At 62.5% G+C, this 115,343-nt stretch carries 112 protein-coding genes, 4 tRNA genes and 1 riboswitch (2 of these 117 cut by a window edge); of the genes, 46 read left to right on the forward strand and 70 right to left on the reverse strand.

Going from position 1 to position 115,343, the window contains the following annotated elements; genetic code table 11:
- Together ACBG85_RS22575 and sthA are read right to left on the reverse strand one after the other, a co-directional pair.
- On the reverse strand, positions 1-155 hold the 5' end (the start) of the coding sequence (locus ACBG85_RS22575) for a hypothetical protein (protein ID WP_003940348.1). The gene continues 748 nt to the left of window position 1, outside the view; the window shows 155 of its 903 coding nt (coding positions 1-155); its start codon is at positions 153-155; its stop codon lies off the left edge, out of view.
- A gap of 151 nt (positions 156-306) precedes the next feature.
- Complete coding sequence (gene sthA, locus ACBG85_RS22580; RefSeq protein ID WP_054827928.1) at positions 307-1,719, reverse strand: Si-specific NAD(P)(+) transhydrogenase; 1,413 nt, start codon at positions 1,717-1,719, stop codon at positions 307-309.
- Positions 1,720-2,189: 470 nt separating this feature from the next.
- On the opposite strand from sthA, the gene ACBG85_RS22585 reads away from it, so the two are divergent.
- The 6 genes from ACBG85_RS22585 to ACBG85_RS22610 all read left to right on the forward strand — a co-directional run bounded on the left by ACBG85_RS22585 (position 2,190) and on the right by ACBG85_RS22610 (position 8,436).
- On the forward strand, positions 2,190-3,686 hold the full coding sequence (locus tag ACBG85_RS22585; protein ID WP_372024947.1) for a condensation domain-containing protein: 1,497 nt from the start codon (positions 2,190-2,192) through the stop codon (positions 3,684-3,686).
- Positions 3,619-5,085 carry a condensation domain-containing protein gene (locus ACBG85_RS22590; protein ID WP_042451330.1) on the forward strand — a complete coding sequence of 489 codons (1,467 nt, stop codon included), beginning with the start codon at positions 3,619-3,621 and terminating at the stop codon, positions 5,083-5,085. Before ACBG85_RS22585 ends, ACBG85_RS22590 begins: the two co-directional genes overlap by 68 nt.
- On the forward strand, positions 5,085-6,467 hold the full coding sequence (locus ACBG85_RS22595; RefSeq protein WP_042451333.1) for a condensation domain-containing protein: 1,383 nt from the start codon (positions 5,085-5,087) through the stop codon (positions 6,465-6,467). Before ACBG85_RS22590 ends, ACBG85_RS22595 begins: the two co-directional genes overlap by 1 nt.
- Positions 6,468-6,545: 78 nt before the next feature.
- Positions 6,546-7,007, forward strand: a complete 462-nt coding sequence (locus ACBG85_RS22600; protein ID WP_042451335.1) for a MarR family winged helix-turn-helix transcriptional regulator — start codon at positions 6,546-6,548, stop codon at positions 7,005-7,007.
- The gene (locus ACBG85_RS22605) at positions 7,004-7,432 is read left to right on the forward strand and encodes an organic hydroperoxide resistance protein (RefSeq protein ID WP_003939720.1); all 429 of its coding nucleotides are present in this window, start codon (positions 7,004-7,006) and stop codon (positions 7,430-7,432) included. The genes ACBG85_RS22600 and ACBG85_RS22605 overlap by 4 nt, the downstream gene beginning before the upstream one ends.
- Positions 7,429-8,436 (forward strand): NADP-dependent oxidoreductase, encoded by a 1,008-nt coding sequence (locus ACBG85_RS22610; protein WP_019745038.1) that lies wholly within the window; start codon positions 7,429-7,431, stop codon positions 8,434-8,436. Before ACBG85_RS22605 ends, ACBG85_RS22610 begins: the two co-directional genes overlap by 4 nt.
- A 78-nt stretch (positions 8,437-8,514) precedes the next feature.
- Here the strand turns inward: ACBG85_RS22610 and ACBG85_RS22615 are convergent, their stop codons facing one another.
- The 3 genes from ACBG85_RS22615 to ACBG85_RS22625 form a co-directional block, all read right to left on the reverse strand.
- Entirely contained in the window at positions 8,515-9,390 is an 876-nt protein-coding gene (locus ACBG85_RS22615; RefSeq protein ID WP_030535283.1) for an oxidoreductase, read from the reverse strand.
- Positions 9,391-9,440: 50 nt separating this feature from the next.
- A complete protein-coding gene (gene yidC, locus ACBG85_RS22620; protein ID WP_372024952.1) occupies positions 9,441-10,394 on the reverse strand; it encodes a membrane protein insertase YidC in 954 nt (317 codons plus the stop codon).
- A 112-nt stretch (positions 10,395-10,506) separates the two neighbouring features.
- A complete protein-coding gene (locus ACBG85_RS22625; protein WP_003939922.1) occupies positions 10,507-10,788 on the reverse strand; it encodes a DUF6412 domain-containing protein in 282 nt (93 codons plus the stop codon).
- A gap of 413 nt (positions 10,789-11,201) precedes the next feature.
- Between ACBG85_RS22625 and ACBG85_RS22630 the strand changes: the two genes are divergently transcribed.
- Positions 11,202-11,741 (forward strand): C40 family peptidase, encoded by a 540-nt coding sequence (locus tag ACBG85_RS22630; protein WP_039973374.1) that lies wholly within the window; start codon positions 11,202-11,204, stop codon positions 11,739-11,741.
- A 190-nt stretch (positions 11,742-11,931) separates the two neighbouring features.
- Positions 11,932-12,168: a hypothetical protein gene (locus ACBG85_RS22635; RefSeq protein ID WP_007733940.1), complete on the forward strand. Its 237-nt coding sequence runs from the start codon at positions 11,932-11,934 to the stop codon at positions 12,166-12,168.
- Here ACBG85_RS22635 and ACBG85_RS22640 read toward each other — a convergent pair.
- Positions 12,143-14,500: a LuxR C-terminal-related transcriptional regulator gene (locus tag ACBG85_RS22640; RefSeq protein ID WP_007733939.1), complete on the reverse strand. Its 2,358-nt coding sequence runs from the start codon at positions 14,498-14,500 to the stop codon at positions 12,143-12,145. The two genes, ACBG85_RS22635 and ACBG85_RS22640, sit on opposite strands and share 26 nt — an antisense overlap.
- 196 nt (positions 14,501-14,696) lie before the next feature.
- Here ACBG85_RS22640 and ACBG85_RS22645 point away from each other — a divergent pair, with 196 nt between their 5' ends.
- The 3 genes from ACBG85_RS22645 (at position 14,697) to ACBG85_RS22655 (ending at position 17,839) form a co-directional block, all read left to right on the forward strand.
- Positions 14,697-15,422: a GntR family transcriptional regulator gene (locus ACBG85_RS22645; protein ID WP_372024955.1), complete on the forward strand. Its 726-nt coding sequence runs from the start codon at positions 14,697-14,699 to the stop codon at positions 15,420-15,422.
- 108 nt (positions 15,423-15,530) lie between these two features.
- The gene (locus ACBG85_RS22650; protein WP_058226165.1) at positions 15,531-17,105 is read left to right on the forward strand and encodes an NCS1 family nucleobase:cation symporter-1; all 1,575 of its coding nucleotides are present in this window, start codon (positions 15,531-15,533) and stop codon (positions 17,103-17,105) included.
- Positions 17,106-17,110: 5 nt separating this feature from the next.
- Complete coding sequence (locus ACBG85_RS22655) at positions 17,111-17,839, forward strand: aspartate/glutamate racemase family protein (protein ID WP_007733934.1); 729 nt, start codon at positions 17,111-17,113, stop codon at positions 17,837-17,839.
- Here the strand turns inward: ACBG85_RS22655 and ACBG85_RS22660 are convergent.
- Both ACBG85_RS22660 and ACBG85_RS22665 read right to left on the reverse strand, forming a co-directional pair.
- Positions 17,806-18,981 carry an MFS transporter gene (locus tag ACBG85_RS22660; RefSeq protein ID WP_054188920.1) on the reverse strand — a complete coding sequence of 392 codons (1,176 nt, stop codon included), beginning with the start codon at positions 18,979-18,981 and terminating at the stop codon, positions 17,806-17,808. The two genes, ACBG85_RS22655 and ACBG85_RS22660, sit on opposite strands and share 34 nt — an antisense overlap.
- 98 nt (positions 18,982-19,079) lie before the next feature.
- Positions 19,080-19,391, reverse strand: coding sequence for a helix-turn-helix transcriptional regulator (locus ACBG85_RS22665; protein ID WP_007733929.1), 312 nt, complete (start codon positions 19,389-19,391; stop codon positions 19,080-19,082).
- Positions 19,392-19,729: 338 nt separating this feature from the next.
- Here ACBG85_RS22665 and ACBG85_RS22670 point away from each other — a divergent pair, with 338 nt between their 5' ends.
- Both ACBG85_RS22670 and ACBG85_RS22675 read left to right on the forward strand, forming a co-directional pair.
- A complete protein-coding gene (locus tag ACBG85_RS22670; protein ID WP_020908890.1) occupies positions 19,730-20,980 on the forward strand; it encodes an MCE family protein in 1,251 nt (416 codons plus the stop codon).
- An 82-nt stretch (positions 20,981-21,062) separates the two neighbouring features.
- The gene (locus ACBG85_RS22675; RefSeq protein WP_030535277.1) at positions 21,063-21,818 is read left to right on the forward strand and encodes a class I SAM-dependent methyltransferase; all 756 of its coding nucleotides are present in this window, start codon (positions 21,063-21,065) and stop codon (positions 21,816-21,818) included.
- 43 nt (positions 21,819-21,861) lie between these two features.
- Here the strand turns inward: ACBG85_RS22675 and ACBG85_RS22680 are convergent, their stop codons facing one another.
- The 8 genes from ACBG85_RS22680 to ACBG85_RS22715 form a co-directional block, all read right to left on the reverse strand.
- Positions 21,862-22,614: a MerR family transcriptional regulator gene (locus ACBG85_RS22680; RefSeq protein WP_030535276.1), complete on the reverse strand. Its 753-nt coding sequence runs from the start codon at positions 22,612-22,614 to the stop codon at positions 21,862-21,864.
- 75 nt (positions 22,615-22,689) lie between these two features.
- On the reverse strand, positions 22,690-24,177 hold the full coding sequence (locus ACBG85_RS22685; RefSeq protein WP_007733920.1) for an NAD(P)/FAD-dependent oxidoreductase: 1,488 nt from the start codon (positions 24,175-24,177) through the stop codon (positions 22,690-22,692).
- The gene (locus ACBG85_RS22690; protein WP_030535274.1) at positions 24,174-25,094 is read right to left on the reverse strand and encodes a hypothetical protein; all 921 of its coding nucleotides are present in this window, start codon (positions 25,092-25,094) and stop codon (positions 24,174-24,176) included. The genes ACBG85_RS22685 and ACBG85_RS22690 overlap by 4 nt, the downstream gene beginning before the upstream one ends.
- 1 nt (position 25,095) lies before the next feature.
- The gene (locus ACBG85_RS22695; RefSeq protein WP_328599330.1) at positions 25,096-26,007 is read right to left on the reverse strand and encodes an SDR family NAD(P)-dependent oxidoreductase; all 912 of its coding nucleotides are present in this window, start codon (positions 26,005-26,007) and stop codon (positions 25,096-25,098) included.
- Positions 26,008-26,176: 169 nt separating this feature from the next.
- Positions 26,177-27,106 (reverse strand): allantoinase PuuE, encoded by a 930-nt coding sequence (puuE, locus tag ACBG85_RS22700; protein WP_003940421.1) that lies wholly within the window; start codon positions 27,104-27,106, stop codon positions 26,177-26,179.
- A gap of 16 nt (positions 27,107-27,122) precedes the next feature.
- A complete protein-coding gene (gene alc / locus ACBG85_RS22705; RefSeq protein ID WP_118603226.1) occupies positions 27,123-28,109 on the reverse strand; it encodes an allantoicase in 987 nt (328 codons plus the stop codon).
- A gap of 3 nt (positions 28,110-28,112) precedes the next feature.
- Positions 28,113-29,357, reverse strand: a complete 1,245-nt coding sequence (locus ACBG85_RS22710) for an aldolase/citrate lyase family protein (RefSeq protein ID WP_007733914.1) — start codon at positions 29,355-29,357, stop codon at positions 28,113-28,115.
- Positions 29,358-29,419: 62 nt separating this feature from the next.
- On the reverse strand, positions 29,420-31,447 hold the full coding sequence (locus ACBG85_RS22715) for a CocE/NonD family hydrolase (protein WP_372024962.1): 2,028 nt from the start codon (positions 31,445-31,447) through the stop codon (positions 29,420-29,422).
- 140 nt (positions 31,448-31,587) lie between these two features.
- On the opposite strand from ACBG85_RS22715, the gene ACBG85_RS22720 reads away from it, so the two are divergent.
- The 3 genes from ACBG85_RS22720 to ACBG85_RS22730 all read left to right on the forward strand — a co-directional run bounded on the left by ACBG85_RS22720 (position 31,588) and on the right by ACBG85_RS22730 (position 35,062).
- Complete coding sequence (locus ACBG85_RS22720) at positions 31,588-32,511, forward strand: pseudouridine synthase (protein WP_193594984.1); 924 nt, start codon at positions 31,588-31,590, stop codon at positions 32,509-32,511.
- 75 nt (positions 32,512-32,586) lie between these two features.
- Positions 32,587-34,122, forward strand: a complete 1,536-nt coding sequence (locus tag ACBG85_RS22725; RefSeq protein WP_007733905.1) for a CYTH and CHAD domain-containing protein — start codon at positions 32,587-32,589, stop codon at positions 34,120-34,122.
- A 49-nt stretch (positions 34,123-34,171) separates the two neighbouring features.
- Positions 34,172-35,062 (forward strand): universal stress protein, encoded by an 891-nt coding sequence (locus ACBG85_RS22730; RefSeq protein ID WP_030535266.1) that lies wholly within the window; start codon positions 34,172-34,174, stop codon positions 35,060-35,062.
- 54 nt (positions 35,063-35,116) lie between these two features.
- On the opposite strand, the gene ACBG85_RS22735 is transcribed toward ACBG85_RS22730, so the two are convergent.
- Positions 35,117-35,857 (reverse strand): VIT family protein, encoded by a 741-nt coding sequence (locus tag ACBG85_RS22735; protein ID WP_007733901.1) that lies wholly within the window; start codon positions 35,855-35,857, stop codon positions 35,117-35,119.
- 131 nt (positions 35,858-35,988) lie between these two features.
- Between ACBG85_RS22735 and ACBG85_RS22740 the strand changes: the two genes are divergently transcribed.
- Positions 35,989-36,747 carry an SDR family NAD(P)-dependent oxidoreductase gene (locus ACBG85_RS22740; protein WP_007733899.1) on the forward strand — a complete coding sequence of 253 codons (759 nt, stop codon included), beginning with the start codon at positions 35,989-35,991 and terminating at the stop codon, positions 36,745-36,747.
- Between the two features lie 3 nt (positions 36,748-36,750).
- Here ACBG85_RS22740 and ACBG85_RS22745 read toward each other — a convergent pair whose 3' ends face one another.
- The 10 genes from ACBG85_RS22745 to ACBG85_RS22790 all read right to left on the reverse strand — a co-directional run bounded on the left by ACBG85_RS22745 (position 36,751) and on the right by ACBG85_RS22790 (position 46,377).
- Positions 36,751-37,383, reverse strand: coding sequence for a TetR family transcriptional regulator (locus tag ACBG85_RS22745; protein ID WP_007733896.1), 633 nt, complete (start codon positions 37,381-37,383; stop codon positions 36,751-36,753).
- A 114-nt stretch (positions 37,384-37,497) separates the two neighbouring features.
- The gene (ftsW, locus tag ACBG85_RS22750; RefSeq protein WP_007733895.1) at positions 37,498-38,874 is read right to left on the reverse strand and encodes a putative lipid II flippase FtsW; all 1,377 of its coding nucleotides are present in this window, start codon (positions 38,872-38,874) and stop codon (positions 37,498-37,500) included.
- 224 nt (positions 38,875-39,098) lie between these two features.
- Positions 39,099-40,460 carry an MFS transporter gene (locus ACBG85_RS22755; protein WP_372027897.1) on the reverse strand — a complete coding sequence of 454 codons (1,362 nt, stop codon included), beginning with the start codon at positions 40,458-40,460 and terminating at the stop codon, positions 39,099-39,101.
- 69 nt (positions 40,461-40,529) lie between these two features.
- Positions 40,530-41,924, reverse strand: coding sequence for an NtaA/DmoA family FMN-dependent monooxygenase (locus ACBG85_RS22760; RefSeq protein ID WP_372024968.1), 1,395 nt, complete (start codon positions 41,922-41,924; stop codon positions 40,530-40,532).
- Between the two features lie 29 nt (positions 41,925-41,953).
- Positions 41,954-43,033 (reverse strand): LLM class flavin-dependent oxidoreductase, encoded by a 1,080-nt coding sequence (locus ACBG85_RS22765; protein WP_058226171.1) that lies wholly within the window; start codon positions 43,031-43,033, stop codon positions 41,954-41,956.
- Positions 43,034-43,037: 4 nt separating this feature from the next.
- A riboswitch (SAM riboswitch) is annotated at positions 43,038-43,133 on the reverse strand.
- A gap of 179 nt (positions 43,134-43,312) precedes the next feature.
- The gene (locus ACBG85_RS22770) at positions 43,313-44,941 is read right to left on the reverse strand and encodes an ABC transporter substrate-binding protein (protein WP_214926406.1); all 1,629 of its coding nucleotides are present in this window, start codon (positions 44,939-44,941) and stop codon (positions 43,313-43,315) included.
- A 241-nt stretch (positions 44,942-45,182) separates the two neighbouring features.
- A tRNA-Phe gene (locus ACBG85_RS22775) sits at positions 45,183-45,259 on the reverse strand.
- Positions 45,260-45,329: 70 nt separating this feature from the next.
- Positions 45,330-45,403 (reverse strand) — tRNA-Asp (locus ACBG85_RS22780).
- 135 nt (positions 45,404-45,538) lie between these two features.
- Positions 45,539-45,611: transfer RNA gene (locus ACBG85_RS22785), tRNA-Glu, on the reverse strand.
- Between the two features lie 112 nt (positions 45,612-45,723).
- Positions 45,724-46,377 carry a TetR/AcrR family transcriptional regulator gene (locus ACBG85_RS22790; protein WP_003940323.1) on the reverse strand — a complete coding sequence of 218 codons (654 nt, stop codon included), beginning with the start codon at positions 46,375-46,377 and terminating at the stop codon, positions 45,724-45,726.
- 405 nt (positions 46,378-46,782) lie between these two features.
- On the opposite strand from ACBG85_RS22790, the gene ACBG85_RS22795 reads away from it, so the two are divergent.
- The 3 genes from ACBG85_RS22795 to ACBG85_RS22805 all read left to right on the forward strand — a co-directional run bounded on the left by ACBG85_RS22795 (position 46,783) and on the right by ACBG85_RS22805 (position 48,747).
- On the forward strand, positions 46,783-47,274 hold the full coding sequence (locus ACBG85_RS22795) for a MarR family winged helix-turn-helix transcriptional regulator (protein WP_007733882.1): 492 nt from the start codon (positions 46,783-46,785) through the stop codon (positions 47,272-47,274).
- On the forward strand, positions 47,271-48,662 hold the full coding sequence (locus ACBG85_RS22800; RefSeq protein WP_372024974.1) for an MFS transporter: 1,392 nt from the start codon (positions 47,271-47,273) through the stop codon (positions 48,660-48,662). Before ACBG85_RS22795 ends, ACBG85_RS22800 begins: the two co-directional genes overlap by 4 nt.
- A gap of 12 nt (positions 48,663-48,674) precedes the next feature.
- A tRNA-Lys gene (locus ACBG85_RS22805) sits at positions 48,675-48,747 on the forward strand.
- 88 nt (positions 48,748-48,835) lie between these two features.
- Here ACBG85_RS22805 and ACBG85_RS22810 read toward each other — a convergent pair.
- From ACBG85_RS22810 to ACBG85_RS22820, 3 genes are all read right to left on the reverse strand, one after another.
- Positions 48,836-49,687 carry an alpha/beta fold hydrolase gene (locus tag ACBG85_RS22810; RefSeq protein WP_372024977.1) on the reverse strand — a complete coding sequence of 284 codons (852 nt, stop codon included), beginning with the start codon at positions 49,685-49,687 and terminating at the stop codon, positions 48,836-48,838.
- Positions 49,688-49,749: 62 nt separating this feature from the next.
- Entirely contained in the window at positions 49,750-50,058 is a 309-nt protein-coding gene (locus ACBG85_RS22815; protein WP_209447923.1) for a hypothetical protein, read from the reverse strand.
- Between the two features lie 219 nt (positions 50,059-50,277).
- A complete protein-coding gene (locus ACBG85_RS22820) occupies positions 50,278-50,820 on the reverse strand; it encodes a TetR/AcrR family transcriptional regulator (RefSeq protein ID WP_030535258.1) in 543 nt (180 codons plus the stop codon).
- Between the two features lie 121 nt (positions 50,821-50,941).
- On the opposite strand from ACBG85_RS22820, the gene ACBG85_RS22825 reads away from it, so the two are divergent.
- From ACBG85_RS22825 to ACBG85_RS22835, 3 genes are all read left to right on the forward strand, one after another.
- Positions 50,942-51,415 carry a DUF4334 domain-containing protein gene (locus ACBG85_RS22825; RefSeq protein WP_007733878.1) on the forward strand — a complete coding sequence of 158 codons (474 nt, stop codon included), beginning with the start codon at positions 50,942-50,944 and terminating at the stop codon, positions 51,413-51,415.
- A gap of 29 nt (positions 51,416-51,444) precedes the next feature.
- The gene (locus tag ACBG85_RS22830; RefSeq protein ID WP_164490634.1) at positions 51,445-52,533 is read left to right on the forward strand and encodes an NAD(P)-dependent alcohol dehydrogenase; all 1,089 of its coding nucleotides are present in this window, start codon (positions 51,445-51,447) and stop codon (positions 52,531-52,533) included.
- Between the two features lie 84 nt (positions 52,534-52,617).
- On the forward strand, positions 52,618-53,817 hold the full coding sequence (locus tag ACBG85_RS22835; RefSeq protein ID WP_007733865.1) for a low temperature requirement protein A: 1,200 nt from the start codon (positions 52,618-52,620) through the stop codon (positions 53,815-53,817).
- 1 nt (position 53,818) lies between these two features.
- On the opposite strand, the gene ACBG85_RS22840 is transcribed toward ACBG85_RS22835, so the two are convergent.
- Both ACBG85_RS22840 and ACBG85_RS22845 read right to left on the reverse strand, forming a co-directional pair.
- Positions 53,819-54,403 (reverse strand): hypothetical protein, encoded by a 585-nt coding sequence (locus ACBG85_RS22840; protein WP_003940111.1) that lies wholly within the window; start codon positions 54,401-54,403, stop codon positions 53,819-53,821.
- A 45-nt stretch (positions 54,404-54,448) separates the two neighbouring features.
- Positions 54,449-54,826 (reverse strand): MmcQ/YjbR family DNA-binding protein, encoded by a 378-nt coding sequence (locus ACBG85_RS22845; protein ID WP_020908916.1) that lies wholly within the window; start codon positions 54,824-54,826, stop codon positions 54,449-54,451.
- A 99-nt stretch (positions 54,827-54,925) separates the two neighbouring features.
- Here ACBG85_RS22845 and ACBG85_RS22850 point away from each other — a divergent pair, with 99 nt between their 5' ends.
- Both ACBG85_RS22850 and ACBG85_RS22855 read left to right on the forward strand, forming a co-directional pair.
- The gene (locus ACBG85_RS22850; protein ID WP_003939955.1) at positions 54,926-55,372 is read left to right on the forward strand and encodes a hypothetical protein; all 447 of its coding nucleotides are present in this window, start codon (positions 54,926-54,928) and stop codon (positions 55,370-55,372) included.
- Between the two features lie 99 nt (positions 55,373-55,471).
- Complete coding sequence (locus tag ACBG85_RS22855) at positions 55,472-56,062, forward strand: DUF937 domain-containing protein (protein WP_003940105.1); 591 nt, start codon at positions 55,472-55,474, stop codon at positions 56,060-56,062.
- A 56-nt stretch (positions 56,063-56,118) separates the two neighbouring features.
- Here ACBG85_RS22855 and ACBG85_RS22860 read toward each other — a convergent pair whose 3' ends face one another.
- Positions 56,119-57,303, reverse strand: coding sequence for an MFS transporter (locus ACBG85_RS22860; protein WP_167349871.1), 1,185 nt, complete (start codon positions 57,301-57,303; stop codon positions 56,119-56,121).
- Positions 57,304-57,450: 147 nt separating this feature from the next.
- Here ACBG85_RS22860 and ACBG85_RS22865 point away from each other — a divergent pair, with 147 nt between their 5' ends.
- From ACBG85_RS22865 to phoU, 5 genes are all read left to right on the forward strand, one after another.
- The gene (locus ACBG85_RS22865; RefSeq protein WP_080726688.1) at positions 57,451-58,326 is read left to right on the forward strand and encodes a LysR family transcriptional regulator; all 876 of its coding nucleotides are present in this window, start codon (positions 57,451-57,453) and stop codon (positions 58,324-58,326) included.
- A 131-nt stretch (positions 58,327-58,457) separates the two neighbouring features.
- Positions 58,458-59,417 carry an acyl-ACP desaturase gene (locus ACBG85_RS22870; protein WP_003940492.1) on the forward strand — a complete coding sequence of 320 codons (960 nt, stop codon included), beginning with the start codon at positions 58,458-58,460 and terminating at the stop codon, positions 59,415-59,417.
- Positions 59,418-59,498: 81 nt separating this feature from the next.
- A complete protein-coding gene (gene dusB, locus ACBG85_RS22875) occupies positions 59,499-60,641 on the forward strand; it encodes a tRNA dihydrouridine synthase DusB (protein ID WP_003939756.1) in 1,143 nt (380 codons plus the stop codon).
- Positions 60,642-60,791: 150 nt separating this feature from the next.
- Entirely contained in the window at positions 60,792-62,822 is a 2,031-nt protein-coding gene (locus ACBG85_RS22880; protein ID WP_042451384.1) for an LCP family protein, read from the forward strand.
- A gap of 72 nt (positions 62,823-62,894) precedes the next feature.
- The gene (phoU, locus tag ACBG85_RS22885) at positions 62,895-63,590 is read left to right on the forward strand and encodes a phosphate signaling complex protein PhoU (protein ID WP_003940130.1); all 696 of its coding nucleotides are present in this window, start codon (positions 62,895-62,897) and stop codon (positions 63,588-63,590) included.
- Positions 63,591-63,665: 75 nt separating this feature from the next.
- Here the strand turns inward: phoU and ACBG85_RS22890 are convergent, their stop codons facing one another.
- The 13 genes from ACBG85_RS22890 to ACBG85_RS22950 all read right to left on the reverse strand — a co-directional run bounded on the left by ACBG85_RS22890 (position 63,666) and on the right by ACBG85_RS22950 (position 75,292).
- The gene (locus tag ACBG85_RS22890; protein ID WP_149357936.1) at positions 63,666-64,412 is read right to left on the reverse strand and encodes an SDR family oxidoreductase; all 747 of its coding nucleotides are present in this window, start codon (positions 64,410-64,412) and stop codon (positions 63,666-63,668) included.
- A gap of 90 nt (positions 64,413-64,502) precedes the next feature.
- Entirely contained in the window at positions 64,503-65,240 is a 738-nt protein-coding gene (locus ACBG85_RS22895; protein ID WP_232329909.1) for an urease accessory protein UreD, read from the reverse strand.
- The gene (ureG, locus tag ACBG85_RS22900) at positions 65,240-65,983 is read right to left on the reverse strand and encodes an urease accessory protein UreG (protein ID WP_372024987.1); all 744 of its coding nucleotides are present in this window, start codon (positions 65,981-65,983) and stop codon (positions 65,240-65,242) included. Before ureG ends, ACBG85_RS22895 begins: the two co-directional genes overlap by 1 nt.
- Positions 65,976-66,665, reverse strand: coding sequence for an urease accessory protein UreF (locus tag ACBG85_RS22905; RefSeq protein ID WP_007733855.1), 690 nt, complete (start codon positions 66,663-66,665; stop codon positions 65,976-65,978). Before ACBG85_RS22905 ends, ureG begins: the two co-directional genes overlap by 8 nt.
- Before the next feature lie 4 nt (positions 66,666-66,669).
- Positions 66,670-68,379 carry an urease subunit alpha gene (locus tag ACBG85_RS22910; protein WP_007733854.1) on the reverse strand — a complete coding sequence of 570 codons (1,710 nt, stop codon included), beginning with the start codon at positions 68,377-68,379 and terminating at the stop codon, positions 66,670-66,672.
- Entirely contained in the window at positions 68,376-68,846 is a 471-nt protein-coding gene (gene ureB, locus ACBG85_RS22915; protein WP_372024988.1) for an urease subunit beta, read from the reverse strand. The genes ACBG85_RS22910 and ureB overlap by 4 nt, the downstream gene beginning before the upstream one ends.
- The gene (gene ureA / locus ACBG85_RS22920) at positions 68,843-69,145 is read right to left on the reverse strand and encodes an urease subunit gamma (RefSeq protein ID WP_003939800.1); all 303 of its coding nucleotides are present in this window, start codon (positions 69,143-69,145) and stop codon (positions 68,843-68,845) included. Before ureA ends, ureB begins: the two co-directional genes overlap by 4 nt.
- Before the next feature lie 280 nt (positions 69,146-69,425).
- A complete protein-coding gene (pstB, locus tag ACBG85_RS22925) occupies positions 69,426-70,202 on the reverse strand; it encodes a phosphate ABC transporter ATP-binding protein PstB (protein ID WP_003939968.1) in 777 nt (258 codons plus the stop codon).
- 58 nt (positions 70,203-70,260) lie between these two features.
- Positions 70,261-71,169 (reverse strand): phosphate ABC transporter permease PstA, encoded by a 909-nt coding sequence (pstA, locus tag ACBG85_RS22930; protein ID WP_003940100.1) that lies wholly within the window; start codon positions 71,167-71,169, stop codon positions 70,261-70,263.
- A 3-nt stretch (positions 71,170-71,172) separates the two neighbouring features.
- On the reverse strand, positions 71,173-72,264 hold the full coding sequence (pstC, locus tag ACBG85_RS22935; RefSeq protein WP_007733846.1) for a phosphate ABC transporter permease subunit PstC: 1,092 nt from the start codon (positions 72,262-72,264) through the stop codon (positions 71,173-71,175).
- Positions 72,265-72,326: 62 nt separating this feature from the next.
- On the reverse strand, positions 72,327-73,445 hold the full coding sequence (gene pstS, locus ACBG85_RS22940; RefSeq protein WP_003940482.1) for a phosphate ABC transporter substrate-binding protein PstS: 1,119 nt from the start codon (positions 73,443-73,445) through the stop codon (positions 72,327-72,329).
- A gap of 193 nt (positions 73,446-73,638) precedes the next feature.
- Complete coding sequence (gene mshD / locus ACBG85_RS22945) at positions 73,639-74,538, reverse strand: mycothiol synthase (protein ID WP_063315847.1); 900 nt, start codon at positions 74,536-74,538, stop codon at positions 73,639-73,641.
- 1 nt (position 74,539) lies between these two features.
- A complete protein-coding gene (locus ACBG85_RS22950) occupies positions 74,540-75,292 on the reverse strand; it encodes a response regulator transcription factor (protein WP_003939728.1) in 753 nt (250 codons plus the stop codon).
- A gap of 141 nt (positions 75,293-75,433) precedes the next feature.
- On the opposite strand from ACBG85_RS22950, the gene ACBG85_RS22955 reads away from it, so the two are divergent.
- The 8 genes from ACBG85_RS22955 (at position 75,434) to ACBG85_RS22990 (ending at position 80,683) form a co-directional block, all read left to right on the forward strand.
- Entirely contained in the window at positions 75,434-76,213 is a 780-nt protein-coding gene (locus tag ACBG85_RS22955) for an LmeA family phospholipid-binding protein (RefSeq protein ID WP_003939847.1), read from the forward strand.
- Positions 76,210-76,686, forward strand: a complete 477-nt coding sequence (locus ACBG85_RS22960; RefSeq protein ID WP_003939684.1) for a co-chaperone YbbN — start codon at positions 76,210-76,212, stop codon at positions 76,684-76,686. Before ACBG85_RS22955 ends, ACBG85_RS22960 begins: the two co-directional genes overlap by 4 nt.
- 10 nt (positions 76,687-76,696) lie before the next feature.
- Positions 76,697-76,783, forward strand: coding sequence for a putative leader peptide (locus ACBG85_RS22965; RefSeq protein WP_350318872.1), 87 nt, complete (start codon positions 76,697-76,699; stop codon positions 76,781-76,783).
- A gap of 131 nt (positions 76,784-76,914) precedes the next feature.
- Positions 76,915-77,385, forward strand: a complete 471-nt coding sequence (locus tag ACBG85_RS22970) for a DUF4395 domain-containing protein (RefSeq protein WP_003940408.1) — start codon at positions 76,915-76,917, stop codon at positions 77,383-77,385.
- A 74-nt stretch (positions 77,386-77,459) separates the two neighbouring features.
- Positions 77,460-78,293, forward strand: coding sequence for a sulfurtransferase (locus ACBG85_RS22975; RefSeq protein ID WP_003939859.1), 834 nt, complete (start codon positions 77,460-77,462; stop codon positions 78,291-78,293).
- A 2-nt stretch (positions 78,294-78,295) separates the two neighbouring features.
- Complete coding sequence (locus tag ACBG85_RS22980) at positions 78,296-78,601, forward strand: DUF1416 domain-containing protein (RefSeq protein ID WP_003939797.1); 306 nt, start codon at positions 78,296-78,298, stop codon at positions 78,599-78,601.
- Between the two features lie 291 nt (positions 78,602-78,892).
- On the forward strand, positions 78,893-79,498 hold the full coding sequence (locus ACBG85_RS22985; protein ID WP_172827035.1) for an FABP family protein: 606 nt from the start codon (positions 78,893-78,895) through the stop codon (positions 79,496-79,498).
- Between the two features lie 144 nt (positions 79,499-79,642).
- Complete coding sequence (locus ACBG85_RS22990; RefSeq protein ID WP_372024996.1) at positions 79,643-80,683, forward strand: type IV toxin-antitoxin system AbiEi family antitoxin domain-containing protein; 1,041 nt, start codon at positions 79,643-79,645, stop codon at positions 80,681-80,683.
- Positions 80,684-80,916: 233 nt separating this feature from the next.
- Here the strand turns inward: ACBG85_RS22990 and cydC are convergent, their stop codons facing one another.
- The 5 genes from cydC to ACBG85_RS23015 form a co-directional block, all read right to left on the reverse strand.
- Entirely contained in the window at positions 80,917-82,605 is a 1,689-nt protein-coding gene (gene cydC / locus ACBG85_RS22995; protein ID WP_054187702.1) for a thiol reductant ABC exporter subunit CydC, read from the reverse strand.
- A complete protein-coding gene (gene cydD, locus ACBG85_RS23000; RefSeq protein ID WP_372025000.1) occupies positions 82,595-84,283 on the reverse strand; it encodes a thiol reductant ABC exporter subunit CydD in 1,689 nt (562 codons plus the stop codon). Before cydD ends, cydC begins: the two co-directional genes overlap by 11 nt.
- A 58-nt stretch (positions 84,284-84,341) precedes the next feature.
- A complete protein-coding gene (gene cydB, locus ACBG85_RS23005) occupies positions 84,342-85,385 on the reverse strand; it encodes a cytochrome d ubiquinol oxidase subunit II (RefSeq protein WP_003939727.1) in 1,044 nt (347 codons plus the stop codon).
- Between the two features lie 9 nt (positions 85,386-85,394).
- Positions 85,395-86,894 (reverse strand): cytochrome ubiquinol oxidase subunit I, encoded by a 1,500-nt coding sequence (locus ACBG85_RS23010; protein ID WP_003939875.1) that lies wholly within the window; start codon positions 86,892-86,894, stop codon positions 85,395-85,397.
- Between the two features lie 154 nt (positions 86,895-87,048).
- A complete protein-coding gene (locus tag ACBG85_RS23015) occupies positions 87,049-87,912 on the reverse strand; it encodes an aminodeoxychorismate lyase (protein WP_007733829.1) in 864 nt (287 codons plus the stop codon).
- 79 nt (positions 87,913-87,991) lie between these two features.
- Between ACBG85_RS23015 and ACBG85_RS23020 the strand changes: the two genes are divergently transcribed.
- The 4 genes from ACBG85_RS23020 to ACBG85_RS23035 all read left to right on the forward strand — a co-directional run bounded on the left by ACBG85_RS23020 (position 87,992) and on the right by ACBG85_RS23035 (position 91,134).
- Positions 87,992-89,113 carry a folate-binding protein YgfZ gene (locus ACBG85_RS23020; RefSeq protein ID WP_007733828.1) on the forward strand — a complete coding sequence of 374 codons (1,122 nt, stop codon included), beginning with the start codon at positions 87,992-87,994 and terminating at the stop codon, positions 89,111-89,113.
- Complete coding sequence (locus ACBG85_RS23025) at positions 89,110-89,778, forward strand: MOSC domain-containing protein (RefSeq protein ID WP_042451408.1); 669 nt, start codon at positions 89,110-89,112, stop codon at positions 89,776-89,778. The genes ACBG85_RS23020 and ACBG85_RS23025 overlap by 4 nt, the downstream gene beginning before the upstream one ends.
- The gene (locus ACBG85_RS23030) at positions 89,775-90,728 is read left to right on the forward strand and encodes an asparaginase (protein WP_003940365.1); all 954 of its coding nucleotides are present in this window, start codon (positions 89,775-89,777) and stop codon (positions 90,726-90,728) included. The genes ACBG85_RS23025 and ACBG85_RS23030 overlap by 4 nt, the downstream gene beginning before the upstream one ends.
- 202 nt (positions 90,729-90,930) lie before the next feature.
- Positions 90,931-91,134 carry a DUF3073 domain-containing protein gene (locus tag ACBG85_RS23035; protein WP_003940337.1) on the forward strand — a complete coding sequence of 68 codons (204 nt, stop codon included), beginning with the start codon at positions 90,931-90,933 and terminating at the stop codon, positions 91,132-91,134.
- 150 nt (positions 91,135-91,284) lie between these two features.
- Here the strand turns inward: ACBG85_RS23035 and purM are convergent, their stop codons facing one another.
- From purM to purL, 9 genes are all read right to left on the reverse strand, one after another.
- A complete protein-coding gene (gene purM, locus ACBG85_RS23040) occupies positions 91,285-92,364 on the reverse strand; it encodes a phosphoribosylformylglycinamidine cyclo-ligase (RefSeq protein WP_003940225.1) in 1,080 nt (359 codons plus the stop codon).
- A gap of 207 nt (positions 92,365-92,571) precedes the next feature.
- Positions 92,572-93,318 carry an AIM24 family protein gene (locus ACBG85_RS23045; protein WP_003939813.1) on the reverse strand — a complete coding sequence of 249 codons (747 nt, stop codon included), beginning with the start codon at positions 93,316-93,318 and terminating at the stop codon, positions 92,572-92,574.
- A 13-nt stretch (positions 93,319-93,331) separates the two neighbouring features.
- Positions 93,332-94,009 carry an AIM24 family protein gene (locus ACBG85_RS23050; RefSeq protein WP_003939918.1) on the reverse strand — a complete coding sequence of 226 codons (678 nt, stop codon included), beginning with the start codon at positions 94,007-94,009 and terminating at the stop codon, positions 93,332-93,334.
- A 3-nt stretch (positions 94,010-94,012) separates the two neighbouring features.
- The gene (locus ACBG85_RS23055; RefSeq protein WP_372027899.1) at positions 94,013-94,621 is read right to left on the reverse strand and encodes an AIM24 family protein; all 609 of its coding nucleotides are present in this window, start codon (positions 94,619-94,621) and stop codon (positions 94,013-94,015) included.
- A 144-nt stretch (positions 94,622-94,765) separates the two neighbouring features.
- Positions 94,766-96,343 carry an amidophosphoribosyltransferase gene (gene purF, locus ACBG85_RS23060; protein WP_003940541.1) on the reverse strand — a complete coding sequence of 526 codons (1,578 nt, stop codon included), beginning with the start codon at positions 96,341-96,343 and terminating at the stop codon, positions 94,766-94,768.
- A 126-nt stretch (positions 96,344-96,469) separates the two neighbouring features.
- A complete protein-coding gene (locus tag ACBG85_RS23065; RefSeq protein WP_003939745.1) occupies positions 96,470-96,859 on the reverse strand; it encodes a sterol carrier family protein in 390 nt (129 codons plus the stop codon).
- A complete protein-coding gene (locus ACBG85_RS23070) occupies positions 96,859-97,515 on the reverse strand; it encodes a CPBP family intramembrane glutamic endopeptidase (RefSeq protein ID WP_372025009.1) in 657 nt (218 codons plus the stop codon). The genes ACBG85_RS23065 and ACBG85_RS23070 overlap by 1 nt, the downstream gene beginning before the upstream one ends.
- A complete protein-coding gene (locus tag ACBG85_RS23075; protein ID WP_372025012.1) occupies positions 97,512-99,296 on the reverse strand; it encodes an alpha/beta hydrolase in 1,785 nt (594 codons plus the stop codon). The genes ACBG85_RS23070 and ACBG85_RS23075 overlap by 4 nt, the downstream gene beginning before the upstream one ends.
- Before the next feature lie 3 nt (positions 99,297-99,299).
- Positions 99,300-101,588 (reverse strand): phosphoribosylformylglycinamidine synthase subunit PurL, encoded by a 2,289-nt coding sequence (purL, locus tag ACBG85_RS23080; RefSeq protein WP_037125770.1) that lies wholly within the window; start codon positions 101,586-101,588, stop codon positions 99,300-99,302.
- A 250-nt stretch (positions 101,589-101,838) separates the two neighbouring features.
- Between purL and ACBG85_RS23085 the strand changes: the two genes are divergently transcribed.
- A complete protein-coding gene (locus ACBG85_RS23085; RefSeq protein WP_204855427.1) occupies positions 101,839-102,816 on the forward strand; it encodes a Dyp-type peroxidase in 978 nt (325 codons plus the stop codon).
- 25 nt (positions 102,817-102,841) lie between these two features.
- On the opposite strand, the gene ACBG85_RS23090 is transcribed toward ACBG85_RS23085, so the two are convergent.
- From ACBG85_RS23090 to ACBG85_RS23110, 5 genes are all read right to left on the reverse strand, one after another.
- A complete protein-coding gene (locus tag ACBG85_RS23090; RefSeq protein WP_228401288.1) occupies positions 102,842-104,161 on the reverse strand; it encodes a M18 family aminopeptidase in 1,320 nt (439 codons plus the stop codon).
- Between the two features lie 73 nt (positions 104,162-104,234).
- Entirely contained in the window at positions 104,235-104,588 is a 354-nt protein-coding gene (locus tag ACBG85_RS23095) for a VOC family protein (RefSeq protein WP_372025016.1), read from the reverse strand.
- Positions 104,589-104,835: 247 nt separating this feature from the next.
- Positions 104,836-105,432 carry a CatB-related O-acetyltransferase gene (locus tag ACBG85_RS23100; RefSeq protein WP_372027901.1) on the reverse strand — a complete coding sequence of 199 codons (597 nt, stop codon included), beginning with the start codon at positions 105,430-105,432 and terminating at the stop codon, positions 104,836-104,838.
- A 126-nt stretch (positions 105,433-105,558) separates the two neighbouring features.
- The gene (locus ACBG85_RS23105) at positions 105,559-106,788 is read right to left on the reverse strand and encodes an acyl-CoA dehydrogenase family protein (RefSeq protein WP_007733810.1); all 1,230 of its coding nucleotides are present in this window, start codon (positions 106,786-106,788) and stop codon (positions 105,559-105,561) included.
- Positions 106,789-106,879: 91 nt separating this feature from the next.
- Complete coding sequence (locus tag ACBG85_RS23110) at positions 106,880-108,181, reverse strand: esterase family protein (protein ID WP_047271090.1); 1,302 nt, start codon at positions 108,179-108,181, stop codon at positions 106,880-106,882.
- Between the two features lie 69 nt (positions 108,182-108,250).
- On the opposite strand from ACBG85_RS23110, the gene ACBG85_RS23115 reads away from it, so the two are divergent.
- Entirely contained in the window at positions 108,251-108,862 is a 612-nt protein-coding gene (locus ACBG85_RS23115; RefSeq protein WP_042451422.1) for a phosphoribosylanthranilate isomerase, read from the forward strand.
- Here the strand turns inward: ACBG85_RS23115 and ACBG85_RS23120 are convergent.
- Positions 108,850-109,776, reverse strand: coding sequence for a hypothetical protein (locus ACBG85_RS23120; RefSeq protein WP_211920839.1), 927 nt, complete (start codon positions 109,774-109,776; stop codon positions 108,850-108,852). The two genes, ACBG85_RS23115 and ACBG85_RS23120, sit on opposite strands and share 13 nt — an antisense overlap.
- A 209-nt stretch (positions 109,777-109,985) precedes the next feature.
- Here ACBG85_RS23120 and ACBG85_RS23125 point away from each other — a divergent pair, with 209 nt between their 5' ends.
- Positions 109,986-110,759 (forward strand): SDR family oxidoreductase, encoded by a 774-nt coding sequence (locus ACBG85_RS23125; protein ID WP_372025018.1) that lies wholly within the window; start codon positions 109,986-109,988, stop codon positions 110,757-110,759.
- Between the two features lie 18 nt (positions 110,760-110,777).
- Here ACBG85_RS23125 and ACBG85_RS23130 read toward each other — a convergent pair whose 3' ends face one another.
- Together ACBG85_RS23130 and ACBG85_RS23135 are read right to left on the reverse strand one after the other, a co-directional pair.
- Positions 110,778-111,209, reverse strand: coding sequence for a nuclear transport factor 2 family protein (locus tag ACBG85_RS23130; protein WP_003940510.1), 432 nt, complete (start codon positions 111,207-111,209; stop codon positions 110,778-110,780).
- Positions 111,206-112,129 (reverse strand): alpha/beta fold hydrolase, encoded by a 924-nt coding sequence (locus ACBG85_RS23135; protein WP_372025021.1) that lies wholly within the window; start codon positions 112,127-112,129, stop codon positions 111,206-111,208. The genes ACBG85_RS23130 and ACBG85_RS23135 overlap by 4 nt, the downstream gene beginning before the upstream one ends.
- A gap of 111 nt (positions 112,130-112,240) precedes the next feature.
- Here ACBG85_RS23135 and ACBG85_RS23140 point away from each other — a divergent pair, with 111 nt between their 5' ends.
- A complete protein-coding gene (locus ACBG85_RS23140) occupies positions 112,241-113,242 on the forward strand; it encodes an NADP-dependent oxidoreductase (RefSeq protein WP_003939765.1) in 1,002 nt (333 codons plus the stop codon).
- A gap of 54 nt (positions 113,243-113,296) precedes the next feature.
- Here the strand turns inward: ACBG85_RS23140 and ACBG85_RS23145 are convergent, their stop codons facing one another.
- On the reverse strand, positions 113,297-114,445 hold the full coding sequence (locus ACBG85_RS23145; RefSeq protein WP_372025024.1) for a CaiB/BaiF CoA transferase family protein: 1,149 nt from the start codon (positions 114,443-114,445) through the stop codon (positions 113,297-113,299).
- A protein-coding gene (locus tag ACBG85_RS23150; RefSeq protein WP_003939770.1) for an acyl-CoA dehydrogenase family protein crosses the window boundary here: on the reverse strand, positions 114,442-115,343 show its 3' portion. It continues 271 nt past the right edge of the window; 902 of the gene's 1,173 nt are visible here — the last part of the coding sequence; its start codon lies beyond the right edge, outside the window; the stop codon is at positions 114,442-114,444. Before ACBG85_RS23150 ends, ACBG85_RS23145 begins: the two co-directional genes overlap by 4 nt.

Below are 115,343 nucleotides of genomic sequence, written 5' to 3' on the forward strand. Positions count from 1 at the left end.
GAACGCAAGGTCGGGCCACCCGACGCCGTCACGTGTCCGGCCTCGCCACGCTGCTCGGCGGCAGCTGCCGACTTGCGCGCGCCGTAGGCTTGCAGCACGGATGCAACGCCGTACCCGACGCATGCCACGATCGCGGCAATCAGTCCGATCAGCATCGAAATTCCACACGAAGTTCCTGGGCAATGGTCATGGAGATAGACCCTGCCTTATTTCCCCAGGCCTGACATCACCCTCAGGTATTCGAACAAGTGCTACCCGAGAAGTACACCGACCGCCCCTGACCGGTACCTGGGGACACCCCGACCCCTAGTGGAATTGCTTGAGAGCCCTGATCTTGTTCATGACGTCGAGCGCCGCCACCTTGTACGCCTCGGACAGTGTCGGATAGTTGAAGACGGCGTCGACAAGGTATTCGACGGTCCCGCCGCACCCCATCACCGCTTGGCCGATATGCACGAGATCCGTTGCACCCGAGCCGAAGATATGAACACCGAGCAGTTTCAGGTCATCCGTCGACACCAAGATCTTGAGCATCCCGTAGGTGTCGCCTGCGATCTGCCCGCGTGCGAGTTCGCGGTATCGGGAAACGCCAACCTCGTACGGCACCGATTCCTTGGTCAAATCGACCTCGGTGGCGCCCACGTACGACACCTCGGGAATCGAGTAGATGCCGATCGGCTGCAGATCCATCAGCTTCGCGCCTGGTTCGTCGAAGGCATGATAGGCCGCGAGTCGACCTTGATCCATCGACGTCGCCGCCAACGCCGGGAATCCGATGACGTCACCGACGGCGTAGATGTGTTCGACCTTGGTGCGGAAATTGTCGTCGACGTAGATACGGCCACGTTCGTCGGCTTCGAGCCCGGCGTTCTCCAGCGCGAGTGGCGCCGTGAGGCCTTGCCGTCCAGCCGAGTACATCACGGTCTCGGCGGGAATCTGCTTGCCGCTGCGCAGCGTCGTAAGCGTTCCGTTCGCTCCGACGTCGACGGCCGTCACTTCTTCACCGAATCGGAAAGTGACCGCCAGATCGCGTAGATGGAATCGAAGCGATTCGATGACCTCGGGGTCGCAGAAGTCCAGCATCGACGTCCTCTTCTCGACGACGGTGACCTTGGTGCCGAGTGCCGCGAACATCGATGCGTACTCGATACCGATCACTCCCGCGCCCACGACGACCATGGTGGTCGGGATGGAGGTCAGATCGAGGATCCCGTCGGAGTCGAGCACCCGGTGACTGTCGAAGGACACCCCCGCCGGGCGAGCAGGCAACGTTCCGGTCGCGATCACGACGAACCTCGCCGTGATCGTCATCTTGTCTCCGCGCGAGGAGTCCTCGACGAGGATGGTGTGCTCGTCGACGAACGAGCCGACCCCTACCAACAATTCGACGCGGTTGCGCAGAAGCTGAGATCGAACGACTTCGATTTCTTTGGTGATGACATGCTGGGTTCGCGCCAGCAGGTCGGCCGGAGTGATGTTCTCCTTGACGCGGTAACTCGCGCCGTACAGTTCGCGTTGGTTCATCCCGGTGAGGTAGAGAACCGCCTCACGCAACGTCTTCGACGGAATGGTGCCGGTGTTGACGCACACTCCCCCGAGCATGTTGCCCTTCTCGACCATCGCTACCCGTTTACCCAGCTTGGCCGCCGCGATGGCAGCCTTCTGCCCACCCGGGCCGGAGCCGATCACAACCAGGTCGTATTCCATCGGATCAGTCATCGCTTAGAAATACCGTCTGCATACGACCGGCAGATGCCGAGCATGTCAATACTCGGTGAACAATCCGCGCGCCGAAACGACACGACGGCGGTACACGAACCCTGTTGCAATTAAAAGAGATACAGCCGAACCCATACGAAACTTGCTACACATAAACATATTCCGACGTTCGCATGCACACATGCTTCGTCTCCGACGGAATTCACAACGGTCTGTTGAAATTTGTTTCACCACAGAGTGATTGATCGATCAACTGACAGGTGACCAGGGCCGTAAACCGGATGTCCAGTATTCGAATTGTCCGAAAAAACGAGCGGAATGTTCCTCGTCACATCCCGCACCGAAGCAGTTGCGCGGAGCCTCGGGCCGCGTTCTACTTGCCTTGACTAATCATCTGTCACTCTCGGTTACAAACATCCGCCCCGTTCACGATCCCCACCTTTCGCCATCTCGAGAGATCAGGTTTCCCAATGGAATTCACGGAACTTGCCGACTATCCCCTACCTCCAGGGACCGTCACCGAGTGGACTCCCGCCGCGGTGAATCCGCCCGAGCTGTGGCCTGTCGACCAGCGTCCCGCCAGCTACATACACGAGGCACACTTGAAACATGCCGAGCAGGCGAAACGGCAGGTACACCATCAGACCGACGTGTGCACTCCGTCGTGGCTGGGTACCTCGTTTCGCATCCACGACCGACTCGACCGAAGGATCTGGGCGGCCGCTCTCGATCACTGGATCGATCGCCACGAAGTGCTCCGAACACACGTCGCCGTGGAGGGCGAAACGATAGTCCGACGCACCGCGGGGTCTGGAGACGTCCGGATTCTGGGCACCGAGGTCGGACACCTTGCGTCCTCGATGTCTGTCTTCACACATCTGCAGCAACTGCTCGACCGATCGACCGATCCACTTGTCTGGCCTGCGTATCAGTTCGCGACGATCGAAGGCCCCAACCACTTCACCGTGGTTTTTGCCGCTGATCATGCTCTGCTGGACGGATATTCGGTGGCGTTGACCGCGCACGAACTGCAGACGATCTACCGATCGTTGAGCGAGGGAAGCCCTCCCTCGCCGCCGGAGACCGGAAGCTACATCGACTTCGGCACCAAGGAACGAGATCTCGTGGGACACGCGGACCGCTCTCACCCGGCAGTGCAGACGTGGCGCGAGTTCTACGCGCAGGGCGAGGCTCCGCACTTTCCAGCGCTACCCGAACCGGTCACCGGACGCCGAGTCCCTCAGCAGAGCCTGTCTGCCTGGCTTCTGAGCGCCCGGGGAGCCGAACGCCTGGCAGAAGCGAGCAAGCGCAGCAACCAAGGATTCCTGGCCGCGATACTCGCGTGCGCGGCCAAGGTGACCGGCGATCTCACCGGTGCAGACGAATTCCGCGTCGTCGTGCCGCAACACACCCGTTCGGAGCTTCGATGGGCCGCGTCGCTGGGATGGTTTATCGGTGTTGTGCCGGTGAGGATTCCGATTGCCCCCGCCGCAACCCTGAGCGATCTGGCCAAGGTTGCCGGCACGGAGATACGGCGCGTCCGCCCCGCCGCGGCACTGCCGTATTCGAAAGTGTGCGAGCTGATCGACTCCCCGCAGCACCTGCCGTTCGTGCTCTCGTACATGGACGTTCGTCACGTTCCTGGTGCCGAGCAATGGACGAGCTGGCAGACCAGGGGCCTTCGTAGTCGAGATCATTCGGGAACCGACGTCTACATCTGGCTCACGCGGACTCCCGAAGGGCTCAATCTGGCCATACGCCACCCGGGCAACGCGCGCACGAGCCGCCACATCCATCAGTTCGCGGGACTCCTACGCCGCGAAATGGAGGACTTTGCCTTCTCGACCGACACTTTCGCACCTCCGACCAAAACCGCTGCACCGATCGAGGAGAACTCTCATGGAAATGACACCCATCGATCTCTGGGCACCGAAAGCCGGGACGCTCACCGAGTTCAGGCCTACTGAACAATCCCTGGCGGCGGCATCCGGGGCACCGCGGAGCGACCAACCGCTCTCGTTCCTACAGGAAGGACACATTCGTACCGCCGATCACAAGCGCGCACAAGGCGTCGACTGGTCACCGTGGATCGGATTCACGTTCACTCTGCCCGGTGATCTCGATCGGGAGGCACTGCGTCGGGCGGTCCAGGCGTTTGTCCTGCGGCACAACACACTGCACAGTTGGTTCGAGGTGAGATCATCCGAAGATCCCGACGGTAGCGGGGTCATCGACCGTCACGTGGTGGATGCGTCGACGATCGAACTCACGCCGCACAGCATCGGTTCTCTGAACACGGCAGATGCGGTTCGCGAGCATGTGAGCCGAAGTTTCGCCGGCGATACCAGCCCATTGCAATGGCCCTCGTTCATCAGTGGCGTCGTCGAGCACGGCGCCGGCTTCACCGTCTACTACGGCGTCGATCACTCGCACACCGACGGCCTGTCGTTGATGCTGGGCGTCGAAGAACTTCGTGCGCTGTACATCGCCGAAAGCGCCGGCATCGACGCTCAACTTCCCTCTCCCGGCAGCTACGTCGAGTACAGCGGCGAGGAACGGACATCCGCGGGGAACCTCGACCTGGCCGCAGCGCCTGTGCAGCAGTGGATTTCGATTCTCGCCGCCAACGCCGGCCAACTCCCGACGTTCCCCCTCGACCTCGGTGTCGCGAGCGGCGAACAGACCCGGTCGACCCGCACACACATCGACGTTCTCGACAGCGACGAGTCAGCCGCGTTCGCAGCGCTGTGCAAGTCCAATGGCGTCGGCTTCTCCACGGGGATCTTCGCAGCCCTCGCCCTCACCGAGATCGAAGTTGCGGATCGAGCGAACTACTTCGCGCTCAACGCAGTCGGCACTCGCTCCGATCCGAGATACCTCTATTCCCAAGGCTGGTTCATCAATCTCGTCCCGGTCTCGTTCACGCTGAGCGGTGTCACGAACTTTACCGATGCACTCCCCCTTGCCCACGCTGCTCGCGCTGCGGTGAAGGGACTCGCGGACGTGTCCATTCACTCGGTGATCGCCCAGGTGTCGAAGTTGACCGGATCCGACATCGGTGGAACCTCGGTCCCGCCGATGGTGTCGTACATCGACATGCGCCTGATTCCAGGTGCCGAGCACCATGACGAACTCGAGGCGCGGGCACTGGGTGGGCCAGGAACGACGGGTGATCTGTCGATGTGGATCAACCGGAAGGAAGACCGTACGTACGTGATGGTCAGTTTTCCGGACACCGAGCAGGCGCACACATCGGTGAATCGGTACCTACGACACCTTCGCAACGTCCTGAGAACGGTCGCTGATACCGGCGACTACCGTGTCGTGCGTCAGGCGGATGCACGTCAGGAAGTGGAGACCGCCTGATGCACATCACGTTTCTCGACAGGTTCGAGGCACGGCCGGGCCGCATTCTGCAGTGGACGCCGAGTGAAATCTCCACCGGAACGACGTATCCGGTTCCTCCGACCTCCAATCAGCAGCTGCATCTTGCCGGCAGCCGCGGCGATACGACTTGGCTCGCTGCCACTTTCGACGTTCCCGGCCCCATCGACACGGACGCACTCAAGGCCAGCTTCGAGGAATGGACGTCCCGTCACGACGCCCTGTCGTGCTCGTTCTCCCAGGCCGAAGAATCGGGTGAATCCTCGGCACTGTTCGTCGACGTCGCCGACGTCGCCGATCTGCGCCTGCGTGAGGAAACAGTGGCTGACGCGCGAACACCGGAGCAGGTGCGAGAACTCTTGGGCGAGCGCTTGGATCGATGGTGCAATCCTTTCGCGTTTCCCGCGTACTTTCTCGGTGCCATCACCCGCGAGGACCAGTCGACAGTGGTCTGCGGGTTCGACCATGCCATCTGCGACGGCTGGTCCATGAGCATCGCAATTACCGAGATCAGCACTCTGTATCGCGAATACACGCGGGCGGACCGTGATCCGATCGCGTCTGATCTCCTTCCGGAGCCCGGGAGTTTCCTCAACTACTGCTTCCGGGAATCGGCAACCGCGGATCCAGAGCCCGGCGACCACCGGATTGCGGGTTGGCGGTCCTTCCTCCGAGCATGCGGGGGTGACACTCCCCATTTTCCCGTAGATCTGGGACTGCCCGCCTGGGCGATGTCGCCCCAGGGCACAGACACCCGAATGCTCCTCGACGCCGACGAAGCAGAGTTGTTCGACCAGAACTGCGCCGATCATCGGCACTCGTCGTTCGGTGCAATTCTTGCGTCGATCGGTTTGGCCACAACACAATTGACCGGCAAGAGGGACACGCACCTACTGTTCCCTGTTCACACGCGTCGGGAACCGCGACACAACCACACCTTCGGATGGCTGGTAGCCAATGCGCCCATCACCGTGACGAGCATGGACAATCTTCACAGCACTGCCCGGGCAGTCAATCTCGCTTTCCACGAGTCACTTTCACTGTCGTCCGTCTCGTCGAGGCAGGTGTTGCGGAGCTTGGGGCCCGAGGTTTCGCCCACTCGCAGAGACATCTTCTCGGTGTCCTACGCCGACTACAGAACCATGCCCGGTGGATCTCGCCCCCGTAAATCAAAGTCCAGCGAATCACAGCCTGCGCCGATCAATCCGCAGCAACTCAGTCGCGTCTCGAACGCCGACGACGTTCAGTTCTGGTTCTCACGAACTCACGACGGATTGGCAGTGCGGACCAGGTTTCCTGCGCCCGCTGCCCGGACAGTGCACACCTTCCTCTCGCATGTCTCCGAGATCCTGTCGACGCCGTAGACGAACGGCCGCCTATTCGTAGATCTATTTGACACTTCTTTGTTGTGCACAACTTAACTGTGCGCTACAGTTGTTCTCGTGACCAACCCACTCGCTCTCGAACGCCAGGTCTGCTTCGCCCTCTATTCGGCGTCGCGGGCCACTACGGCCGCGTACCGGGCAATGCTCGACGACCTGGGAATCACGTATCCCCAGTACCTCGTCTTGTTGACACTCTGGGAACGAGACGGCCGCGGGGTGCGTGAGATCTGTGAGGCGCTCGATCTCGATACCGGAACTCTGTCGCCGCTGCTCAAGAGGCTCGAGGGTCTGGGATTCATCGAGCGCCGACGCCTCACCACCGACGAGCGTCGCGTCGAGATTCACCTGACCGAGGCGGGTTCCACCCTGCGCAGCAAGGCCGAGGACATCCCGGCCAAACTCGCAGGTGCCACTGGTCTGAGCACCGACGAACTCACCGAACTTCGAGACGTTCTCACTCGTCTCGGCGAGTCGCTCCAAGCATCCAATGCCCACTCCGACGGAAAGAAGAAGTCATGAACATCGTCTACACCGCAGAAGCACTTGCCACCGGCGAAGGCCGCAACGGTCACGCTCGCACCTCGGACGGACGCCTCGATCTCGGCCTCGCCATTCCCAAGGAAATGGGTGGCAGCGGCGAAGGCACCAACCCCGAGCAGCTCTTTGCCGCCGGATACGCAGCATGCTTCCACTCCGCTCTGCAGATGGTCGCCCGTGCCGAGAAGGCCAACGTGGCTGATTCCGCAGTCGGCGCGCGGGTCGGCATCGGCCCCAACGGTGCAGGAGGCTTCGGACTCGCTGTGACGCTGGAGGTTTCACTCCCCCATCTACCCCATGATCAGGCCGTCGAGCTGACGGAGAAGGCACACCAGGTGTGCCCGTACTCCAATGCAACTCGCGGCAACATCGAGGTCACCCTCGAAGTAAGTAAGGACGACGAATGAGCACTACCACTGTCAGCCGGGAAATCCGTCTCGCTTCACGCCCGAACGGTTGGCCCACGTCGGAGAACTTCGCCACCGCCGAAGTAGAACTCCCCGAACTCGAAGACGGCCAGATCCTGGTCCGCAACATCGCCATCTCCGTCGACCCGTACATGCGCGGCCGAATGAACGACGTGAAGTCCTACCTTCCGCCGTTCCAGGTCGGTGCGCCGCTCGACGGTGGTGCCGTCGGCGAGGTCGTCGAATCCAAGTCGGCTGATCGCGCCGTGGGCGACGTTGTCGTCCACGGCCTCGGATGGCGTGAATACGCCATCCTCGACGGATCCGCAGTGACTCCGGCCGACACGTCCATCGCGCCGGCGACGGCCTACCTGGGTGCCCTCGGCATGACTGGCCTCACCGCGTATGCCGGCCTCACCGCGGTTGCGGAGTTCAAGGAAGGCGATACCGTATTCGTCTCCGGCGCAGCAGGTGCCGTCGGATCGCTCGTCGGTCAGATCGCCAAGTTGCTCGGAGCGAAGCGAGTAATCGGTAGCGCCGGTTCACCGGCGAAGGTTGCCCGACTTCTCGAACTCGGATTCGATGCGGCATTCGACTATCACGACGGCCCGATCACCGAACTACTCGCCGCTGCCGCCCCTGACGGCATCGACGTGTACTTCGACAACGTCGGTGGCGAGCATCTCGAAGCCGCAATCGATGCCATGAACCAGGGTGGCCGGATTGCCCTGTGCGGAGCCATCGCTCAGTACAACACCACCGAGAAGCCCACCGCTCCCCACAACCTGGCACTGGTGATCGGCAAGCAGCTCACACTGCGCGGATTCCTCGTGGGCGGCTACCGTCACCTCGGTGGCGAATTCCGCACCCACATGGCAGGGTGGCTCGCCGACAACAAGATTCAGTGGGACGAGACCATCGTCGAAGGCCTGGAGAATGCACCGCAAGCGTTCATCGACCTGATGCGCGGCGCGAACACCGGCAAGATGGTTGTCACGCTGTAACCCGAACAACATCTAGCTCGAACGGATATGAAAGTGGCCGCGAACTTCTCGAAGTTCGCGGCCACCTTCATATCTGAATCAAATCCCGAACGAGACTCCGGTCAACTTCTCCGACAGTGTCCACAAACCCGAGGCTGTCTTCGTATCGTGTGACTTCTTGTTCGACCCCACGACCTTCGGATACCCTCGCTGCTCGAACGGACCGTCCGGTCCGATGTAACTGCCGCCGAAGGCATCCGGCGCGGTTGCCGCCCACAGTTCGGGAAGGGCGCCCATCTCCGCGGACTGCGCGAAGATCGAATTGCCGATTCCCATCAGCTTGTCCTGGATCGACTCGGTGTGCCCCTGCAGGTTCGTCGACGCGTATCCCGGATGCGAAGCGAGCGCTTTGAGCGAAGATCCCGACGCCGCGAACCTGCGTTGAAGTTCGTACGTGAACAACAGATTGGCAAGCTTGGACTGCCCGTAGGCCAACCATCGGTTGTACTTCCGACGCTCGAAATTGAGATCGTCCAGATCGACAGTTCCGAGCTGATGCAGGGCACTGGACATCGTCACGACACGATCGGTGAGCTTGTCCTTCAGCAATCCGGTCAATGCGAAGTGTCCGAGATGGTTTGTGCCGATCTGCATTTCGAATCCGTCGACCGTCCGGCGGAACGGAACCGCCATCACGCCGGCGTTGTTCACCAGGACGTCGACCTTCTCCGTTGCGTCGGCGAAGGCTCGTACCGACGACAGATCCGAGAGGTCCAATTTGCGGACAACCGCGTTGGGCCCGATCTCGGCGGCTACGGCGTCGGCCTTCGTGGTGTCACGACAGGCGAGGACGACGTCGGCCCCGGCTTTGCCCAGCGCTCGTGCGACTACCTCACCCAGTCCGCTGTTCGCCCCCGTGACGACAAATGTGCGGCCGGTCTGATCGACTACGTCTTCTGCGGTCCATTTGGTCATGCTTTCCAGCGTACGTGCCTTACTCGCCGGTAGGGAGGGGTCGCTTTCCGTCATCGCCTGCGCTTGGCGCGGATGGGCTTGGCGCCCGGCAGCGGCGGTGCAGCCACTCTGGGCGACGGGGGCGCGGTCATTCCGGGAGTCGGCGACGATTCGGCTTCCTTCTGCTCCGCAGCGATGCGTCCGTACACAAAATGCTGTTGTCCCAGCGTCCAGCAGTTGTTACTCACGAAATACAGCAGGATCGCCACGGGCGCGAACGCACCGAAAGCGATCACCCCCACCGGAAACACCCACAATGCGAGCTTGTTCATGATCACTGTTTGAGGGTTGACGGTTCCGGTGTCCACTTGGCGCGCGATGGATGCCCGCGATGTGAAATGTGTAGCGACGGCGGCAAATATCATCAGCGGTACAGCTACCAGAATGATGGAGATACGGCTGACGTCGCCGAATGCTTCCAGTTGTGCTGCCGGGCTCGAAATCATGGCGGACAACGGTGCGCCGAACAGTTTGGCGTCGAGAAAAGACTGCACATCCGAGGCACTGAAGAAGTAGTTGGCCGTGTTCGCGTTGTCCGCCACCGACATCGGTTCGGTCGGGCTCAGAAACGGGACGTGCGATGCCGCTCCGGTCCGATTGAACGATCGCAGGACGTGATAGAGACCAATGAACACCGGTGCCTGAACCAGCATCGGCAGACAGCCGAGCAACGGACTGTAATTATGTTCTTTCTGCAGCTTGGCCATCTCTACAGTGAGTTTCTGCCGGTCACCCGAATACTTCTTCTGCAACGCCTTGATCTGAGGTTGCAGCTTCTGCATCACCAGTTGAGTGCGGACCTGCTTGACGAAGGGTTTGAACAGCAGGGCTTTGAGCGTGAAGACGAGAAATACGACCGACAACGCCCACACGACGCCGTTGTCGGGTGATCCGGAGACCAGTGAGAAGACCTTGTGCCAGAACCAGAGGATTCCGGACACGGGGTAGTAGACAAAATCGAGCATGACGAATGAACCTCACCGAGAGGCACGCTCAGAGAGATGAGAGCGCGGGAATGGTTGTGGACGCAAGACGTCTGACCGACCTACGACGAGTTCACACCCGTCGACTGCCGATCTACAGACCGATTCCCGGAGCTCGAGGTTGCGGACGACCGGGCGCGTCCGGGCTGCTCTGCCTGCGGAAAGCACCACGCAGGCAGCGTTCGTCATCAGACGGGCCAGTGGCCGAAACCGCGCATAGTTGCAGAAGTTCGTACTTCGAGGAAGTTGCGAGCGCAGCGACCACGAAGACGGCAATCGCAGTTCCCAGCACCGCGGCGCTACCCGAGGAACCAAGCGGAGGCACTGCGAGAAGAGCGATGAACGGCAGCAGAAGCAGCAACAGTGACCGTGTCACCGTTCCTGTGCTCCGCTGTTGCATGACTGCGAGAGTACAGAACGTCTGCCGAATCCAGCCAGACGCTTGCCTCACGTACTTTTTCGCGCAGCCATTTGTGCGCAGGATCGTGGTCCATCCGACCGTGCCACTGTTGAGCGTTCGGCGCTCCCGCTGCGAATCGCCTGACCGGAGCCGGGGGACGCCGGCCGCCGTGCCCTCCTTGATTCGGATCACGAAAGTCCGTCGAAGTTCTCGCGATCGATCAACAGGCCTTGCACCCACAATGCCGCTCGAAACAGGTATGCACCCCGTCCAACTGACCGGTGCGAACACGTCGAGGCGCAACCAGGCTGAGTGTCGCAAGCCGAAGCCCGATCACACCCATCTGGACACCTGCTTCGGGACGCATCGACGCAAAGGCAACACGCGAAATGTCGCACCACCGATTCACCGACCCCCGCACGAAGAAGCATGCACTCGGAAGGGCGCTTGTCGTCGGCGTTCTTTCCCTGACAACCCTTGCCGTGAGTATCGACACCGCGAACGCTCAGGCCCCCGTGCTTCGGGACTGGAACATCGCCGCAGTTTCCGTCGACACGAATCCGGCGAAGGTGTCAGCTTTCGCTTCCTCGGATACAGGCCGCGTATTGGCAGCCGCAGAGTCCAAGATCGGCGCTCCGTACGTCTGGGGCGCGACCGGGCCGGACTCGTTCGACTGCTCCGGTCTCGTTCAATGGGCCTATGCACAAGCGGGCGTTTCGATTCCGCGAACCAGCTACGACCAGGCGGTTGGCGGCACTCCAGTTTCCCGGGACGATCTACAGCCGGGTGACGTGGTCCTGTACTACGGCGGGGAGCATGTGGGGATCTACGCCGGAGGCGGTGAGATCGTTCACGCCCCGACGTCCGGGGAGTCGGTCGAACGCGCACCCGTGGACTCGATGCCGTACTACCTCGCCCGACGTTACTGACATGAATCCCGCAAGCTCGATGAAACAGCGTGTATCGCGGCGATATTCGAATCGCTCGTCGCGAGCCGAACGATTGACACTCCCCCATTGCGCGGAATGTGATGTCATCCTCTCACCCGCGAGCGCGGTCTGCGCCAGGTGTCGTGGGGCGCGGTTGGACGTGACGCGGTGTTGCGGAGACGGCACTGTCGTGTCCTGGCGAACGGTTCACGGCGACCCCTCGACCGTTCTCGCCATCGTGGAATTGGACGAAGGGCCGTGGCTGTACACTTTCCTCACCGAATCCCCTCGCGCGGATGCGCCTGGACCGCTACGAGTGTCGTTTCAGGGGCGTGAAGAAGGTAAGCGCTACCCGGTGTTCTGCTTGTGCGGCGACGACCGTGGTGAACTGCTATCGGACGTCAACTCCGGCCTGCTGAGCCATTGACCTCACGCGAGTCACGCTCCTGCGCGGTCGAGACGTACCACGCTGCGATCTGCGCTCTGGAACTGAATCCCAGTTTTGTCAGTACGTGTTCCACGTGTCCCTGAGCGGTGCGCAGCGAGATTACCAAGTGCTCCGCAATCGCGCGATTGGTCAACCCTTGGGCAACCAGTTCCGCAACTTGCTGCTCACGAGGAGTGAGGTGAGGCCCTTCAGCCGACGACGCAGTCGTGACACTGGAGCGCTTGTCGAGCGCATATGCGACAGCTTCACCCTCGGACATCGCAAACCCGCTGCGAAACGACTTGTCGAAAGCATCGTCACCCATGGCTTTGCGAGCAGTCTCTGCAGCAGTGTCGTGATGAGCTGACAAACCCGGCAGGCCCGCCAGCCGTCCCCCGACCTTCTGCCAATACATGGCTGCCGCGCCGAGCAGAACCGCTGCATGCTTCCAATCACGTTGCGCTGCAGCAATCCACGCCAACGGCTCGATACACCACGCCGAGTTCATCGGGGCATCGAGAATTCTCAAACTTCGAGTCAAATAGTCACTTGCGGCCTCCAATTCACCTCGGAGCCAGCTCACGAGCCCGAGAGTTCCCAGCGCAAATGCCTGGAACATCATCTCGTCGGCGGGCACGGTGATCGCGAGAATCTCTTCGTTGCACTCCACAGAGCGATCAAGAGCGCCGGACAGGAAGTACGCGACTCCCAAGGTGTCCAGGCCGATCACAACATGCAGCAGATTCTTGTCGAGTCGAAACAACGTCAACGCGGATTCCAGCTTGGCTGTAGCGGTATCGAAGTTACCTCTGAAGGTATCGACGTATCCGTCTCCCCACGTCGCCAAGCCGCGCGAGCGCACATCCGCCAAGTCGTTTGCCAGGCGCCAACTCTCGTCGACCAACTCTTCTGCCCGTTCGAGTTCCCCCTGCATCGCGTGATTCACGGCGTCGATGGCCAAGACATCCACTCGGAACGGATCCAGCTCTCGATCCTCTGCATTCAAGGCTCGATCCGTCCAGTAACGCGCCTGCACAAGTAATCCACCTGCAAGCCAGAATCTGTACAACGCACCGACCATTCGCGTTGCAGATCGCGCCTCTCCGGCAGTGGAAATCGAGTACTCCAACGCATCGTTGACGTTGCGCTGTTCACGACCGAGCCTTGCGATCCAGGCAGCTTGCCGGCCACTGATCCACTCGGCTTCCGCATGAACGACCAGTGCCTCGAACCAATCACGATGGCTTCGACGCAGAGCGGAATACTCACCGGCGGACTCCAACTTTTCATGTCCGTACTCCCGGAGTAGGTCGAGGAGGTGGTACCGAACATCCCCGTCGGTTTCCTCACGAATCAGGATGGACTTCTCGACCAACGCGGTGACGAGATCGAGCACTTCGGTCGAATTCATGTCCTGCCCACACACGCCCTCAGCGGCGTCGAGGTCGAACCCACCCGAGAACACCGACAACCTCCCCCACAACTGCTGTTCGGTTGGCGAGCAGAGGTCGTAACTCCAATCGATCGACAATCGCAGCGTCTGTTGACGACTCGGAACGTCGCGTCCACCCGTTGTAAGAAGTCGGTATCGATCCGAGAGCCTGTTCATGATCTGCTCAGCAGACATACCACGCAGGCGAGCTGCCGCCAGTTCGATCGGAAGTGGGAGTCCATCCAAGTCGTGACAGATATGCGCAACGGCGCGCTTGTTCTCCTCGGTGAGGGTGAAACCAGGTACGACGGAAGCCGCACGCTCGGTGAACAACGACACCGATTCGTACTGGGCAATTCCCTCGAATTCGGGCGGCTGTTGCTGCGGTGTGGTGAGTGAGGGAACGCGCATCGTCACCTCACCGCCCAGGCCCAGCGATTCGCGGCTCGTCGCCAGGATCTTGACGCCGGCACATCGCCGTAGGATCGCGCCTACGAACACAGCGACGGCATCGACCAGATGTTCACAGTTGTCGAGCACCAACAGCAGACTCCGATCGGCGCAGTAGTCGATCAATGCCTGCAGCGGGTCCGCCGACGAGACCGACCGGACACCAAGGGTCACGGCGACATGATCTTCGAGGAGATCCGAATCTGTCTGCTCCCCCAGTTCCACCAACCAGGCACCGTCTCGAAACACCCTTTGCAACGCGCCCGCAAGTCGGATCGCGAGCCGTGTCTTGCCCACGCCACCGATCCCGGTGAGTGTCAACAAACGGGACGTCTCGAACAATCTCCTGGCGTCGGCCAACTCACGCCGACGACCGACGAAACTCGTCAGCTCCAAGGGCAGGTTGCCGACAACTCGCTGGTCGGCTTCTGAGCGCACAGCGGATGCCATCGACCGACTCGCTTTCTGCCATACCACTACACAACAACGCTACCCCCACGATCGGCCTCCCGAGCAGCACTCACGCGAGCATGTGATCGGAGCCCACTTGTTCTCCCCCGAGTGCGAGATGCACGACGGCCACACCGGTGTCACGCAGACGAAACAACGTATTCCTACTCTGGCAGACAGACGAAGGGAGAGCGACATGCCGCCGCGCCGTAGATCGGTACTGCTGACGCAACTGGTAATCGATGCTCCCGGAAGTCCCCAACAAACGATCCTCGACGAACTGCGGCGAGTGATTCTGTCGGGTTCGGCGCCTCCGGGTACCCCGATTCCTCTCGGCGACGTGGCTGATGTGTTCGGTGTCAGTCGAATACCTGTGCGGGAATCACTGAAAACACTGGTCGGAGAGTCCTTGGTCGACCATCGACATCAATTCGGCTACACCGTTGCTCAGCTGACGCCGGCAGAACTGCGAGAGATGTACATCGTCCGCGAAACTCTCGAATCAGCTGCATTGGCCGTCGCCGTCGAGCAGGCAACCGAAGAGGATCACGAACACGCCGTCGAGGCGAACTCCCGTTTGGAGATCGCGTTGCGCTACGACGACTCTCAGTCCTATCACTGTGAGAGCCGAAACTTTCATCTCGCACTGACCCGACCGTCGCAAATGCTTCGACTTCTGCACATGTTCGAAGCTGCCTGGAACATCACCGAACCTGTACAGCCGATGGTCCATGTTGCCGGCGTCGATCGCCAGGTTCTGCACTCCGATCACACCGCGATGCTGGACGCATTCCTGCGTCGGGACGCATCCGCACTTCTGAGCGCTTCCGAAATCCATCATCGCCGACTCGATACCGTGATCGCGACTCTACCGACAGACACCGGTCTATTGGCCGAAAAAGATATACCGATCACGCAATAGTCGTGCAACACAGCATCGATACCTTTCTCTCAACACAGTTTTCATCACTGACGCTGAGAGCTCGTGGCACCGTCCGCTGATTTCCTGCACTGATGCACAGGAGCTGTCATGACCGACATTCTTCCGTCCCGAACGACCACTACCCCCACTCCCCCAAAGGAAACCGGATCGGGTGACCTTGTCGAAGCCGCGGGTCACCCTGTCGGAAGCGGCCTGATCAAGCCGGGCTACGACCCTCGTTTGACCAACGAGGACTTGGCGCCGCTTCGCAAGCAGACCTGGTCGTCGTACAACATCTTCGCCTTCTGGATGTCCGACGTACACAGCGTCGGCGGATATGTCACTGCCGGTAGTCTTTTCGCACTGGGATTGGCCAGCTGGCAAGTACTCGTCGCCCTGCTGGTCGGTATCACGATCGTCTACTTCTTCTGCAATCTCGTCGCCAAGCCCAGCCAAGTTACCGGCGTGCCGTATCCGGTGATCTGCCGCAGCGTGTTCGGCGTCCTCGGCGCGAACATCCCGGCAATCATTCGTGGCCTGATTGCCGTGGCTTGGTATGGAATTCAAACCTTCCTCGCTTCAGCAGCCCTCGATGTCGTACTGATCAAACTCTTTCCGTCACTCGCGCCCTATGCCGTCGTCGAAGACTACGGATTCGCCGGACTCTCCGCACTGGGCTGGGGAAGTTTCATGCTCCTGTGGGTACTTCAGGCCTGTGTCTTCTGGCGAGGCATGGAATCGATCCGCCGCTTCATCGACTTCTGCGGGCCGGCTGTGTATGTCGTGATGTTCATGCTGTGCGGCTACCTGATCTACAAGGCAGGCTGGAGCGCCATCGATCTCACGCTCGGCGACGTCAAGTACTCGGGTTTCGACGCCGTGCCGGTCATGCTCGGTGCGATCGCTCTGGTTGTCTCGTACTTCTCCGGACCGATGCTCAACTTCGGCGACTTCTCCCGCTACGGAAAGTCGTTCGCTGCCGTCAAGAAGGGCAACTTCCTCGGTTTGCCGTTGAACTTCCTCGTATTCTCGGTGTTGGTCGTCGTCACTGCATCGTTGACGCTGCCGGTGTACGGCGAACTGATCACCGATCCCGTTGCGACCGTTGCACGAATCGACAGCACCTTCGCCATCGTTCTCGGCGCACTCACCTTCACCATCGCCACGATCGGCATCAACATCGTGGCCAACTTCATTTCCCCGGCCTTCGACTTCTCCAACGTGAGTCCGCAGAAGATCAGCTGGCGCGCCGGCGGAATGATCGCAGCGATCGGCTCGATCCTCATCACGCCGTGGAACTTGTACAACAATCCGGACGTCATTCACTACACACTCGAAACCCTCGGAGCCTTCATCGGTCCGCTGTTCGGAATTCTGATTGCCGACTACTACCTCGTGCGCAAGCAGAAGGTCATCGTCGACGAACTGTTCAGCATGTCGCCGACCGGAACCTACTGGTACAGCAAGGGATACAACCCTGCTGCAGTGATCGCCACCGTGGTGGGAGCCGTCGTCGCGATGGTCCCGGTCCTGGGCAAGGACCTCACCGGGATGTACACCGCAGCGCAGTACAGCTGGTTCATCGGTTGTGGGCTCGGATTCACCGTCTATTACCTACTCGCCGCGCGCTCTTCCTCAGCTGTCCGGAATGCTTCCTCTCCCGACACTGTGACGGTCGACTGATCGTCATGAGAATCAAGGTGATCAACCCCAACACCACGTGGGCGATGACCGCCAAGATCGAGGAATGTGCCCGGACCGTCGCAGGCTCGGGCACATTCGTCGAGGCTGTCAGCCCTGCCATGGGTCCCGCGTCGATCGAAAGCCACTACGACGAAGCTCTCAGCGTCCCCGGAATCCTGACCGAGATCGCCGCCGGAGAAAAGAACGAAGTCGACGGCTACGTCATCGCTTGCTTCGGTGACCCAGGTCTGGATGCAGCCCGAGAGTTGGCCAAGGGCCCCGTCGTAGCTGTTGCCGAAGCGGCCATGAACTACGCAAGTTTCCTGGGTCGCGGATTCAGCATCGTGACCACTCTCGGTCGAACCCGCGGCCGCGCAGCCGATCTGGTGGACCGGTACGGCATGCAGGCTCGGTGCCGGGGTATCCACTCCTGCGAGATTCCGGTTCTGGAACTCGATCGTGATCCCGACGCGCGAAAGGTGATCTTGGAAGCCTGTTTCGACGCATTGGAGCAAGACGACTCGGACGTCCTCGTGCTGGGTTGCGCCGGCATGGCGGACCTGTGCCAGGACTTGTCCGACGAACTGGGTGTCCCGGTAGTCGACGGCGTTGCCGCTGGGGTCACGATGGTTCAGTCGTTGGTCACCCTCGGGCTGTCGACCAGTTCGCGCGGCGAGTTCGCACGCCCACTTCCCAAGAACTACACCGGTACACTGACACCGTTCTCGCTGTGAGCGTGCCTGAGCGAGAGTCGAACACCTGTCACCAGCAGCGCCAGGATCGCGAACAATACTCCAGCCCAGACTAATTGGCGGGTTTCGAAATGCGCGAGAAACAGTCCACCGACCGCAGTGCCGAGCGTGATCCCCAGGTTGGAGAACGAGATGAAAAGGCTGTTGCCGAATTCAGGCGCGTCGACTGCGTCTCGCCCCATCCAGCTCTGCGAAACCACCAGTCCACCGGAATGCACTACACCCCAAACCAACACGGCTACAACCATCGCGCCGAAGTACGGGCCCGCCAGATAGAGCATCACGTAGACGACGATATACAGCAAGGGAAAAGCCACAACCGTGCGCACCACCGCCTTGGCGAGCAGAGCCCCGAAGACGAAGTTGCCGAAGATCATCACGACACCGAAAGCCAAGAGCATCGCGCTGATCCACGATCCGCTCATGCCGGTCACTTCGCCGAGGTATTCGGCAAAGTATCCGTACACCGAGAACATGGCTGCGAAGACGAAGGTGACGGAAAGAATGGTCAACCACACGCGCGGCCGGCGAAGTATCCCGACCTGTGCACCGTACGACAGGCGTTGTGTCACAGGAGCCGAGGGCAGAAGTACGACAATCCCGAAAAACGCGAGAACGTTGACCACGGCGCCGAACACGAATGCTGTCGACACCGAAAAGTTCTCGGCCAAATAGGACGTCAAGGGCACGCCGAACGCGAATCCGACTGTGACGCCTGCAAATACCTTGGTCACCGCGGCGGTCGCCTGTTCCGGCGATACCAGACGAACCGCACTTGCAAGCGCGACAGCGAAGAAGACCGGATGAACCACGGCGGGGATGATCCGAAATGCAAACATCACCTCGAAACTCGATGTGGTCGCATACACCACATTGGAGACCGCAAAGACTGCAATCGCCACCAACAGAACGGTTCTCCTGTTGATTCCCGAGGTGATCAGCGTTGTGAACGGACCGGTCACCGCCACGACGAGTGCAAACACACCGACCAACCATCCGGCAGTCGACGTGGTGATACCGAACTTTTCGCTGATCTGAGGCAGAACCCCGATAATGCCCATCTCCGTAGTGATGATTCCGAATACACCCAACGCCAGAACCGGTATCAACAATTTCGACTTCACGACACACTCCTCACTACTACGTCACACAAGACAGTTACATATCTAGATATGTAGATATATTTGGTTGAACAAACAGGCCGACGAGGGCAATTCGGCCGCTACAGCTTTTCGCGAACGAATTCCCTGAACTCGCCGATCACGGATTCGTTTCGTCGGTAATACGTCCACTTCCCGATGCGCTCGGACTCGAGCAGACCCACATCTTTCATGCCCTGCAGGTACCCCGAGATCACCGACTGGGCAAGTCCCGATCGCCCCTGGATGTCACCCACACAGACTCCGATGTGAAACCCGAGATCCTGCTGCGTATACGAGTCCTCGTCGAAATACTTCGCCGGGTGCGCGAGCCACTCCATGATCTGCAGGCGAGTCGGGTTGGACAGCGCCTTGAAGATCGCCAAAGCATCCATGGACCACACCCCTCTGCACGACAACCGGAACGCATCTACTTTTATGGATATGTTTGGCGAAGTCAAGCCCGATCCGGACCGAAAGCCGTCTGCATCACATCGAAGCATTCGAAGTGAGCTGCGACACTTACGTTTCGACGACCTGCGGAAATCTCAGCGCCGACTTTCTATCTGTGACGACTTGTTTATAGTTATCGCCAACAACGAATTGCCGGAAGTTTTCGGTTCACCTCAGAACGTCCGTGGGTGAACACAATTCGCTCAACACCAGCCGTACCCGGCTTGTCATTCGGGAGTCGAACCATGAACACACCGCATCAGTTCAGGGTCGTCACCTCATGGTGATGTCGAAGCTCGCCAAATGGCAGCTGGTCGCCCTCGTCGTGGTTGCACTCCTGGGCTTGATCTATGTCGGAGCGAAATACGTACGGCTGGACAATCTTCTGGGATTCGGCCAATACACGGTCAAAACCGAACTGGCGACGTCCGGTGGCATCTTCACCAACGCCGAAGTGACCTATCGCGGTGTACCCGTCGGACGCGTCGGTGACATGTCGCTCACGTCCGACGGAATCGAAGTCGACCTGTTGATCGACAGCAGTGCTCCTCAGATTCCCGCATCCGCGCGGGCCGTGGTGGCCAATCGCTCAGCCATCGGCGAGCAGTACGTCGACCTTCAGCCCGATACCGACCAGGGCCCGTTCCTCGAAGACGGCTCGGTGATCGCCGTGGGCGACACAACCACGCCGATCCCGATCGAGAATGTCTTGACCAGCGCCAACGGTCTGGTGCACTCCGTTCCGGTCGACGCACTCCACACCGTCGCGAAAGAACTCGGCGCGGCATTCAACGGCAAGGGCGAAGATCTGCAGGTACTTGCCGACTCGCTGTCGGGGATCTCCCAGTCGGGCCTCGACACCCTTCCCCAGACCCTCGGACTGATCCGCGACAGCCAGACGGTGCTCACGACCCAGTCCGATCAATCGTCGGCGATCAAGCAGTTCAGCACCGACCTCGACGCACTGACGGCGCAATTGCGCACCAGCGACCCCGACATCCGACGCGTGATCGACAACGGCATACCGGCCAGCGAACAAGTCGGCTCTCTCGTCACCGAAGCCGGCCCCGCGCTCACGACCAACCTCTCCAACCTCTCCGCCGTTGCAGCGGCAGCCGCACCGACACTGCCCTCGCTGCAGCCCTTCCTGCTCTTCCTGCCTGCGCTCGCCGGGGCGGCGCCCACCGTTGCACCGGGAGACGGCACAGTACATCTGGGCTTGGTACTCGAGACCAACAACCCGCTCTCGTGCACCGTCGGTTACGAAGGGACCATGGCGATCCTCGACGAGATGAAGCGCAAGGACCCGAACTTCGACGACACGACGCAGAACTTCCCGTTGAACACTGCCGCCAACTGCCAGGCACCTCAGGGCAGCGAAACGGGAGTTCGTAGCGCCAACCGCATCGCGTTCGCCGACCCGAACACCTCGCAACCGTGGGACAGCAAGCCCAAGGTGGACCCGGACAAGCTCAACCTGAACCCGATTGCCACTCAACTCGCACCGATGCTCGGCGCCACCCCGAAGTAGCCGTAAACAACTGGCACCGTCGACCCTCCGCGACGATGATGATGTGATGTCGGAAGGAACGCCTGAAGGCGAGTCACAGAGCATGTCACGAGGTTTCGACGAACTTGTCGCCGAAGCGGAATCCGCCTCCGTCGACGGGTGGGATTTCTCGTGGCTCGACGGACGCGCCACGGAGCAGCGTCCGTCGTGGGGGTACCAGAGGCTGATGGGTGAACGTCTCGGCCGCGCCGGCGCCGCATTGGACATCCAGACCGGCGGCGGCGAAGTCCTCGCCGCTGCACCGTCACTCCCGCCGGTGATGGCAGCAACCGAATCATGGCCACCGAACATCGCCAAGGCCACCGCCCTTCTGCGTCCCCGAGGTGTGGTGGTGGTCGCCGATCCGGACGAGCCGCCCCTACCGTTCGCCGATTCGGCTTTCGACCTGGTGACCAGCCGACACCCAGCGACGGTGTGGTGGACCGAAATCGCGCGGGTACTCGAACCGGGAGGAACGTACTTCGCTCAACATGTGGGTCACGCCAGCGTGTTCGAACTGGTCGAGTACTTTCTCGGTCCTCAGCCGCAGGCTCGTCGCGGACGGCACCACGAGGACGAAACTGCCGACGCGATTGAGGCCGGGCTCACCGTCGTCGACCTTCGTTTCGAGCGTCTGCGCATGGAATTCTTCGACATCGGCGCCGTTGTCTACTTCTTACGCAAGGTGATCTGGATGGTTCCGGGATTCACCGTCGCGCAGTATCGGGACCGGCTCCGCGAACTCGATCAGCAGATCCGTCGCGACGGATCTTTTGTCGCGCACTCGAGTCGATTCCTGATCGAGGCACGCAAGAGCTGAGCGCACCGCGACGGGCCGCACATCCCGAACGTGATCGATGCTGCTAGTCGGACTCGTCGGCGTCGCTCCGCGAGCCGATCGCAGCGGCAAGATAGTCGCCGAGTTCACGCTGAAGGTTCGCGTCGAGTGCCCGGGCCAGTGCCGAATGTACCGACGCCACACCGAGTTCACGCATCGTCTGGAGCATCTCGGCTGTTCCGGCAACCTCGTCGCCCTCCGGGAGCCAACCGACCCCGTGCTGATCGACGATGCGATCCTTCGCCGCCTGAATCAGGTCTTTGGCGATCCCGTCCACAGCGTTGTGAAGCTTTTCGTGCACATCGACCAGTTGATCGAGAGTGAAACCGTAGTCGAGGAGACTCGAAAATCCGCTGAGCAAAGCAGGATCGGTGAAAACGCAGTTCTCTCCTTCGATCTGTACCAGTCCGAGATCTACGAGACGATCCAGTTGACCATCTGCATCTCCCCCGAGAAACTCGCGTACGACGGCCATCTCGATACTCACGGTGTCGCTGCGGGACCATGGTTCGGTGACCGCGTGCTGCAGACCCAGCACCTCTGTCAGGTCTTTCCCGCTTTCCCACCCGGTGATGAAGTCGTCGATATGCGCAGTGGTGAAACCTCGTTGAAGAAGCGTGTCGATCAGCTTGAGGCGTTCGAGGTGCGCGTCGCCGTAGATGCCTACCCGCCCACGCTTCTCCGGCGGAGGAAGCAATCCACGTTCCTGATATGCCCGTACATTCCGCGAGGTGGTGCCCGCAGCGCGCGCTAGATCGTCGATGCGGTACTCGGTCACCGCCTCGTCTCCTCTGCCGCGTCGGTCGTCACGATTCCAACTTAGTGGCAACACCAGGCCGATCAGAACCCGGGATCAGGTCTGCGCGGTGTCTTTCTCACGCACCGTGCTCGTGTAGTCCCGAAGATCCACCGATTTCAATTGGTTCACGTACTGGGTCGCGAAACCGGGAAACATAGTGGCATTGAATCCTTCGTCGGTGAGATACCAACTCGAACATCCCGAGTTCCACGTGGTCTTCGACAGCCGACGCTGCAACTCGACGTTGTACGCATCTTCGACATCTTGACGAACATCGAGTGCCTTGAGGTCGCGCTCGAGAACGATCTTGATCGCTTGGGCGAGATAGTCGAGTTGCGCTTCCATGTACACAAGGGCGGAGCTGTGCCCCGGACCCGAGTTGGGTCCGAAGGTGAAATACAGGTTGGGATAACCGGATACCGCAATGCTCTTGTACGCACGCGCCCCGGATTTCCACTCCTGAGCGAGCACACGTCCGTCCCGGCCGATGATCGGGACCGGTGTTCCGGTCTTGCAAACGTCGAAGCCGGTGGCGAAGACGATGCAGTCGAATTGATGCTCGATCCCTTCGACCGTGCGAATGCCATGTGGCGCCAATCTCGCGATCGGCCAGGTCACGAGTGTGCAATTGTCTTGCTGGAGAGCCGGGTAATACTCGCTGGTCATCAGCAACCGCTTGCACCCTGCCCGAAAGTCGGGAGTGAGTTGTCGCCGCAACCACGGGTCCTTCACCTGCATGCGCAGATGAAGACGCCCGACTGTTTCCACCACCCTCGTCAACGGGGATTCCCACACCACCCCGAGAGCTACCGATTCGTGTCCCCAGTACCAAGCCCGACGCGCCAGAGTCTGGACGACCGGATGACGACGGTACAGATCCTTCGTGCGAGATCGGGTGCGTAGGTTTGCTCGCGGCAATGCCCATCCCGGTGTTCGTTGGAAAACCTTCACTGATCGTGCAGTTTTCACGAGTTCAGGGACGATCTGGACGCCACTGGCCCCGGTTCCGATCACTGCGACCCGCTTGTCGGTGAAGTCGTAGTCATGGTCCCAGCGAGCACTGTGAATCTTGTGTCCTTCGTAGCTCTCCAAACCCGGAACAGCGGGAAAGCTGACGTTCGCCAGCGGACCGGACGCCATGACGACGGTCCGGGCAATGACCGCTTCACGGCCCTCGAGCGCGATCGCCCAGACACCTGTCTGCTCGTCCCACTCGACGCCCGTGACGTTGCACCGAAACCGAATCTTCGGCTCGAGGCCGAACTCTTTCACCATCGTTCGGATGTAGCCGAGGATCTCCGCGCTGGCCGAGTAGGTGTGCGACCAGTCCGGGTTCGGGGCGAAACTGTACGAGTACAGACGGGACGGAATGTCGCACGCAGCTCCCGGATACGTGTTGTCGCGCCACGTCCCGCCGACCTCCGTGCCGCGTTCGAGAACGACGAAGTCCTCGATACCGTTCTGCTTCAACCGAATCGCCGCTCCGATTCCTGCGAAACCTCCACCGATGATCGCCACTGACAGTGGCTCGGCAGTACTCATGCGAGTGGCTCGTACGTAAGTTCCTTGGCCCAGGTCGGCTCGGAATTGAGCCTGCTGCCGGAAAGTCGGCCAGTGACCTTGACCATCCGATCGGCAAGCAGATGGTAGGGATGGTTGCGATTGATGACCATGTTGCCGTGCCACTTCACCACCCGATACATCGGGACGCGGAGCGCGGCCGGACTCCGTTCGCCTACGTTCCTGAATCGCTTCATCGCGGTGTAGAGCCGTTCCTCGTTCACTCCCATGTCGACGATGTTGTCGCGCATCTTGTTCAGCAGCGGGATGTAGCGAAGTGTCCCGATGATCAACGCCGGATTCAACCAGGCGCCGACGGTTTCGACAACGAGCTTGCGCGTCGTCGAGTGCCCGAGCATCTCGATCACCGCAAAATCGACCGCCAGATGCCTGGACTCGTCTGCATTGATCTTCTTGAACACAGCCTGACAGACCGGATCCTCGATCTCGTCCATGATGAACTTGACCAGGGCTCCGTCGAGCGCCACCTCGAGCATCGGTATGACGGTCCCGAGAATCGAGAGCGACAAACCGTCGGAATGCTTGTCCAGCCAGTCGATGACGAGCTTGACGTTGATGTTGGGCTCGGGCATCTCGTCGCCGTCCAGCATTCCCCACCGACGCATCAGCGCGAGTTCGGCGTTGGCGTGCTTCTGTTCCTCGGCGTGGAAATGCCGATAGATGTCTCGGAGAGTTTCAGTCGGCGCCTTGAGAGCCATCGCAGCGAAGCCACGGGCACCGACGTTCTCGATCCACATCAGGTCCGACATGAACGGTTTCAGCTTCGCATGAAGCTCTGGACTGATCGTCTCGGCGCCCGGAGCATCCCAGTCGATGTCCACCAGAGCCCATTGGCGGTCCTTGATCTTGTGCAGCATGCCGTCGAAATCGAAGGACATGTCACGCTCCTTTCGTGCTCGGCGAGTTCGTCTCCGGCGCCGCCGAAGTTCCAGATGATCCCGACTTCTGTTTCGGTGCAAAGCGATTGAGAACTCCACAGCCCCACGTGTATGCAACGGGTAGATACCGTTTGAGTCGCCAGATCACCTTCGCATCGAACTGCGGCACCACGTAGAGTCGACCCTTGTCGTAGGCGTCGAGAGTGGTGACGGCGATGCGCTCCGGCGAAAAGCCGGTTCGCCGCATCAACGCTTGCGCCAATTGTGTTGCTTCCGCGGTGATTCGGCCGTCGAGAGCAACATTTGTCTTGACGAAGGTCGGACACAGCACCGTCACCCGCACTCCCGTACCGGCAAGTTCAGCGGACAAGGTCTCCGAGAGCGACATCACGGCGGCTTTACCGACGTTGTAGGGCGCCATCAGCGGCGCAGCCGCAAACCCAGCAGCCGAGGCCACGTTGATGAATCCCCCGGCGCCGCTCGCACGCAGTTGTGGAGCAAATATCTCACAGCCGTGCACGACACCCCACAGATTGATCCCGAGTGCCCACTCCCAATCGTCGAAACCGATCTCGCCCATCGGTTTTCCACCGATACCCACCCCGGCATTGTTGATCACCAACGAAAGCGGACCCGCAAGTTCGAGTTCCGCGAACAACGCCAGGTCCTGAACCTGCTCACGAATTGACACATCGCATTTGACGGCGTGCGCGGTACCACCGATCTCATCGATGAGTGCCACTGTTTCCTTGGCCCGTTCCAGCGAGATATCCGCGCAGATCACCTCACCGCCTCTGCGCGCCAACTCCAACGAAAAGGCACGGCCGATTCCGCTGCCGGCGCCGGTCACCACTGCGCGGGCATTGTGGGACACCTTCGATCCGCGGTTCTTGGTCGGTTTCTTGGTCGGCACCGGTCGGCTCACCTTGAAGACGCTTCGACTGCTGTGTGTTTCTCCATCTCCAAAGAGTCATCCACAACCGTGCCAGTTGTCAATGGCCTAGAATTCGATGGCGGAATACGCGGCAGTCGAACCAGTACCCGGACTGCTCGAATGAAGTCTTTTGTCGACCGACCGTGATCTAAACGGGGTGCGCGGTCTTCCAGTGCTCGGCGATGTCGATGCGCCGCGCGATCCAGACCTTCTCGTGTGACTGCACGTGGTCCAGAAATCGCTCGAGAGCGGCCGCACGGGCAGGGCGGCCGACTATGCGGCAGTGCAACCCGATCGAGAGCATCTTGGGCGATCCGGCCGTCCCCTCCGCATACAGCACGTCGAAGGCATCGCGTAGGTGCGCAAAGAACTGATCACCGCTGGGAAATCCTGCGGGAGAGGCGAAACGCATGTCGTTGGTGTCAAGGGTGTACGGGACGACCAGGTGCTTCACCGATTCTGCGCCACGCGGAACGTCGACCCAGTACGGCAGATCGTCGGCGTATGAATCGGAGTCGTAGACGAAGCCGCCGTGCTCGACCACCAATTCGCGGGTGTTCGGTGAATCGCGCCCGGTGTACCAACCGAGGGGCGCCGAACCCGTCAGATCTCGCAGAATCTGCACTGCCTCGGCCATGTCTGCGCGTTCGCGCTCGATGTCCACGGATTGGTAAGACTTCCAACGTAATCCGTGGCACGCGATCTCGTGGCCCAACTCCTGAAAAGCACTGACTGCTTCGGGGTTCCGCTGCATCGCTCGCGCCACCGCAAAGACGGTGAGAGGCAGGTTTCGCCGCTCGAAGGTTCGCAGTACACGCCACAACCCGGCCCGGGAGCCGTACTCGTACAGCGATTCCATGCTCATGTGTCGATTCGGAAATGCCTCTGCCGGAGTCATTTCCGACAGAAATGTTTCCGAAGCCGCGTCCCCGTCCAGGACGTTGTTCTCGGCTCCCTCTTCGTAGTTGAGCACGAACTGAACCGCTATCCGCGCGTCGCCGGGCCAGTGCGGATGCGGCGGATGAGGGCCGTACCCCACCATGTCCCGGGGATAGTCGTCGCGCGGATAGTCGCTCATGCCAACAACTTTACCGTCAGCGCCCGGAGATCACAGCGCGAGCAGCATCGGTGAGTACGCCGAAGACTCTCAGCCGCGCCAGGCCACCGTCCGGGAAGATGTCCAGACGAACATCGGTGACCTGGACTTCGGAATCGATCGGAAAGCGATGGCGCGTATCCGGACGCAGCGTCGTGCGCGGCAACAGTTCGATCCACTCCCCCTCCGACGTCCGCCCGGTCAGAGCGCCCTCACCTGGACTGTTTCCGAGGAAGTACGAGGTGTCGATCTCGACGAAACTCAGCACGCCTTCACCCGCGAGTTGTACTTGCACCCAGTCGTTTCCGTTGTCGCGGCGCCTGGCGGTCTCCCACCCGTCACCCATCGAAGCAGCGCGTCCGGGAAACAGGATGTTCTGCGGTGAGCTGTAGAACATGTTGGAGCAATCGGTCACGCGGCCACCGTTTTCGAGTGCTGCGAGGTCCAACGGCCCGGCATCGAGGAAACGCGGGTCCGGGCGCGCTTCGCCGTGAACACGGAATCTCGCCACGCCGCCGTCCGGGTAAATGGTCAGCTTGACGTGCGTCCACCGCTCCTCCGACGTCACCGAGAACGGATTCTCCGAGTCACCATGCACGGTCGAGCGCTCGACGATGGTTGTCCACTCACCGGATACGGCCAGGTCGGCGGGATCCGGATACCCCTCGACCGAGATTGCTTCCACCGAGATCTCGGGCGGGTAATTGCCCTTGAACCACGCGGTGTCGACCACGACGCCTCGCACCACTCCGGGAACACCGAGTCGGACGATCGCCTCGTCATGGCCTGCCACCCGGCGGCGACGCGTCTCCCAACCGTCGTACACCTGCCCCTTGTGACCGAACGTCGCCGGCTGGTACCCGGCCTTGCCTGGGCGGATCAGGGCCTCACGCTCGGCAAACGCCTCGTCGTTCGCCCAGATGACGGCTCCGCCGAGGGTGCGCAGTGCCAGATCGGGCAGCAAGGTGAATTCGGTGGTGCTCATCGGTCAGTGTTCTCCTGTGATCGGTGTGGTGCGTCCTACGAGGTGACGGAGTGCGTTGGTGTCGGCGCTCGGGGCGAGTCGGAGAACTTCGGATTCCGGATAAGCCCCCGCGTCGAGCCCGCGCAGTACCACCGCTGCGAGCGCCTGGGCGGTTGCAGGTTCGTCCATCACGTCGCCACCTTGGCGCCCCAAGTACGACTGGATGCGCGGGGCAGCGGCGCCGAGCGCGTTGCGATAGAAGCCGAACGTGGCGAGCCAGCGGGTGACCAGATGCCCGGGGTGCATGTCCCACCCCTGGTAGTAACCGCGTTCCAGGGACCGCGTGACGAGGCGATGGTGCCGAGTGATCGCGTCGCGGATCGCCGTGGCGCTCCCGACAGGCGCGACCTGAGTCGACCCGTCGCACACCCAGACACCGGTCTGCGCGGCAGCAGCCAACATGACAGCCTTTGCGTGGTCTGCCACCGGATGTTCGAGCGACTGATGACGCGATGCAATTCCGCAAGCTGCACTGTAATCGTAAGTGCCGTAATGCAAACCGGTCAGACGACCGGCACCGCGATGGATGGCCTGAGCAACTGCCACCGTTCCGTCGGCCGCGATGACCGCCTGCGGGCTCTCGATCTGCAACTCGAACCGAAGCGAACCGAGCTCGAGTCCGTGCGCCTTCTCCAGCTCTTCGCAGAGCAACACCGTCGCCGTGACCTGCTCCACCGCGCGCAGTTTGGGAACGGTGAAGACAAATCCGTCCGGCACTCCGCCGGCCGCGTCGAGCACAAGCTCGAGCGTCCTGATCGAGCGCCGACGCTCACCGGCCGGCAACCCCTTGAACCTGATGCCACTCCAGTTCGGCCCGGCAGGATCAGCGCTGAGCGCGGCAAGCGTTTGTCCGGCCGACGTCGCTGCATCGTCTTCTTCTTCGTCGCTGCGGCGTCCGTACCCGTCCTCGAAATCGATCCGAAAGTCTTGGACCGGCTTGCGGCCGAGTTGAACTCGCACATCAGCGAGCGCATTCTCCGTGTCGAGATCGGCGAACACATGAGCATGGGAATCGAGAAGCGCGATCGCCTGCTCACCCCAGAGTCGAGGGGTGTCGACGGTTGCATCCGCGGCACTGACGTAAATCGTGTGCACGGGTTGGATCTCGTCACGGTTTCCCGGGTACTGCGCCGCGAGCCGCTCGTCCACCGGATCCAGAAGTCCGTCCAGACGATCGTGGACGGCGGCGGAGAGTCGGGATTCTGTCATCGGACGATCTTCTCAGAACGTCCGCGAGCCCGCAGGTTCTCACGCCGCCGATCCAATCCGAGTCAGCGGCCCCCGACGAACGGAACGTTGACGAAGCTCGGCCGGTCTGCAGCCAACTCGATGTGCTGCGGTTTGAGTTGGCTGTCGGCGAGCATCGGGCCGAGCGCCAGGTATCGCGGCACGCTGGCAGCGTAGACGTCGACGCGGAGCCGGTGCCCCGGTTGCAGCACTGCGTCCGTCGGGAGCATGTTGATGTCGACGGTGGTGACCTCACCGGGAACCACCGGCTGACGCGTGTCGATCGTCAGATAGTGGTGCGGTTCACTGTAGTCACCGTTGGCCGAGCGAGTGCTCTTCGAATCGTCGACTGCCCGCAGCGACGCAGTCAAAGCGCCGTTCGTGATCGGTGTCGATGTTCCGTCCGGTGCTACGTCGTTGACCGTCGCTGCCCAGAATCCGTCCGTCGCGTCCAAGACTGTCTCGAGATGGACGTTGATCGGGCCCGAGAGTGAGGTCGGCTCCGTCACTGCCTCACCGGTGAACGTCAGGCCCTCCGCTTCCTGGAATCGGGAATCCTTGGAACACGTCGCACCGAGCACCACGGAGATCCCGGCAGTTCCCTGAGTTCCGTCACCGGAGCAGAAGCCTCGCAGTCCTGGTGCGACTGTCAATCGCGCTGCGGCACTGGGCGGGTCATTCGTCAGCGAACCGTCATACGATGCGTGGGCGGCAGTACCGCTGGGCGCAGAGTTCAGATACATACGTTCGTAGCTCGCACCGGCTCGCGGGAACTGATCGTCCGTGATCCATCCGCCGCCTTGCTGGAACATCGTCACCGGACCGTAACGATCGATTCCGTTGTCGATGCCCTTGAGCCACTTGTCGAACCACGCACGTTCGAGCACGTCGAGGCGCGGCGGCACACCGTCCTTGCCGAATCCTCCACCGGGAGTGACGTGATAGCCGTTCCCCATGATCAACTGCTTCTGCCCGGGCGGCAGATCGATTCCGTTGTAGATCCGCGGCTCACTGTTGGCGAAGATGTCGTGCCAACCGCCGTAGACCATCGTCGGAACGGCGATGTTGCCGACGTCAGCGGCTCGGTCCTGATAGAACTGCCCGTCTTGCGCGACTTGCAGAGTCGACGGCGACACGTCCTCGATTCTCTGAGCCGTCATCGCTTGCACCAGTTCGGGAATCAGCGTTCCCGGATCCTCGAGGCGGCTCGCCAACCACAGGGGATCGAAGTTTCCTTGCAGGATGTCCTGAACGTTCGGGATGAGTTTGAGCCCGTTGACCGCGGTCAACCACAACGGCATGAACCCGACTCCGAGGCCGCCACCGGTTCCGACGATGTCGCGCAGCAGATCGTTGCCAGGTTCGACCGGGAAGATCGCCTTCAGTGCAGGTGGATTGTTGCTCGCCGCCTGCACCGAGTTGATCGCGGAGTACGAGATGCCCGCCATCCCTACTTTCCCGTCGGACCACCCCTGCTTGCTCATCCAGTCGATGACCTCGACCGAATCCTGTTGCTCGCGCTTACCGAGCACGTCCCAATTACCTTGGGAGAAGCCGGTTCCACGTGCGTCGACCACTACCTGCGTGTATCCGTTCTGGACCAGATCACGGTTGACGCCGAGAACCCTGGCGCCTCCGCCGGCGATGACGCCCGTCAACTCCGACACGCCGTCGAACGGCGCCGCGAGGTCGAGCGAGTTCGCAACGTCCATCAGCGTCTCACCGACCTGCGGGATCGACAGAGCTGAATCCACCAGTGTGTCCAGCAGTTTCGTGTACGGCGTGATGTTGAGGACCGATGGCGTCTTCGATTCCACGGCCCGCCCGGATGCATCCGCCGGTCGGTACACATTCGCTTGCAGAACTGTGCCGTCACTCATCGTGATGGGCACGTCCCACTCGATCGAGACCCCCGGATACTGCGGCGTCGCCTCCGTTGCCGCGAGCCAGGCCTGCCCGTCCGACCCTCCCGTCGGATCCGCAGAAGCGACGGCGCTCGGCACCGTCAATCCCACGACGCACAGCCCCACCGCAATCGTTGTCGACCTTCGACGTAGAAGTCGTGTCCTCACGAAAACCCCAATTTTCTGTTGTGATGACCCAGCCCTGCCCCCACGACAGTGACCGGTGTCACGAACTTACCGGATAGTAACTTCCGTCCCATATGTCGTCAATAGGTCTGAATGCCGACCGGACGGCTAGCTTTGAAGATGTGTCACGATCACCGCTTCCCGTCCGCGACGGCCTGAACCCCAGTCGCATCCGTCAGCCCGACGACGGCATGTGGACGACGACGCTCGACTACCTGCTCGAACGGTTCCCCCAGGACGCCGTCCGATTGCGGGAGAAGGTCGCAGCCGGGGAGGTCGTCGACGAGAAGGGTGTCGGAATCACCGAGACGAGCGCTTTTGCTCCCCGGCGGTTCGTCTACCTGTACCGCGACCCTCCCGTCGAAACGCGGGTGCCGTTCGAGATCGACGTCCTTTATCGGGACGAAAACATCTTGGTCGTGGACAAACCGCACTTCCTCGCGAGCACCCCCCGCGGGCGATACATCGCCGAGTCGGCACTGGTCCGATTGCGTCGGGACCTCGAACTACCGGAGCTGAGTCCAGCTCATCGCCTCGACCGCGTCACGGCGGGACTGCTGCTGTTCACCGTGCATCAGGCGGCCCGGCGCGACTACCAGACCATGTTCGCCGAGCGCCGCGTCGCCAAGGAGTACGAGGCCATCGCGCGTCACGACGCTCAGGTGAGCACCCCCGTGGTCGTGCGTAGTCGCATCGTGAAAGAACGCGGCGTGCTCAAGGCCGCGGAGATCGAGGGCGAACCCAACAGCGAGTCGCGGATCGAACTGATCGAAACGCGAGACGGCTTCGCGCGGTACCGGTTGACTCCCCATACCGGCAAGACCCATCAACTTCGGCTGCACATGACCTCGCTCGGGCTCCCGATCCACGGCGACAACTTCTATCCCGACTTCTACGACGTTGCCGCAGAAGATTATTCGAACCCGCTGCGCCTGCTGTCGAAGGTTCTCGAGTTCGAGGATCCGAAGACCGGCCGGCTGCAACGGTTCGAAAGTCGGCGGACCCTGTCCTGGCCGGACGAATCAGGCCGTGGCGACTCGCCGTAGGGACCCCGGACCCTTCCACTGCGCCTCCGATACCGGGAGGATGGAAGCGCAGACCGCACCGCAAGAGGAGACCAGATGAGCAAGACCGCCGTCGTACCCGAAGCCGTACGGGAGATCGAGCGCAAGTACGAGGCGCCGGCCGAGCAGGAAGTTCCCGCCTTGGGCGGACTTCCCGGTGTTGTCGGCGAACCGGTCCACGACTCGATACAGCTCTCTGCCACCTACTTCGACACCGCGGACTACCGGTTGCTGGCCGAGAAGATCACGCTGCGCAAGCGTGAGGGTGGCGACGACGCGGGGTGGCACATGAAACTTCCCGCAGGCCAGGACACTCGAACCGAAATCCAACTTCCCCCGGACGAGAGCACCGATGTGCCCTCGCCGCTGTCGAGTCTGATCCGGGCGATCATTCGCGGTCACGATCTGGTGCCGGTCGCCCTGATCATCACCGATCGGGAGCGCACCAGGCTCAACGGCGAAAACGGTGTGCTGCTTGCCGAAGTGGTCTCCGACACCGTCATCGCCTGCAAGGCAGACGGTTCCGGAGAGTCCACGTGGCAGGAAGTCGAGGTCGAACAAGGCGCAGGCGGGCAAGAGCTGGCCGATGCAATCGAGTCGGTTCTACTGGACGCCGGGCTGGAGCGCTCTGCGAGTCCGTCCAAACTCAAACGAGCACTGGGCACGTCGGTCACACCGTACGCCGGTCACGAGGTCACCTCGGGCAAGGCGTCGAATCCGCGGATTCTGTTGCGTAATTACCTCATCGAACAATTGCGCGCACTGGTCGCCGCGGATCTCGGCACGCGTCGGGCCGACGACGAAGCCGTTCACGACTTCCGGGTTGCGGCACGTCGCATCCGCAGCGCTCTGCAGTCGTACGCCGGCCACTCCCCCAAGACCGACGATCTCATCACGGATCTGCGGTGGATCGGTGGAAAGTTCGGTGACGCCCGCGACGTCGAGGTCCAGTGGGAGCGTCTTGTGGAACGCCTCGGCGAAATCGACGAGATGCCCGAGCGAGAAGCTGTGCGAGCTCGAATCGACGAGTTCTTCTCTGCACGTGGTGAAACCGCCCAGGAAACAGCCCTCGAGGCGCTCGATTCCGAGCGATACACCACGCTGCTCGATCGCCTCGACGAGTACGTCGGCGACCTCGAATTCGACACCGCCACCCACCGCGTCGGAAAGAAGGCATCGGCACGAGAGTTGGCCCATACCCTGCGGCACCTGGCACACAAGGTCGGTAAGCGGGTCGATCACGTCTTCGATGCCGATAGCCGCACCGAGCGTGACGAGCGAATGCACCGCGCCCGCAAGGGAGCCAAGCGGATGAAGTACGCGATCGAGGTCATGGAACCCGTGTCGAAGAGCCGAGCGAAGCGTGCACTGAAGCATTTCAGCCACTTCCAGGATGTTCTCGGCGAGCACCAGGATTCCGTTGTCGCCCAACATCATCTACTTGCAATGGCAGCCGAGCAGGAGCATACCTCGCTCACCAGTTTCGGATTGGGCATGGCCTACCGACGAGAACTGGAAATAGCCGACGGGCAATCGACCCTGCTACGCAAGACGTGGAAGGAAGCCGTGAAGTCAGCATCGTCACTCTGGTGACGTCGCTGTAACCAGTCGACCGATCTCGATCATTTCAGAGGGAGTAGACATGAACACACTTGCAGGACACCAGGATATCGTCGCCGGTATCGACGGATCCGAGGCCTCGACGGCGGCGGCCCGGTGGGCGGCCTCCGTCGCGAACGCGGTGAACTCACGGCTGATTCTGGCGCACGCCCTGCCGCAAGAGGGCCCGATCTACAGTCCCGCTGCGGTGATGTTGCAGTCACAGTTCCTCAGCCAGATCCGCGAAGACGGCGAAGCGATCGTCGATGCCGCCGCCACGGTGATTTCGGCCGAATTCCCCGAACTGACCATCGAATCCGAGATCGCGCCAGGGCCGGCGTCGACGCATATCCTCGAATCCTCGGGTACCGCACGCCTGATCGTGATGGGGTCGACCGGATCGGGCGCACTGCGCTCACGGCTGCTCGGATCGACCGCACTGAAGGTGGCCAATCATGCAACCTGTCCGGTCACCGTGTGGCGTGGTTCGGCGGAGAATCCCGGTCCGGATCAGCGTCCCGTCATCGTCGGAGTGGACGGAAGCGCGTTGAGCAAGAAGGCCGTCGAGTACGCGTTTCGTTATGCCGATCAGTTCGACGCGCCGCTCATCGCGGTCCACACCTGGCAGGGCTCGTCCACCTTCCGCGAAGGCGGAGCGGGAATCCTGATCGACTGGGAGGCTGTCGAGCAGGAGGAATCGGCGCTACTGGCGGAAAATCTAGCCGGTATGGCCGACCAGTACCCGGACGTGCCGGTCACCCGCATCAGTGAACCCGGTGCCGCTGCTCCCGTCATGCTCAAATACGCCGACGACGCACAGTTGATAGTTGTCGGAAGTCACGGCCGCAGTGCGATGGCGGGCGCCGTGATGGGCTCCACCAGCCAGAATCTGCTGCACCATGCGCCAGGGCCGGTCATGATCTGTCGCGCCTGAATTGCTGTGCGCCTTTATTAACCCCCCGCGGTTAATAAAGGCGCACAGCAGGGGTCAGGCGAGACCCGTGCCCACCAACTGACCTACTCCGTACGTCACGGCCATCGCCAGCGCGCCGCCGATCACCACGCGTAGCACCGCTCTGGTCTTGCGAGCTCCGCCGAGCGTCGCGCTGATCGTCCCGGTCAGCGCAAGTGCGATCAGCACCGCGAAAAATGCGATGGGGACGCGGATGCCTGTCGGCGGCACCAGAATTGCGACCAACGGGATCGCCGCGCCGATCGTGAACGAGATTGCCGACGAAATCGCTGCATGCCACGGATTGGTGAGATCGTCTGGATCGATACCCAATTCGACTTCTACGTGCGCCGCGAAGGCGTCGTGCTCGGTTAATTCTTCGGCGACGCGGCGGGCCGTCTCCGGACTCAATCCCTTGTTCTCGTAGATCTCGGTCAGTTCCTGAAGTTCAGCCTCCGGGGTCTCGAGGAGTTCCTTCTTCTCCTTCTGCAGGAGTGCGCGTTCGGTATCCCGCTGAGCGCTGACCGAGACGTACTCGCCCAACGCCATGGACACAGCGCCGGCAACCAGTCCAGCAAAACCGGCAGTGAAGATTGCTGAGCGCTCGGTTGTGGCTGCCGCAACACCGACCACGAGGCCTGCGGTCGAGACGATTCCGTCGTTTGCACCCAGAACACCTGCACGCAGCCAGTTCAGGCGATTGTTCAAACTCGGTGCGTGAGGTTCCGATTCCCCACCGGGCGCCCCGTCTGTCAACTGCACACTGTCTCCGGACATGGCAACAGATTAGGACGATCAGTCCGGTTGCGATAGCAATCTGAGCCTGTCCTTCGCGCACTGATATATTCCGATTGGCACCCCAACCAAGCATTTGTTAGGTTTGGAATCGGCAGACATCTGGAGGCATTGTGAGCGCAGTACGCACCGCTTTTGTCAGCGGCGGAACCGGTGGAATCGGGTCGGCGATCGCCCTGACCCTTGCCGAACGCGGACACGACGTCGCCTTCACCTACCGAAACAACAAGGGCGCTGCCGAGCAACTGAGCGAGCAGATTCGAGCGCATGGCGTGCGCGCCCACTCGTACTCTCTCGACTTGACCGACGAGTTGTCGATCAGCGCCGCCGTCAACGATGCGGTCGATGATCTGGGCACATTGACGACGCTGGTCCACGCTGCGGGACCGCACGTCCCGATGACGCACCTCTCACGTGTGACGCCGGCGTTCTTCACCGAACAACTCAACCAGGAGGCCGCGGCGTTCTTCACCCTCGTCCACACCGCCCTGCCTGCGCTGCGTGCATCCTCGGGTTCGGTGGTGGCGGTGACAACCGCGGCAACGGATCGCTTTCCCGTGCGCGACGGACTCTCCGCTGGCACCAAAGGGGCTGTCGAACAACTTGTTCGCGGATTCGCCGCAGAGGAAGGACGCTACGGCGTCCGGTTCAACGCTGTAGGACCAGGCATGTTGACGGACGGAATGGCGGAGCGCCTGATCAGCTCCGCCGAACTCGACCAAGGCGCGCTCGACGTGACGATGAGCCGAATCCCGTTGAAGCGCTTCGGATCAGCTGCCGACATCGCCGAAGCAGTATGTTTCCTCGCAAGCGACGCGGCCGGATTCATCAGCGGTCAGAAGCTCAACGTCGACGGTGGCTACACCGTCTGAGCGCTATCCGCCCAACTTGCGAAAGACCAGTCGCACGGCAAGTTCCAGGTGCGCCATCACCTCGTCCGTCGTCATCCGGCCCGCAACCCACGAGACGAGACTCGACATCCAGACGTCGTCGATCACCTTCACCGCGTCCAACTGCTGCTGCGAGACTTCCTCGACACCGATCGCCTTCGCGAACATCTCGGTCACGACCCCACCGAGCGCGTTGAGTTCCGGGGTCGCCGACGCGTCCGCGAACATGTACGCCCGAACCAACGCTTCGTAACGGAGGTGATCGGTCTCGAGGACCTCCGTATTCTTGCGCAGCACAAACAGAATCCGGTCCGACGGAGTCTCGCCCGGGATTACAAAGTCTTGGAATCTGTCACGCAAACCCTCGAACATCCACAACAATGCGACGACAAGCATGTGGTTCTTGGACGGGAAATACCGGTAAACAGTGCCGATCGCGACGCCGGCGCGATCGGCCACCGATCGCATCTGCACCGCGTCGTAGCCGCCTTCGGAGGCGGATTCCATTGCGGCGTCGACAATCCGGCGAAAACGCGCTCGCTGCGACGGCGTCGTACGACGTCCGGTCACCGAGCTACGTTCGACCACCGACTGGTCTGCCTTGTCGCCACCTGCCATGTCCACAACCCTTATTAGACGTCGTTTTGCCGACTCCCAATGTAGCCGCCCAACGCAATTGTCGGGTGCATGACTGCCCGCTTCCGAACTGCCCGCCAGTGGAACTGGCCCAGATCAGGAAGCGCGCCGCGGCCGATCGGATCGGCCGCGTCTACGTGGATCTTCCGACCAGTCGCGAGAGGGTGCGCGTCGGCCCGGAGCTGGAGCCCGGCGTCTGTCGGGTTGCGGCGCCCGTCGCTCCGGTCGGCGTTGCCCAGTTGGAGCAGGCTGGGCGCGGCGAGCTGGCGGCCTCCGTCGATCGGTCTGTGGCTTCTTGGCAATGCCGAACCGAGGCTTGCCGAAGACCAGCGGTATCCAACCGCGACCGCTGCTCTCGGCCGAGGCGACAGCCTCGGGCTCACGGAAGGCTGCGTGCGCGATGAGCCCGAACATCAGCAGGGTGGTGATCATCGACGTTCCGCCCGCCGAGATGAGCGGTAGTTGCAGACCGGTCACCGGAATCAGGCCGACGACGTAGGCGATGTTGATGAACGCCTGCACGACGATCAACGTCGTTGCCGTCGCTGTCATGACTTTGAGGAACGGATCAGTGGACCGTTTCGCGATCCGCAGCCCGACGATCAGAACCGCGGCAAAGAGAGCGACGACGATCAGCGCGCCGACCAGACCCAACTCTTCACCGATCACGGCAAAAATGAAGTCGTTGTGCGCCTGCGGGAGATAGCTCCATTTGGCGTCGGACTGTCCTAGACCGCGACCGAAGATGCCTCCGTTCGCCAGTGCGTACTTGGCCTGAGTGCTCTGGAAGTTCAAACCCTGCGGGTCGAGATCAGGATTGAGAAAAGCCTTGATGCGATCCGAGCGGTAACCAGCAGTAAGCCCGAGCACGAGAAATGCGACTGCGGAACCGAGTGTGAGGCTGATGAATGTCTTCATCCGGAACAGCCCGAACCACAGCACCGACATGAAGATGATGCCGATGGTGATGGTGGTTCCGAGGTCCTTCTCCAACACCACCAGAACCAGAACCAGCAACGTCGTACCGCCGATCACCGGCAGCGCGCGGTTGACGTCCATCCGCGCCTTCATGAACGACGCAACCGTCGCTGCGGACCAGATCGCCAGAGCAAGTTTGGCCAGCTCCGACGGCTGGAAGGAAATGCCCGCGATCACGAACCAGCTGCGAGCACCCATCTGTTCCGAGCCGATACCTGGAATCAGCACCAGGACAAGCAGAACAAGACACAGGATCAGCAGCCACGGGGACGCTCTACGCATCGTTTCGGTCGGCAACCGCACGACTGCCACGAACATCACCAAGCCGATCGCTGCGAACATGCACTGCGGCCAGAAGCGGGCGTAGGACGTCCCGGACAGAACATAGGATTCGACGCCCGAAGACGACAGCACCATCAGCAGTCCGAACGCGACGATCAGCACGACCAGACCGACGATCATATGGAAATCGAACAGAGGCCGATTGGTCCACATCGCCGTTCGAGCGCGGAAGGGTGTCGATGTGCGGTCACGTTTGTCCGACGCTCCACGGGGTGAGTTAACTGGCTCTCCACTCCCGCGACCGTTGGGCTTGTCTTCACTGCGACCGGTCACCACACAAGTATCGTCCCACGACTCCTAACCCATGGGTAACACAAGTCCCATGAGTCACACGGGCTCGGCCTCCCGAGGTCCATGTAGACCCACGAAATACCAGGTCACGTCCTTCGCCGGCGTCGGTCTGCCACCGCTCCCGCCAACGAGAGCGTCAACATGACCACGCAGACGGCAAGCGCGATCCCGAACGCACGTCCGTATCCGTCGGGCGACGATCCGAGCACACCGAGATACAACCCCGATACCGCGGCCAGCGAGATGGTCGCTGACAGGCGCTGAGACAGTTGAAGGAAACCCGCCGCAACACCGTTCGCGCCCGGCGGTGCATATTCGAGAGTCAGCACCCGATTGGGCGCGTCGACCAAACCGCTGGCAACTCCCGACAACACCGCCAGGACCACCAGCACCGGGATCAGATGTTCCCGCGGAATCAGATTGACCGCTGCGATGTAGCCGAGGATGACAAGGATCTCGCCGACTATGGCAAAAACCACTGCACTTCGGCCGAACCTGGCAACCAGCCGCCATCCGAAAGCCGACGTCAATGCCATCGCGAGTGAGCTACCGGTCATGATCAACGCCGCACTCAGCGGGGCGAAGCCCAAACCTTCGATCAGATAGAGGCTGAGCACCGCGTTGACGGCGAGGATGGATCCGAACCAGAAGAGTGCAACCGTCGTACCCAGTCGGAAGCCCCGTGAGGCGATCAACGACGGAAGCAGTACCGGCGTCCCGCCGCGCTCGGCGTACCGACGTTCCCAGAACCAGAAGGCAACGGCAGCGCCGAACGCACCGATCAGGAAAGCCGCGGCGACAGTAACACTGGTCCGGGTCACGATGGGCCACAACAGGAGCCCGGTCGTAGTCGCCAGCAGACACAGCCCAACCGGATCGATCGACGCGCCCGATCGGGTGGTTCGATCACGGCGCAGAAAGCGAAACGCCAGAATCAGTGTGATCAGAGCAAACGGCACGTTGAGAACGAGAAGCAACCGCCATCCGAAGTCGGCGTCGGAATACTTCAGCAGAACGCCACCGAGGATCGGTCCGGAAACGCCGGCCAGACCACCCGCGGTGCTGTACGCGCCCAACGCCTTCGCCCGAGCCTTTCCGGACACCCGGTCGGTGATGATTCCGAGCACCTGCGAACTGATGGTGCCTGCGCCGATCCCTTGCCCCAGCCGGGCCAACACGATCATCGACGGATCCGACGCACACGCTCCGAGGATTCCCATCACCGCGAAGATGCTCAGGCCCGCCAAGAACAAGCGTCGACGCCCGACGACGTCACCGAGTCGGCCCGCCGGCACCAGGGCCAAGCCGAAAGTCAGCGAATAGCTCGCAAGGATCCACTGCACCTCCGAGGTCGACGCGTCCAGCGACGCCCGGATCGACGGAACCCCGATTCCGAGCACCGCCGAATCGAGAAGGGTGGTGAAACCCGCAGCTACGCAGACGACGATTTCCCAGCGGACGGCCGAACCGAGCTTGGTGGATTCGGCCGTCGCTGTGACTGTGTGGGACAGGACCCGTTACCCCGCAGCTTCAGACGTGGCCCGACGCGTGAGCGGCGGTCGCAACCCCAAGTGCTCTCGCAGCGTCGACGTGGAGTACTCGGTGCGGTACGCCCCACGCTCCTGCAGTTCCGGGATCAACCAGTCGACGATCTCGTCGAGCCCGGTCGGCACCAGGTACGGCGAGATGTTGAAGCCGTCCGAAGCTCCGTTGCGCACCCAATGGACCAACTGATCTGCGACCTGCCGCGGAGTGCCCGCAAAACCCGAACGCTGCGAGGTTTCGATGGCGACCTGACGTAGGGACAGATTCTTTGCCTCGGCAAGAGCACGCCATTCACGTGCGATCGCAATGGGGTCGTTGCCGTCCCGCGCGGAACCGCGCGTCTCCGAAACCGGGCGGGCAACCGGATCTTCCTCGGGGAGTGGACCGTCGGGGTCTCGATCGGAAAGGTCCTTACCCCACACCAGTCCGACGAGAGAGAGGGCAGTCTGACCGGTGAACTGGCCTTCGAGGACCCACCTTGCCTTCTCCTCGACCTCGGACTCGTTCTCCGCCAACACGATCTGCGTGCTGGGCAAGATCTTGACGTCGTCCTCCGGTCGCCCGGCTTTACGCAACCGAGCCCGAATGTCGTCGGCGAAGTCGAGCGCGCCGTCGAAATGAGTCCCGTGTCGCGAGAAGATGACGTCGGCATGGGTCGCCGCGAAATCGCGTCCACTCGGGGAATCACCCGCTTGGAAGATGACCGGATGCCCCTGGCGGCTTCGGGGAAGCGTCGGCGTCACGGAGATGTCGAACTGTGAAGTCTGCCTGCGCACGTCGCCGACGGCACCCGGAGTAGACCAGTTCTCGGACGTGCGAGAATCCGAGATCGCGTCGTCGGCCCACGAATCCCACAGTGCCCGCGCGGTTTCGATGAACTGCCCGGCACGCTCGTAGCGCAGGGAGTGGTCGAGGAAACCACCGCGACGGAAGTTCTCTCCCGTCCACGCGTTGTCGGTGGTCACCGCATTCCAGCCGGCCCGTCCGTCGGAAAGTAGGTCGAGGCCGGAGAGTCGACGCGCAAGGTCGGCCGGTTCGTTGTACGTGGTGTTCTGTGTCGCGACCAAACCGATCTTGTCGGTGATACCGGCGAGGGCGGCCAACTGCGCAATGGCGTCGGGGCGGCCGGCGATATCCAGATCGAGAATCTTGCCGTTCTGCTCGCGAAGGCGAAGGCCCTCACCGAGGAAGAAGGCGTCGAACAGACCTCGCTCGGCGGTGAGTACCAAGCGCCGAAACGTCTCGAAGTCGATCTGGGATCCGCTCGAGGAATCGGACCAGATGGTGGTGTGGTTGACCCCTTGGAAGAAGACGCCGAAGTGAACGTGAGCGTCGGGTCGAGGTACGGCGGAGCGTGATGCAGTCATAGCCGAAATGTCCTTAGCGCGAAGTCAAGTCAGGAGGAGTGGACGAATCGATTTGCGGGCCGCTGCAGGCCGAGGTTGCCCCTCAGAGTCGATCCCGGAACCGGGCGTCGCGTCAACCCGGCCTTGGACAGCGCCGGAAGCACGAATTTGGCCAGCACCGGAAGGTCCTCGTCGATCACGAGAGGGTGAAAATGAACACCGTCGAGGTGTCCGGCCAATTCCTTCAGAACCACGGCCGCTTCCCCCGGATCTGCAGCCAGGAGCAGTCGGCCGGTGACGACGGCATTCCCGTACGAGTTCAGCTCGGTCCTCCGCTGCGCCGCAGACAGATTCGGCGTATCGAATGCCACATCGACCTCGGCGAACACCAATGACGCGCCCTCATCGCGCGCCTTGGCAGCCGACTGTGCAATGGTCTCCACCGAATCACCGGAAACGAGAACAACATCCGGCTGGCGTGGATCGATTTCGCCGTAGCGGCCGAACACCACCAACTGGCCTTGAGGCGGCCGCGGAACGATTGCCGGCCCCTTCACCGAGAACGTGTCGCCCTCGAAATTGACGTAATGCAGACGATCACGCTCGAGGAAACGCCCACTGAGATAGTCACGAACGACGGCGTCGTCCTCCCACGAGTCCCAGAGATCGGTCACAACGGTGACCGAATCCCGCTGCTCTTGCTGACGCGCCGACTCCGTTGTTACCGGAGCCCTCCCCCACGCCCTCGCCGCGGCATCGTCTTCGACCGGAACAGCAAGCCAGCCGCCACGCCCACGCGAGGAGTAGTCCAACGTCGCCAATTGCGAGGACGTATGAAACGGTTCGGCGTACGTGGTCCCGACGACGGGGACCAGCCCGATCGTGCTGGTTGTCGCCGCCACGTACGACGCCCTCGAGACGGCATCGATGCGGCCGACGACGTCACCACTCGGGGGGAGGATGGAATCGTCGAACGTCGCGAACGTGAAGCCGGCATTCTCGGCAGCCGCGACGCGATCGCGCACGGCTTTGCCCGTGAGCAGCTGGTCCGGGCGGTGTGAGCTTCGGCGCCAGGCAGCGGGGTGAGTGCCCTCGCCGTCCAGTTCGATACCCACGGCAAATACAGTCATGTGTCCTCCATCGGTCCTGGCGGTAGCACCCACACTGCGGTTAGGTAGCGGGTTGCTGCGGCATCATCGAGCCAGGTCTCTCAGCCACTCTGGATGGTGGATGCAATCTATGCGGGCCACGCTGGGCAAGTCAAATCACGCTTGTCGAATCATATTGACCTACAACATATTTCAATACAATCATCCTGATCGAAAGGGTTGCGCAACGCTAGCCGACGTAGACACGAAAGAGCCCCGCCCGACTCGCGTCGGACGGGGCTCTCGGTGTGCGCTGGAACGCTACGTCGCGCCCATCCATGCCTGATCGAACAGCATGATGCCGGTTGCAGTCGGAACCACACCGTGCACGTTCTTCTGCCAAGCCCAGAACGACGTGAGCCCGCCGATCGGCGCCGACGGAACCGTCTCGTTCCACAGCGTCTGAATCTTGCCGATGATCGCCAGGGTCGACGAATTGTCCTTGGCTTGTTGTAGATCTGCGATCAGCTGATCCATCGCCGGGTTCGCATATCCAGCAGTATTCGCCATCGAGGTGCTGTTGGTCGTGGAGAACAATCCGAGATCGAGAATCGACTCGTACATTCCGATGCCCGCGTGCGCGAGGTCGAAATCGTGCTTGACGTAGACGTTCTGCACGATGTCGCCGGCGTTGTTGGCCAAGATCAAGTTCACCTCGAACCCGACGGCCTGCAACAGTGACTGCACGGCGAGGCCGATCGCGTGGTCCTTCGGCTCACTGAGAACGACGTAGTCGAGGCTGCCGTCGTACCCGTCTGCCTTCGCCTGATTCAAAAGTTCCTTCGACTTTTCGGGGTCGTAGGCAATACCCGGTGTGTCTACATGCCATTGAGACGTCGGACCGAACAACTCCGAGCCCGGCAGTCCCTCACCGTTTTCCACTCGCTGATCGATCAACGTGGTGTCGAGCGCGTAGCCGATAGCCTGACGGACGCGAACATCCGAGCCCGGTCGGCCCTCACGGTTGTTGATAATCTCGGCACTACCGGCATTGAGCACGTCGATGTAGCCGGGGTAGCCAGCGGACTTGGCGGAATTGATCGCCGACGTGAGGCCGCGAATGTAGGCGACATCGAGCTGACCGCTGTTCAATGATTCGAGATTGGCCTGCGGACCGTTGAGCGCAACCATCCGCAACTTGTCCAGCTTGGGGGCGCCGCCGTAGTAGGACGGGTTGGCCTTGAAGATTCGCTCGACGCTCGGTGTGAAGACATCTTCGGTGAAGGGTCCGGCTCCGACGGCGGTGAACTTGTCGCCCTGCTGCGAACTCGGGGCGACGATCATCCCGTGCCCGAGAGCGAGCATCGACGGAAAACGCATCCACGGCGTCTTCAGCTTGAATTCCACTGTCGTCGGACCGCTTGCCTGCGCCGATTCCACCGAAGCCAGCCACAGTTCGGCGCCATTGCCCTTGCCCGCGTTGTACCGATCGATGCTCGCGATCACGGCGTTGGCGTCGAGGGTGGTGCCGTCACTGAACTTCACACCGTCGCGAAGTTTCAGCGTCCAGGTGGCTCCGTCGTCAGCTGTCTCGAGCGATTGAGCCAACTTGGGCTCGAACTCGCCGCTCGCAGTGTCGTAACTCATCAGGACGTCGTACACAGCAGCGAAGGCCTCACCGCCGGAACCGCCGCGCGCGGCCGTCTTCGTCGGGTCGAGTGAGGGAACGAGCACCTGTACGCCGTACGTCATGGTCCCGCCGGCCACCGCAGTTCCCGGATCGGGCTGCTCGTTGACCATGCCGGTCACGACGTCCGCCGACGCGGTCGTCGTATCGGTCCCGCTGTCGTCACCGTTGCTCGCGCAGCCCACCAACAGAACCCCGGTGCCGAACAATGCGACGGCGACCCGGCTGACTTTCCCGATGCGCCAAGATCTCGAGTGCGACACGGAGATTCCACCTCACTTTCAGTAGACGCAGCCACGGATCGGCCGCAATCGGCTAATAGTGATGTCCTCTGTGGAGTGACGCCCAGCACGTTCCCGGTGACCGGAAACATTCACGGAGACAAAGGATGCGCATAACTGAGATGATCGGGCCGAGTGGTTGACGGCGACTGACATCCGAATACGAAAAAGCTCCAACCTTATGTTCGAAGAACATGAGATTGGAGCTTGTCGAAAAGAATTATGGTGGCCAGGGCCGGGATCGAACCGGCGACCTTCCGCTTTTCAGGCGGACGCTCGTACCAACTGAGCTACCTGGCCGGACGGCACCCGAACCGAATGCCTATCGCATTGCTTTGTTCTCAACCGATTGATTGAGAACAAAGCTTTGCGACCCTGACGGGACTCGAACCCGCGACCTCCGCCGTGACAGGGCGGCGCGCTAACCAACTGCGCCACAGGGCCTTGCTTTTTCCTTGCTGTGAAACCGTACTACATCTTCGAGCCGCTCCCAAACCACTGTCCTGGCCTGGCATTTGTGCATCTCAAAGCGTGTCGTGCGGGTCAAACCATACTGCATCGTTTCGCTTTCGCAAAACGTACCCCCTACGGGATTCGAACCCGCGCTACCGCCTTGAAAGGGCGGCGTCCTAGGCCGCTAGACGAAGGGGGCCCGCCGGATCTCTCCGAACTAGTACCCCAACGGCGTTCCGTTGGGAGCTTGGATAGCTTATGGCACGGCATTCGGAAATCACAAATCGCCTGTTCACGGGCAGAAAAGTGCACTATTCAGTGTCAGGGAACTCGACTTGGGGCCACCCGTCACGATGGAACGTCTCCAACCACTGCGGCGTAGCCATGGCTTCGAGGACTACTTCGAGAGACTCCTCGAACCACTCGCCCAGATCTCCACTGGAGGCAATCAGGTCTGCCATGTACCGCTGACCGGCAAGGCTCGCTGCCAGTACACGCGTGAATTTGTCCGGGTCGGCGTCCTCTCGGAGCAAACCGTCGTCCTTGGCACGCAATGCCAACTCATAGGCGGTCTTTCCCCAGACCTGCCCACCACCGGACTGCACATCCTTGTAGAACTCGGGCTCGATGATCAGCCGGAATTCCGCCTGCACGATTACCTCGGCACGGAAGACCTCGGCAATGTCGAGCACGAGACCGTGCAAAGCGACGAATGGATCGAGGTCTGTTCTCTTGGCCCAACGATCAGTAATTCCAGTGAAGGTTTCGATAGCCGAGGTCAGAACCGCTCGCGCCAACTCTTCCTTGGACTGGAAATGGAAATACATGGCGCCTTTGGTGGCGCGGGAGCCCTCGAGGATCGTGTTCACCGACGCAGCTGCATAGCCGCGCTTGGCGAATTCGACTGCAGCCGCTTCGACCAGGGCGGCGCGGGTACGCCGCGCACGCTCTTGTTGACGTGCCATTTACGGTGTTGTGCCTCTCGCAGAGTTGGTACGCAGAGCCGCCGTGATCGGCGCCTGTCATCCCCCGAAACTTCACAATATCCCCTCCAACACACCCTACGTAAGGACTAGAGCCATACCCGCCAAAAGTACTAGACACAATCGGCTGTTCAGGGGGCAAGAACCGACTTTATGCCCAAAAGACACCAAGTGGTATGGTTTTGGCCGCTCGGGTGCGCCGCAGGGGGTGCGCATCCGAGCTTTTTCGTGCCCGAGATTCTGATAATTCGACCTCGCAGACGGAACTGCTTCGCCGACCGATGGACAGCAGTCCCAAGGTTTTAAACAACTAGTGCAATTGTTTATTCCCCCTTTTCCGTCGAAACCGTGCTGGCAGCATCGAAACAACACAGTTAGACTGTCTAAATGAACGTTGGAGAGGGTCGCAGCAAGGCTCGAGACGAGATCGACGTACTTTGGGACGATCTGGGTGCCTTCGTCCGACGTCTACGCACCAAACGCAACGACCACAAGCTCACGCCGAGCCAGATCCAGGCCCTCGGCCACCTCGACCGACAAGGTCCGTCGACCGCCAAAGAGTTGGCAAAATTCGAGCGCGTCACACCGCAATCAATCGCAAAGACCGTGGCCGCGCTCGAAGAACAGGGCATGGTGACGCGAAGGGCGGATCCATCGGACGGCCGCGCGGTCTTGGTCACGATGACCGAACTCGGCACATCGACCCTTCACGAAGACCGAACGAAACGAACAGAGTGGCTGGCTGAGGTCATCGACGCCGAGTGCACCGAAGCCGAGCGTGACTTGCTTCTGATCGCCGGCCGAATCCTGCGCAGACTAGGCCAGGGCGAGTCCCCAGCATCGACATCGATATCAGAGGAGTCACTGATGAACTCGTGACCACCGTCGTCGAAACGCCGACCCCCCAAACTCCCGTTCCACTGAAACTGAGTCTTGCTCTCGGCTCCGGAACCGTTCTTCAAGCGCTGAACTCGTCGATGATTGCCGTGGCAATCGTCCCGATCGCCACATACTTCGGTTCCAGTTCAGGCACAGCGTGGGTCATCTCGGCCCTCTACATCGCGACTGCGGTCACGGCGCCGGCGGCTGGTCGACTCGGATCGATCCTCGGCGCCAAACGCGTCTACCTCGCCGGATTGGGCCTGATCGCTGCCGGATCGATCCTCGGCTCGCTCGCCCCGTCGCTGGGCTGGCTGATCGCCGCACGAATCCTGCTCGGAATCGGCACGGCGACACAGTATCCGAACGCAATGACCGTCATCCGCGAATACGCTGACCGCCACCGGACTCAAACCCGTTCAGCTATAGCAACACTCACCATTTGCGCTCAATCGGTCGTCGCGCTGGGGCCCACTCTCGGCGGGTTGTTGGTCGGCACACTCGGTTGGCAATCGATCATGTGGGTGAACCTCCCACTTGTCGTCGTCACTGCCGTATGGGTCTTCTTCGCCGCCCCGAGCGACTCCGCCCTGCCCGACCGGGCCGGCGCCGCTGCGTTGTTCAAATCTCTCGACCCACTCGGCATCACCCTGTTTCTCGCTCTGACGACATCGACGATGCTCTTTCTCCTCTCTCTCGCCGAGCACGCGAAGTGGTACCTCGTCCCGTCGACGGCCCTCTTCGCGTTCCTGTTCGTCTGGTGGGAACGTCGAACGGCCTCGGCGTTCATCGACGTCCGTGCCGTCGCTCGAAACCGCGCACTGAGCATGACTCTCGGCCGGACGCTTCTGACGTACACGGCGTTCTACTGCATCTTCTTCGGGCTCCCCCAGTGGCTACAGGTAGCCCGCGGAATGTCACCGATCAGCGCCGGACTCTTCATGCTGCCCGTCGCTGCGGTCGGGATCTTCGCGACCATGTCCGCATCCAGGGTGTACGGGAAATTCGGCGCACGGATCACCCTCCTGATCGGCACCGCTGCGTTGGCTGTCGGCGGGATTCTGATTGCCTTTGTCGAATCGAGTTCGACTCCCCTAGTGGCACTCCTGCTGATTGCGGCGATCCTGGGCATTCCCAACGGCTTCAACAACATGGGAAACCAGAACCTGATCAACTCGGTGACCACCTCCGCCGACGTCGGAACTGCGATCGGTCTGTACCGAACAATCCAGTACATCGGCGCCAACCTTGCTGCCGTCGTCATCGAGTTGACCATGCGCGGAACCATCGACGACGCGGGTCTGCATCGCACGGGCGGGACCATCGCCGTCATCGGAATCACCCTTCTGGTGGGGGTGGTGTTTTCACGGACTCTGCGGTCCCGTTAGACTCTGCGCCGCGCCCCTATAGCTCAGTTGGTAGAGCTACGGACTTTTAATCCGCAGGTCGTAGGTTCGAGTCCTACTGGGGGCACAAATGCAGACCCGGCGCCTCATTCGGAGGCGCCGGGTCTTGTGCATTCGTGCCACATCAATTCGGGCCACATGAATGCATCAGCAGGTCATCGAAGCAGGAACTCGAGGGTCACGCGCTCGAATGCCTCCTTGGCTTCGATCATCACCCAGTGCCCGCAGTTCGGAAATACATGCAGTTCGGCGTTCGGAATCAGTCGCATCGGAATCATCGGCATATCCGGTGGACACTGCCGATCATCGAGCCCCCATGTCAGCAAGGTCGGGCATTGCACCTTGTGCATCATCGACCAGTACGGCGGCACATCCGAGTTGGACATCATCTGCTGCTGAGCGGCAAAGGCTTTGGATCCGTACATCGCGGTCAATGCCTGGTGCGAGGCCGGATCGTTGGCCGTTTGCCATCGTTCCTCGATCCGCTCCTCGGTGATCACGGATCTGTCGTAAACCATGCACTCGAGCCAGCGAACCAACTTCTCACGGCTGGGAGCGTCGGCGAATTCCTGGAGGAGACGCGTACCTTCGCTCGGGTTCTGACTGAAGATGTTCGGGCCCACGCCTCCGATGGTGACGAATCTGCGGACGCGGTCAGGGAACCTCATCGCGACGTTGACCCCGACAACTCCGCCCATCGAATTGCCGATCATCGCAGCGGATTCGATTCCCAGCGCATCCATGAATCGAACCACCGCCGAGGTTGCCGTGAGAACTGGATGACCGTCGACGGCATCGCTCACGCCGAACCCCGGGAACTCGAGGAGGTAGCAGTGGAAGTGCTTTGCGAACACCTCGAGGTTCCCCCGGTAATTCCGCCAACCACTCACACCGATCCCGGAGCCGTGCAACAGGATCAACGGCGGACCATCGCCCGCCTCGTGATAGCGCAAAGTCCCCTTGTCAGTAGCGACTTCGCGTTTGGTCCCTTCGTAAGTCACGTCCATACCGCAAGATTAGAACGTGTTACAGATTTGCGACGGCTGATTGCGGAACTTCGCAATCACTGTCAGAAGCATCCCCCGCTGCCTCGACGCCCACTGCGATTCGTAGACTTCTGCTCGCTCGGTTTCGACTTCCCCGTCCCGGCCTTCACACACCGGTTGGGGCGCCGCACCTGCTCGAAGTGCCCGGCGCTCACCGCATGACCGGCCACGCTGACCTTGACCGGCGCATCCGCGCGGGCGGTTCCGACTTGCGCCGATCCCAACGTCAGGGCGCAAGCAGCCACAACGACCAGCGCTACCTTCTTCGAGATCTTCATATGCACGGCCACTTCGACACGGGTCCACTCCAGATGCTGAACAGGTGCGCGCACCGAAGGAACACGCTCGGCGTCGACGATATTCAGTCAGGGTGGCCGGCCGCGATCCTTTTGCTCACCAGCATCTGAACAGTCGACGACAAAAGTTTTGGCGGCACGTCAACATCCCGAGGGCGTCAACGAGCCGACGCCCAACGTACGCACCGATACTGAGAAATCCGTAAATCCGGGCAACCACACAGCGACGGGCGTGGACGTTCGCGTTTGGACTCGCTACGCCACAATCAAACGCCGAACCGCCTCGACTGCCGCCTCCCGACGTCGAGGGATGGAACGAGACGACTTGAGCGCGAGCATCCGGGCGATATCCGTGATCAGCAGGATCAACTCCGTGGGATTCCACGCGGGGTCGATGTGTCCCTCGAGCTGCCCCTTGCGGATCTCCGCAACTTTAGGCCGGAAGGTCTTACTTCGTATGTCGTCCTCACTCATGACGTCCGGCGCTTCGAGATCCGCCCATTGCTGCAATCGGGCGTTCTCGGGATGGGCAACGTAGTTGTCGAAGAGGCGACCTGCATAGCCCGGCAAGTCGTCACCTCGAAGTGCTGTCTCCGCGGTTGTTTCGGACGTCCACTGTTCGGTCACGGCAGCGAACAACTCTTCCTTGCTTGCGAAGTACGCATAGAGACGGTCTTTGCTGGCACGCGCTTGGGCGGCGATCCGATTGATCCGCGCGCCGGCCAGCCCGTACGTGGCAAATTCGTCCTTTGCGGCCGCCAGAATGCGGTCCCTCGTAGCTTCCCCTGCTGAGCGCATGTTGACAGCCTAGAACGAATCGACCGTTGCCGAACCATCCGGTTCGGCGTAGCGTGCAGAGTTGACGAACAATTTGGTTCGCGAACAAGTCGTGCCACTTACCGTCGACTCGAGGAGAGACATGAATCTCGACGAAGCCCGAACTGCTTTCGCCCGGCTCCGTGCTGCGGAAAGTGGTGTATCACCAGCAGAACTCGACGAAGTCTGGGCCGCGCTGGAAACCGTCGCCGCCGAAGAAATCCTCGGCGAGTGGAAGGGTGACGACTTCGCCACCGGTCACCGTCTTCACGAAAAGCTGTTCGCGAGCCGTTGGTACGGCAAGACCTTCAACTCGGTCGAGGACGCCAAGCCGTTGATCTGCCGAGACGAAGACGGCAACCTCTACTCCGACGTCAAGAGCGGCAATGGCGAGGCAAGTCTGTGGAACATCGAGTTTCGTGGCGAAGTCACGGCGACGATGGTCTACGACGGCGCGCCGATCTTCGACCATTTCAAGAAAGTCGACGATTCGACGCTCATGGGCATCATGAACGGAAAATCGGCGTTGGTTCTCGACGGCGGACAGCACTACTACTTCCTGCTCGAGCGAGCGTGATTCGCGCCGAACAGAATTCGACGTCCGCCATGCAGATGACAGCGGCGCTCTCACACGGCCCGCACTCCCCCTTCACACTCGACACCGTCGAGATCGACGAACCCCGCGCAGACGAGATCCTGGTTCGCATCGTCGCGACCGGCCTGTGCCACACAGATCTGTTCACGAAGTCGGTGCTACCGGAAAGACTCGGCCCCTGCGTGTTCGGGCACGAAGGGGCGGGGGTGGTCGAGGCCGTCGGCTCGGCGATCGACAAGGTCGTGCCCGGCGATCACGTGTTGTTGAGCTATCGCAGTTGCGGTGCGTGCAGGCAATGTCTCAGCGGTCATCGGGCGTACTGCGAAAGCTCACACGCGCTCAACAGCTCTGGCGCACGCACCGACGGCTCGACGCCGATCCGGCGAGACGGAACCCCGCTACGGTCCGCCTTCTTCGGCCAGTCCAGCTTCGCGGAATACGTCATCGCCTCTGCCGACAACACCGTCGTCGTCGATCCTGCAGTGGACCTGACCGTCGCGGCTCCCCTCGGCTGCGGATTTCAAACCGGCGCGGGTGCAGTGCTGAATCTACTTCGCCCCGAGCCCGACTCGACGTTTGCCGTTTTCGGGGCAGGCAGCGTCGGACTCGCAGCGCTGCTGGCGGCGAGGGCTGCCGGCGTTTCCACCCTGGTCGCCGTGGACCCCGTTGCGCAGCGGCGCGAACTCGCCGAGGAATTCGGCGCCGTCACTGTCGATCCGACCACCGAGGACGCGGTCGAAGCAGTACGCGCCGCCACCGACGGAGGTTCGACACATTCCCTCGACACCACCGGAATCGGCTCCGTGATCAATCAAGCCGTCACATCACTTCGAGCACGGGGAACACTGGCAGTAGTCGGACTCGGAGCATCCACGGTCGAGGTGAACATGGCCGACATCATGCTGAGCGGAAAGACAATTCGAGGATGCATCGAAGGAGAGTCGGAAGTCTCGACATTCATCCCCGAACTCGTCGAGCTCTTCACCGGTGGCCGGTTTCCGATCGACCGCTTGGTGACGCGCTACGCGTTCTCCGACATCAACAAAGCCGTCGAAGATCAGGCGTCGGGCCGAGTCGTCAAACCCGTTCTCGTGTGGTGAGGGGCGAAATGTCTCATTCGTCGACCCGACGGAATTCGCCCTAGACTGCGCTCCTGCACTAGACGTCGGAGCAAGGTGGGGACGATGACAGAACACACCAGTACGGGCGCGGGCCACGGCCGGGCCGTTATGCCGATCATCCGGATGCGCGCACGCAGCCGCGACGAGAACCATCGCGCATCGACACCACTCGAACTGTTCTTCGACCTGTGTTTCGTGGTTGCAGCCGCACAGGCCGGAGTTCAACTGGTGCATGCTGTTGCCGAGGGCCACTACGCCGACGGCATCGCCGGCTATATGTTCGTCTTCTTCGCGCTGTGGTGGGCGTGGGTGAACTTCACCTGGTTCGCGTCTGCCTACGACACGGACGACGTCCCCTACCGGGTCGCGACCTTCGTACAGATTTGTGGCGTGCTCGTCTTCGCCGCCGGAATCCCCGACGCATTCGACGGAACCGACCGTACGACGGCCATCGTCGGCTACCTCATCATGCGAATTGCGCTCACCTGCCAATGGCTTCGAGCCGCCAGCGGTGAATCCGGTGCAGCGCGAACCACTGCTCTGCAATATGCCGCCGGGCTCGTGATCGTCCAGGCCGGCTGGATCGTGCTGCTCCTGATGCCGGCGTCGGCGTGGATTCCGGGCTTCTTCGTTCTCATGATCGCCGAACTCGCGGTGCCGGCGATCGCCGAACGCAACCACCAGACGCCGTGGCACCCGCATCACATCGCCGAACGCTACGGCCTCTTCACCATCATCATGCTCGGCGAAACCATCGCTGCCGCGACCATCGCGGTCCAATCCGGCATCCGGGATTTCGACGCCGCCGATCTACTGATTCCGATTGCCGTCGGCGGAGTTCTGATCGTGTTCTCCGCGTTGTGGATCTACTTCGCCGTCCCGATCCACGAGTACCTCGCAGACCAAGGCAATCGCGCCGTCCTGTTGTGGGGATACGGGCACTACTTCGTATTCGGATCCGCTGCGGCCATCGGCGCCGGCATCGAAGTAGCCGTCGAGGAAGCAGTTGGCGAAGCGCACATTTCGACGTTCGCAGCATCTGCCGCGGTCACGATCCCCGCCGCGATGTTCCTGATCTTCGTGTGGCTCATGCACTCACGACACTTCAAGCGTGACCGGATCGAGCAGGCTGTTCTACCGGTGAGCGCAATCCTGGTTCTCGCCTGCACATTTGCCGGACACTGGGCGGTCCCGCTCGCCGGACTGGTGGCGGCGGGAACCGTCGGAGTCGGTGTCGGCCTGAGTACTCGGTCGAAGAGCTGACTCAGATTTCCGGAGCCGGAGCCTCGCCCTTGCTCTGCGGCTCGTGCTGCTTGAGCTCACCGCGCATCTTGTCGAGATCCTTTCCACGCTTTTTGTACATGTAGCCGAGCGCGACAAGTCCAAGGAACAACGCAACCCCCAGGACGGCACCGACAACGGATGCTCCGCGGAATCCGGGGCCGTCGACGTCGAGGATCCGCTCGCCCGCATGCGCAGCGTTGTTGTTGCCGAGAACAACTGTCAGAGAGAGCAGATTCGGCAGCGCGAAGATCACACCCAACGCGAGAGCCGTGATCTGCATGATTCGAGCATGCTTGCGCTTGCGCACCTGCCAGACCGCCCGGAAGAAGATGAGCGGGACCAGGGTGCACACGAGACCGAACAGCAGCCCCCACGCGATTCCGGCGCTGAAACTGCCGTTCGCCAACGACGCAATGCGCTGCGCCCACCAACGCGGAAGGAAGGCGGCAAGGATGAAGTAAGCGATGACCAGGACCACCGCCATCACTGCGATCCCGATGGCCTTCTTCGCCCACGGCGGCATGCCCGGTTTTGCGGTGGCCGGTGAAGTTTCCGGTGTCGTCATGACAATTCCTCGTCTAGTCGGCGTCTGTACTGACGAATCTATCCGTTACGGGCGTTCCTCATCCGCATCGAGAACGATCCGGGCAAGCCGCTTCGGCGCAACGAGGGTGAACGAGGTGTAGATCCACTCCTCCAGTTGCGACCATTTCTCCTCGGAAACGTCGGTGCCGATGTCGAGTGCAACCCACCCGTGTCGACCGAGTCCGTAGCCCGCAGCACTTGCGCCTGGTTCGGTGGCCACCACCGCTTCGGCTTCCTCCTTGCTCAGCTTGACGGTCAAGGAGGTGGCTTCGAGGTTGCAGAACACGAAGTTCTTGCCGCGGACCCGGAACGTCGGGTGGCCGTCCCACGCTTCGATGTCGACGCGCTCCGCTTCCGGCAGCGACAGCGAGATCTCTTCGAGTCGACGCATGTTGTCGGGCATGGAGACGATTCTGCACGCCCGATACCGAGCTTGACACCCGCGACACAGCTAGGCTCGGCGACGACCGCGTCACCGAACTCCGAACACAGGGAGACTGGCATGCGCACGTTAGTTCATCTCGTTCTGCTCATTTGTGGAATCGCCGTTGCCGTCGGCTCGTTCATGTACGTACTGGCCGGGGTCAAACCCGACAACGTTCGCCTCGAGGACCTGCGGGACGGCTTTCCGGCCGGGTGGGCAATCGAGCAACTCGGCGATCAGTCCGTGACCTTCTACCGGTCGATGGCGATACTTCTGCTCGCCGCCGCCGTATTGATTCTGATCGCCGCATTGTTCGGTTCTCGCATCGCAGCATGGATCGGAATTATCGTGGGATTGGGGACTCTTGGCACGTTCTACTACCGCGTGAACGATCAGTTCGACAATGTCATCAGGGAAAACTACTCCACGATCCTGACAAATCAGACAGGATTCATTCTGACGGCCGGCGGACTGATTCTCGCTCTCCTAGCGTGCCTGGTCCCCCGCGAGAAGACCCGAGCCTGACCGCTCGGCAACCGGAGGGTTACCGTCGACGCCGACATTCACTAGTGTCTGCAACAGCCGGGTACTGACGAGTAGTACCCCAGAAGAGGTAGGGCATCAATGGCATCGCTTGACGACCTTCTATCCCAGATCCCCATCGACCAGATCGCGCAGCAACTCGGCGTCGACCAGGCAACTGCCGAATCGGCGGTCAAGACTGCACTTCCGACCCTCGTCGGTGGCCTCGGCGCCAACGCTCAGGATCCCGCCGGCGCAGCCTCACTCGAAAGTGCACTGCAGTCGCACGCCGACACCAGCCTTCTCGACGACGGCGTCGACATCAGCAAAGTCGACACCGCTGACGGTCAGAAGATCGTCTCGAACATCTTCGGCGGCAACACCGATCAGGTCGCCAGCGCACTGGGCGGTGTCGGTGGCGGCGGTGGAAACGATCTGGTGAAGCAGTTGCTGCCGATCCTCGCTCCCATCGTCCTGGCCTACCTCGCCAAGCAGTTCACCGGTGGCGGTGCCGGCGCGCAGACCCAGGCCTCCGGTGGCGGCGGGCTCGGGGATCTCCTCGGCGGAATTCTCGGCGGCGGCGGCAATTCCGGCGGCGGCATCGGCGGCGCACTCGGCGGCATCCTGGGTGGATCCGGTGGCGGCGGCCTCGGAGACCTGCTCGGCGGCCTCCTCGGCGGCGGCAAGAAGTAAGACGCTCGACAGAACGCACTGCGGCGATCCCGTTCGGGGTCGCCGCAGTGCTCTGTTCAGTCAATCGTCGAAGATCGAAACATCCTCAGTGACAAGGCAAACGCAACCAACAGCAGCGCGCCCACAAAAGTACTGACCCCGACCCAACCGCCACCCGCGTATGCAAGACCCGCGAGGGCGCCCGCCACGGACGAACCCGCGTAGTAGGCAAACAGATACAACGCCGACGCCTCGGCCCGGTGATCGGTAGCGATCAGCCCCACCCAACCGCTGGCCACCGAATGTGCGGCGAAGAATCCTCCGGTGAAGAGCAGCATCCCCACGAGCGTCAACGCCAGATTGTCCGGAACGGTCAGTGCCAGGCCGATACCGATGACGACAACCGACCCGAGCAGCACGCTGCGCCTACCCAGTCGGTCAGAGGCCCCGCCGGCTACCGCCGAGGTGAAAGTTCCGGCAAGGTAGAAAAGGAACACCAGGCCCACAAGCGCTTCAGGAAGGCCGAAAGGTGCTGCCGTGAGCCGAAACCCGAGGAAGTTGTAGATCGACACGAAGCCGCCCATCAGGATGAATCCCAAAGCGAAGAGTGTTCGCAGCGACGGGTTCGCAAGGTGACGTCGTAGATTCGACGCGATCGTGCGCGCCGATATCGGTTGCGGGCGAAAGAACTTCGACGCGGGAAGCCGCCGGATCATGTTGAGCGCGAACAATGCCGACAGCGCGGACGCAGTCAACAGCGCCCAACGCCACGTACTGAAATCGACGACGGCCGACGGCACGAGCCGTCCGATCAGCCCACCGATCGTCGTGCCGGCGACGTACCTTCCCATCGCTGCACCGAGGTCCTTCCGATCGACCTCCTCGGCCAGATAGGCCATCGCCACCGCCGGGACACCGGCCAGAGCCAATCCTTGTGCTGCGCGTCCGACCAGCAGAACCTCGATCGTCGGACTCAGCGGCAGAAGTAAACCGATCACACAGGACGCCGACGCCGACGCGATCATCACCCGTGTGCGACCGAACCGCTCGGAGAGCGCACTGGCCGGAATGATTGCCAACGCCAACATGCCCGTCGTCGCCGAGACGGACAGCGCAGACACCGCAGGCGAGACGTGGAAGTCTTCGGCGAACGCAGGCAGCAACGCCTGTGCCGCGTACATCGAGATGAACGTCGACAGCCCGGCCGCGAACAACGCAACGGTCACGGTTCGATATCCCGATGTTCCGCGGCGAAGCGGCATCACTTCGGATTCGATCACATTCTCGACAGTCACCACGTACCTCCAGGCATCACTTACCTCCGGCAAGAATCCTCCCGCCCAGACTCGGCAAAAGAAAATGCATAAACTTGATGTTCTATATGCTCCAGAGGTATATAAATTGGGTTCGTGATGCTGACCGAAGACCTCGAATGGTTTGTCGTGCTCGCCGAAACCCAACAGGTGACCGCTACCGCGGATCTGACTCACCTGTCGCAGCCGACCCTTTCGCGCAAACTCGCTCGCCTCGAACGACAGATCGGCGTGACACTCTTCGACCGTCAGGGACGCCGACTCGAACTGAACCGGTACGGCGAGATCCTCTATCGACATGCTCGCATCGCACTGCGTGCCCTCGACGCCGCGCAGACCGAAATCCAGTCGCTGGCGAGCCCCGAGAGCGGCACGGTCCGACTCGACTTCCTCCACTCGTTCGGCACCTGGTTGGTGCCGCACATGCTGCGCGGATACCGCGTCGAGTATCCCGGAGTGCGATTCGAACTGCATCAGGACAGCGCGCAGTTCCTGGTCGACAGAATCGCCGCCGGCACGTCCGACCTGGCCGTCGTCTCGCCTCAGCCGCGCGATCCGCAGGTGGCGTGGATGCAGATCGCCCAGCAGTCACTGGCATTGGCTGTTCCGGCTGATCATCGCTTTGCGAAGTTGCATTCGGTCGAGCTTGCGGACGCGGCCGACGAACCGTTCATCGGTATGCATCCGAACTTCGGGATGCGAAGAATTCTCGATGAACTGTGCGCGGCCGCAGGATTCACTCCGAATTTCGTCTTCGAGAGCAGCGAGCTGGCAACGGTCGGCGGACTGGTCTCCGCGTCCTTCGGTGTCTCGGTCATGCCGGTTCAGGATCCACCGATCTGGGCCGAAGGAGTCGTCTATGTACCGATCGAAGGAGCACAGCGAAAAATAGGGCTGATCTGGTCGAAGAGTCGCAAGCTGTCCGATCCCGCCCGGACGTTCCGCGACTACGTCGAAAGAACGACTTGGTAGTGAAAGTGCCCCCGGATAACTACGGATCGGTAACATCCCTCGAGGGGAGCAATTTTCATGCCATTCTTTTCAAACCTACGGTGCCGTAGGCTGGGGCGAAGTCGCGCATTCACTCAACATGGAGGCAAGAAATGACGAGGATTCTGACGCAGCTGGAGCTGCTACAAGAGCTGCAGCCGGTTGCCGAGGAGAACGTCAACCGCCACATCTCCATGGCCAAGGAATGGCATCCACACGACTACGTTCCGTGGGACGAGGGCCGTAACTTCGCAGCCATGGGCGGCGAAGACTGGAGTCTCGAACAGTCACAACTCGGCGAGGTAGCTCGCGCCGCGATGATCACCAACCTGCTCACCGAGGACAACCTGCCGTCGTACCACCGTGAGATCGCCGAGAACTTTTCGCAGGACGGTGCCTGGGGAACGTGGGTCGGCCGGTGGACCGCCGAGGAGAACCGCCACGGCATCGTGATGCGTGACTACCTCGTCGTCACGCGCGCAGTCGACCCCGTCGAGCTCGAGCGCTTCCGCATGGAACACATGACAAACGGTTACAGCGCACCCATCGACGAGGGCGACGCCGGCCTGCTGCACTCGGTCGCCTACGTGACCTTCCAGGAACTCGCGACGCGCGTCAGCCACCGCAACACCGGCAAGGCCTGCGACGAGCCGATTGCCGACAAGATGCTTCAGCGCATCGCCGCCGACGAGAACCTGCACATGATTTTCTACCGCAACATCTGCGCCGCCGCGCTCGATCTTGCTCCCGATCAGGCGCTCAAGGCTGTGGCGAACATCGTCCAGAACTTCCAGATGCCCGGTGCCGGCATGCCGAACTTCCGCCGCAACGGCGCCCTCATGGCCAAGCACGGCATCTACGACCTTCGCCAGCACCTCGACGAGGTCGTCTGGCCTGTCCTGCGTAAGTGGAACATCTTCGAGCGCAACGATTTCAGCGCCGAAGGCGAGAACACGCGCGAAGAGTTGGCGGCCTTCCTCGAGACACTCGCCGCCAACGCGACGAAGTTCGAGGAACAGCGCGATCGCATGCTCGCACGCGAAGCCGCCAAGCGCGAACAGCAGGCTTCTTAGTTTCACCAGCTATTCTGTGCCCGGTACCGGATTCGGTACCGGGCACTTCCAATTGTCACAAGTATTTGTTCAGAGGTAGACATGTCATCCCTTCGTATCGGTTCACTCGAGCTGCACAGCCCCGTGGTCCTCGCACCCATGGCGGGCGTCACCAACGTCGCCTTCCGCACGCTGTGCCGTGAACTCGAACTCGAACGTGCAGGCAGCACGTCCGGGCTCTACGTCTGCGAGATGGTCACCGCCCGCGCGCTCGTCGAACGCCAACCCGCCACGATGCACATGACCACGTTCGGTCCGACCGAAACGCCCAGGTCGCTGCAGCTGTACACCGTCGACCCGGATACGACTTACGCCGCGGCCAAGATGATCGTCGACGAGAACATGGCCGATCACATCGACATGAACTTCGGCTGCCCGGTACCCAAGGTGACCCGCAAGGGCGGCGGATCGGCGCTACCGTACAAGCGTCGACTGTTCGGTCAGATCGTCGCGGCAGCCGTGCGCGCCACCGAAGGCACCGACATTCCGGTCACCGTCAAGATGCGCGTCGGCATCGACCCCGAACATCACACGCACCTCGACGCAGGCCGGATCGCCGCAGCTGAAGGCGCCGCTGCCGTCGCACTTCACGCACGTACCGCGTCGCAGCGCTACTCCGGCACTGCTGACTGGAACGAGATCACGCGCCTCAAGGAACACGTCACCGACGTGCCGATCCTCGGCAACGGCGACATCTTCGACGCCTCGGATGCTGCCCGCATGATGAACGAGACCGGCTGCGACGGCGTCGTCGTCGGACGCGGCTGCCTCGGACGGCCATGGCTGTTCGCGGAACTCAGCGCAGCTCTCAACGGACAACAGATCGCCACGCCGCCGACGCTCGGCGAAGTCACCAAGATCATCGCCCGTCACGCCCAACTGCTCGCCGCACATCACGGTGAAATGAAGGGTCTGCGCGAACTTCGCAAGCACGTCTCCTGGTACATGCGTGGGTTCCCGGTCGGATCGGATCTGCGGGTCTCGATGGCTCTGGTCAGCACGTTGTCCGAACTGGACGATCTGCTCGGACAGCTCGACCACGACGTCCCGTTCCCCAAGGACGCCGAAGGCCCGCGCGGACGCCAAGGCTCACCCGGTCAGGTAGCACTCCCGGAAGGTTGGCTCGACGATCCCGAAGACGACCTTGTGCCGGTGGGAGCTGACATGATGCACTCTGGTGGCTAGCGAAAACACGCCGTCGGATTACTCACATCACTTTCTGAGTGAAGCACTCAGGATTCACCAGTAATATGGCTCCAGCTTCGTCGACAACCGGTTGACGCCGGCATCTGAATGACGAGTTACTGACAGTCGACGACGGGACAGGTTGCATCGGTGGGTGATGATCACGATTCGGGCCCACCTCCGCCCGAGAGCCGCGCCCCCTGGGAACGTCCGCTCGCAGACAAGCGCTTCCGCAACGCCCGACCGGACCAACCGGCAACGCCCCAGCGCCCTGCCACACCCCAGCGACCAACACCGCAACCACCCAGTCCCCCGGAGCGTCGCAGCAGTGGACGTACCGGGCGACGGGACTCGCCTCCGACCGACGACTCTGTTTCGGTCGCCGAGTTGGTCCGTCGGGTAGGCGACAAGAAGCCGCCACCAGCCCCGGCTACGCCGCCCAAGCCGGCGCCGAACAAATCCGTACCACCCAAGACTCAATCTTCAGCAGCGTCGTCGCCGCCCCCCGCCCGGCCGATTCCCGCCCGTCCGACCGTTCCGCCCGCCGCTGCGGACTGGATCACCGAAGAACATCCCGTCACCTCCGCAGTGCCGCGGGTAGTCGGTGACACCGGCGCCACTCGTCTGGCGCAAAGCAAGATTCGCCGCCGCCATCGCGCAAAAGTGATCGGCCGATCGGCAGTAGCGTTCCTGGCCGTCATGTCTCTCGCATTGACCGGCGTCGTGTGGGGCTATCTGCGCTCGGTCGAAGGCGGATTCGATCAAATTGCGGCACTCGACACCGAGTCCGACGACATCATCGACGCCGGTGGTCAACTCGGCGACGAGACGTACCTGATCATCGGCACCGATACCCGCGCCGGTGCGAGCGGTGAGATCGGCGCCGGAACCGTCGAAGACGCCGAAGGCGCCCGAGCCGACACGGTCATGCTGGTGAACATTCCCGCCGACCGAAGCCGCGTCGTCGCCGTCTCCTTCCCGCGTGACCTCGACGTCGAACGTCCGATCTGTCAGGGATGGGACAACGACGCCGGCAAGTACACCAGCGAAACCTTCCCGGCAGCGAGCGGCGACAAACTCAATGCGACGTACGCACTCGGTGGCCCCAAATGCCTGGTCAAGGTCATCCAGAAGATGTCCGGCCTGAAAATCGGGCACTTCGTCGGAATGGACTTCGCCGGTTTCGAGCGCATGGTCGACACCGTCGGCGGTGTGAACGTCTGCTCCCCCGGACCGATCGAAGACGGCATCCTCGGAACCGTCCTCGCCTCCGGCGGCACGCAGATGCTCGACGGCCGTACCGCCCTCAACTACGTGCGTGCTCGCCACGTCGAAGCCGAGGGCAACGGCGACTACGGGCGCATCACCCGTCAGCAGAAGTTCCTGTCGGCGCTGCTCCGCTCGGCCCTGTCCAACCAGGTCCTCCTGAATCCGAGCAAGCTCAACGGATTCATCAACGCCTTCACCAGCGACACGTTCGTCGAAAACATCGACACCAAGTCACTGGTCACCCTCGGTCGCTCGCTCCAGAACGTCGACGCAGGCGCGGTCACGTTCTTGACGGTCCCCACGGACGGCACCAACGACTGGGGCAACGAGATTCCTCGCACGGACGAGATCAAGTCCCTCTTCCAGGCGATCATCGACGACGATCCGCTTCCGGGCGAAGAGCGCGAGGACACCACACCGTCGTCGACCAGTTCCACGACAACCGCGCCTACGTCCAGCACGCCGCCGGCCGCCACTTCCGTCGAGGCAATGAGCGCCTACAACATCTCGGTCGACGTCTCCAACGCGTCGGGAATCGCCGGGCAGGCCGCGACAATCGCCGACAGCCTCGCGGCTTACGGTTTCCAGATCTCGACAGTCGGTAACTTCAGCGCAGCCACCGGCCTGGCGAATGCTCAAGCGTCGACCACCGTCGTGCGCTACGCCGCAGGTTACGAGGCTGAAGCGGTGACGGTCGCGTCGTCGATTCCCGGCGCGGTTCTGGTTCTCGCTCCGAGCATGGGAGACATGATCGAGGTCGTCGTCGGAAGCAATTTCGCCGGCACCGTCGTCGCCCCCGCGGACCCGGGAACCATCCTGGCGGCAAATCCGACGTCGGTCGACACCAGCACCTCGACGGCTCTGCCCGCCGACATCGCCAGCGTCAACGCCGGCGACACCACCTGCGACTGACACGCGTTCATTCACCTTGCGTTCACCTGGTGCTTGTGACTTGGTCTTTCACGGCACGTAGGCTCTGACCTCATGCGCGTGGCTTACAACGAACAGATGACCGAGCTTGCAGACACGCTCGGCGAGATGGCAGGACTGGCAGGTGCCGCTATGGAGCGCGCCACCCAGTCCCTGCTCCAGGCAGACCTGTCCCTGGCAGAACAAGTAATCGGCGAACACGACAAGATCACCGAACTCAGCACCATCTGCGAGGAGCGCGCGTTTGCGTTGCTCGCCTTGCAGGCTCCCGTTGCCGGAGATCTGCGCTCGGTGGTCAGCGGAATCCAGATCGTCGCCGACATCGACCGCATGGGCGCACTCGCCCTGCACGTCGCCAAGATCGCGCGCCGCCGACATCCCAACCACGTGCTTCCTGAAGAGGTCAACGGCTACTTCGCCGAGATGGGACGCATCGCTGTCTCCATCGGTGCGGCCGCCAAGGTCGTCCTCGAGACCCGCGACCCCGAGCGCGCTGCCCGTCTGCGCGAAGAAGACGAAGCGATGGACGACCTCCACCGCCACCTCTTCACCGTCCTCATGGACCGTGAGTGGAAGCACGGCGTTGCCGCCGCAGTCGACGTCACGCTGCTCGGCCGCTTCTACGAGCGATTCGCCGACCACGCCGTCGAGGTCGGCCGACGTGTCATCTTCCTGGTGACCGGCAAGCTGCCCGAAGAGCCCGAAACCACCGAGAAGGTCGACAACCTCACCTCGTACCCGGATCTCTGAACTACCCGGATCTCTGAACCCAACCGTCCACGTGAGTAAAAGGCGGCCGCGCACTTGCGCGGCCGCCTTTCCTATTCAGTTCTCGTGCAACCAGGTTTCCAACGTGGGTCCTGCAGTTGTGGATCCCGGCCCGGGCAGCAGCGCCCCACCCTTCATCGCCTTACCCGCTCCCGGCATCGAGATCGGGATCAGCCACTTACGTCGGCCACGGTATTTCAAGATCTCGCGCGTCATGGCCGGGATCTCGAGGAGCTCGGGCCCGGCCAGGTCCGGAGCCCTCCCGGTCGGACCGTTCTGAGCGCAGGTCACGAGCGCCTCGGCAACGGTCTTCGCTGCCACCGGTTGTGACCGCATCCGAGGAACCATAGCGATCGGCCCCAGTCCGAACAGCGCGATCGTCTTCTCGCCGAACTCGAACCACTGAGTGGATCGCAGGATCGTGAAGGGAATACTCGACGCTTCCACCGCGCGTTCCTGCGCAGCCTTCCCCTGGTAGTAACCGAAGGACTTCAATTGCGGATCGTCGCAGTTCACGATCGAGAGCAACACGTGGTGCTTCACGCCGGCCCTGGCTTCGGCCGCGGCGATGTTCTTCGCTGCCGTCTCGAAGAACTCGATTGCCTTCTTGGCACTGTTGGTGACGTGATCACTCACGTCGACGACCACGTCGGCACCGACAAATGCTTCGTCCAACCCCGCACCCGTGGAGATGTCGACTCCCGTCGATCGAGCGGCAGCGACCACGTCGTGGCCCCCTGCCTTTGCCTGCTCGACGACCAGCTTTCCCATCTGGCCGGTTCCGCCCAGAACAACAATTCGCATGATGCCTCCGTCAAACCTGTGCGCCCGGCTCTCTTCGGCCTGGTCACATACTGGACGACGCAGCCTCCCGAAGTGTGACGGTAGGGCGAATCAGTCGGTGTACTCCTGCGAAACTCGCCCACGCCACTGCGACCAGATCGGATCCAACGCTGCGCTCGCCTCATGTGCGTGATCGGCAACGGCCCGTGCCAGCATCCCTGCTCCCGCCAGCGGCGTCACGTGCCCTTCGACGTCGTCGGTAGTCTTCATCCCCAACAGCATGGTCGTACCGAGCACGCGATGGCCACCGAGAATTCCCGGCAGCGAACGGCCAGGAACGCTACGCAGGTCGAGAGTTTCCACGAGCAGCGCGTCACCGTCGACGGTAATGCGCTGATCCGAGCGAAGCGCACCGCCGGTTTCGCCGGTCCGGCCGAATACGATCATCTCGTCGAGCAGCGCAACGGCATCGGATTCCAGTGAAATATCCACGCGCCTGGTCACATCCGCGCCGCCGGCGACGACAAACGGTGCCGCACGCCAGATCAGCGCCGCACCGGCACCGACGCTCGCCGAAGCCGACCACGACGCCCGGCCACCGCGTGCGTTGTACGCGACGGTCCCGGACGGCTCGATCACCTCGAGACACGTACCGGGTGCGACCACGAACTCGATACGCAGGTCGTCGCCGGCCAGCAGCGTTGCACTATGCCCTACCAAGGCAATTCGCACGGTGAGCCCGCGAGCGTCGACGAACCGCGGGGCCAGGAAGTCGCCCGAGATCAGCTCTCGCGCAACAGCGGTGTCACCCACTCTCTCGACGACGACCCGCGTAGCTCCGGTGCGCATCAGTGAGCGTGAGAGTGGCTGTGCCCGTGACCGTGTCCGTGGTCTTCTTCATCGGCATGGAAGTGCGGCGCCATCGGCCCCGGATCCTGCGGGGTGTGACTACCCGCACGGTGAGCTGCGATGACCTGGCGAAGCCACGCACTGAGTTGGTCGATCGTCGCGTGATCCTTCTGGCTGAGCGCGAGAACGGGAAGTCCGTCTCGCGCGGCCGTGGCATCGGCCACCATCTGGGCCGCGTCGACGTCGACGTACGGGGCCAGGTCGATCTTGTTGACCACCAACAGATCTGCCCGCTCGATGCCGGGACCACCCTTACGTGCGACGTCTCCGCCGCCCGCGACGTCGATGCAGAAGATCTGGGCGTCGACCAGTGCCGGGCTGAACGTGGCGGTCAGGTTGTCACCGCCGCTTTCCACGATCACCATGTCGAGGGGATGGAACTGACGCTCGAGGTCTTCGACCGCAATGAGGTTCGGCGTGACGTCGTCACGAATAGCCGTGTGCGGGCACGCTCCGGTCTCGACTGCGACGATGCGCTCGATCGGCAGAACGTTGGCCGCGCGCAACAGTCGCGCGTCCTCGTCGGTGTAGATGTCGTTGGTGACCACCGCGATCTCGTACTCCGCCGCGAGTTCGCGGCAGATGGTGGCGATGAGGGTGCTTTTGCCGGTGCCGACGGGGCCGGCAACGCCGAGCCTCAAACCTCTTGCAGCAGTGGTGGTGTTGTTCAGGTTGTCAAGCACGGAAAATCCTCCTGGATCGAGCGTGGTGTTCGAGTGACCATTGTTCGACCAACGGCCCTGTTGTTGCGGGTATATCTGCGACGCCCTCGACGGCTACGGCAGCCGCGGCGACGGTTTCGATGGTCGGGGCTGCTCGGAGCAACCATTCGACCGGTTCTGCCGGATCCACCGGCAGTAGCTTCAATGCCGCCGACGCCACCGTTTGGGCGTCGTCGTACAAACAAGATCTGGCTGCCTGTAGGTCGTCCATCCCGGAGACCGCCGTGAAGACGCCCAACGCGAGCGGACGCATCGGATGCCCAGGCAGCGCCATGAGCATCTGCACCGCGGGGTGCTGCGGCCACAATCGCGACGCCAGTCTCGCCAGCCCACGGCCGAGCTGAATCGACGCCTCACGCAGCGGTGCGCTGGGAGTCCGAGCGAGCAGTTCCCTCGAGATGTCCTCGAGTTCGCCTGCACTACCCTCACTTACGGCCCAGCGGCGCGTGACCACCGTTGAAGCGGCCTCGACAAGTCCGACTGTTTCGAGTCGACCGCGAATGAAGTCAGGGACCTGACTCTGCAGGAGTCCGCCCGCCAGTGCCGGTTCCAACCCCGACGAGTGCGCGTGACCGCCGGTAGGCAGACGCCCGTCTGCCAAGAGCATCGATGCTATCTCGGCAGATGCCGTCTCGATCGACATGGTTTCAGAACAGCATGTAGCGCTGAGCCATCGGCACCACGTCAACGGGGTTGGGCGCGATCAGGTCGCCGTTGACCTTGATGGCAAACGTCTCCGGATCGACGTCGATGGACGGCAGCGCCGTGTTGTTCGGCATGTCCGCCTTGGTGAGGTGTCTCGTCGGACGAACACCGGTAAGGGTGCGGGTGAGACCGAGACGATCGGCCAGACCGTCCTCGATGGCCATCGGAGAGACGAACGTCGTGGACAGGTGCGGGGCCGATCCCGGAGTCGCCGCGATGGCCGGGCGAACGAACACCGGCTGCGGGGTCGGGATAGCAGCATTCGGATCACCAAGCGGCGCAGCAACTATCGCCCCGCCCTTGATCACGGCAGAAGGACGGACTCCGAAGAACGCGGGATCCCACAGCACCAGGTCCGCCATCTTCCCTGCCTCGACCGAGCCGATCTCGTGATCGATACCGTGCGCCACCGCGGGGCAGATCGTGTACTTGGCGACGTAACGCCGCGCACGCTCGTTGTCGGCCGGCATGCTGGTGCCCAGCTTGCCGTACTGGGCCTTCATGACGTGAGCCACCTGCCATGTCCGCAGGGTCACCTCACCGATACGGCCCATCGCCTGGGCGTCGGACGAGGTGATCGAGATGGCTCCGATGTCGTGCAGAAAGTCTTCTGCTGCAATCGTTGTCGGACGGATCCGGGACTCGGCAAAGGCAAGATCCTCCGGAACCCGGGGATTGAGCGCATGACACACGATGAGCATGTCGAGGTGCTCGGCAACCGTGTTGACGGTATGCGGCAACGTCGGATTGGTCGATGCCGGAAGAACGTTCGGCTCACCTGCCGTCACGATGATGTCCGGTGCGTGCCCGCCGCCGGCGCCTTCCGCATGGAACACGTGGATCCCGCGTCCGGCGATCGCATCCAAAGTGTGCTGTACGTAACCGGTTTCGTTGAGGCTGTCGGCGTGCAGCGCTACCTGAAGGCCGAACTCGTCGGCTGCGCGCAGAGCGGCGTCGATCGCGGCCGGAGTGGAACCCCAGTCCTCGTGAACCTTGAATCCGCCTGCGCCGGCGAGAGCTTCCTGACGCATGGCCTCATGACTGACGGTGCTGCCCTTGCCGAGGAGAAGAACGTTGAGCGGGATGTGGTCGAGGGCGCGGTGCATCATCGTCAAGGACCAGGCGCCGGGTGTGACAGTGGTTGCCTTGCTTCCTTCGGTGGGGCCCGTTCCGCCGCCCGCCACGGTCGTCGTACCAGTGGCGAGTGCTTCCATCATCTCGACTTCACTGAGGAAGTGCACGTGAGTGTCGATCGCACCCGCGGTGAGGATCTTTCCCTCACCGGCGATCACGTCGGTGCTCGGCCCGATGAGCAACTTGGGGTGCACGCCATCCATGATGTCGGGGTTACCGGACTTGCCGATCGCAACGATGCGTCCGTCGCGAATTCCGACGTCTGCCCGGACGATTCCCCAGTGATCGAGAATCACCGTGTTGGTGATGACGACGTCGAGAGCACCCTGGTCGCGAGTGGTCAGGCCCTGGCCCATCGACTCGCGGATGCTCTTACCGCCGCCGAAGACCATCTCGTCGCCGGTCGCGGTGTAGTCGTGCTCGATCTCGATCCACAGATCGGTGTCGGCCAAACGGATCTGGTCGCCTGCGGTCGGGCCGTACAGGGAGGCGTAGCCGCGTCGATCGATCCTGCTCATTCGGCTGTCCTCTCAACTGTCGTCGCGGCGTCGTCCGGTGAATCCGCCTCGACTGGATCATCACTCACACGCACGTTCACCGAGGACGCTCGCAAAGGTTCTTCGACCTCGACGCCGGGCGTGCCGAAGGGCATGACGGTCTTGGGCTCGCGCGCATGTGTCGGTAGGTCTTCGTCCGGCACGATCTGCAGGCCCGGAACCCTTTTGAGTCCGCCGAGCGCGATCAGTGTCACCGTTCTGCTGACCCCGGGTTCGAACCGAACCGACGTTCCCGAGGGGATGTCGAGCCGGAAGCCGTCTGCCGCTTCGCGATCGAAGGTCAACGCCGGGTTGGCCGCGGGAAGGTGGAGATGTGAACCGATCTGAATGGGGCGATCGCCGTCGTTGACGACGACCATCGTGATCTTCTCCGCGTCCGTGCCGAACTCGAGCGGTTCTGTGGACACACGTACTTCGCCGGGAATCATCGAATGGGCTCCGTCACGGTGACCAGTTTGCGACCGTCCGGGAAAGTGGCCTCCACCTGGACGTTTGCAATCATCTCGGGTACCCCTTCCATCACGTCGTCGCGGGTGAGCACTTGCCGACCGGCGTTCATCAGTTCCGCAACCGTCATTCCGTCACGCGCGCGCTCGAGAATCCAGCACGAGATCAGTGCCATCGCTTCGGGGTAGTTCAGCAGTACCCCGCGCTCGCGGCGGTCACGGGCGACCATGCCCGCGACGCTCAGGAGCAGCTTTTCGGTATCTGAAGGGGTGAGGTGCACTGACAAGCCCTTCCGGTTGTGAAACGACATCGATCGACAGCGTGCTGTCGGGCCGAGATTAGCATTGTCCGAAGCGTCGTCAGTATCCACGAGATTCACGTCGTCGGCTACTTCAGCGCCCACTCGGCGCACTTGCGCTGCTCATCGAATTATTCGGGCGCCCAACGACGCTCAGCTCTGCGCACCGGAGTGGGAACTATCACCACAACCAAAAAGTTTCACCCCCGTCTCCTGTTGGAAACGGGGGTGAAACATGATCGTGCAGGGTTGATCCCGGGACCTATCCGAAGCGGCCGGAGATGTAGTCCTCGGTGGCCTTCTGCGTCGGGTTCGAGAAGATCTTCTCGGTGTCGTCGATCTCGACGAGCTGACCGGGCTTGCCGGTTGCCTCGAGGTTGAAGAATGCCGTCTGGTCACTCACACGCGCAGCCTGCTGCATGTTGTGCGTGACGATGACGATCGTGAAGTCCTTCTTCAGCTCGGTGATCAGGTCTTCGATCGCGAGAGTCGAGATCGGGTCGAGCGCGGAGCACGGCTCGTCCATGAGCAGGACGTCGGGCGAGACCGCGATGGCACGCGCGATGCACAGACGCTGCTGCTGACCGCCTGAGAGGCCGCCACCGGGCTTGTCGAGGCGATCCTTGACCTCGTTCCACAGGTTGGCACCGCGCAGCGAACGCTCGGCCACCTCGTCGAGCTTCTTCTTGCTGCGCTCGCCCTGCAACTTCAAGCCCGCGACGACGTTGTCCTTGATGGACATGGTCGGGAAGGGGTTGGGTCGCTGGAACACCATGCCGATGGTCTTGCGAACACCGACCGGATCGACGTTCGAGCCGTAGATGTCCTCGCCGTCGAGCAGCACCGAACCCTCGACGCGCGCACCGGGAATCACTTCGTGCATGCGGTTGAGTGAACGGAGAACGGTGGACTTGCCGCAACCGGACGGGCCGATGAAGGCGGTGACGCTCCGGGGCGGGACGGACAGGCCCACATCGGCGACGGCGTGGAACTTGCCGTAGTAGATGTTGACGTCCTTGAGATCCAGACGCTTGGCCATTACCGGCTCCCTACTGAGTTGTTGACGCTGTTGAGTACGAACATGTTCCGAGGCCGCATCACTTACTTCTGACCTGTGAGAAGTGACCGATCAGCTTCGCGACGATGTTGAGGATCGCGATCAGCAGGATCAGGGTCAGTGCTGCGCCCCAGATGCGGTTGGTGCCGGCGTCGGTGGGGTTGTTCATCTCGGCGACCATGACGGAAGGCAGTGTGCCCATTTCGCCGTTGAACAGGTCGAAGTTGATGAACGGTGCGTAGCCGACGAGGATCAGCAGCGGTGCGGTCTCACCGAGCACGCGGGCCAGGGCCAGCATGACGCCGGTGATGATGCCGGGAAGTGCCGTCGGCAGAACGATTTTCGAGATGGTCTTCCACTTCGGCACACCGAGCGCGTACGACGCCTCTCGCAGATCCATGGGGACGATGCGCAGCATTTCCTCGGTGGAGCGGATGACGACCGGGACCATCAGAAGGACCAGAGCCAGTGACACCGCAAACGCGGACTTGGGGAAGCCGAAGGTCGCGATCCACAGGGCGTAGATGAACAGCGCGGCCACGATCGACGGAACACCGCTGAGGATGTCGACCATGAACGTGGTCAGCTTGCCCAGCTTCGACTTCCGGTCGGCGTACTCCACCAGGTAGATCGCGACGAAGATACCGAGCGGGATGGAGAAGACCGCGCACACGATGCCTTGCAGCAGGGTACCGATCAATGCGTGATAGATACCGCCGCCGTCGGCCGACGCCGTCAATCCGCTCAGCGAGTTGGTGAACCAGGTAGGCGACGTCAGAGCGGGCAGGCCCTTGGCGATGACCGTGAAGAGCACCCAGACCAACGGGATGAGCGCGATGACGACTGCCAGGCTCACCAGGATGGTCGCGATGACGTCCTTGGCACGACGACGAGCGCCGACGCCTTGGAAAGTGGGGGCCTTGACCGGCCGGTCCAGAGTGGAGGTCATGGGTCAGTCCTTCTTTCCGGCGATCACTGCGCGGGCAGCCGCGTTGACGACGAAGGTCAGTACGAACAGCACCAGTCCGGCCGCGATGTACGCGCCTGCCTGGATGTCGTTGTTGAACTCCGCGTAGCCGAGGGCGATCTTGGAGGCGATGGTCGAGCCGCCGTCGAACAGCGACCAGCCGAAGGCCTGAGAGGTGGTGCGCAGGATCAGGTAGAGCGCCATCGTCTCACCGAGTGCGCGTCCGAGACCGAGCATCGAGCCGCTGATGTAGCCGGACTTACCGAACGGGATGACCGTGGTGCGCACAACTTCCCAGCGCGTGGCGCCGAGGGCGAGTGCGGCTTCGATCTGTGATCGCGGGGTCTGGATGAACACCTCGCGGGTCACTGCGGTGATGACCGGAAGGATCATCACGGCGAGGACGATGCCTGCGGTGAAGATGGTGCCGCCGCCGGTGATCGATCCGCTGCCGTCGGCGAAGAGCGGGAACCAGCCGAGAGTGTCGTTGAGCCACACCGCGACCGGGGTGATCGCCGGAGCGAAGACGAGAAGTCCCCACAGGCCGTAGACGATGGACGGCACAGCTGCCAGAAGGTCGATCGTGTACGACAGTGGCCGCGTGAGCCACTTGGGTGAGTACGAAGTCAGGAAGATCGCAATGCCCAGTGCGATCGGCATCGCGAGCACCAGTGCGAACAGCGAGACCAACACCGTGACCTGGAAAAGATCGAGGACACCGAACGCCATCGCGTTGATGTTCTGCGTGACCCATTCACGGCTGGTCAGGAAGTTGACCTGGTTCCGGCTCAAAGCAGGAACAGCACGCCAGATCAGGAACGCGCCGATCGCCGCGATGACAACCGTGATGAAGATTGCCGAACCGGAGGCGAGCGAGCTGAAGATGCGGTCACCCGGACGGGTCACCGTCTTGCTGTTGCCGCTACCCGGACCGTCACCCTTCGGAGGATGCTCGGTTTCTGGAGCCTTGGTGGAAGTAATCGTGTCCTCCGTGGTGCCGTTCGGACCGCCCACCCCGGCCCCGCTGGTTGCGGGGCCGGGAGAACGAGATGTCGAGGTGATGGGCGCGTCACTCATGCGCGCTCACTTCCTTCACGTCTGAATGTAGATCCATGAGCTTGTCCGCACGAGTCTCTAGGTCAGCTGATTGCCGTGATGGACGCGTTGAGGCGATCCTGGACGTTGGACGGCAGCGGGACGTAACCCTGCTCGGCCAGGTTGGCCTGACCCTCGTTGGCCGCGCTCGTCAGGAACGACTTCACTGCTGCGGAGGTGTCCGCGTCGTAGCCCTTGGAGCAGACGATCGAGTACGTGGCGAGAACCAGCGGGTAGGCGCCGGCTTCGTTGGTCTTGAAGATCGACGCGAGGTCGAGCGTCAGGTCGCCGGTTGCGTCGGACTTGAACTTCGCGCCTGCGATCGACTTCGCGGCCGTGTCGTTGGTCAGTGCGACTGCCTCGGAGCCGGTGTTGATTTCGGCAACCGAGAGCTTGTTCTGATCGGCGAACGACTTCTCGACGTAGGTGATCGAACCCGGTGCCGTGGCAACTGCCTGTGCAACGCCCGCCGAACCCTTGGCGCCCTCACCGACGCCACCGGTGAAGTCGGACCCTGCGCCCGACGTCCAAGCACCGTTCGATGCCGCGTCGAGGTACTTCTGGAAGTTGTCGGTGGTACCCGAGGAATCGGAGCGGATCACGGTGGTGATCTTCTCGTCGGGAAGCGATGCACCGGAGTTGAGCGCGGCGATTGCCGGATCGTTCCACTTGGTGATGCCGCCGTTGAAGATCTTCGCGAGAACCTCTGCATTGAGAACGAGCTTGTCGACGCCGTCGAGGTTGTATGCAACTGCGATCGGGCCGAAGACGAGGGGAAGGTTCCAGGCTTCGCCGCCGACGCAACGCTCCTTGGCCTTGTCGGCCTGCTCGTCCTTGATGGCCGAGTCGGAGCCGGCGAAGTCGATCTGGCCGGCGATGAACTGTGTACGACCGTCGCCCGAACCGCTGGGGTTGTACGCGACGTTGACCGTCTTGCCCTTTTCCTGGCACACGGAGATGTAAGTGGCGACGAACTGGTCCATGGCGTTCTTCTGTGCCGAGGAACCAGCGGCAGAGAGGTTGCTCTTGCCTTCGCACGTTGCGTTCGATGCGGACGCGTCCACACCCGTCGACGACGAGTTGTTGTCGCTGCCACATGCGGCCAAGGTCATGGCGCCCACGGCCACTACACCAAGCAGGGCACCACTGCGCTTGAGATTCACCAAGATCCTCCGGAAATCGCTACCGCCACGCCCACGATCGGGCGGCGACATGAGACGCAGAATGATTGAAATCTGCATCAGGCAACACGGCGCTGCCCACAGAGAAAAGTAGGCGGGCGCGGTGTCCGGCTGGACCACACATGGTTAACGCAGAATGAACAGACTGGACATTTCTGCGTGTCCGACTGTGACGTCAGAGCGCGCGGGCGTAAGCCATGTCCACGTGGAACCGATCGAAGCCGAGTCGTTCGTACGTGTGGAGGGCGGCCGTGTTGTCGCCTTCGACGTACAGAAGGACGGTTCCGAGGCCGCGATCACGCAGGTAATGCATGCCCGCGAGAGTCAGCACTCGGCCGAGACCTCGTCCCTGCGCCGCGGGATCGATCCCCACGACGTACACCTCCCCCAGCTCCGGATCGTCACCTTCGGGTGCGTGCACCTTGGTCCAGTGAAAGCCGAGAAGAGTATCGGGATCGGTGTCCGCGAACGCCATGAACAGACCAGCAGGGTCGAACCAACCTTCGGCCGTTCTCTCGTCGATCTCCGCCTGGGTCCAGCCACCCTGCTCGGGATGCCAGGAGAAGGCCGCATTGTTGACGCGAAGGATCTCGGAATCGTCTTCGGGTCCACGATACGTCCGAATCGTCACACCTTCGGGCACAACGATTTCCGGAAGCTGCGGAGCATCGAGTGGTCGACGCAGCTGCAGGAGTTCACGAACGCTGACCAGATCGAGGCTCTTGGCGAATTCGACTGCGGCGTCGACGTTTCCGTGCGCCCAGACACGCGTGCCCGGCCGGCCCTCGTCGAATACCGCTGCGGCAAGCCTGGTTCCGATGCCGCGGCGCCGCGCCTGCGGGTCGACCACCAACTCCGCCATGTCGGGATGCTCGTCCGAACCGGCTTGCAGCTGCGCATAACCGACGACTGCATCGCCGTCGAGTTCGAGGAAGTGTCGCGCGCCGCCGCGCCCGGCAACGGCATGGCGCCCCTGTTCCGACACGGGCGCCTTGCCGTCGAACTCGGTTGCGCGATCGAGAAGCGCGGAAACCTGCTCGGCGAATCCAGCCGGCAGTGAATCTGTCCAACCCACGTCAGACCACCGATCCGTCGGCCGCGTCGTAGTCGACGTCCTCGTCGTCCTCGAACTGAACGGGAGCAGCTGCGCCACCCTTGGCCCTGGTCGGACGCACTGCCTTATATCCGACATTTCGGACTGTACCGATCAAGGACTCGTATTCGGTGCCGAGTTTCGCCCGCAGACGACGCACGTGGACGTCGACCGTCCTGGTGCCGCCGAAGAAGTCGTAGCCCCACACTTCCTGCAGCAGCTGCGCCCGGGTGAATACCCGTCCGGCGTGCTGCGCGAGGTACTTGAGCAGCTCGAATTCCTTGTAAGTCAAATCAAGGGGCCGTCCACGCAGTCGTGCCGTGTACGTCCCCTCGTCGATAACCAGTTCGCCCAGCGTGATCTTTCCCGACGCTTCCGGACTGGCCACACCGCCGCTGCGGGCGACCAACAACCGCAATCGGGCGTCCACCTCAGCCGGACCGGTACCGGGAAGCAGGATGTCGTCCAACCCCCAGTCGGCGTTGACGGCAACGAGTCCGCCTTCGGTGAGGACGGCGACCACAGGTACTGCGGATCCTGTGCTTCCGAGCAATCGACACAACCCGCGTGCGGCAGCCAGATCGGTGCGCGCATCCACCAATGCCACGTCCGCGGAACTTGCCTCGAGTAGCGAGGAAACCTCTGTGGGGGCAGGCCGAACCGAGTGCGCCAGCAACGCCAACGCCGGTAGTACAGCTTCCGGGTTGGGGTCGGAGGTGAGGAGGAGCAGTTCCACACGGCCTCCTATCTAGTAGCCCGCGCAACCCGTGAGGGCAACGCTCGAGTAGTTCGACGCTTTTGGTCGGTCCCTACATTAGCGTGCCTGGTACCGGGGCCGTCGCATCGAACCCCGACCGGAGTCCGTCACAATGGTGCGGTGCGCAAACTGATCATCGGCATCGTCTTTCTCCTCGGCCTCGGACTGGTGGCCGATTTCGGCGCGGCCGCGTACGCCGAGTACCGGGTTTCCCGCGAGCTCCGAACCGGCGCATCACTCGAGTCGGATCCGGAGGTCACCTTCAACGGGTTCCCCTTCCTCACCCAGGCACTCGGCGGGAAATACAAGGACGTCTACGTCAGAGCTACCGGCGTCCAGAGCGACGTGGTGGGCGAAGTGACCGTCGAGGCCGATCTGCGCGGGGTCACCGTTCCCTTCTCCGACATCGTGAACGGCAATGTCACCCAACTCCCCGTCGACAAACTCGACGGCCGGATGGGAATCAACGCCACCGACCTCGGAAAGCTGCTCAATATCCCTGACCTGCAGGTATCTTCGCCGCCGGCCAACAAGTCGGATGGCACCGGGGGCAGCGGCGGAACCGGAGCGAGCACCGCGGGCGCCGTCGTGCTGACGGGAACGGTTGCCGTCGGCCCGGTCGAGACTGCAGTGAGCGTGCAGGCCAACCTGGTTTTGGAAGGTGGGCAGGTCAAGATCGTCGCCAGCAATCTGTACTTCGGTCCGGAGGGCAAAGCCGATTTCTCGATCCCCGCAGCACTCGAACCCGTCGTCCTCGGACTGTTCAGCTACACGATCGATCCGCAGGCACTCCCCTACGGAATTCAGCCGAGCCTGGTCTACGCGGAAGGCGGAAGAATCGTGATCGAAGGCAGCGCCGAAAACACGACGATCGATCTCGCAGAGCTGCAGAACCGATGACCGGGATCACAATTCTGCTGGTCGCGCTGGTCGCCGTCGTCGCGGTCGGGCTCTTTCTCAAGTCGCGCAACGGAAAGGTCCGAGTCACCACGCCGGCCGCGACCGGCGCGGCGGACAGTCGCCTCGAACTGCTCCGCGCCGCTGGAGTCTCTTCGCCGAACGGCGGACCCGTCGTACTGCATTTCTCTGCCGACTGGTGCGGACCGTGCGCGGCAGTACGCCGCGTCGTCGGTCAGGTCGTGATCTCGATGGCCGACGCTCCCCGTCCGCCGGTGGAGATCGAGCTCGACATCGACAAGGAACCGGCTCTGGCACGCGAGATGAGTGTCCTCTCGCTGCCCACCACCTTCATCCTCGACGGTGGCCTGGAGGAACAGTTCCGGGTGTCCGGAGTGCCATCCGCAGCCGATCTGAAAGCTGCACTCGTACCACTATCCGGACCCCACGAGCCAAAATCCGAGAATTCGGGGTAAACTCGCCGACGTGCAAACCCGCCACGAGCTGATGCTCACCCGACGCCGCGCAGTAGACCTGTGCCGCCTCGGGGGCTGTTGCTGTACCTGTTGCTGATCACCACATCCGTCAGATCTCTCTGACCTTCGAGCTTTCGCTCACGTGATCAATCCACCGAGTGGGACTTTGACGTCCCGTTTTCTCGGCCCAGGCACAGCATCATGCAATCCAGCGCAGGAGCACTCCCGATGTCCACAACCACACCCCAGCTCGAGCAGGTCGACGTCCGCGGACCTCGATTCGCCGCGTGGGTCACCACCGGCGTTCTCGTACTCACGCTCATCCTCTCGACCTTCTCACTGCCCGCCGCCACCGTCGTTCTCGCACTGCAGGCCATAGTCTTCGCGGTCGGAGCGGTACTCGGCCCCAAGCGCAGCCCGTACGGCCAGATCTTCGGCAAGCTCGTCGCCCCGCGACTCTCGCCGGTCAGCGAACGCGAACCCGTGGCGCCGCTGCGCTTCGCGCAGTTCGTCGGCTTCGTCTTCGCACTCGCCGGCACGGTCGGTTTCCTGGCCGGGTCGACGATCGTCGGCACCGTTGCCACCGGCTTCGCCTTGTTCGCGGCCCTGCTCAACGCCGCGTTCGGCATCTGCCTCGGCTGCCAGATCTATCCACTCGTCGCAAGGCTGCGAAATACCGGCCGCGCTACCACCGCGTGAAAACGCTTGCCCCACAACCCTGCTGAACCCCTGCTAGATAACGACCGATGCAAGACCACATCGAAAGGAACACCATGGCTCGCTCCGACGTCCTAGTCTCCGCTGACTGGGCTGAGCAGAACCTCAACACCCCCAAGACCGTTTTTGTCGAGGTGGACGAGGACACCAGCGCATACGACGGCGGCCACATCGAGGGTGCAGTCAAGCTCGACTGGCGCAAGGACCTCCAGGACGGCGTCCGACGCGACTTCCTGAACCAGGAGCAGTTCTCGGATCTGCTCTCCGCCAAAGGCATTGCGAACGACGACACCGTCGTTCTCTACGGTGGCAACAACAACTGGTTCGCCGCTTACGCTTACTGGTACTTCAAGCTGTACGGCCACCAGGACATCAAGCTGATCGACGGCGGCCGCAAGAAGTGGGAACTCGACGGACGCCCGCTCTCCAAGGACGCAGTCAACCGCGAAGCCACGCAGTACAAGGCCGAGACCCCTGACTTCTCGATCCGCGCATTCCGCGACGAGGTCATCGACGCCATCGGCAGCAAGAACCTCGTCGACGTTCGTAGCCCTGACGAGTTCTCGGGCAAGATCCTCGCTCCCGCCCACCTTCCGCAGGAGCAGGCGCAGCAGCGTGGCCACGTCCCCGGAGCCATCAACATCCCGTGGAGCACCACCGCCAACGAGGACGGCACCTTCAAGTCGGACGACGACCTCGCCAAGCTGTACGCGGAAAAGGGCTTCGACGACACCAAGGAAACGATCGCCTACTGCCGCATCGGCGAGCGTTCGAGCCACACCTGGTTCGTCCTGCAGGAGATCCTCGGCAAGAACAACGTCAAGAACTACGACGGCAGCTGGGTCGAATACGGCTCACTCGTCGGCGCACCGATCGAATTGGGAGCCTGATCATGTGTGGAGCACCTACTCAGGGCCAGACCCTGCCTGCCGGCGTCGACGTCGAGAAGGAAACGGTCATCACCGGCCGCGTTCTCGCAGCTGACGGCCAGCCCATCGGCGGCGCATTCGTGCGTCTGCTCGACGGCTCCGGAGAGTTCACGGCCGAGGTCGTGGCATCGGGAACCGGCGATTTCCGCTTCTTCGCCGCTCCGGGCGAGTGGACCGTGCGTGCACTGTCCAGCTCGGGCAACGGCACCTCCACCGTCGCTCCCGAGGGCTCGGGCGTGCACAACGTGGACGTGACCGTCAGCAAGTAATTCCTGCTTTGTCAGGCGGCCCCGCACCCCTCCGGTGCGGGGCCTTCTGCATTCCGGCTCCCGATTTTTCCGGTCGGTCGCCGCGGTCTAAGATGTACCCGTGGTCATTTTCTTCGAGGTACTCCTCGCACTCGCATCCGTCATGATCGCTTGGTTCTCCGTGTACGTCGTGTACCGCTTGGTCACCGACGAGTCGTGAGTCAGGCTCCGGATTCAGGGTCCGACGCGACCGCTGACGATTCCGCCGCTGCAGGTGCCGTAAGGCGCGGCAGCGGGGACGAAGCTGTCGCCATCGCCGTCGAGCGCTCCAAGTCGACGGCGTCGCTCAACATTCCGACCCTGCCGGACCTTCCGTTGCCGGAGGACACCGCAAACCTGCGCCTCGGCCCGGACATCAATCCCGAACTCCTCGCGCTTCTCCCCCTCGTCGGTGTCTGGCGCGGCGAAGGTGAAGGACACGACGAGAACGGCGACTACGCCTTCGGTCAGCAGATCGTCATCTCGCACGACGGCGGCCCCTACCTCAATTGGGAGTCCAGATCTTGGCGCCTCGACGCCGAGGGCAAGTACGTGAGCCCCGATCTGCGCGAGAGCGGCTACTGGCGCATGGGCGGCGACGGCATCCCGGGCAGCGTCAACCAGGAAGTGGTCGAACTCCTGCTCAGCCACAGCTCCGGTGTCGTCGAAATGTACTACGGGCGCGCACTCACCCAAGCGTCGTGGGAACTTGCCACCGACGTGGTGATCCGCAGCCAGTCCGGTGCACTGTACGGCGGCGCGAAGCGTCTTTACGGCATCGTCGAAGGCGGCGACCTCGCGTACGTCGAAGAGCGGATCATGTCTGACGGTGGCCTGGAACCGCGTCTCTCGGCCCGCCTCACCCGCTACATCGGCTAGCTCTGCTGTGCGCCTTTATTAACCCCCGGCGGTTAATAAAGGCGCACAGCAGATTTATCCACAGGCACCGACAAATTCCACAGGCGGGCTTCGGAGCGGCATCTTCGACCGATTCTTGTCGGTCCGCGATCTGACGGTATTCGCATGAGCTGCGACTACATCGATCCTGATCTCCGAAGACTCTTCGACTTCCAACACGGACTCGCGACCAATAAACAACTACGCCCTTTCGGCTATTCACCGCGGCGCATCCAACATCTGGTCGAATCGGGTCAATGGACTTCCGTCCTCCACGGCGTTCAATCCAGCACCAACGGCCCGCCCAACCGAGCAATGATTCTCGAGGCCGCCCTTCTGTTCGGCGGCGGAGAGACCTACCTGAGTCACCGGACGGCAGCTGAAGAGTGGGGACTCACGCACATCGAGTCCGAACTGCCGGTCCACATCACGGTCCGATACGGCAGATCCTCGCGCTGTCAGAGTCCGACGGTCAGACCCGAACGCTCCCCGGCGTGCCCCGTTCCGTTGGGGTGGTCCACTGCCCATCCCGGAGTGATCGTTCATCGTTCACGCGCTCAGGCCCACATCGGCGTTGCCACTCAGCCTGCTCGTACTTCGCTGGCCGACACCGCAATTGACCTGGCGGTTGCAGAGCCGTCGGCTCGCGACGCCGCTCGTTCTCTGGTTCGCTCGGCCACGGCGTGCAAAGTGTCACGGATGGAATTGCGCACCCGAATGGAATGCCGACGGCCGAGGCGATATGTCAAAGCGCTGTCCTCGACATTGGACCTGTTGGATCGCGGTGTCCAGTCGGTACTCGAGCATCGCTACGCAATCGAGGTCGAGCGAGCACACGGTTTGCCGGAAGCACGACGGCAATCGCCGGTCCTCGTCGATGGGAGAACTTTCTACGAGGACGTCGACTACCGCAATTGCGGTGTCGCACTGATCGTTCGACTCGACGGATTTGCCTTCCACTCTTCTCGGGCGACTGCGCTGCGGGATCGTCGGCGAGGAAACGCATCCGAACTGTCAGGCAACGCCACACTGGTCTTCGGTTGGGAGGAGGTGGAGGGGGCCTCGTGCCGAACTGCAGCCGAGGTCAGAGCGATCCTCGAGCGCGGTGGATGGTGGGGGCCTAATCCTTGTCCACGCTGTGCGCCTTTATTAACCGCCGGGGGTTGATAAAGGCGCACGGCACGAAGCGACCCCCGAGCCACACCCACGCTTTCGCGCGGATCCCGGTCGGACTGATCGGGGGCTCGGGGGTCGGGTGGCTGCCTGGGATTCGCCGGCCGCTCACGCGGTAAGTGAATTCCATCAGCGATTGCGGCTAGCTGGCAGCCACCTCACGCGTCCGTCTGTACTTCAATTTCAGACCACCTCCTTCCTTGTGTACAGGAGAAAGTACGCCCACTTCACGATGACGGCAACGTATTTTCCACAGAAACTTTTCCGACGCATATCACCTGGTCAGCTGCTGCGCCGTCCGGAAGTTGGTGGGTGACGACAACAACGGTTCGCGAAGAATCGACCAGCGTTGCGTCGCGACTGAGCAACTCGCGGAGCAACTGATCGCCGGCCTCCGCGTCCATGTGCTCGGTCGGCTCGTCGAGCAGCAGCACCTCCGCAGGCGAGACGATCGCGCGCGCCAACAGCAACCGACGACGCTCACCGCCCGAAACCGCTCGCATGCCGCCGACCAGGTAGGTGTCGAGCCCGTCCGGCAGTTCCGACAGCCAGTCGCCGAGACCGACTGCGGCAAGTGCCTTCTCCGCGTCCTCGGCGGTGAGGTCACCCCGCGCGACGCGCAGGTTCTCGAGGACCGACGTCTCGAAGAGGTGTGCGTCTTCGGCGAAGTACCCGACGTGCCTGCGCAGTTCGGCCGGATCGACTTCCGAAACATCCACTCCGCCAACGCGCACTGTTCCCGCGATAGGCGGCAGCAGTCCCGCCATCGTCATCAGCGCGGTGGTCTTTCCGGATCCGCTCTCGCCGACGACGGCAACACGAGCACCGCGAGGAAGATCCACCGACAGCGGTTCGGTCACCTTTCCCCCGGGCCAACCCGCCCGCAACGCGTGCACACTCAGGACCCCGTCCTCCGGCCACGCACGATTTCCTTCAACGTGTTCGGCGTCGGCTCGATCGAGTACCGCCATGATGCGTGCCGACGCCAGCCGCGCCTTGGTCAACGCAACTGCCGCGCTGGGCAGTATCGCGGTTCCCTCGAAAGCCGACAGCGGAAGCAGTACAAGGATTCCCATGGACATCGGTGACATGTCGGTGGTTCCGTACAGCGTAATTCCGATCAACAGGGCACCGAGGACGCTCACGCCGATTGCCAGGGGCGTCGCCGCGGCGGCAAAGGCACTCGGTACCGCCGCGCGATCGGTTGCATCGACCACCTCGTTCTCGGCGGACACAGCCTCGCTCACCGCCTGATCCAAGCGACCCGATACCCGGAGCTCGGCGGAATGGTCGAGGGCGGTCACCGCGGACTCACTGAATCGCGCTGCGGCAGCAGAACTGTCGGCCTCGGCGAGACGAGCAGCACGAGCCGAAAGCCAGGGTGCCGCGATCCCGGACACCGCCAGCGCAACAGCCAGGATGAGCGCGGCCGGAACCGAGATGAACAACAGGATTCCCACCGCAGCAAACGCGAGGACAATCGAGACCGCAATCGGGATCAGTGCTTTGACGACGACGTCGCCCAGTGCATCCACGTCGGCGCCCGTACGTGAGAGCAGGTCACCGCGTCGTAGTCCGGCTGCTGCCGCGGGATCTCCTGCGGCCAACTGCTGGTAGATCCTCGATCGCGCCGCGGTGGTTCCGCGCAACGCGACGTCGTGCGTCGTCAATCGTTCGAGATAGCGGAAGACACCACGTGAGATTCCCAATGCGCGTACGGCAACTACCGCAACACTGAGATCGAGAACGGGGGGCATCTCCCAAGCACGCGTGATCAACCATGCGGACAGCGCGGCCAAGGCGAGTGCGCTACCGAGTGTTGCCACACCCGCCGCTACCGCCGTCAGTACGCGTCGTGGCCGAAGTTCCAGTAGCCGCAGAGCACGCAGAAGCGGATCGTGAGCGTCACTTCTCATGAGCGCGCACCTCGACGATCCGGTCAGCTGCGGCAAGCACACTCGGACGGTGGCCGATCACGACAACGGTGTCGCCACGCTCCGCCCGTGCTCTCAGAGAAGCCAACACTGTCCCTTCCGAATCCGCGTCGAGGTGAGCGGTGGGTTCGTCCAGGACAAGAACTGCGCGGTCCGAGGCAAGCACGCGTGTCAGTGCCAGCCGTTGCCGCTGCCCCAAAGACAGACCTGTACCGCCGACGCCGATCACGGTCTCGACGCCCGCAGGCAGCTCGGCCAGTACCGCGTCGAATCCCGTCGCAGCAGCGGCGCGAGCCAATGCTTGCGCATCGACGACCCCGGTGAGATCGAGATTTTCACGAACGGTGCCGGGTAGGAGGACCGGATGCTGGGGAAGCCAGGCCAACTGACTCCACCACGCGTGCTCGTCCAGGTCTCGGACATCGACGCCGGCGACCGTCACGCGCCCACTGCTCGGTTCGATCAACCCGAGCAGCGCGTGCACTGCCGTCGACTTGCCGCAGCCGTTGGGACCGGTGAGCACGGTGATCGCCCCTGGGGACGCCACGGCGGAAAGTCGAGACGGTGCGACTCCGCCACGAGAGGTCACGCCGAGTCCGTCGAAGACGATGTCGGCACCGCGAGCGACCACCGTCGTGCTACCACCCTCCGGTGCGGCAGAATCCGCCTCGATAACCTCGAATGCCTTGTCGGCTGCCGCCATTCCGTCCTCGGCGGCGTGGAACTGGGTTCCCACCATCCGAAGTGGCAGGTACACCTCGGGGGCGAGGATCAACGCGACTATCCCCGGCTCGAGTGACATGTCGCCGTACACCAGTCGCAAGCCGATACTCACGGCCACCAACGCGACGCAGAGCGTTGCGAGCAGTTCCAGCACCATCGAGGACAGGAACGCGACGCGGAGAGCTGACATCGTCGTTCGCCGATGAGCGTCACCGAGTTCACGGACGCGCTCGGCAGGACCTTGCTGACGACCGAGCGCCCGCAGCGTCGGCAAACCGGCAAGGAGATCGAGCAGTTGCGAAGACAACGTGGTCATCGCTGCCAGCGTCTTCTCCGACTTACCCTTTGTCAGCAGGCCGATCAGAATCATGAAGATGGGGATCAGCGGCAGCGTCACGAAGATGATGACCGCAGACGTCATGTCCTGCACCGCAATGACTATCAGGGTGATGGGTGTCAGCGTCACCGACAAGACCAGGGCCGGAAGGTATCCCGTCAGGTACGGACCAAGGCCGTCGACACCTCGGGTGACCACGGTCGCGATCTCGTCACGCCGCGGATCCAGATCGCGAGGACTCATCGCCGTCGCCGACGTCAGCACGCCGTTCTTGATCTCGGCAACGACGCGAGTCGACGCCCGGTGCGCATACCTGGTCTGCAGCCAGGTCCCCAGAACTCGGACCGCCACAGCTGCGGCGAGAACAACCAATTCGGTTGTCCACGAGGAAACATCCACAGTTCGAGTGGTGATCACTCCGGCCAGCACCCGGCCGATCATGAGCGCCGCGACGATGACCATCACGACGTTCACCATCGACAGAGCAACAGTCAGGATCAGGTAGCCGCGCGCAGAAGCGGAATGTCGCCACAGCCGCGGGTCGATCGGCCCCCGGCGACGCTCCCGAGTGGTGGGAGCGTCGCCTACTTCGATTGTCACGTGAATTCGACCGTCAGTTCTTTCGTGTTTCGAATGTGTCGTGATTCAGGGTTCGTGACTACCAAGTCTTCTCCTTGAATCGGAGACCGATCGACGCCGGAATCTGCTTGGAGGAGATGCGCTGTCGGAACACCCAGTACGTCCAGCCCTGGTAGATGATCACCACCGGTGTCATGAATGCCGCGGCCCACGTCATCACCTTGAGCGTGTACGGACTCGACGACGCGTTCTCGATGGTCAGGCTGTACGCCGGATCAAGCGTCGACGGCATGACGTTCGGGAACAGCGAGGCGAACAGCAGCACGACAGTGGCGATGACGGCCACACAGGTGAGAACGAAAGCCCAGCCTTCGCGCTCGGCCCGCGTCAGGAAGACGACGCCGATCAGTGCCGCAGCAGCGGCGGCTACCAGAATCCACGTCCATCCCTTGCCGTAGGCGAGTTGCGTCCAGAGGACGAATCCGCCGGCGACCGGAATAGCCGGAATTGCCAGTCGTGCGGCAATTTTCACGGCGTCTTCACGAACCTCGTCGGCACTCTTGAGTGCCAGGAACACTGCGCCGTGGAGAGCGAACACCAGCGCGGTGGTCAGACCGCCGAGCAGCGCGTACGGATTGAGCAGATCGAAGAATCCCGACTCGACCTGCTTGTCGGCGTTGATCGCCACGCCCCGAACGATGTTCGCGAAAGCCACGCCCCAGAGAACTGCCGGGACCCAGGAGCCGAAGATGATGCCCCAGTCGCAACGCTGACGCCATTTGTCGTCGTCGATCTTGCTTCGCCATTCGATGGCACAGATACGAACGATCAAGGCCACCAGGATGATCAGCAGCGGTAGATAGAACCCGGAGAACAACGTCGCGTACCACTCCGGGAATGCCGCGAACATCGCGCCACCGGCGGTGATCAGCCACACTTCGTTGCCGTCCCACACCGGGCCGATCGTGTTGAGCGCCACCCGTCGACGCGTATCGGCCGGGAGGTCACTGCCTCTGCCGACGATCGGCATGAGCATCCCGACACCGAAGTCGAACCCTTCGAGGACGAAGTACCCGATGAACAGTACTGCGACGAGCACGAACCATACTTCTTGAAGTCCCATGATCGCCTCCTAGTACGCGAACGACAGTTGTTTGGGCTTGTCCGGATCTTCCGGCTCGTCATGATCTGCATCGCCTGGTGGATGCATGTCGTGCTCCAACGGGCCTTCCTTCGCGTACCGCACGATCAGCTTGAACCAGACGACTCCCAGCGCTCCGTACAGCAGGGTGAAGGTGATCAGCGAAGCCCAGACGGTAGCCGACGCGTGGTCCGAAACACCTTGGTCGACAGTGAGTCTGATCATGTCGACGCCGGTCGGATTGGGATGCACCACCCAGGGCTGACGGCCCATCTCGGTGAAAATCCAACCGGCACTGTTCGCCATGAACGGAGTGGGAATCGCGACGAGGCTGAGGATTCCGAACCACTTCTGGTCCGGGACTCGCCCCTTACGTGTGACCCACAGCCCCGCGAGAGCCAGTGCTGCCGAACCGGCGGCGAGGCCGATCATGGCGCGGAAAGACCAGTACGTGACAAAGAGATTCGGTCGGTAGTTACCCGGCCCGAAGTCCTGCTCCGCCTGCTCCTGCAGTTGATTGACGCCTTGCAGTTCGACGCCGGTGAACTTGCCCTCGGCCAACCATGGCAGAACGAACGGCACCTTCAGAACGTGCGTCACGCTGTCACAGTTGTTGTGAGTGCCGATAGTGAGGATCGAGAAGTCCGGATCCATCTCGGTGTCGCACAGCGATTCCGCCGACGCCATCTTCATGGGTTGCTGCTGGAACATGAGCTTGCCTTGGACGTCACCGGTGTAGATGATTCCGATTCCGGCCACGATCATGACGAGCAACGCGAATCGTGTTGCCGGACGGTACATCGTGCGCGCGTCGGACTCGAGGCGTTCGGCTTCGGCGGCCTCAGCCTGCTTGGCGCGGCGCATGTTCCGCACCATCCACCAACCACTGATGCCGGCAACAAACGTCGCCGCCGTCAGGAAGGCGCCGGCAACCGCGTGCGGGAAGGCAGCAAGAGCGGTGTTGTTGGTCAACAGCTCCCAGATACTGGTGAGCTCGGCACGACCCGTTTCAGGGTTGTACGTCGCACCGACCGGATGCTGCATGAACGAGTTGGCCGCGATGATGAAGAACGCCGACGCGTTGACGCCGATCGCCACGAGCCAAATGCACGCCAGGTGTACAAGTTTGGGCAGCCTGCCCCAACCGAAGATCCAGAGTCCGATGAAGACGGACTCCATGAAGAAGGCGACAAGGCCTTCCAATGCGAGCGGAGCTCCGAAGACGTCACCGACGAATCGCGAGTACTCGCTCCAGTTCATGCCGAACTGGAACTCCTGCACGATGCCGGTGGCTACACCGAGTGCGAAGTTGATGAGGAAAAGCTTGCCGAAGAACTTGGTGAGCCGATACCAGTGGTCCTTTTTGGTGACCACCCACATCGTCTGCATGATCGCGATCATCGGTGCAAGTCCGATGGTCAGCGGAACAAGGATGAAGTGGTAGACGGTAGTGATACCGAACTGCCACCTGGAGACGTCCAAAGTATCCATTGGCTACTCCGAGAGTAGGGCCCTGGGACAGGCTTCGGGGTTCGAGACGCGGGCAGTCGCTCGGCCCCTGCGGACACGGTACTGCTGTCCGGTTTGGACCGCAGGACTTTGCTACTACCAAATGTAGTAGAGACCTGTCGCGATTCCTATTCGCCTATCGCCCTGCTGAATCCGAATCAATTGCACGTTCAACCAATTCCGCGAATTCCCCGGAGACCTTCGGCTCTGGCAATGTGAGCCCGTCGAGTGTATGGACGCGTGCGGCCAGCGTGACGCTCGAAACCATCCACACTCCGTCGGCCGCAATCAAATCCGCAGGTCGGAGGGTTTCGTACCGGCAATCGAAGCGAGCGCTGCCGGCAACGTCGAACAGGGCACGCTGCGTCGTACCCATCAAAATGCCCTGTGCAGGAGGAGGTGTGATCAAAGTCCTGTCCCGAACGATCACCACCGTCGAGCGTGGTCCCTCCAACACATTGCCCTCGGAACTGACGAAGATCACATCGTCAGCACCCAAATTCGCCGCATATCGAAGCGCTGCCATGTTGGTTGCGTACGACAACGTCTTCGCGCCCAGTAGTTGCCAGGGTGCCCGGGCGGAGAGATCGACAGAGAAACCTCGCTCGAGAGTCATCACCGACAGCCCCGATTCACGGACCTGCCTGACCCGATCAGCCACCGGGCCGACCATCACGAAGGCTGTCGGCTTGTCACCGCTCTCACGGCCGCGGGTCAGAACGAGACGAAGGGCGCCTTCCTTCTCGGTCCCCCATTCCTCGGCAGCCATCTCGATCGCCAGACGCCAATCATCGAGAACCGGAGCGGGCAGACCGAGTGCCCGCGCGCTCAGAACCAGTCGACTCAGGTGTCCCTCGACCACCCGGGCGCGGCCGTCGCGTACCAACAGCGTCTCGAAGACTCCGTCGCCGCGCACCACCGCCAGGTCGTCGGCGTGCAGAAACGGTGCGTCAGCATCGAGCACCTCATGGTCGAGAGTCACCAATACGCGATCAGGCATGCCATCAACCCTAACGATCCGCCGAGCCGCCGGGGCCGCCCTGTAACCGCGATCCCGCCCACACTCCTAGACTGGTCTCGTGGTCGACAACGCTCTTGTGCCCAACAGCCCACTTCTGACTTCCCCCGGCGCGGTCACCGCACCGGACGGTTCGGCCGACATCGGTGTCGCGTGGCACTACGGCGATCCCCTCGGCGAACAGCGAACCGCGCAGCGCGCAGCAGTGGTGGTCGACCGCAGTCACAGATTCGTGATCGCCATTCCCGGCGACGAACGCCTCACGTGGCTGCACACGATTTCGAGCCAGCACATCGCCGCACTCCCCGACGGCAAGAGTGCCGAGAACTTGAGCCTGGACGTCAACGGACGCGTCGAGCACCACTTCGTGCAGACGGACCTGGCAGGTGTCACCTGGATCGACACCGAGGCGAACCGCGGACCCGACCTTCTCTCCTTCTTGAAGAAGATGGTGTTCTGGTCCAAGGCCGAACCTCGAGACGGCAACGAACTCGCGGTCCTGAGCCTGATCGGACCCGAAGCGTCAACTGTCCTCGCCGCACTCGAGGTTCAGACACCCACCGAGGCCTACGACGCTCACGCCTTGGCCGACGGCGGATTTGTCCGCCGCATGCCGTGGCCTACCGAGAACTCTTTCGACCTTCTCGTCCCACGTGAGCAACTGGCAGCGTGGTGGACCAGGCTGACCGATGCCGGCGCCAAGCCCGCCGGCAGTTGGGCCTTCGAGGCACTGCGCGTCGAAGCGACGAGGCCTCGCCTCGGACTGGACACCGACGAACGGACCATCCCGCACGAGGTCCACTGGATCGGTGGGCCGGCCGAGCACGGCGCCGTCCACCTCGACAAGGGGTGCTACCGCGGTCAGGAAACCGTCGCCCGAGTTCACAATCTCGGCAAGCCCCCGCGCCATCTCGTCATGTTGCACCTCGACGGCAGCGCCGAAGCCGTCCCGGAACCGGGTGACCCGATCACGGCGGGCGGACGGGCCGTCGGACGCGTCGGGACCGTCGTCAATCATCACGAGCTCGGCCCCATCGCACTCGCTCTGATCAAGCGCAACATCCCGGTCGACACCGAACTGATGGCCGGCCCCAGCGCTGCGTCCATCGATCCGGATTCGATCGTGGCGGACGACGCACCCCAGGCCGGACGTGAGGCTGTCAACCGATTGCGCGGAAAGTGACGGGCATGGTCGACGCGGTCTGCGTCGTCCACACCGAACGTGACAGTGGCGTCAGGCGAGTCCCCCGTACCGCGATCGACAAGCGTCCCGTCGACGGCCGCGTCGCGGTAGGACGACTCGGTCTGGGTGGCGACTACGTCTGCGACACCGAGTTCCACGGCGGCGCCTTCCAAGCTGTCTACGCGTATCAGCGCGACGAAGCGCAGCGCTGGTCGGACGAATTGGGCCGACCTCTCGGCCCCGGATGGTTCGGCGAGAATCTTCACATCAGCGGGATGCTCGTCACGGACGCCGTGATCGGCGAGCGTTGGCACATCACCGGAGCCGAGGCGTCGGACGTTCTCGAACTCGAGGTGACTGCTCCCCGCGTCCCGTGCGGCACCTTCGGCATCTGGGCCGCGGAAAAGGGCTGGGTCAAAAGATTCACCGAGCGGACCGACGTCGGCGCCTACCTTCGCGTCAACCGGACCGGCACGATCGCCGCGGGCGATTCGGTCACCCGAGTCCACGTACCGGATCACGGAGTGACTGTTCGAGAGGTCTTCGCCGGAACGGACCCTGAGCGGCTTCGACGGCTGCTCGCAGAACACACCGACCTTGCACCGAACGTCACCGCGCGCGTCCAGAGGTTCATCGAACAAGCAGAAGCGCAGGTGCACTCGTGAGTATCGAATTGGTGGAAGTGGTCCGCTCCGGATTCCGCGAATGCGTGCATCGCGGATCGGCCGTCATTCTCGGCGCCGACGGCGAGGTCGTTGTCGGACTCGGGGAAATTCACACACCCATCTACCCGCGCTCGGCGAACAAGCCGCTGCAAGCCGTCGCTGCGCTTCGTAACGGCTTTGCACCCACCAGCCCGGAAGAGCTGGCCGTCGCGTCGTCCTCACATGCGGGCGAGGCCGATCACATCGAACTGGTCGCAGCGCTTCTCGCTCGCTACCAACTCGGTGTCGACCAGTTGCAGTGCCCCTCCGATCTGCCGGGCAACGAACTGGCCCGAGCCGAACTGATCGCAGCGGGCGAGCTTCCCAGCCCGATCTACATGACCTGCTCGGGCAAGCACTCCGCGATGCTCGCCACGTGCGTCGTGAACGACTGGCCGCTCGAGACGTACATGGAGCCGACTCATCCCCTCCAACTCGCGATCCAGGAGACGATCTTCGATCTCAGCGGCGAGGAAGAGCAGGAACTCGGCATCGACGGTTGTGGTCTCCCGATCGTGCCGCTCTCGCTCACGAACCTGGCTCGGGCATTCGGACGCCTGCCCTCGGCTGAGCCCGACTCACCCGAACGAGCTGTGGCCGACGCGGTCCGCGAGAACCCCTTCCTCGTCTCGGGCACCGGCCGCAACGATCAGCGCCTGATGTCCGCCGTGCCGGGTCTGTTCTCCAAGACCGGATACGACGGCATCTACGCCGGAGCGCTTCCCGACGGTTCCGCTTTCGCCCTCAAGATCGACGACGGTCACGAGCGGGCACTCCTGCCCTTGGCGGCAGCTCTGCTCAAGCGGATGAACACCGAGTGGACCGAGGAGTTGGCGGCTCTCGCATCCGCTCCGGTCTTCGGCGGCGACGCCCGAGTGGGGACGATTCGCGCAATTCCCGGAAACTTCTGAGCAGTTCTCACAAAGTTCTGACGAGTTCTTTCAGCATCCTGGCAGCTCGCGGCCATAGTGAGAGCAATCAGACACGGCGGTGAGGCCTTCGTGGAAGCGGAAGCGACTTTTCCACGCTAGAGTGTGTGTCAGGAAACTTACACACTCAAACGGGGCCGCCAAATTCCCCAGGCCGCCCCGCGAAAGCGCGAGGGGGTCAGCCATGGGCCGCGGCCGGGCTAAGGCAAAGCAGACCAAGGTTGCACGCGAATTGAAATACAGCGTACCGACCACGGATTTCGACAGCCTGCAAAGAGAGCTCGCAGGTGGATCGACCAACTCGCATCGGAGCAGTGTCCGATCGGACCAGACTTCCGATAGGGAAGGGCATGCGCGAGAGGACGACTACGACGACTGGCGGCGTTGACCGCGCACTGCCACCGCGCAGACTGTGAAATGAGGAAGAGCTGATCGCTCTTCCTCATTTTTGCGTTCCATTTTCCGCCTCGCGCCTACTTGTACGGACACACAAAACTGCCCCACCGGATCTCTCCGACGGGGCAGCTGACGTTGCGGTCTAGAAGCGCGGGTGGTCTCCGGCCAGGAACGCACGCTCTGCAGCGGCGTCCGACGCCTTCTTGACGCTACCGAGCGTCCAGCAGTCGATGTGGCGTGCGGTGAGGACGGCAAGTGCGCGGTCGACGTCCTCGGGTGCGACGACGGCGACCATGCCGACGCCCATGTTGAACGTCTGCTCCATCTCGGCGCGCTCGACGCGTCCGCGCTGCGCGATCATGGCGAAGACCGGAGCGGGGCTCCAGGTTCCGCGATCGAGTTCGGCGACCAAGCCCTTGGGCATGACGCGCGCGAGGTTGTTGGCGAGGCCGCCACCGGTGACGTGGCAGAACGTGCGCACGTCGGTCTCGGCAGCGAGTGCCAGGCAGTCCTTGGCGTAGATCTTGGTGGGCTCGAGCAGCTCCTCACCGAGCGTGCGGCCGAACTCGTCGACGTGTGCGCTCAGGTTCATGCGGTCGATCTCGAGCAGGACCTTGCGGGCCAGTGAGTAACCGTTGGAGTGCAGTCCCGAAGAACCCATCGCGATGACGACGTCGCCGGGGCGAACGCGATCCGGTCCGAGCAGCTTCTCTGCCTCCACGACGCCGACACCGGTGGCGGAAAGGTCGTAGTCACCGTCGGCCATGATGCCGGGGTGCTCGGCGGTCTCGCCGCCGAGGAGAGCGCAGCCGGCCTGGATGCAGCCCTCGGCGATTCCGCTGACCAATTCCGCGACGCGCTCGGGGATGACCCGGCCGACGGCGATGTAGTCCTGGAGGAACAGCGGCTCGGCGCCACAGACGACGAGGTCGTCGACAACCATGGCGACGAGGTCGAGTCCGACCGTGTCGTGCTTGTCCATCGCCTGCGCGACAGCGAGCTTGGTTCCGACGCCGTCGGTCGATGCGGCGAGCAACGGCTCCTTGTAGTCACCCTTGAGGGAGAACAAGCCGGCGAAACCACCGAGGCCACCCATGACCTCGGGGCGGCTGGCCTTCTTGGCCAGAGGGGCGAAGAGTTCCACCGCCCGGTCGCCTGCGGCGATATCGACTCCTGCTGCCGCGTAGGAGGCGCCTGCGGTGCGGTGACTGTCCTCGGTCATCGGGTTACTACTCCAGCCTTGTATTTCTCGCGAGCACGTATTGCTCGTGCACAGGTAAGTGGTCTTGCAATGTGAAGTGTTTGCAATCCTCGTGACGCGAGATGGATCGTTCGACTCGAGACCCAGAGCGCGCACACAAATACCGACGATTACGCCCATACGCTACCGGACCGGCCCCCTCGGTGAGACCTCGCGTACCCCGAGACGTCAGTTCTGCAGCCGCGCACCGATCGAGGCGTGCAGTGCGCGCAGACTGTTCTGCCCGAGTGCGACCGTCTCGGATTCGATGTGTTTGAGGAGGTGTCCGTCGTGGACGACCTTCTCGCTCGACTGGATCAGTACCGTCCCGGCTCCGGTGAAATCGAACTGGCGTTCTTCACCGGTGTTCGCGCCGAACATGCTTCCGCGAACCGCGCCCAGGAAACTCTGCATCCAGTCGGCGTCGAAGTGGTGGGACGGCGACGGGCAGTCGGCCCAACCCACCAACGCCTGCGGGTCGATGCGCAGCGGCGGCTCCGCGAACATGACCGGGCCATTGGACGACGCCAGGAACTTGCCTGTCCCCAGTAGCGTCAAAAAGCCTGGGACGATGGACTGTTTGAGGTCCAGGCTCGTCTCGAAGGCGAGGAGATTGGCCGCGCGAATCGTGAGGTTGCCGTCGTCGAGGTCATAGGAATTGATGTTGAATCCGCGGTCCCCGAGGATCAACTTGCCCTGTCCCTGAGCGAGCACCCAGTCGTCCGCGTAGAGCGGTGAAGAGAACCTGGCCGCGACGATCGCCGTCATGCTCGTGCGCCCGAGCGGCTCGAAGTTGATGTTTCCGTAGTACGCGATCATCGCGCCCTTGGACGTGAACCACGGCTGCCCGGCCATCTCGACGCAGAAGGCGTAATCATTGCCCGGGACGTTGTCGTTGGCGGGCAGAGTTGCCGGATTGTGAATTTCGATACCCATGCTCTGTGCCCTCTCAGAACTTCTGCTCGGACGCCTGGACCCAGACGGTGCCGGCGCCGGTCATCTTCAGCTGGATGGACTCCCCCGAGCCCTTGCCGACGGCCTCGCGCCAACCGACGTTCGCGGAGATGTCGACGTTGATCTGACCGATGTGGCACACGTATGCCTGCGGGTCGACGACGACCTGAGGATTGTTCGGACCGACCTGCAACGGAATCGCGCCCCCGTGCGAGAGAACCGCGACGCTTCCCTGTCCGTGCAACTGCGTCGTGAACAGGCCTTGACCGGTCATGGCGCCACGTACGGCTCCGCGCACACCGCCCTGCGACGTGAGAGCGACTATCGAACTCTGGAGGTAACCGTCGTGTGCGAGGAGTCGGTCGGCTTCGACGGTGAGCATTGACGACCCGTCGAGGTGGATGACCTCGACGTACAAGCCGGCGTGCCCGTAGAAGACCTCACCGTTTCCCTCGGCCGCCATCATGCGTGCGTGTTCGCCGGACATCATGCGGCCGGCCATCCCGGCGATCCCGCCCATGTTCGGCATGGCGCCGGGCCCACCGCCCATGCTGTGCGGGATGAAGCGGACGTCGCCGGTGTAGTAGAGCATCGACCCGGTGCGGGCGAGCACGTTCTGTCCCGGTGCGAGGGTCGACTTGACGACCTTGCTGTTCACCAATTCCAACGGCATGGGTCAGCGCTCCTCAGGCTGGATGTAAACGACACCGGATCCGTCGAATCGCAGCGAGAACGCTTCACCGCTGCCACCGCCGATCGCGGAGCGCCAGGTGACGTCGGTGACGAAGCTCTGGTTCAGCTGACCGCGGTGAGCGACGAAGGCGTCGGGATCGGCAACCAGCGGATACTGCGGGCTGACTTCGAGCGCGATGATCGGTCCGCCCTTCGACAGCACCGCCACCAGACCGGTGCCGCTGACGACCGTCGTGAACAAGCCCTGTCCGGAACCTGCGCCGCGGAGGCCGGCAAATTTCACATCGGTTCGCAGCTGTCCGACCAGTGTGAGCAATTGTGAGGCTTCGACGTGCAAAGCGTCGTTGTTGAGCTCGATGATCGTGATGTCCTGGGCGTCGACCGCGAAGTAGACGGTGCCTTGTCCGCTGACTTCCATCAGGGACAGTGATTCACCTGCCGCCTTCTGTTTCAGCGCGGCACGTAACCCACCGCCACCGCCCATTCCGGCGTTCTTGAAGGTAATCGCACCCTCGTACGCCACCATCGAGCCGTTGATCGCTTTAATGGTGTCCCCCACCAGGTCTGCGACCAGGACCCGGTGCCCATCCATTCTCAGTTGCGCCACGGAGGGCACTATGCCAGATGCTCACGACGTATGCCGTGTCGTGGAACAGAAAGTCGTGAACAGAAAATCTGCCGCCCACATGCTGCGGACGGCAGATTCTCGGCTGTCGAATTTCAACGATTCTGATGTTCAGGGGCGGCTGAGCGCGCTCGCATTGTCGTTGTCGCGAGTGGCCGTCGAACCTGCGGTGCTCTCGAGCATCCCCTCGAGGACGTTCTTGCCGATCGACGTTTCCTTGGGAAGCGCGATCGGGTAGGTCCCGTCGAAGCACGCGGCGCACAGACGGCTGGCCGGCTGCTCGGTGGCGGCGATCATGCCCTCGGTGGAGATGTATCCGAGGGTGTCCGCTCCGATGGAACGACGCACACCGTCGAGCATCTCCTCGAACGTCGCATCCTGTCCGCCCGCGCCGTTGGCAATCAATTCGGCCGGTGAGGCGAAGTCGATGCCGTAGAAGCAGGGCCACTTGACCGGCGGCGAGGCGATACGGACGTGAATTTCAAGGGCGCCGGCTTCGCGGAGCATCCGGATGAGCGCACGCTGGGTGTTACCGCGGACGATCGAATCGTCCACCACCACAAGGCGCTTGCCGCGGATGACTTCCTTGAGCGGGTTGAGCTTGAGCCTGATACCGAGCTGACGGATCGTCTGCGACGGCTGGATGAACGTACGGCCCACGTAGGCGTTCTTCATCAAACCCTGGCCGTAAGGAATGCCTGAGCCCTGTGCGTACCCGACTGCTGCGGGGGTGCCGGACTCGGGAACGGGGATGACCAGGTCACCTTCGGCGGGATGCTCGCTGGCGAGCAGACGGCCGATCTCGACGCGGGTCGAGTGGACCGAACGGCCACCGATGACGCTGTCGGGACGGGCAAGGTAGACGTACTCGAAGACACAGCCCTTGGGCGTCGGATTCGCGAAACGTGAGGAGCGAACGCCGTCGGCGTCGATCGCAAGCAGCTCACCGGGTTCGATGTCGCGAACGAACGACGCACCGACGATGTCGAGGGCTGCCGTCTCGCTGGCGACTACCCAACCGCGGTCGAGTCGACCGAGGCAGAGCGGGCGGATGCCGTGCGGATCGCGCGCTGCGTACAGCGTGTGCTCGTCCATGAAGGTGAGGCAGAACGCGCCCTCCAACGTGGGAAGCAATTCCATTGCGGCCTGTTCGATGGTGCTGTCGCCGGCAGCGTGTGCCAGGAGACCACCGATGAGGTCGGAGTCGGAAGTCGCGGCATTGGGGCGCTTGTCGTTGACCAGGCCGGCTGCACGGGTGCGGCTCGCGAGTTCAGCGGTGTTGACCAGGTTGCCGTTGTGGCCGAGCGCGATGCCGGTACCGGCAGTGGTCGTACGGAAGATGGGCTGCGCGTTCTCCCACGTCGTGGAACCGGTGGTGGAGTAACGGCAATGTCCGACGGCGACGTGACCTGGCATCGCTGCGAGGGTCTGCTCGTCGAATACCTGGCTGACCAGGCCGAGATCCTTGAACACCAGCACCTGGGAGCCGTCGGCTACCGCAATGCCGGCAGCTTCTTGACCACGGTGCTGAAGTGCGTACAGGCCGTAATAAGTGAGCTTCGCCACATCCTCTCCCGGCGCCCAGACGCCGAATACACCGCATTCTTCGCGGGGCTCGTTCTCGTCCTCGTCGGACGGGTTCGAAGCGAGGAGATTTGGACTGTTGACCGACAGATCGGCACGAGTCACCGGGCGCTCCCTTTGTGGGCAGGGGTTGGGGGGCATCCACAGTCTACGGCCATTTTGGGACTCACTTCCCCTGAGGGCTGCCTTGGGTCTCAGATCACGCCGAAGCGAACCGGATGGTCTCTGTCACTACGCCAACCGGAGCAGTGGGAGCCAGTGCGCAATTTCGGGGGCGCGGCTACCTGAAGCGTCGACTCGTCCGTCCCCTGCGGCCTCGGAGAACTCGAGCAGTCCGGTGACCATCTGCAACCACGTGCGAGCGTCCGTCTCGACGACGTTGGGCGGGGTTCCGCGCGTATGACGTGGACCTTCGATGCATTGCACGGCGACAAACGGCGGCACCCGCACCTCGACGCTCGATCCGGGGGCGATCTGTTCGAGAGTGCGAGCACTCATCTTCACTGCGGCGCCGAGTTCAGCGCGAGAAGGCTTCGGAAGTTCCGGATCGCGAAGCCACGGGCCGACAGCCAGGACTGCGGCACGGAATTCGGCGGGGTCGACGGCGCGGCGGGGCGGCATCAGTTCACCCCATGTCTGCGAGTAGCGATACGAACCGCAAGTGCGCCACCGGCATTCGTGGCCAGGTGCAGCAGGGCGGGGGCAAGTACGCTGCCGCCACGGCGGTGCAGCCACTCGAACAGCAATGCCGAAGCGCCGGTGAACGCCACGGCTGCGGGAACGTTGTCGCCGGCGCCGCGGGCGGGGGCGACGTGCCACAGCCCGAAGGTCAGTGCGTGAACAGCCTGCGCGGTCGGCCTGTTCAGTTCGCGGCTCCAGACGGCCGACATCGCGCTGCGGAACAACAGTTCCTCGGAGAGCACTGTGCCGAACGGGATGTGCAGGATGATCCATTCGAGGAAGTCTTCGCGCCCGTCTGCTCGCTCGTCGGCAGCGAGAGTCGCGCGCAACGAGGGAACGGCTAAAGCGACGCTGTAACCCGTAAGCACTGCGCCGGCCGCGGCTCCGCCGAACCGGGTGCCACCACGAATGCCGGTGTGCGCCAAGCCGAGTTCCTCGCGGGTGTAACCACGTGCGAGTAGGACGCCGATAGCCGACAGACCAGCCGCGGTGTTGACCACGGCGCGGGCACGAGGCGAAAGACCGAATGCCGGAAGCACGACGTTGCTCCAGGTGATCGCGGCGGCGGAGAGCGCGATCGAGGCTGCTCCCCTCACTTTTCCGGGCCCTCGGATTTCACGGCGACAACCAAAGCCGATCGCACCCGCTCGGTTTCTGCGGCCGTCCATCCCTCGGGCTGGGCAACGCTGATCCAGGCGTCCAGAACGGAGGTTCCGTAATTGTGACCATGGCCGTCCGGAACTCCCGCGGCGTTGCCGAGGTCGGCCGACACCTGCCAGAACGTCACGACCGGGAACCATTTCATCGACGGTGAGCGGTCGAATCCCGGTACTTCCTTGAGCCACTCGGGACGATTGAACATGAGGTCGGGCGACCACCACACCACCGGATCGGAAGGGTGCTGGACAAACAGAACTCGCGGCTCCGGCCACGTCATCCCGTCGGTCGGAATGTCTTCGGAGCGATCCGCGAACCGCACGCCGGCCAGGCCGTCCGCGTATACGGGCGCTACTTCGGGGGTACCAGGATCGCGCCTCTTCTCGATCGAACGCCACAACTGCGTCGCGTTCGGCGGTCCCACCCACAGAATTCCGTCGGCGGTATCGCGCGCCGCCTGCAGTGTGTCGAAGGCTCCGGCGCCGGCCATGACGCCGAGGCTCTCGCCGTAGACCATGAACTTCGGCCTGGTGGCTTCCGGTTCCTGGAGCCATCTTTCGTGCACCCGCTCGATCAACAGGCGTCCGGCAGCTTGCGCCTTCTCCTGGTCGGCGAGGAATGAGATCCAACTCGGTAGGTACGAGTACTGGCTGGCGACAAGAGCAGTGTCGCCGTCGTGCACAAGTTCGATTGCCTGCGCCGCAGTGGGATTGACCCACCCCGTACCCGTCGTCGGAATGACCACGAGAACCTTGCGCTGGAATGCGCCGGTCCTCTCCAGCTCCTTGATGACCAGATCCATACGCTCTTCGGGATCTTCGGCGCTTTCAAGTCCGGCATATACGCGAATCGGATCCATCGCAGGCTTACCGGTTGCCGCTTCGAGTTCCTGCGCGTCGAGTCCGCGCGAGACGAAGTTTCGTCCCTCGAACCCCAATGTGTCCCAGGGAGCGGCTGATTCGGGGCTACCCGATTTCATCGGATCCTGCGGTTCGACGACGCCGTCGCGAGTGGTCGAGTTCTGCAGACTGAAGATCGAGTTGGTCGCTGCATAGATTCCGCGGACCAGGACGCCGTCGACCAGCATGAAGAACAGGACGGTGACAACCAGGACACCGACGCCATTGGCCACCGACCGTGACCAGTGGAACCGCCGCATCAGCTGTCGGGCAATCAGTTTCACCAGATCGTGGAGGACCCGCCAGATCGAGATGAGCAGGCCACCGACGAGCAGGCTCAGTCCGAGGGTTCGGATGTAGCCGGAAGTGGTCGTGCCTTCGGCATCGGTCAGTGCCGCGATTTCACGTTGCCACCCGGCCGCGTAGACCAGCATGATGATCGCCGCGACGATGGACGCGACCGGAACGAAGACCTTGATCGCGGAAGGCACCGGCTCGGGCAGTGGCCACCACCGTCGACCGCTGAGCAGGTATCGCTCGACAGCCCAACCGATCGCAGTACCGACGCCGTAGCCGATGGCCGAGTTGATACCGCCGATCAGACCTTGGAAAAGCCAATCGCGCGGCAACAGCGAAGGGGTCAACGACCAGCAGAAGAAGAACGCGGCAAACGCGATGCCGGTGAAGTCGAGTTTGAGGAGCCCCCACGCCCACTCGGTGAAGCGGTTGTCGAGCTTCTCGAGGGGTGCGGGAACAGCCAGCCGCGGGTGGTGTTCCTGCGGCTGGCTGTCAGAAGAAGTCAGTTCTCCGGAATCGACCATCTATCACCCGAACAGTGCGGGCAGCGTTCCCTCGAAGGCCTCACGGAGCTTGGCCATCGTGACGGAGAAGTGTCCCTGGACCTCGACGGAGTCGCTGCCCTCGTCGACGACCCCGATACGCGTCCACGGCAAGCCGCGGGCGGTGCACATACCGGTGAAGCGAGTCTCCTCGGTACGCGGAACTGCAACGAGGACGCGTCCCGACGATTCCGAGAACAGGGTCACGAACGGATCGGCGCCCTCGGGAATCAGGATGCGGCAACCGGTTTCGCCGGCCAGCGCGGCTTCGACGACAGCCTGGGCCAGTCCACCCTCGGAGAGGTCGTGGGCCGCGGTGACGAGACCGTCACGCGAAGAGGCGAGCAAAATGTCGGCGAGCAGTTGCTCACGGGCGAGGTCGACCTTCGGCGGCACGCCACCGAGGTGACCGTGCTCGACCTGCGACCAGATGGAGCCGTCGAACTCGTCGCGGGTGTCGCCGAGCAGGATCAGCGTCTCGCCCGGCTCGAGTCCGAGGCCCGTCGGGATGCGGCGGTGAACGTCGTCGATCACACCGAGGACGGCAACCACCGGCGTCGGCAGGATTGCCGTGGATCCGGTCTGGTTGTAGAAGCTGACGTTGCCGCCGGTGACGGGGATGCCGAGGGTGGCGCAGCCGTCGGCAAGGCCGCGAACGGCCTGCTGGAACTGCCACATGACACCCGGGTCCTCGGGAGAACCGAAGTTCAGGCAGTTGGAGACGGCCTTGGGCGTTGCGCCCGTGACTGCCACGTTGCGGAAAGCCTCGGCCAACGCGAGCTGCGCACCGGTGTACGGGTCGAGCGCGGTGTAGCGGCCCGAAGCGTCGGTGGACAGTGCGATCCCGCGTCCGGTCTTCTCGTCGATGCGGATGACACCGCCGTCGGCGTTCTCGGCCAGGACGGTGTTTCCGCGGACGTAGCGGTCGTACTGCTCGGTGATCCACTTGCGGCTGCACAGGGCAGGCGAGGCGATCATCTTCAGCAGGGTCGCTTCGAGCTCGGCGTCGGTTTCGGGACGCTTCAGTCCGGCGGTCGTATTCGCGATCAAGGCATCCTGCGTTGCCGGACGCTCGACGGGGCGGTGGTAAACCGGACCCTCGTGCGCGACGGTGCGCGGGGGAACGTCGACGACGGTCTCGCCGTGCCAGGAGATGGTGAGGTGCTCACCGTCGGTGACCTCGCCGATGTCGGTGGCCAGGACGTCCCACTTCTTGCAGACCTCCATGAACGCATCGACGTTCTCGGGCGTGACCACGGCGCACATGCGCTCCTGCGATTCGCTCGAGAGCACCTCGGCCGGGGTCATTCCGGTGGCGCGCATCGGAACCTTCTCGAGGTTGATGTGCATGCCGCCGTCGCCGGCCGCGGCCAGCTCGGAGGTGGCGCAGGACAGCCCGGCGCCGCCGAGGTCCTGGATGCCGACGACGAGGCCGGCCTTGTAGAGGTCGAGACAGCACTCGATGAGCACCTTCTCGGTGAACGGGTCGCCGACCTGAACCGCGGGCAGCTTCTTACGTCCGCCGGTGTCTCCACCCTCGTCGTCGAACGTCGCCGACGCGAGGACCGAGACGCCGCCGATTCCGTCGAGACCGGTGCGTGCGCCGAACAGGATGATCTTGTTGCCCGCGCCCGAAGCGAAGGCCAGATGCAGATCCTCGACGCGCATGACGCCGGCAGCGAGGGCGTTGACCAGCGGGTTACCTGCATAGGACTCGTCGAACACCGTCTCGCCGCCGATGTTCGGCAGGCCGAGGGAGTTTCCGTATCCACCGACACCACGCACGACACCGTCGACGACGCGACGGGTATCGGGGGCGTCAGCAGCACCGAACCGAAGCTGATCCATGACGGCGATCGGACGAGCACCCATGGCCATGATGTCGCGGACAATGCCGCCGACACCGGTCGCCGCACCCTGGTAGGGCTCGACGTACGACGGGTGGTTGTGGCTCTCGACCTTGAACGTGACTGCCCAGCCGTCACCGATGTCGACGACGCCGGCGTTCTCACCGATACCGGCCAGCATGTTGGCGCGCATCTCGTCGGTGGTGGTCTTGCCGAAGTATCCGAGGTGGACCTTCGAGGACTTGTACGAGCAGTGCTCGCTCCACATCACCGAGTACATCGCCAGTTCGGCGTCCGTGGGACGGCGGCCCAGGATCTCCTTGATGCGTGCGTATTCGTCGTCCTTGAGACCGAGCTCCTTGAACGGCTGAGCGGCATCGGGATCAGCCGATGCGTGCGTGACGGTATCGACCTGGTGAGCAGACACTGGAGAGTGGTCCCTTCCCTACGGGAGTCAAGAGGCAAGCCGGCGCGGAGCGGGACACCACGAATGTGCCCAACGAAAGAACGTGCCGGGGGACAGTCTATCGGTGTGGGCCGACGACTTCCGCAGACGGCAGCACCCGCAACACCTCCGGGCCTGCGAAGTATCGCCGGTCACACCCGCCCCGGTTGGGTGATCCGGTCGGTTTTCCTAAAGTCAGGGCCGGCCCACTCTCTCCCTCGAAAGGCCTCGCATGCCCCAGGATGTTCGTCAGTCCGACCTCACGGCACAGTCCCAGTCGGTGACCACTCCCCTCACTCCGGCTGCAATTTTCCTGGTCGCGACCGTAAATCCGGGTGGCGAGAACACCACACGAGAACTACTCGCCGACGTCGCCGGCCTACAGCGCGCCGTGGGGCTGCGCGTCCCCGGATCAGGTTTGGATGTGGTGACAAGCATCGGTTCGTCGGTTTGGGATCGACTGTTCGCCGGTCCGCGCCCCGCGCTACTGCACCCGTTCACCGCTTTGCAGGGCGACGTTCACTCGGCGCCGTCGACTCCCGGCGATCTGCTCTTCCACATCCGCGCGATGAGCATGGATGCGTGTTTCGAGGTGGCTCGGCAGATCACGAAGCGACTGCACGGCGCAGCCACGGTGGTCGACGAGGTTCACGGCTTCCAGTACTTCGAGAACCGAGACCTCATCGGCTTCGTCGACGGCACCGAAAATCCGGTGGGCCGCGACGCCGTCGCCGCCGTGACTGTCGGAGACGAAGATCCTGCGTTCACCGGAGGAAGCTACGTCCATATCCAGCGCTACGTCCACAAGATGCGGGACTGGGAAGCAATCACCGTCGACGAGCAGGAACGTGTGATCGGACGCAGCAAGCTCGAGGACATCGAGATGACGTCCGAAGTGAAGCCGGCCAACTCGCACGTAGCCCTCAACGCAATCAAGGACGAGAACGGCAAGGCTCTCGAGATCCTGCGTGCCAACATGCCGTACGGGCGCCTCGGCGACGACGAGATCGGCACCTTTTTCATCGGCTACTGCCGCACGCCGGCGATCACCGAACGGATGCTCGAGAACATGTTTCTCGGCAACCCTCGCGGCAATTACGACCGTCTGCTCGATTTCTCGACGGCCGTGACGGGCTCGATGTTCTTCACTCCGAGCGCCGACTTCTTCGAGGATCTACCTGCTGCACCCGCTGGGCTCTCAGCCGTTTGACTGCCCGCTCCCAGCTACCCACCCTCTAACTACGCGGCGTGAGGAACGCACCGAGCGCGTCGGCATACATGCGGACATCTGCCGCGCCCATCAGCTCGCGGGCAGAGTGCATCGCGAGCTGAGGCGCGCCGACGTCGACGGTGGACAGTCCGGTGCGTGATGCCGTGATCGGTCCGATGGTGGAGCCGCACGGCAAATCGGCGCGGTGGACGTAGCGCTGCATCGGCACTCCCGCCTGATCGCACGCGAGCGCGAATTCGCCGGCACCGGCCGCATCGGTGGCGTAGCGCAGGTTCTGGTTCACCTTGAGTACCGGCCCACCGTTGATCTCGATCCGATGAGCGGGCTCGTGGCGGTCCGGGTAATTGGGGTGCGTCGCGTGTGCCATGTCGCCCGACGCGCATACCGAGCCGGCCATCGCCTGCAGGAATTCTTCGCGGCCACCACCGCGTCCCAACACGATCCGCTCGAGCACGGTGTTCAGCAGGTCCGAGAAAGCTCCGCGATCGGACATGCTGCCGACCTCTTCATGATCGAAGAGAGCAAGCACTGGGACCTGCTGACCGGGCGACTCAGCCGCGGCCAAAAGTGCTTGTGTCCCTGCATAACACGTGCCCTGATTGTCGAGCCTGGGGGCGCTGACCAATTCCTTGTCCACCCCCACGACTGCGCTGGGCGCAAGGTCGTGTGTCATCAATTCCCAGCCGAGAACCGACGACGCGGCTACACCCGCACGCTCGGCGACAAAGCCGATGAACGACTTGGGCTTCGAACCCACGCCCCAGATTCCGTTGACGTGCCTCTGCGGATCCAGCGTCACACCCTTGCGATCTTCGGACAGGTGGATAGCCAGCTGCGGAACACGAAGAATCGGGTCGTCGATGCGAACCAGCTTCTGCTCCACAGTGTTTCCCACCCGGACACTCAATCGGCCGGAGATACCGAGATCGCGGTCGAGCCAGGAGTTCAGCCACGCACCGCCATACGGTTCGAGGCCCACCATCTGCCACCCGGCCGAAGTGAGGTCGGGATGCTGTTTGACCCGCAGGTTCGGGCTGTCGGTATGACCTCCGACAATCCGGAACGGAGCGGTGTTTCCCACGCCCTCGGTGCTCCAGGCGATCAGCGAACCGCCTCGCACGAGGAAGTACCGTCCGGGCTCGGCTGGCCACGACTGCGTTTCGTGGACTTCGACGAACCCGCCGGCCGTCAGCTCGGTCGCCACCGTCGCGCACACATGGAACGGCGACGGTGACGAATCGACGAAGCTGCACAAGCCGTCTGCGTCGGCCCCGGTCAGAGAAGCCGCCCCGGCCCGAGCCGCCCGAGAAGTCTGAGAAGTCATGCCTCTCATCATGCCCGAACAGGTGTCCGGGATATCAGTGGCCACGAATCAGGTGAGCACAGAATCGGTTAGCTCAGGCGTGAGGACCGGACACGCAGAACTGATTCCCATCAGGATCGAGGAGCGTCACCCAGCGGAAACCGTCCATGTTTTCGCGGTGGTGCTCAGTTGCTCCGGCCTCGACGAGCCGCGCCACCTCGGCGTCGAGATCCGGACTCCCCAAATCGAGATGGATGCGATTCTTGCCGGCGGTGGGGTCCGGGACCTTCTGGAATGCGAAGTTGGTGGCGCTGTCAGGGACCGAGACGATGTAGAACCAACCGTCGTTTTCCTCGACGATGTTTCCGCCCAACTGCGCTGCCCACCACGTTGCGAGCGGACCGGGATCGAGACTGTCGAAGGTGATCATGCCGAGTTTGAGAGTCATGCGCACACGCTAATGGAAGCCACCGACAAAGACTCTCGATCTCGGGCTGAGATGAGACGATCGTCGAGTACGACTCACAACGCTGCGCGACCGTGTTGCAGAACCACTCTTCGCCGTTATCCACTTCGACCTCGAGCCGAACCTGATCACCTTCACCGCAACAGGTCTTGCCGTCGGCCTTCTCGCGGCCGCCCTGCTTTATGTCCGGAACTACTCGCTCACACGAACGAACTAGCGGGCGCGGAGATCACTCGACCGCTTCGAGTTCCGCGACACTCCCGTCCGAGATCACCCGGACGTGGCGGGTGATCTTCTCGATCGGCCAGTCCCACCACGCAATTCGCACCAACTTCTTGATGTCTTCGGCACTGAAGCGGCGCTTGATCTCCGTTGCCGGGTTGCCGCCGACAATTGCGTAGTCCGGGACGTCGCGCGTTACGACGGCGCCAGTGGACACGATCGCCCCGTGACCGATCCGGACACCGGGCATGACTGTCACGTTCCCGCCGAACCACACGTCGTTCCCGACGACGGTGTCACCGCGTGACGGCAGATCCTGCACCAAATCCATGTGCCTGGCCCAATCACCGCCCATGATCGGAAACGGGTAGGTGGAGACACCGTTCATACGATGGTTCGCGCCGTTCATGATGAAGGTGACACCGGTGGCCAGGGCGCAGAACTTGCCAATCACCAGTTTGTCGGGACCGTAGTGATGCAACACGTTTCGAGTCTCGAACTCTTCGGCGAACTCCGGATCGTCGTAGTAGGTGTACTCCCCTACCTCGATCAACGGGTTGTCGATCAACGGCTTCAGCAACACCACTCGCGGTTGCCCGGCCATCGGATGAACATTTGTGGGATCCGGCGCGTTCACTGCTTACTCCGATCCGTCGGCGCGGTGTCGCCGACCGCAGCAAGACTATCTGGTTCCTGCTGCGATCGACCGACAAGCGAAAACGTACCGGTGTCAGCCCAGGAGACCCTTGGCGATATGGGTGACCTGAATTTCGTTGCTGCCCGCATAGATCATGAGCGACTTGGCATCACGCGCCAACTGCTCGACTCGGTACTCGGCCATGTAGCCGTTTCCACCGAACAGCTGCACGGCTTCCATCGCGACCTCGGTCGCTGCGCGCGAGGAGTACAGCTTCATCGCCGACGCCTCCGCCAGGCTCACTTTGTCTCCGGCTGCGGTGCGCTCGATCGCATTGAAGACCATGTTCTGCACGTTGATTCGAGCGACCTCCATCTCGGCGAGCTTGAGCTGGATGAGCTGGAACTGCCCGATCTCGCGTCCCCACAGTTTGCGGGACTTCGCGTATTCGATACTCAGACGGTGGCATTCGTTGATGATGCCGAGAGACAGGGACGCGATGCCGATGCGTTCGGCGGCGAAGCTCTCCTTGGCGCTGGATTTGCCGTCCGACTTTCCGCTGTCCTCGGTCTCGCCGAGCAGACGGTCCTTGGTGATGCGGACGTTGTCGAAGAACAGCTCACCTGTGGGTGAGGAGTTCATGCCCATCTTCTTGAACGGCGGGCTCTGGGTGAGACCCTCCATGCCCTTGTCGAGGATGAAGGCGAGCACCTTGCGATCGCGACGATCAACCGACGCATCGCCCTCGTCGAGCTTTGCGTACACGATCATCACGTCGGCGTACGGACCGTTGGTGATGAAGGTCTTGTTGCCGTTGAGAATGTAGTCGTCGCCGTCGCGGCGTACGTAGGACTTCATGCCGCCGAAGGCATCCGAGCCGGAGTCCGGTTCGGTGATCGCCCAGGCGCCGACGGTCTCGAATGTCACCAGGCCGGGGAGCCAGCGTTCCTTCTGCGCGAGTGTGCCGCGGCTGCGGATAGTTCCGGCGGCCAATCCGAGGCTGACACCCAACGATGCGACCAGGCCGAGGCTGACTCCGGCCAATTCGCTGTTGAGCACGACGCCCATGCTGCCGGCGCCGCTGAAGGCGCTCGACTTCTCACCGTCACCGGAGGGCGCATCGCCGCGCTCGCGTGCCAGCGACTTCTCGAGGCCCTCGCGTGCCATGTCGGCCAGACCAAAGGTCGAGTACAGCTTGCGAATGATGTCGAACGGCGGCAGCGCACCGCTTTCGAGCTCGTCGACGTGAGGTCGCACCTCTTTGTCGATAAAGCCCCGCAAGGCGTCGCGGAACATCAGGTCGGTGTCGGACCACTCGTACATGTGCCTGAACTCCAGTCGGTGAACGATCGAGAGACTGCCGAACGACAGCCACACACCGAATATAGAACACGTTCCAAAACCGGAACAGGATTCAGCTGATCAGTCCCATTCGCTGCGAGATCCACGTCAGCTCCTGCTCGACGCCGGCCGACCACACCGAAAAGCTGTGACCACCGGGAAGCTCGAGATACCTGGCGTCCATTCCGGCCGCTTTGGCCGCTTCGTACACCTTTTGCTGACCGGGCTTGAACTCATTGTCATCTGTTCCGACGACGAACACTCCGCCCGAGTTCGGGAACTTCCGAGTCGCCAGCAGGTCCATCGGATTCACCTTCACGAACGCCGCTTCGTCGCCGCCGAATATCTCGTCGACGGTTCGCTGTCGGTCACCGAGCGAAGGCTCCAACTGACCGGACAGATCGAGGAATGTCGGGTACACCTCGGGGTAATTGGTCGCCATCTGCAGTGAGCAGGTGCCACCGTAGGAGAGCCCGCCGATTGCCCACGCTCGCGGATTCGTGTCGATCTGGAACGCATTCGCCACCGCAGCGGGCAAGTCCTTTGCCAGATACGTGCCGACCTTGCCCTGTGACGAGTCGGTGCACAGCGGATTGGCCATCTGCGACCCTGTTCCATCGGCTATCACGACGACTGGAGCCAACCCCTCGTGATCTCGTGCAAAGGCATCCATTGTCGCGGTCAGCTTTCCGCCCTGGAGCCAGTCCTCGGGCTTGCCAGGCTGACCTGCCATGAGCACGAGCACGGGAAGAAGCGGACGCGGATTGGTGAAGTACGACGGCGGCAGATATACCTGCGCGTCGCGCGCGGAGAATCCTGAAATCGTCCCGGGGACAGGCAAAGTCGTGACCCGTCCGCGAATCGGCATGCCCTCCGGCGCTTTCCACACAGTGTCGGTGGGATCGCCGGTGACAACAGGATCGGTCGGACCGGGAACTTCACTGAGTGAGATGCGGTCGAAATCGTCGTGTCCGAACGCAATTCCCACAGTCGGATACGCGGCGAAAACCAGATTGATCTGCGTCGCGGCAGTGATGACGACCAGAACCGTCGCGATCACGGACAGGAGCGCTTTCGCGACGGTTCCGCCCGCCTTGATTCGCGGCCCGAGAAGTAGCAACGCGTAGATACCGATTCCGATCCACACGTAGATCGACATCTCGATGGGATCGGGGAACGGCACGATCACCTTTTCGACGGTGATCCACACGGCGATCATGATCACCAGCGCAATCAGCCCCGCGATCGGCACCGCTCTGCGGTAGTACCAGCGCACGTTCGAACCGAGCAGCCACACGCCACCCAGGACCCCAAGGACAGTCAGGATCACCGGCAGCGGTCCCGAGATCAAACTGATTCGGTAGAGCCAGTCCACGTCAAGCCTCTCGCGCGTAGAAATGTCGCACGCACGAGGCTAGACGACGACGCTAGTACTCTGTATCAGGTGACATTCATCAAGGTCTGTGGCCTACGCGACGTTGACACGGTCGACCTCACGGTGGGCCTGGGCGTCGACGCCATCGGTTTCGTCTTCGCCGAGAGCGTCCGCAAAGTCGACCCCACACTCGCAGTCGCTCTGCTCGCGCGAGTTCCCGATCACATCCGTGCAATCGGAGTCTTTCTCGGCAACCCGATCGGACAGATCCTCGAGATCGCGAAGATCACCGGGCTTCGCACCGTACAGGTTCACGATCTTGTCGACGCCGAGCAAGTGCAGCGGCTGCACGATGCCGGCCTCACCGTCATCCGCGCGGTCGTCTCCAGCAACGTCCGCGACGGTTACAATCTCGACCTCGGCGAGGACGAACTCCTGATCGACGGCGCAGACGCCGGATCAGGGGTGCCGTGGAACTGGGCCCAACAGCAATCGCGCCCGCAAGGCCAGTGGATCCTGGCGGGCGGACTGTCCCCGGACAACGTTCGCGACGCACTCGATGCCACCGGCGCCTGGGGCGTCGACGTCTCCAGCGGCGTCGAATCCTCCCGCGGCGTCAAGGACCACACGTTGATCGAGAAGTTCGTCAGCGCTGTCCGGCAGACCGATCACTCGAAATAGGACGCGTAGTCACTGAAAGCGACTTGACCGGTGGGACTCGCTTTCACGGCGTCGGCAACGGCCGGCGGAATGGGAGCCCAGTTCGCAGGCATGGCCGCCGCCAGTGACGGCTTCAAGATGTAGAGCAGTGCGAAGTTCACTATCCAGAGCGGCGGCGCCATCGACATGCCGACTTCCGAACTCACATTGCCTTTGGTGTTGGTCACCAGCTGCGCTGCTCCCGAAATCTGTTGCGCTGCAAATCCGTAGACTGCCTGCACCGTGTATGCCGACTGATAGAGCGCAATCAGAGTGTGCGTCGCACCGTTGTTGCGCAACCAGGTGCCCACGAAACCGCCAGGGGCGATCAGCGTATTCACCTGTCGCGTCGGCGCATCCGCGTTGGCCGGACTCTCCAGCAATCCGTCTGGATTCACGTACAACCCGTAACTGGCCAGAACCGACGGCGTCGTGCCGGAATAGAGGGGCCGCCCGTTCGTATTGGTGAGAATCCGAGCGCATTCGTCGATCACCGCGGCGTCCTCGCGATTTCCGCCGACCCCTCCGCCGGAGATGAGATCGCGATACTGCTCCTCGGTCAAAGCGTCGGCTGGTTCGAGTCCGATCTGCGCGGCAATCTCTTCCGCAGTCTGCTGACCGAGTGGCTGGTTGAGTTGATCCGGAGTAGTCATCTGCGTGGGCGCGACGCTCTCGTAGACCGGTGCCCCGGCAAAAGGGATCACGAACCCGGTATCGACTGTGTCTGCAACGGGTTGCGCGCCGGCCATCTGAGTGGTGGCAAACGAAAGTACGCACACCCCAACCAAAGCCAGAACCGAGACGGTCCCGCGATGAGACCTTGCTCGGTGAGATTCTTGTCCACGTCTACAGCCCTCGCCTGAGAAAGCCTTGCCTGCAATTCCGTTGCCGCGCATAGGTCAACCTCCCGGAACGCAGTCGGGCGAATCAACTCGAGCTTGCATCTCAGTCAAACGCTGTGACCAGCGCCGTGTCAAGACACAGGTCAGGTCGAGGCACGGCGACAGCTCGCTCGATACAGGCGACAGCTCGCCCGCTACAGTGATGCTTCCATCTGAAGTGACCTCACCCCATTTGAATTGCAGGACATCTCTGGAGGCGAGCAGTGTCTGACAAGCGCGGGACCGTATTGATCACCGGTGTCGGTCGGAGCAAGTCGATCGGAGCGAGCCTCGCATTGGGCCTTGCCGAGGATGGTTGGGATCTGGCTATCGGCTACTGGGAGCCTTACGACGAACGCGTCGGGTTCGGGCGCGGAGCGCACGATCCGCAAGACATTGCCGAGAAGTGTCGCGCACTCGGAAGCCGTGTCGACCTCGTTCCTGGAGATCTGGCCTCGCCCGACGTGGCCGATCAGCTCGTTGACGCTGCCGCAGCGCGGAACGACCTCCGTGGGCTGGTGCTCTCACATTGCGAAAGCGTCGACAGCTCGATCCTCGATACCACCGTCGAGAGCTGGGAACGACATTTCGCCGTCAACGCTCGCGCCTCCTGGCTGCTGATCAAAGCGTTCACTGAACGGCTTCCGGAACAGCGCGACGTCAGTCAGGTGGCCGGGCGGATCATCGCACTGACCAGCGACCATGCGGCCCACAATCTTCCGTACGGGGCCAGCAAGGGCGCTCTCGACCGCATCGTCATCGCCGCCGCAGTCGAACTTGGATCACGCGGCATACGAGCCAACGTCGTCAACCCAGGACCTATCGACACAGGATGGATGACACCCGCGATCAGACAGGCCACAACCCTCCAGACTCCTGCCGGCCGGCTGGGTACTCCCGGCGACACTGCAAACCTCGTTCGGTTTCTGATGTCCGACGCCGGAGGCTGGATTACGGGACAACTCCTTCACTCCAACGGCGGATTCAGTACGAACTGAGCCTTGGCCGGACTCAGTTCAGGCTTTGTAGGTCGGTAGCGTCTGCCCGAGCCTCTTACCCATTTCGGCAGCCAAAGCCGCGAGCCCGCTGGCCGGACGCACCATGACCTCGAAATCGACGATCTTGCCGTCCTCGTCGAATTCGACCATGTCGATTCCCTTGAGACTCTTGTCGCCGATGTTCGCACTGAATTCGAGCACGACCTGCCGACCGTTGGCTCCGGCGAACTGACGGTGGTACTCGAAGTTCTCGAACACCTGGATCACCGTATTGAGAATGAGCACAACGGCATCCGCGGACTGGTACGGCTTGAATCCCGTGGGCGATCGGAACTGCGCGTCGGGCGCGACGATCGTCGGTAGCGCCGACAGATCGCCGGTTTCGATCATGGTGTGCCACAACTTCAGTGCAGCTTCGACTTTCGGTTCGAGCGTCAATTCCGTGCTCATGCTTCTACCCTTCCCTCGACGTTACCTGCCGCTTGATTTACCGGCACTTGACCTGCGACGGACCACGCACTCAACACAGTTCGCACCCCGGTCACGAGTTGCAACGGCTGATCGATCATGACGTGATGTCCGGCTTCGGGAATCTCCGCCACGATGGCCTCCGGTCCGAACAATCCGCGCATGTGCTCCATGAGTCGATCGGACACGATGCCGTTCTCAGCTCGGAAATAGGCTACGCGGCAACGTGGTTCGCTGTCGAGAACATCTTCGGCGCCTACTCGGAGAAAGAAATTCGGATCGAACTTCCAGGACCAACCGCCCTCGACCTCCTCCATCGACGTGGTCGCCACATGGTCACGCACCGCAGGCAGACCCGAATCCTGCGGCGGAACGAAGCGGAACCGGCCCATCGCGTCTTCCCTGGTGGGATAAACCTTCTTGGGGCCGAACGCATTCTGGCGTCGAGCTGCCTCCTCTTCGGGCGTACGCGCCTTGAGCGGAGAATCGATGATGACAACCCCGTCCAACAGTTCGCCATGCAGATGCGAGGCCACGAAAGAAACAATCCCACCCATACTGTGCCCCACCAGAATCGGCTTTCCGTCGATTCCCCCTGCCTCGGCCGCCGCCAGCACCTCGCGAGCCCACTGGGACATCGCGTAGGCGTCGCGAGTGTCACTGTCGCCGTGGCCCGTCAAGTCGAGAGCGACGACGCGGCGCCCCTCGGCGAACTGCGGCGCAATGTGATCCCACCAGCGACTGTGGGCTGCGCCGCCGTGAATCAGCACGATTCCCGGCCCCGCCGGCCCCCAAGCCCGAAAGTGCACCGAGGCACCCTCGACCTCCACCGACCCCGTCTCGACCGGCGCTGCCAACGCCCGAGTGAACCAACCAGGCGCGTCTTCGACCACATTGCTCATCGATCGAACATACCTAGTCGTCAATCGGTTCATCCAACTCTTCCCAGTTCGTGATCCATCACCTATATTGAATCCGGCCTCAAGTTCAATTCGTTTCGCCGAAGGGGAGAGATGACCAACCGCCAAGTACGCCTCGCCGCCCGCCCGACAGGACTTCCCGACGCTTCCACCTGGGAATACGTCGATGCCGAGATCCCGTCCGCCGGACCGGGCGAGTTTGTCGTCAAGGTCGAATACCTCTCCCTCGACCCCGCGATGCGCGGTTGGCTCAACGACGTCAAGTCGTACGTTCCGCCGGTCAAGCTCGGTTCCGTCATGCGCGCCCACGGCGTCGGACGCATCACCGAATCACAGCACCCCGATTACCAGGTCGGGGACATCGTGGCCGGATCCTTCGGCGCTTCCGAGTACGGCGTTTCCGACGGTACAGACGTCACTCGGGTCGACGAATCGATCGCTCCCCTGCCGACCTGGCTCGGCGCTCTCGGTTTCCCCGGCGTCACTGCGTATTTCGGATTACTCGACGTCGGAAAGCTGAAAGACGGTGACACCGTCGTCGTGTCCGGTGCCGCGGGTGCGGTCGGCAGTCTGGTCGGCCAGATCGCAAAGCTTCACGGATGCAAGGTCATCGGCATCGCCGGCGGTCCGGAGAAGTGCGCGTGGCTCACCGAGGACCTCGGCTTCGATGTCGCCATCGACTACAAGAACGAATCCGTATACAAGGCGCTCAAGTCCAACGCTCCCGACGGTATCGACGTGTACTTCGACAACGTCGGCGGAGAAATTCTCGACGCCGCTCTCTCCCGTCTGCGCCTCGGCGCTCGGGTGGTCATCTGCGGCGCCATCGCGGGCTACAACGCCACCGAACCTCAGCCAGGCCCTGCTCACTACCTGTCACTTCTCGTCAACCGCGCCACGATGGCCGGCTTCGTGGTCTTCGACTACCTCGATCGCTACGCAGAAGCACAAGAGCAGATCGGAAAGTGGATCAAGAGTGGCGAATTGACTGCTCGCGAGCACGTCGTCGACGGCGGTATCGACGCGTTCGGCGACAGCCTCAATCTTCTCTTCGCCGGAGCGAACACCGGAAAGCTGGTCTTGAAGGTCAGCTGAGTCGGCCACACACGCAGATCGGCCACCGGTATTCCGGTGGCCGATTCGCTTGGGTCAACTGACTCCGGACGGAGTGGGAACGCTGTCCTCCCCCAACCGCGGCGGGGCCGACCGATAGGTTGCCGGCGTGCCGCTCATCCGAATCGGATTGGCTACCTGCCGAGTCGGTGCATCGCGACGCGGGTCGTCGATGGACACCACCGGATCGAGATTCAGCCGTTCCGCCAGCGCTATCGCGTCGGCGATGTCGTTGAGAGGCCCACACGGAACACCTCGCTCGGTCAGTGCCTCGAACCACGAGTCCGCAGAGCCCTTGGCCAATGCAGCAGTGACGGCGTCGAACAGTTCTTCTCGATGCGCAACCCTGTCGCTGTTGGACGCGAAACGCGCATCAGCGGCAAGTTCGGAAACTCCGAGAACCTCTGTCAACGAACTGAATTGCCGATCATTGCCGACCGCGAGGACCAGCGGACGGTCCGCGGTGTCGAATACCTCGTATGGTGCGATGCTCGGATGCCGGTTGCCCATTGCCTGCGGCACCACGCCCGCGGCCACGTAGCCGGACGACTGGTTGGCCAGTGCGGACAGCAACGAGGACAACAGATTGACCTCGACGTGCTGCCCTTCGCCTGTGCGATCGCGATGGCGCAGCGCTGCAAGGATTCCCACGCTGGCATGCAGGCCGGTGATGACGTCGACCACCGCGACACCGACCTTGGTGGGAGTCTTGGGATCGGGTCCGGTGATACTCATCAATCCGCCGACCGCCTGAATCAACAGGTCGTATCCCGGCAGAGAGTTGTTGCCACCGAAGCCGCTGATCGAGCAGTAGACCGCACGCGGATTCATTTCTCGGACAGCGTCGTAGCCCAGCCCCAGACGGTCCATCGTTCCCGGCAGGAAGTTCTGCACCACGACGTCCGCATTGCGAACCAGCTCGCGTGCACTCTCCAGATCCTCGCGCTCGCGCAGGTCCAGAGTGACCGACTTCTTGTTGCGGTTCACCGACAGAAAGTAGCTCGACTCGTCCCTCACCCACGGTGGGCCCCAGCTGCGAGTGTCGTCACCGACACCCGGCCGCTCGATCTTGACGACCTCGGCACCCAGGTCGGCGAGAATCATCGTGGCGTACGGACCGGCGAGGACGCGGCCGAAATCAGCGATCACCAACCCGTCGAGCGCTCCGACAGCGTCTGCCGTCACCGGAAAGCTTCTTCACCGGTGAGAGCGCGGCCGATCACGAGCTGGTGAACCTCGGACGTGCCCTCGTAGGTGAGAACGGATTCGAGGTTGTTGGCGTGCCGAATCACGGGGTACTCGAGCGTGATGCCGTTGGCGCCCAGAATGGTTCGGCATTCACGGGCGATCTTGATGGCCTCGCGGACATTGTTGAGCTTGCCGGTGCTGACCTGCTCGGGGCGAACCGTCCCGGCGTCCTTGAGGCGCCCGAGGTGGATGGCGAGCAACTGCCCCTTGCCCAATTCGACTGCCATGTCGGCGATCTTGGCCTGGGTGATCTGATACGCGGCGAGCGACTTGTCGAAGACCTTGCGATCACGTGCATATGAGATCGCAGTCTCGAGGCAGTCACGTGCTGCACCCATTGCCCCGAAGATGATGCCGAAGCGTGCCTCGTTGAGGCAGCCGAGCGGGCCGGACAGTCCGCGAGCCTTGGGCAGCATCGCCGAGGCAGGCAGACGCACGTCCTCGAGCACCAGTTCCGAGGTGACCGACGCCCGGAGCGACATCTTGTTCTTGATCTCGGGGGCGGAGAATCCCGGAGTGTCGGTGGGAACGACAAATCCGCGCACGCCGTCGTCGGTTCGAGCCCAGACCACGGCGACGTCCGCGATGGAGCCGTTGGTGATCCACATCTTGGTGCCGTTGAGGATCCAGTCGTCGCCGTCGCGCTTGGCGTTGGTTCGCATACCGCCGGGGTTGGATCCGAAATCGGGTTCCGTGAGACCGAAGCAGCCGATGGCTTCACCCGCCGCCATTCGCGGGAGCCATTCTTCCTTCTGCTCTTCACTTCCGTTGTGGTGGATCGCGAACATGGCGAGCGAGCCCTGGACCGAGACGAGGCTGCGAATGCCCGAATCGA

Origin of the sequence: Rhodococcus sp. NyZ502 (genome assembly GCF_041464245.1) — a bacterium.
GTDB lineage: Bacteria > Actinomycetota > Actinomycetes > Mycobacteriales > Mycobacteriaceae > Rhodococcus_F > Rhodococcus_F qingshengii.

Bases quoted from the DNA above. Each gene is read 5' to 3' on its own strand.
- sthA (WP_054827928.1), bottom strand. From the start codon at position 1,719: ATGACTGATCCGATGGAATACGACCTGGTTGTGATCGGCTCCGGCCCG.
- ACBG85_RS22585 (WP_372024947.1), top strand. From the start codon at position 2,190: ATGGAATTCACGGAACTTGCCGACTATCCCCTACCTCCAGGGACCGTC.
- ACBG85_RS22590 (WP_042451330.1), top strand. From the start codon at position 3,619: ATGGAAATGACACCCATCGATCTCTGGGCACCGAAAGCCGGGACGCTC.
- ACBG85_RS22595 (WP_042451333.1), top strand. From the start codon at position 5,085: ATGCACATCACGTTTCTCGACAGGTTCGAGGCACGGCCGGGCCGCATT.
- ACBG85_RS22605 (WP_003939720.1), top strand. From the start codon at position 7,004: ATGAACATCGTCTACACCGCAGAAGCACTTGCCACCGGCGAAGGCCGC.
- ACBG85_RS22610 (WP_019745038.1), top strand. From the start codon at position 7,429: ATGAGCACTACCACTGTCAGCCGGGAAATCCGTCTCGCTTCACGCCCG.
- ACBG85_RS22615 (WP_030535283.1), bottom strand. From the start codon at position 9,390: ATGACCAAATGGACCGCAGAAGACGTAGTCGATCAGACCGGCCGCACA.
- yidC (WP_372024952.1), bottom strand. From the start codon at position 10,394: ATGCTCGATTTTGTCTACTACCCCGTGTCCGGAATCCTCTGGTTCTGG.
- ACBG85_RS22630 (WP_039973374.1), top strand. From the start codon at position 11,202: ATGTCGCACCACCGATTCACCGACCCCCGCACGAAGAAGCATGCACTC.
- ACBG85_RS22640 (WP_007733939.1), bottom strand. From the start codon at position 14,500: ATGGCATCCGCTGTGCGCTCAGAAGCCGACCAGCGAGTTGTCGGCAAC.
- ACBG85_RS22645 (WP_372024955.1), top strand. From the start codon at position 14,697: ATGCCGCCGCGCCGTAGATCGGTACTGCTGACGCAACTGGTAATCGAT.
- ACBG85_RS22650 (WP_058226165.1), top strand. From the start codon at position 15,531: ATGACCGACATTCTTCCGTCCCGAACGACCACTACCCCCACTCCCCCA.
- ACBG85_RS22655 (WP_007733934.1), top strand. From the start codon at position 17,111: ATGAGAATCAAGGTGATCAACCCCAACACCACGTGGGCGATGACCGCC.
- ACBG85_RS22665 (WP_007733929.1), bottom strand. From the start codon at position 19,391: ATGGATGCTTTGGCGATCTTCAAGGCGCTGTCCAACCCGACTCGCCTG.
- ACBG85_RS22670 (WP_020908890.1), top strand. From the start codon at position 19,730: ATGGTGATGTCGAAGCTCGCCAAATGGCAGCTGGTCGCCCTCGTCGTG.
- ACBG85_RS22675 (WP_030535277.1), top strand. From the start codon at position 21,063: ATGTCACGAGGTTTCGACGAACTTGTCGCCGAAGCGGAATCCGCCTCC.
- ACBG85_RS22685 (WP_007733920.1), bottom strand. From the start codon at position 24,177: ATGAGTACTGCCGAGCCACTGTCAGTGGCGATCATCGGTGGAGGTTTC.
- ACBG85_RS22690 (WP_030535274.1), bottom strand. From the start codon at position 25,094: ATGTCCTTCGATTTCGACGGCATGCTGCACAAGATCAAGGACCGCCAA.
- puuE (WP_003940421.1), bottom strand. From the start codon at position 27,106: ATGAGCGACTATCCGCGCGACGACTATCCCCGGGACATGGTGGGGTAC.
- alc (WP_118603226.1), bottom strand. From the start codon at position 28,109: ATGAGCACCACCGAATTCACCTTGCTGCCCGATCTGGCACTGCGCACC.
- ACBG85_RS22710 (WP_007733914.1), bottom strand. From the start codon at position 29,357: ATGACAGAATCCCGACTCTCCGCCGCCGTCCACGATCGTCTGGACGGA.
- ACBG85_RS22725 (WP_007733905.1), top strand. From the start codon at position 32,587: ATGAGCAAGACCGCCGTCGTACCCGAAGCCGTACGGGAGATCGAGCGC.
- ACBG85_RS22730 (WP_030535266.1), top strand. From the start codon at position 34,172: ATGAACACACTTGCAGGACACCAGGATATCGTCGCCGGTATCGACGGA.
- ACBG85_RS22735 (WP_007733901.1), bottom strand. From the start codon at position 35,857: ATGTCCGGAGACAGTGTGCAGTTGACAGACGGGGCGCCCGGTGGGGAA.
- ACBG85_RS22745 (WP_007733896.1), bottom strand. From the start codon at position 37,383: ATGGCAGGTGGCGACAAGGCAGACCAGTCGGTGGTCGAACGTAGCTCG.
- ftsW (WP_007733895.1), bottom strand. From the start codon at position 38,874: ATGTGGACCAATCGGCCTCTGTTCGATTTCCATATGATCGTCGGTCTG.
- ACBG85_RS22760 (WP_372024968.1), bottom strand. From the start codon at position 41,924: ATGACTGCATCACGCTCCGCCGTACCTCGACCCGACGCTCACGTTCAC.
- ACBG85_RS22765 (WP_058226171.1), bottom strand. From the start codon at position 43,033: ATGACTGTATTTGCCGTGGGTATCGAACTGGACGGCGAGGGCACTCAC.
- ACBG85_RS22790 (WP_003940323.1), bottom strand. From the start codon at position 46,377: ATGGCACGTCAACAAGAGCGTGCGCGGCGTACCCGCGCCGCCCTGGTC.
- ACBG85_RS22795 (WP_007733882.1), top strand. From the start codon at position 46,783: ATGAACGTTGGAGAGGGTCGCAGCAAGGCTCGAGACGAGATCGACGTA.
- ACBG85_RS22810 (WP_372024977.1), bottom strand. From the start codon at position 49,687: ATGGACGTGACTTACGAAGGGACCAAACGCGAAGTCGCTACTGACAAG.
- ACBG85_RS22820 (WP_030535258.1), bottom strand. From the start codon at position 50,820: ATGCGCTCAGCAGGGGAAGCTACGAGGGACCGCATTCTGGCGGCCGCA.
- ACBG85_RS22825 (WP_007733878.1), top strand. From the start codon at position 50,942: ATGAATCTCGACGAAGCCCGAACTGCTTTCGCCCGGCTCCGTGCTGCG.
- ACBG85_RS22830 (WP_164490634.1), top strand. From the start codon at position 51,445: ATGCAGATGACAGCGGCGCTCTCACACGGCCCGCACTCCCCCTTCACA.
- ACBG85_RS22835 (WP_007733865.1), top strand. From the start codon at position 52,618: ATGACAGAACACACCAGTACGGGCGCGGGCCACGGCCGGGCCGTTATG.
- ACBG85_RS22840 (WP_003940111.1), bottom strand. From the start codon at position 54,403: ATGACGACACCGGAAACTTCACCGGCCACCGCAAAACCGGGCATGCCG.
- ACBG85_RS22845 (WP_020908916.1), bottom strand. From the start codon at position 54,826: ATGCCCGACAACATGCGTCGACTCGAAGAGATCTCGCTGTCGCTGCCG.
- ACBG85_RS22850 (WP_003939955.1), top strand. From the start codon at position 54,926: ATGCGCACGTTAGTTCATCTCGTTCTGCTCATTTGTGGAATCGCCGTT.
- ACBG85_RS22855 (WP_003940105.1), top strand. From the start codon at position 55,472: ATGGCATCGCTTGACGACCTTCTATCCCAGATCCCCATCGACCAGATC.
- ACBG85_RS22860 (WP_167349871.1), bottom strand. From the start codon at position 57,303: ATGCCGCTTCGCCGCGGAACATCGGGATATCGAACCGTGACCGTTGCG.
- ACBG85_RS22870 (WP_003940492.1), top strand. From the start codon at position 58,458: ATGACGAGGATTCTGACGCAGCTGGAGCTGCTACAAGAGCTGCAGCCG.
- dusB (WP_003939756.1), top strand. From the start codon at position 59,499: ATGTCATCCCTTCGTATCGGTTCACTCGAGCTGCACAGCCCCGTGGTC.
- phoU (WP_003940130.1), top strand. From the start codon at position 62,895: ATGCGCGTGGCTTACAACGAACAGATGACCGAGCTTGCAGACACGCTC.
- ACBG85_RS22890 (WP_149357936.1), bottom strand. From the start codon at position 64,412: ATGCGAATTGTTGTTCTGGGCGGAACCGGCCAGATGGGAAAGCTGGTC.
- ACBG85_RS22895 (WP_232329909.1), bottom strand. From the start codon at position 65,240: ATGCGCACCGGAGCTACGCGGGTCGTCGTCGAGAGAGTGGGTGACACC.
- ACBG85_RS22905 (WP_007733855.1), bottom strand. From the start codon at position 66,665: ATGTCGATCGAGACGGCATCTGCCGAGATAGCATCGATGCTCTTGGCA.
- ACBG85_RS22910 (WP_007733854.1), bottom strand. From the start codon at position 68,379: ATGAGCAGGATCGATCGACGCGGCTACGCCTCCCTGTACGGCCCGACC.
- ureB (WP_372024988.1), bottom strand. From the start codon at position 68,846: ATGATTCCCGGCGAAGTACGTGTGTCCACAGAACCGCTCGAGTTCGGC.
- pstB (WP_003939968.1), bottom strand. From the start codon at position 70,202: ATGGCCAAGCGTCTGGATCTCAAGGACGTCAACATCTACTACGGCAAG.
- pstA (WP_003940100.1), bottom strand. From the start codon at position 71,169: ATGACCTCCACTCTGGACCGGCCGGTCAAGGCCCCCACTTTCCAAGGC.
- pstC (WP_007733846.1), bottom strand. From the start codon at position 72,264: ATGAGTGACGCGCCCATCACCTCGACATCTCGTTCTCCCGGCCCCGCA.
- ACBG85_RS22960 (WP_003939684.1), top strand. From the start codon at position 76,210: ATGACCGGGATCACAATTCTGCTGGTCGCGCTGGTCGCCGTCGTCGCG.
- ACBG85_RS22970 (WP_003940408.1), top strand. From the start codon at position 76,915: ATGTCCACAACCACACCCCAGCTCGAGCAGGTCGACGTCCGCGGACCT.
- ACBG85_RS22975 (WP_003939859.1), top strand. From the start codon at position 77,460: ATGGCTCGCTCCGACGTCCTAGTCTCCGCTGACTGGGCTGAGCAGAAC.
- ACBG85_RS22980 (WP_003939797.1), top strand. From the start codon at position 78,296: ATGTGTGGAGCACCTACTCAGGGCCAGACCCTGCCTGCCGGCGTCGAC.
- ACBG85_RS22990 (WP_372024996.1), top strand. From the start codon at position 79,643: ATGAGCTGCGACTACATCGATCCTGATCTCCGAAGACTCTTCGACTTC.
- cydC (WP_054187702.1), bottom strand. From the start codon at position 82,605: ATGAGAAGTGACGCTCACGATCCGCTTCTGCGTGCTCTGCGGCTACTG.
- cydB (WP_003939727.1), bottom strand. From the start codon at position 85,385: ATGGGACTTCAAGAAGTATGGTTCGTGCTCGTCGCAGTACTGTTCATC.
- ACBG85_RS23010 (WP_003939875.1), bottom strand. From the start codon at position 86,894: ATGGATACTTTGGACGTCTCCAGGTGGCAGTTCGGTATCACTACCGTC.
- ACBG85_RS23015 (WP_007733829.1), bottom strand. From the start codon at position 87,912: ATGCCTGATCGCGTATTGGTGACTCTCGACCATGAGGTGCTCGATGCT.
- ACBG85_RS23035 (WP_003940337.1), top strand. From the start codon at position 90,931: ATGGGCCGCGGCCGGGCTAAGGCAAAGCAGACCAAGGTTGCACGCGAA.
- purM (WP_003940225.1), bottom strand. From the start codon at position 92,364: ATGACCGAGGACAGTCACCGCACCGCAGGCGCCTCCTACGCGGCAGCA.
- ACBG85_RS23045 (WP_003939813.1), bottom strand. From the start codon at position 93,318: ATGGGTATCGAAATTCACAATCCGGCAACTCTGCCCGCCAACGACAAC.
- ACBG85_RS23050 (WP_003939918.1), bottom strand. From the start codon at position 94,009: ATGCCGTTGGAATTGGTGAACAGCAAGGTCGTCAAGTCGACCCTCGCA.
- ACBG85_RS23055 (WP_372027899.1), bottom strand. From the start codon at position 94,621: ATGGATGGGCACCGGGTCCTGGTCGCAGACCTGGTGGGGGACACCATT.
- ACBG85_RS23065 (WP_003939745.1), bottom strand. From the start codon at position 96,859: ATGCCGCCCCGCCGCGCCGTCGACCCCGCCGAATTCCGTGCCGCAGTC.
- ACBG85_RS23075 (WP_372025012.1), bottom strand. From the start codon at position 99,296: ATGGTCGATTCCGGAGAACTGACTTCTTCTGACAGCCAGCCGCAGGAA.
- ACBG85_RS23085 (WP_204855427.1), top strand. From the start codon at position 101,839: ATGCCCCAGGATGTTCGTCAGTCCGACCTCACGGCACAGTCCCAGTCG.
- ACBG85_RS23090 (WP_228401288.1), bottom strand. From the start codon at position 104,161: ATGACTTCTCAGACTTCTCGGGCGGCTCGGGCCGGGGCGGCTTCTCTG.
- ACBG85_RS23095 (WP_372025016.1), bottom strand. From the start codon at position 104,588: ATGACTCTCAAACTCGGCATGATCACCTTCGACAGTCTCGATCCCGGT.
- ACBG85_RS23100 (WP_372027901.1), bottom strand. From the start codon at position 105,432: ATGGCCGGGCAACCGCGAGTGGTGTTGCTGAAGCCGTTGATCGACAAC.
- ACBG85_RS23105 (WP_007733810.1), bottom strand. From the start codon at position 106,788: ATGTACGAGTGGTCCGACACCGACCTGATGTTCCGCGACGCCTTGCGG.
- ACBG85_RS23120 (WP_211920839.1), bottom strand. From the start codon at position 109,776: ATGCGCGGCAACGGAATTGCAGGCAAGGCTTTCTCAGGCGAGGGCTGT.
- ACBG85_RS23130 (WP_003940510.1), bottom strand. From the start codon at position 111,209: ATGAGCACGGAATTGACGCTCGAACCGAAAGTCGAAGCTGCACTGAAG.
- ACBG85_RS23135 (WP_372025021.1), bottom strand. From the start codon at position 112,129: ATGAGCAATGTGGTCGAAGACGCGCCTGGTTGGTTCACTCGGGCGTTG.
- ACBG85_RS23140 (WP_003939765.1), top strand. From the start codon at position 112,241: ATGACCAACCGCCAAGTACGCCTCGCCGCCCGCCCGACAGGACTTCCC.